General features: G+C 61.8%; 105 protein-coding genes and 1 tRNA gene (2 of these 106 running past the window's edge). 55 read left to right on the forward strand and 51 right to left on the reverse strand.

Translation table 11 applies throughout. From position 1 onward, the window contains the following. A protein-coding gene (locus FS777_RS09960; RefSeq protein WP_078478755.1) for a DUF1330 domain-containing protein crosses the window boundary here: on the reverse strand, window positions 1-110 show its 5' end (the start). 184 nt of this gene lie to the left of the window's left edge; only the first 110 of its 294 coding nucleotides appear in the window; its start codon is at window positions 108-110; the stop codon falls past the left edge of the window. 75 nt (window positions 111-185) lie between these two features. On the opposite strand from FS777_RS09960, the gene ribBA reads away from it, so the two are divergent. The 7 genes from ribBA to FS777_RS09995 all read left to right on the forward strand — a co-directional run bounded on the left by ribBA (window position 186) and on the right by FS777_RS09995 (window position 8,082). Continuing rightward, window positions 186-1,304, forward strand: coding sequence for a bifunctional 3,4-dihydroxy-2-butanone-4-phosphate synthase/GTP cyclohydrolase II (ribBA, locus tag FS777_RS09965; protein ID WP_078478756.1), 1,119 nt, complete (start codon window positions 186-188; stop codon window positions 1,302-1,304). A 185-nt stretch (window positions 1,305-1,489) separates the two neighbouring features. Beyond that, window positions 1,490-2,515, forward strand: coding sequence for an ABC transporter substrate-binding protein (locus FS777_RS09970; RefSeq protein ID WP_078478757.1), 1,026 nt, complete (start codon window positions 1,490-1,492; stop codon window positions 2,513-2,515). After that, window positions 2,512-3,429 carry an ABC transporter permease gene (locus FS777_RS09975; protein ID WP_058603884.1) on the forward strand — a complete coding sequence of 306 codons (918 nt, stop codon included), beginning with the start codon at window positions 2,512-2,514 and terminating at the stop codon, window positions 3,427-3,429. The genes FS777_RS09970 and FS777_RS09975 overlap by 4 nt, the downstream gene beginning before the upstream one ends. Window positions 3,430-3,434: 5 nt before the next feature. Then, the gene (locus FS777_RS09980) at window positions 3,435-4,244 is read left to right on the forward strand and encodes an ABC transporter permease (protein ID WP_023536057.1); all 810 of its coding nucleotides are present in this window, start codon (window positions 3,435-3,437) and stop codon (window positions 4,242-4,244) included. Window positions 4,245-4,262: 18 nt separating this feature from the next. Continuing rightward, window positions 4,263-5,411 carry an ABC transporter ATP-binding protein gene (locus FS777_RS09985; protein ID WP_078478758.1) on the forward strand — a complete coding sequence of 383 codons (1,149 nt, stop codon included), beginning with the start codon at window positions 4,263-4,265 and terminating at the stop codon, window positions 5,409-5,411. Window positions 5,412-5,541: 130 nt separating this feature from the next. After that, the gene (locus FS777_RS09990; RefSeq protein WP_058637329.1) at window positions 5,542-6,849 is read left to right on the forward strand and encodes a substrate-binding domain-containing protein; all 1,308 of its coding nucleotides are present in this window, start codon (window positions 5,542-5,544) and stop codon (window positions 6,847-6,849) included. Window positions 6,850-7,047: 198 nt separating this feature from the next. Further along, window positions 7,048-8,082: a TerC family protein gene (locus FS777_RS09995; protein ID WP_078478759.1), complete on the forward strand. Its 1,035-nt coding sequence runs from the start codon at window positions 7,048-7,050 to the stop codon at window positions 8,080-8,082. On the opposite strand, the gene FS777_RS10000 is transcribed toward FS777_RS09995, so the two are convergent. Both FS777_RS10000 and FS777_RS10005 read right to left on the reverse strand, forming a co-directional pair. Then, complete coding sequence (locus tag FS777_RS10000) at window positions 8,033-8,365, reverse strand: hypothetical protein (protein WP_078478760.1); 333 nt, start codon at window positions 8,363-8,365, stop codon at window positions 8,033-8,035. The genes FS777_RS09995 and FS777_RS10000 overlap by 50 nt on opposite strands. Further along, a complete protein-coding gene (locus FS777_RS10005; RefSeq protein WP_058603880.1) occupies window positions 8,365-8,733 on the reverse strand; it encodes a histone-like nucleoid-structuring protein, MvaT/MvaU family in 369 nt (122 codons plus the stop codon). Before FS777_RS10005 ends, FS777_RS10000 begins: the two co-directional genes overlap by 1 nt. 177 nt (window positions 8,734-8,910) lie before the next feature. On the opposite strand from FS777_RS10005, the gene FS777_RS10010 reads away from it, so the two are divergent. Next, a complete protein-coding gene (locus FS777_RS10010) occupies window positions 8,911-9,708 on the forward strand; it encodes an OBAP family protein (RefSeq protein WP_058637331.1) in 798 nt (265 codons plus the stop codon). A gap of 23 nt (window positions 9,709-9,731) precedes the next feature. Here the strand turns inward: FS777_RS10010 and FS777_RS10015 are convergent, their stop codons facing one another. Continuing rightward, window positions 9,732-10,961 (reverse strand): acyl-CoA dehydrogenase, encoded by a 1,230-nt coding sequence (locus tag FS777_RS10015; RefSeq protein ID WP_078478761.1) that lies wholly within the window; start codon window positions 10,959-10,961, stop codon window positions 9,732-9,734. 140 nt (window positions 10,962-11,101) lie between these two features. Between FS777_RS10015 and FS777_RS10020 the strand changes: the two genes are divergently transcribed. Both FS777_RS10020 and FS777_RS10025 read left to right on the forward strand, forming a co-directional pair. Further along, a complete protein-coding gene (locus FS777_RS10020) occupies window positions 11,102-12,028 on the forward strand; it encodes a LysR family transcriptional regulator (RefSeq protein ID WP_058637333.1) in 927 nt (308 codons plus the stop codon). 173 nt (window positions 12,029-12,201) lie between these two features. Continuing rightward, the gene (locus FS777_RS10025; protein ID WP_058637334.1) at window positions 12,202-13,356 is read left to right on the forward strand and encodes a cysteine desulfurase family protein; all 1,155 of its coding nucleotides are present in this window, start codon (window positions 12,202-12,204) and stop codon (window positions 13,354-13,356) included. 22 nt (window positions 13,357-13,378) lie between these two features. Here the strand turns inward: FS777_RS10025 and nfsB are convergent, their stop codons facing one another. Beyond that, window positions 13,379-14,032 (reverse strand): oxygen-insensitive NAD(P)H nitroreductase, encoded by a 654-nt coding sequence (gene nfsB / locus FS777_RS10030; RefSeq protein WP_145255286.1) that lies wholly within the window; start codon window positions 14,030-14,032, stop codon window positions 13,379-13,381. 102 nt (window positions 14,033-14,134) lie between these two features. On the opposite strand from nfsB, the gene FS777_RS10035 reads away from it, so the two are divergent. Genes FS777_RS10035 through FS777_RS10045 form a run of 3 tightly spaced genes read left to right on the forward strand, consistent with a single transcriptional unit; the run spans window position 14,135 to window position 16,587 of the window. Further along, window positions 14,135-15,076: a LysR family transcriptional regulator gene (locus FS777_RS10035; protein ID WP_145255289.1), complete on the forward strand. Its 942-nt coding sequence runs from the start codon at window positions 14,135-14,137 to the stop codon at window positions 15,074-15,076. A 45-nt stretch (window positions 15,077-15,121) separates the two neighbouring features. Then, complete coding sequence (locus FS777_RS10040; RefSeq protein ID WP_145255292.1) at window positions 15,122-15,952, forward strand: AraC family transcriptional regulator; 831 nt, start codon at window positions 15,122-15,124, stop codon at window positions 15,950-15,952. A gap of 50 nt (window positions 15,953-16,002) precedes the next feature. Beyond that, complete coding sequence (locus FS777_RS10045) at window positions 16,003-16,587, forward strand: LysE family translocator (RefSeq protein WP_058603872.1); 585 nt, start codon at window positions 16,003-16,005, stop codon at window positions 16,585-16,587. A 27-nt stretch (window positions 16,588-16,614) separates the two neighbouring features. Here the strand turns inward: FS777_RS10045 and FS777_RS10050 are convergent, their stop codons facing one another. Beyond that, a complete protein-coding gene (locus FS777_RS10050) occupies window positions 16,615-17,814 on the reverse strand; it encodes a sugar transporter (protein ID WP_145255295.1) in 1,200 nt (399 codons plus the stop codon). Window positions 17,815-18,012: 198 nt separating this feature from the next. On the opposite strand from FS777_RS10050, the gene FS777_RS10055 reads away from it, so the two are divergent. After that, window positions 18,013-19,329 carry a hypothetical protein gene (locus tag FS777_RS10055; protein ID WP_058637340.1) on the forward strand — a complete coding sequence of 439 codons (1,317 nt, stop codon included), beginning with the start codon at window positions 18,013-18,015 and terminating at the stop codon, window positions 19,327-19,329. 51 nt (window positions 19,330-19,380) lie between these two features. Here the strand turns inward: FS777_RS10055 and calA are convergent, their stop codons facing one another. Continuing rightward, the gene (gene calA / locus FS777_RS10060; RefSeq protein WP_027914670.1) at window positions 19,381-20,433 is read right to left on the reverse strand and encodes a vanillin reductase; all 1,053 of its coding nucleotides are present in this window, start codon (window positions 20,431-20,433) and stop codon (window positions 19,381-19,383) included. 178 nt (window positions 20,434-20,611) lie between these two features. On the opposite strand from calA, the gene FS777_RS10065 reads away from it, so the two are divergent. After that, a complete protein-coding gene (locus FS777_RS10065) occupies window positions 20,612-21,517 on the forward strand; it encodes an AraC family transcriptional regulator (protein WP_058637427.1) in 906 nt (301 codons plus the stop codon). On the opposite strand, the gene thpR is transcribed toward FS777_RS10065, so the two are convergent. Continuing rightward, window positions 21,506-22,087 (reverse strand): RNA 2',3'-cyclic phosphodiesterase, encoded by a 582-nt coding sequence (gene thpR, locus FS777_RS10070; RefSeq protein ID WP_058637341.1) that lies wholly within the window; start codon window positions 22,085-22,087, stop codon window positions 21,506-21,508. The genes FS777_RS10065 and thpR overlap by 12 nt on opposite strands. Window positions 22,088-22,245: 158 nt before the next feature. Here thpR and lpxO point away from each other — a divergent pair, with 158 nt between their 5' ends. From lpxO to FS777_RS10100, 6 genes are all read left to right on the forward strand, one after another. Further along, complete coding sequence (gene lpxO, locus FS777_RS10075; RefSeq protein WP_023536108.1) at window positions 22,246-23,145, forward strand: lipid A hydroxylase LpxO; 900 nt, start codon at window positions 22,246-22,248, stop codon at window positions 23,143-23,145. Between the two features lie 8 nt (window positions 23,146-23,153). Beyond that, window positions 23,154-23,723 (forward strand): GNAT family N-acetyltransferase, encoded by a 570-nt coding sequence (locus tag FS777_RS10080; protein ID WP_058637342.1) that lies wholly within the window; start codon window positions 23,154-23,156, stop codon window positions 23,721-23,723. 140 nt (window positions 23,724-23,863) lie between these two features. Continuing rightward, the gene (locus tag FS777_RS10085; protein WP_145255299.1) at window positions 23,864-25,030 is read left to right on the forward strand and encodes a DUF1624 domain-containing protein; all 1,167 of its coding nucleotides are present in this window, start codon (window positions 23,864-23,866) and stop codon (window positions 25,028-25,030) included. A gap of 147 nt (window positions 25,031-25,177) precedes the next feature. Next, complete coding sequence (locus FS777_RS10090; RefSeq protein ID WP_078478764.1) at window positions 25,178-26,188, forward strand: ABC transporter substrate-binding protein; 1,011 nt, start codon at window positions 25,178-25,180, stop codon at window positions 26,186-26,188. After that, window positions 26,185-27,201: an iron ABC transporter permease gene (locus FS777_RS10095; protein ID WP_078478765.1), complete on the forward strand. Its 1,017-nt coding sequence runs from the start codon at window positions 26,185-26,187 to the stop codon at window positions 27,199-27,201. Before FS777_RS10090 ends, FS777_RS10095 begins: the two co-directional genes overlap by 4 nt. A gap of 5 nt (window positions 27,202-27,206) precedes the next feature. After that, window positions 27,207-27,986: an ABC transporter ATP-binding protein gene (locus tag FS777_RS10100; protein WP_058637429.1), complete on the forward strand. Its 780-nt coding sequence runs from the start codon at window positions 27,207-27,209 to the stop codon at window positions 27,984-27,986. 105 nt (window positions 27,987-28,091) lie between these two features. On the opposite strand, the gene FS777_RS10105 is transcribed toward FS777_RS10100, so the two are convergent. Further along, window positions 28,092-28,412, reverse strand: a complete 321-nt coding sequence (locus FS777_RS10105) for a hypothetical protein (protein WP_058637345.1) — start codon at window positions 28,410-28,412, stop codon at window positions 28,092-28,094. A gap of 122 nt (window positions 28,413-28,534) precedes the next feature. Further along, the gene (locus tag FS777_RS10110; protein WP_145255302.1) at window positions 28,535-29,032 is read right to left on the reverse strand and encodes a GNAT family N-acetyltransferase; all 498 of its coding nucleotides are present in this window, start codon (window positions 29,030-29,032) and stop codon (window positions 28,535-28,537) included. A gap of 128 nt (window positions 29,033-29,160) precedes the next feature. On the opposite strand from FS777_RS10110, the gene FS777_RS10115 reads away from it, so the two are divergent. The 3 genes from FS777_RS10115 (at window position 29,161) to FS777_RS10125 (ending at window position 32,774) form a co-directional block, all read left to right on the forward strand. After that, window positions 29,161-29,640, forward strand: a complete 480-nt coding sequence (locus FS777_RS10115; protein WP_078478767.1) for a hypothetical protein — start codon at window positions 29,161-29,163, stop codon at window positions 29,638-29,640. A 72-nt stretch (window positions 29,641-29,712) separates the two neighbouring features. Further along, entirely contained in the window at window positions 29,713-31,278 is a 1,566-nt protein-coding gene (locus tag FS777_RS10120) for a sensor domain-containing diguanylate cyclase (RefSeq protein ID WP_078478768.1), read from the forward strand. Window positions 31,279-31,436: 158 nt separating this feature from the next. After that, window positions 31,437-32,774: an MFS transporter gene (locus FS777_RS10125; protein WP_078479434.1), complete on the forward strand. Its 1,338-nt coding sequence runs from the start codon at window positions 31,437-31,439 to the stop codon at window positions 32,772-32,774. An 80-nt stretch (window positions 32,775-32,854) separates the two neighbouring features. Here the strand turns inward: FS777_RS10125 and FS777_RS10130 are convergent, their stop codons facing one another. The 4 genes from FS777_RS10130 to FS777_RS10145 form a co-directional block, all read right to left on the reverse strand. Beyond that, entirely contained in the window at window positions 32,855-33,406 is a 552-nt protein-coding gene (locus FS777_RS10130) for a DUF4174 domain-containing protein (RefSeq protein WP_145255305.1), read from the reverse strand. A 210-nt stretch (window positions 33,407-33,616) separates the two neighbouring features. Continuing rightward, the gene (locus FS777_RS10135) at window positions 33,617-38,095 is read right to left on the reverse strand and encodes an NEL-type E3 ubiquitin ligase domain-containing protein (protein ID WP_145255308.1); all 4,479 of its coding nucleotides are present in this window, start codon (window positions 38,093-38,095) and stop codon (window positions 33,617-33,619) included. Between the two features lie 83 nt (window positions 38,096-38,178). Next, window positions 38,179-40,539 carry a DNA polymerase II gene (locus tag FS777_RS10140; RefSeq protein ID WP_145255311.1) on the reverse strand — a complete coding sequence of 787 codons (2,361 nt, stop codon included), beginning with the start codon at window positions 40,537-40,539 and terminating at the stop codon, window positions 38,179-38,181. Between the two features lie 157 nt (window positions 40,540-40,696). Next, window positions 40,697-41,617 carry a LysR substrate-binding domain-containing protein gene (locus tag FS777_RS10145; RefSeq protein WP_058637352.1) on the reverse strand — a complete coding sequence of 307 codons (921 nt, stop codon included), beginning with the start codon at window positions 41,615-41,617 and terminating at the stop codon, window positions 40,697-40,699. 159 nt (window positions 41,618-41,776) lie between these two features. On the opposite strand from FS777_RS10145, the gene FS777_RS10150 reads away from it, so the two are divergent. The 8 genes from FS777_RS10150 to FS777_RS10185 all read left to right on the forward strand — a co-directional run bounded on the left by FS777_RS10150 (window position 41,777) and on the right by FS777_RS10185 (window position 47,399). Next, the gene (locus FS777_RS10150) at window positions 41,777-42,565 is read left to right on the forward strand and encodes a YqcI/YcgG family protein (RefSeq protein WP_058637353.1); all 789 of its coding nucleotides are present in this window, start codon (window positions 41,777-41,779) and stop codon (window positions 42,563-42,565) included. A 1-nt stretch (window position 42,566) separates the two neighbouring features. Further along, window positions 42,567-43,196, forward strand: coding sequence for a LysE family translocator (locus FS777_RS10155; RefSeq protein ID WP_058637354.1), 630 nt, complete (start codon window positions 42,567-42,569; stop codon window positions 43,194-43,196). Window positions 43,197-43,232: 36 nt separating this feature from the next. Continuing rightward, on the forward strand, window positions 43,233-44,300 hold the full coding sequence (locus FS777_RS10160; RefSeq protein WP_058637355.1) for a hypothetical protein: 1,068 nt from the start codon (window positions 43,233-43,235) through the stop codon (window positions 44,298-44,300). Between the two features lie 170 nt (window positions 44,301-44,470). After that, window positions 44,471-45,145, forward strand: coding sequence for a sel1 repeat family protein (locus FS777_RS10165; RefSeq protein WP_230375053.1), 675 nt, complete (start codon window positions 44,471-44,473; stop codon window positions 45,143-45,145). A gap of 122 nt (window positions 45,146-45,267) precedes the next feature. Next, window positions 45,268-45,957 (forward strand): AzlC family ABC transporter permease, encoded by a 690-nt coding sequence (locus tag FS777_RS10170; RefSeq protein WP_058637357.1) that lies wholly within the window; start codon window positions 45,268-45,270, stop codon window positions 45,955-45,957. Beyond that, window positions 45,957-46,271 (forward strand): AzlD domain-containing protein, encoded by a 315-nt coding sequence (locus tag FS777_RS10175; RefSeq protein WP_058637358.1) that lies wholly within the window; start codon window positions 45,957-45,959, stop codon window positions 46,269-46,271. The genes FS777_RS10170 and FS777_RS10175 overlap by 1 nt, the downstream gene beginning before the upstream one ends. Then, window positions 46,268-47,101, forward strand: coding sequence for an AraC family transcriptional regulator (locus tag FS777_RS10180; RefSeq protein ID WP_058637359.1), 834 nt, complete (start codon window positions 46,268-46,270; stop codon window positions 47,099-47,101). Before FS777_RS10175 ends, FS777_RS10180 begins: the two co-directional genes overlap by 4 nt. Before the next feature lie 70 nt (window positions 47,102-47,171). Next, entirely contained in the window at window positions 47,172-47,399 is a 228-nt protein-coding gene (locus FS777_RS10185) for a hypothetical protein (RefSeq protein WP_058637360.1), read from the forward strand. Window positions 47,400-47,433: 34 nt separating this feature from the next. Here FS777_RS10185 and FS777_RS10190 read toward each other — a convergent pair whose 3' ends face one another. The 5 genes from FS777_RS10190 to FS777_RS10210 all read right to left on the reverse strand — a co-directional run bounded on the left by FS777_RS10190 (window position 47,434) and on the right by FS777_RS10210 (window position 52,865). After that, on the reverse strand, window positions 47,434-47,919 hold the full coding sequence (locus FS777_RS10190) for a copper chaperone PCu(A)C (RefSeq protein WP_058637361.1): 486 nt from the start codon (window positions 47,917-47,919) through the stop codon (window positions 47,434-47,436). Then, the gene (locus tag FS777_RS10195) at window positions 47,920-48,528 is read right to left on the reverse strand and encodes an SCO family protein (protein ID WP_058637362.1); all 609 of its coding nucleotides are present in this window, start codon (window positions 48,526-48,528) and stop codon (window positions 47,920-47,922) included. A gap of 250 nt (window positions 48,529-48,778) precedes the next feature. Continuing rightward, window positions 48,779-49,363: a Fe-S biogenesis protein NfuA gene (gene nfuA, locus FS777_RS10200; RefSeq protein ID WP_023536208.1), complete on the reverse strand. Its 585-nt coding sequence runs from the start codon at window positions 49,361-49,363 to the stop codon at window positions 48,779-48,781. Between the two features lie 58 nt (window positions 49,364-49,421). Next, window positions 49,422-50,456, reverse strand: a complete 1,035-nt coding sequence (locus FS777_RS10205; RefSeq protein ID WP_058637363.1) for an acyltransferase — start codon at window positions 50,454-50,456, stop codon at window positions 49,422-49,424. 108 nt (window positions 50,457-50,564) lie between these two features. Further along, window positions 50,565-52,865, reverse strand: coding sequence for a fatty acid cis/trans isomerase (locus tag FS777_RS10210; RefSeq protein WP_058637364.1), 2,301 nt, complete (start codon window positions 52,863-52,865; stop codon window positions 50,565-50,567). Between the two features lie 180 nt (window positions 52,866-53,045). Here FS777_RS10210 and metH point away from each other — a divergent pair, with 180 nt between their 5' ends. Then, window positions 53,046-56,753 carry a methionine synthase gene (gene metH, locus FS777_RS10215; protein ID WP_145255314.1) on the forward strand — a complete coding sequence of 1,236 codons (3,708 nt, stop codon included), beginning with the start codon at window positions 53,046-53,048 and terminating at the stop codon, window positions 56,751-56,753. A gap of 286 nt (window positions 56,754-57,039) precedes the next feature. Here metH and FS777_RS10220 read toward each other — a convergent pair whose 3' ends face one another. Then, on the reverse strand, window positions 57,040-58,122 hold the full coding sequence (locus FS777_RS10220) for an ABC transporter substrate-binding protein (RefSeq protein ID WP_058637366.1): 1,083 nt from the start codon (window positions 58,120-58,122) through the stop codon (window positions 57,040-57,042). Between the two features lie 211 nt (window positions 58,123-58,333). On the opposite strand from FS777_RS10220, the gene FS777_RS10225 reads away from it, so the two are divergent. From FS777_RS10225 to FS777_RS10240, 4 genes are all read left to right on the forward strand, one after another. Beyond that, window positions 58,334-59,986, forward strand: a complete 1,653-nt coding sequence (locus FS777_RS10225) for a nitrite/sulfite reductase (RefSeq protein ID WP_058637367.1) — start codon at window positions 58,334-58,336, stop codon at window positions 59,984-59,986. Continuing rightward, window positions 59,970-60,464, forward strand: coding sequence for a DUF934 domain-containing protein (locus FS777_RS10230; RefSeq protein ID WP_027914639.1), 495 nt, complete (start codon window positions 59,970-59,972; stop codon window positions 60,462-60,464). Before FS777_RS10225 ends, FS777_RS10230 begins: the two co-directional genes overlap by 17 nt. A 191-nt stretch (window positions 60,465-60,655) precedes the next feature. Continuing rightward, on the forward strand, window positions 60,656-61,120 hold the full coding sequence (locus FS777_RS10235; RefSeq protein WP_058637368.1) for a nuclear transport factor 2 family protein: 465 nt from the start codon (window positions 60,656-60,658) through the stop codon (window positions 61,118-61,120). An 84-nt stretch (window positions 61,121-61,204) separates the two neighbouring features. Further along, window positions 61,205-62,353 carry a M14-type cytosolic carboxypeptidase gene (locus FS777_RS10240; RefSeq protein WP_058637369.1) on the forward strand — a complete coding sequence of 383 codons (1,149 nt, stop codon included), beginning with the start codon at window positions 61,205-61,207 and terminating at the stop codon, window positions 62,351-62,353. 8 nt (window positions 62,354-62,361) lie between these two features. Here the strand turns inward: FS777_RS10240 and FS777_RS10245 are convergent, their stop codons facing one another. The 7 genes from FS777_RS10245 to FS777_RS10275 form a co-directional block, all read right to left on the reverse strand. Further along, entirely contained in the window at window positions 62,362-63,330 is a 969-nt protein-coding gene (locus FS777_RS10245) for a spore coat U domain-containing protein (RefSeq protein ID WP_145255317.1), read from the reverse strand. Then, window positions 63,327-65,624: a fimbria/pilus outer membrane usher protein gene (locus FS777_RS10250; RefSeq protein ID WP_145255386.1), complete on the reverse strand. Its 2,298-nt coding sequence runs from the start codon at window positions 65,622-65,624 to the stop codon at window positions 63,327-63,329. Before FS777_RS10250 ends, FS777_RS10245 begins: the two co-directional genes overlap by 4 nt. Window positions 65,625-65,723: 99 nt before the next feature. Next, complete coding sequence (locus FS777_RS10255; protein ID WP_058637372.1) at window positions 65,724-66,500, reverse strand: molecular chaperone; 777 nt, start codon at window positions 66,498-66,500, stop codon at window positions 65,724-65,726. Between the two features lie 38 nt (window positions 66,501-66,538). Continuing rightward, window positions 66,539-67,042 carry a spore coat U domain-containing protein gene (locus FS777_RS10260; RefSeq protein WP_058603836.1) on the reverse strand — a complete coding sequence of 168 codons (504 nt, stop codon included), beginning with the start codon at window positions 67,040-67,042 and terminating at the stop codon, window positions 66,539-66,541. A 3-nt stretch (window positions 67,043-67,045) separates the two neighbouring features. Further along, window positions 67,046-67,579, reverse strand: a complete 534-nt coding sequence (locus FS777_RS10265) for a spore coat U domain-containing protein (RefSeq protein WP_058603835.1) — start codon at window positions 67,577-67,579, stop codon at window positions 67,046-67,048. Between the two features lie 18 nt (window positions 67,580-67,597). Then, a complete protein-coding gene (locus tag FS777_RS10270; RefSeq protein ID WP_058637373.1) occupies window positions 67,598-68,134 on the reverse strand; it encodes a spore coat U domain-containing protein in 537 nt (178 codons plus the stop codon). Window positions 68,135-68,162: 28 nt separating this feature from the next. Beyond that, on the reverse strand, window positions 68,163-68,690 hold the full coding sequence (locus tag FS777_RS10275; RefSeq protein ID WP_145255320.1) for a spore coat U domain-containing protein: 528 nt from the start codon (window positions 68,688-68,690) through the stop codon (window positions 68,163-68,165). A 263-nt stretch (window positions 68,691-68,953) separates the two neighbouring features. Between FS777_RS10275 and FS777_RS10280 the strand changes: the two genes are divergently transcribed. From FS777_RS10280 to FS777_RS10290, 3 genes are read left to right on the forward strand one after another with little or no spacing between them, the layout of a single operon-like run. Then, complete coding sequence (locus tag FS777_RS10280; RefSeq protein WP_058637374.1) at window positions 68,954-71,200, forward strand: ATP-binding protein; 2,247 nt, start codon at window positions 68,954-68,956, stop codon at window positions 71,198-71,200. A gap of 15 nt (window positions 71,201-71,215) precedes the next feature. After that, window positions 71,216-71,674: a response regulator gene (locus tag FS777_RS10285; RefSeq protein WP_027914629.1), complete on the forward strand. Its 459-nt coding sequence runs from the start codon at window positions 71,216-71,218 to the stop codon at window positions 71,672-71,674. Window positions 71,675-71,687: 13 nt separating this feature from the next. Next, complete coding sequence (locus FS777_RS10290; protein WP_145255323.1) at window positions 71,688-74,075, forward strand: hybrid sensor histidine kinase/response regulator; 2,388 nt, start codon at window positions 71,688-71,690, stop codon at window positions 74,073-74,075. Window positions 74,076-74,231: 156 nt separating this feature from the next. Here FS777_RS10290 and FS777_RS10295 read toward each other — a convergent pair. Further along, window positions 74,232-74,306 (reverse strand) — tRNA-Gln (locus FS777_RS10295). A 256-nt stretch (window positions 74,307-74,562) separates the two neighbouring features. Here FS777_RS10295 and FS777_RS10300 point away from each other — a divergent pair. Next, the gene (locus FS777_RS10300; RefSeq protein ID WP_058637376.1) at window positions 74,563-74,805 is read left to right on the forward strand and encodes a DUF465 domain-containing protein; all 243 of its coding nucleotides are present in this window, start codon (window positions 74,563-74,565) and stop codon (window positions 74,803-74,805) included. A gap of 120 nt (window positions 74,806-74,925) precedes the next feature. Beyond that, the gene (zapE, locus tag FS777_RS10305; protein ID WP_145255326.1) at window positions 74,926-76,014 is read left to right on the forward strand and encodes a cell division protein ZapE; all 1,089 of its coding nucleotides are present in this window, start codon (window positions 74,926-74,928) and stop codon (window positions 76,012-76,014) included. Window positions 76,015-76,034: 20 nt separating this feature from the next. Here the strand turns inward: zapE and FS777_RS10310 are convergent, their stop codons facing one another. Next, a complete protein-coding gene (locus FS777_RS10310; RefSeq protein WP_145255329.1) occupies window positions 76,035-77,924 on the reverse strand; it encodes a propionyl-CoA synthetase in 1,890 nt (629 codons plus the stop codon). Between the two features lie 180 nt (window positions 77,925-78,104). On the opposite strand from FS777_RS10310, the gene FS777_RS10315 reads away from it, so the two are divergent. Further along, a complete protein-coding gene (locus tag FS777_RS10315; protein ID WP_145255332.1) occupies window positions 78,105-78,971 on the forward strand; it encodes a LysR family transcriptional regulator in 867 nt (288 codons plus the stop codon). Here FS777_RS10315 and FS777_RS10320 read toward each other — a convergent pair. The 5 genes from FS777_RS10320 to FS777_RS10340 all read right to left on the reverse strand — a co-directional run bounded on the left by FS777_RS10320 (window position 78,945) and on the right by FS777_RS10340 (window position 82,905). After that, window positions 78,945-80,099, reverse strand: coding sequence for an HPP family protein (locus tag FS777_RS10320; RefSeq protein ID WP_058637379.1), 1,155 nt, complete (start codon window positions 80,097-80,099; stop codon window positions 78,945-78,947). The genes FS777_RS10315 and FS777_RS10320 overlap by 27 nt on opposite strands. 198 nt (window positions 80,100-80,297) lie before the next feature. Further along, window positions 80,298-81,617 carry a sensor histidine kinase gene (locus tag FS777_RS10325; RefSeq protein ID WP_058637380.1) on the reverse strand — a complete coding sequence of 440 codons (1,320 nt, stop codon included), beginning with the start codon at window positions 81,615-81,617 and terminating at the stop codon, window positions 80,298-80,300. Further along, window positions 81,614-82,282, reverse strand: a complete 669-nt coding sequence (locus tag FS777_RS10330) for a response regulator transcription factor (RefSeq protein ID WP_058637381.1) — start codon at window positions 82,280-82,282, stop codon at window positions 81,614-81,616. The genes FS777_RS10325 and FS777_RS10330 overlap by 4 nt, the downstream gene beginning before the upstream one ends. Further along, complete coding sequence (locus tag FS777_RS10335) at window positions 82,283-82,597, reverse strand: PepSY domain-containing protein (RefSeq protein ID WP_058603824.1); 315 nt, start codon at window positions 82,595-82,597, stop codon at window positions 82,283-82,285. It abuts the gene before it with no gap. Then, window positions 82,597-82,905, reverse strand: coding sequence for a PepSY domain-containing protein (locus tag FS777_RS10340; RefSeq protein WP_058637382.1), 309 nt, complete (start codon window positions 82,903-82,905; stop codon window positions 82,597-82,599). The genes FS777_RS10335 and FS777_RS10340 overlap by 1 nt, the downstream gene beginning before the upstream one ends. Before the next feature lie 176 nt (window positions 82,906-83,081). Here FS777_RS10340 and FS777_RS10345 point away from each other — a divergent pair, with 176 nt between their 5' ends. Together FS777_RS10345 and queD are read left to right on the forward strand one after the other, a co-directional pair. Then, window positions 83,082-84,161 (forward strand): patatin-like phospholipase family protein, encoded by a 1,080-nt coding sequence (locus FS777_RS10345; protein WP_145255335.1) that lies wholly within the window; start codon window positions 83,082-83,084, stop codon window positions 84,159-84,161. A 52-nt stretch (window positions 84,162-84,213) separates the two neighbouring features. Continuing rightward, window positions 84,214-84,570, forward strand: coding sequence for a 6-carboxytetrahydropterin synthase QueD (gene queD / locus FS777_RS10350; protein ID WP_033695042.1), 357 nt, complete (start codon window positions 84,214-84,216; stop codon window positions 84,568-84,570). Between the two features lie 114 nt (window positions 84,571-84,684). Here queD and FS777_RS10355 read toward each other — a convergent pair whose 3' ends face one another. The 3 genes from FS777_RS10355 to FS777_RS10365 all read right to left on the reverse strand — a co-directional run bounded on the left by FS777_RS10355 (window position 84,685) and on the right by FS777_RS10365 (window position 87,213). Beyond that, entirely contained in the window at window positions 84,685-85,452 is a 768-nt protein-coding gene (locus tag FS777_RS10355; protein WP_145255338.1) for a hypothetical protein, read from the reverse strand. Window positions 85,453-86,054: 602 nt separating this feature from the next. Beyond that, entirely contained in the window at window positions 86,055-86,672 is a 618-nt protein-coding gene (locus tag FS777_RS10360) for a hypothetical protein (protein ID WP_058637386.1), read from the reverse strand. 73 nt (window positions 86,673-86,745) lie between these two features. Further along, window positions 86,746-87,213, reverse strand: a complete 468-nt coding sequence (locus FS777_RS10365; protein ID WP_100852605.1) for a DUF1289 domain-containing protein — start codon at window positions 87,211-87,213, stop codon at window positions 86,746-86,748. 404 nt (window positions 87,214-87,617) lie between these two features. On the opposite strand from FS777_RS10365, the gene acnB reads away from it, so the two are divergent. Continuing rightward, window positions 87,618-90,227 (forward strand): bifunctional aconitate hydratase 2/2-methylisocitrate dehydratase, encoded by a 2,610-nt coding sequence (gene acnB / locus FS777_RS10370; protein ID WP_145255389.1) that lies wholly within the window; start codon window positions 87,618-87,620, stop codon window positions 90,225-90,227. 145 nt (window positions 90,228-90,372) lie between these two features. Here the strand turns inward: acnB and prpF are convergent, their stop codons facing one another. From prpF to FS777_RS10395, 5 genes are all read right to left on the reverse strand, one after another. Beyond that, the gene (gene prpF / locus FS777_RS10375) at window positions 90,373-91,563 is read right to left on the reverse strand and encodes a 2-methylaconitate cis-trans isomerase PrpF (protein ID WP_058637388.1); all 1,191 of its coding nucleotides are present in this window, start codon (window positions 91,561-91,563) and stop codon (window positions 90,373-90,375) included. A gap of 76 nt (window positions 91,564-91,639) precedes the next feature. After that, window positions 91,640-94,231 (reverse strand): Fe/S-dependent 2-methylisocitrate dehydratase AcnD, encoded by a 2,592-nt coding sequence (gene acnD / locus FS777_RS10380; RefSeq protein WP_145255341.1) that lies wholly within the window; start codon window positions 94,229-94,231, stop codon window positions 91,640-91,642. A 105-nt stretch (window positions 94,232-94,336) separates the two neighbouring features. After that, window positions 94,337-95,464 (reverse strand): 2-methylcitrate synthase, encoded by a 1,128-nt coding sequence (gene prpC, locus FS777_RS10385; RefSeq protein ID WP_078478786.1) that lies wholly within the window; start codon window positions 95,462-95,464, stop codon window positions 94,337-94,339. Window positions 95,465-95,559: 95 nt separating this feature from the next. Beyond that, complete coding sequence (gene prpB / locus FS777_RS10390) at window positions 95,560-96,450, reverse strand: methylisocitrate lyase (RefSeq protein WP_058637390.1); 891 nt, start codon at window positions 96,448-96,450, stop codon at window positions 95,560-95,562. Next, window positions 96,447-97,163, reverse strand: coding sequence for a GntR family transcriptional regulator (locus tag FS777_RS10395; protein WP_058637391.1), 717 nt, complete (start codon window positions 97,161-97,163; stop codon window positions 96,447-96,449). The genes prpB and FS777_RS10395 overlap by 4 nt, the downstream gene beginning before the upstream one ends. 294 nt (window positions 97,164-97,457) lie before the next feature. Here FS777_RS10395 and FS777_RS10400 point away from each other — a divergent pair, with 294 nt between their 5' ends. From FS777_RS10400 to FS777_RS10420, 5 genes are all read left to right on the forward strand, one after another. Next, the gene (locus tag FS777_RS10400; protein WP_058603812.1) at window positions 97,458-97,994 is read left to right on the forward strand and encodes an ATP-dependent zinc protease; all 537 of its coding nucleotides are present in this window, start codon (window positions 97,458-97,460) and stop codon (window positions 97,992-97,994) included. Window positions 97,995-97,999: 5 nt separating this feature from the next. Next, window positions 98,000-99,535, forward strand: coding sequence for an inactive transglutaminase family protein (locus FS777_RS10405; RefSeq protein ID WP_027914607.1), 1,536 nt, complete (start codon window positions 98,000-98,002; stop codon window positions 99,533-99,535). Then, a complete protein-coding gene (locus tag FS777_RS10410) occupies window positions 99,535-100,515 on the forward strand; it encodes an alpha-L-glutamate ligase-like protein (protein ID WP_023536214.1) in 981 nt (326 codons plus the stop codon). The genes FS777_RS10405 and FS777_RS10410 overlap by 1 nt, the downstream gene beginning before the upstream one ends. Before the next feature lie 120 nt (window positions 100,516-100,635). Next, window positions 100,636-101,979 carry an aminodeoxychorismate synthase component I gene (pabB, locus tag FS777_RS10415; RefSeq protein ID WP_145255344.1) on the forward strand — a complete coding sequence of 448 codons (1,344 nt, stop codon included), beginning with the start codon at window positions 100,636-100,638 and terminating at the stop codon, window positions 101,977-101,979. 121 nt (window positions 101,980-102,100) lie between these two features. Beyond that, entirely contained in the window at window positions 102,101-102,835 is a 735-nt protein-coding gene (locus FS777_RS10420) for a phosphoadenylyl-sulfate reductase (protein WP_058637394.1), read from the forward strand. Window positions 102,836-102,888: 53 nt separating this feature from the next. Here FS777_RS10420 and cysB read toward each other — a convergent pair whose 3' ends face one another. From cysB to FS777_RS10435, 3 genes are all read right to left on the reverse strand, one after another. Then, window positions 102,889-103,863 carry an HTH-type transcriptional regulator CysB gene (gene cysB, locus FS777_RS10425; RefSeq protein ID WP_023536044.1) on the reverse strand — a complete coding sequence of 325 codons (975 nt, stop codon included), beginning with the start codon at window positions 103,861-103,863 and terminating at the stop codon, window positions 102,889-102,891. 154 nt (window positions 103,864-104,017) lie between these two features. After that, window positions 104,018-104,515 carry a universal stress protein gene (locus FS777_RS10430; protein ID WP_058603808.1) on the reverse strand — a complete coding sequence of 166 codons (498 nt, stop codon included), beginning with the start codon at window positions 104,513-104,515 and terminating at the stop codon, window positions 104,018-104,020. Window positions 104,516-104,605: 90 nt separating this feature from the next. Beyond that, the gene (locus tag FS777_RS10435) at window positions 104,606-105,559 is read right to left on the reverse strand and encodes a putative 2-dehydropantoate 2-reductase (RefSeq protein ID WP_058637395.1); all 954 of its coding nucleotides are present in this window, start codon (window positions 105,557-105,559) and stop codon (window positions 104,606-104,608) included. Between the two features lie 232 nt (window positions 105,560-105,791). Between FS777_RS10435 and FS777_RS10440 the strand changes: the two genes are divergently transcribed. Further along, window positions 105,792-106,868, forward strand: coding sequence for a 3-deoxy-7-phosphoheptulonate synthase (locus FS777_RS10440; protein ID WP_058603806.1), 1,077 nt, complete (start codon window positions 105,792-105,794; stop codon window positions 106,866-106,868). A 42-nt stretch (window positions 106,869-106,910) separates the two neighbouring features. On the opposite strand, the gene FS777_RS10445 is transcribed toward FS777_RS10440, so the two are convergent. Further along, entirely contained in the window at window positions 106,911-107,192 is a 282-nt protein-coding gene (locus FS777_RS10445) for a GNAT family N-acetyltransferase (protein WP_023536046.1), read from the reverse strand. 501 nt (window positions 107,193-107,693) lie between these two features. Between FS777_RS10445 and oprI the strand changes: the two genes are divergently transcribed. Beyond that, a complete protein-coding gene (gene oprI, locus FS777_RS10450; protein ID WP_003259780.1) occupies window positions 107,694-107,945 on the forward strand; it encodes an outer membrane lipoprotei OprI in 252 nt (83 codons plus the stop codon). 117 nt (window positions 107,946-108,062) lie between these two features. Here oprI and FS777_RS10455 read toward each other — a convergent pair whose 3' ends face one another. The 3 genes from FS777_RS10455 to FS777_RS10465 form a co-directional block, all read right to left on the reverse strand. Beyond that, complete coding sequence (locus FS777_RS10455) at window positions 108,063-109,040, reverse strand: L,D-transpeptidase family protein (RefSeq protein WP_078478787.1); 978 nt, start codon at window positions 109,038-109,040, stop codon at window positions 108,063-108,065. A gap of 111 nt (window positions 109,041-109,151) precedes the next feature. After that, on the reverse strand, window positions 109,152-109,442 hold the full coding sequence (locus tag FS777_RS10460; RefSeq protein ID WP_058603804.1) for a hypothetical protein: 291 nt from the start codon (window positions 109,440-109,442) through the stop codon (window positions 109,152-109,154). Between the two features lie 58 nt (window positions 109,443-109,500). Further along, entirely contained in the window at window positions 109,501-110,106 is a 606-nt protein-coding gene (locus FS777_RS10465) for an arylesterase (protein ID WP_145255347.1), read from the reverse strand. Between the two features lie 10 nt (window positions 110,107-110,116). Between FS777_RS10465 and FS777_RS10470 the strand changes: the two genes are divergently transcribed. Both FS777_RS10470 and FS777_RS10475 read left to right on the forward strand, forming a co-directional pair. Further along, window positions 110,117-110,803, forward strand: coding sequence for an ABC transporter ATP-binding protein (locus FS777_RS10470; RefSeq protein ID WP_145255350.1), 687 nt, complete (start codon window positions 110,117-110,119; stop codon window positions 110,801-110,803). Continuing rightward, window positions 110,800-113,307 carry an ABC transporter permease gene (locus tag FS777_RS10475; protein ID WP_145255353.1) on the forward strand — a complete coding sequence of 836 codons (2,508 nt, stop codon included), beginning with the start codon at window positions 110,800-110,802 and terminating at the stop codon, window positions 113,305-113,307. Before FS777_RS10470 ends, FS777_RS10475 begins: the two co-directional genes overlap by 4 nt. A gap of 50 nt (window positions 113,308-113,357) precedes the next feature. Here the strand turns inward: FS777_RS10475 and msrA are convergent, their stop codons facing one another. Both msrA and FS777_RS10485 read right to left on the reverse strand, forming a co-directional pair. Continuing rightward, window positions 113,358-113,825, reverse strand: a complete 468-nt coding sequence (gene msrA, locus FS777_RS10480) for a peptide-methionine (S)-S-oxide reductase MsrA (RefSeq protein ID WP_145255356.1) — start codon at window positions 113,823-113,825, stop codon at window positions 113,358-113,360. Then, window positions 113,822-114,558, reverse strand: the 3' portion of a protein-coding gene (locus FS777_RS10485) for a homocysteine S-methyltransferase family protein (protein ID WP_145255359.1). Its footprint extends 184 nt past the window's final position; the window shows 737 of its 921 coding nt (coding positions 185-921); its start codon lies beyond the right edge, outside the window; it ends in the stop codon at window positions 113,822-113,824. Before FS777_RS10485 ends, msrA begins: the two co-directional genes overlap by 4 nt.

The following is a 114,558-nucleotide window of genomic DNA, read 5'->3' on the forward strand; positions in this document are numbered from 1 at the left end:
GCCAGAAAGCGCCCGCCGTAGGCCTGGAAGGCCGCCGGAGCACGCTGTGTGTACTGCTGATAGTGGACCGGGTCGGTCACGTCCACATGGGCAATCCAGTAGGCTTTCATCCGCTTGTCTCCTGCGCTGGGCATTTGTGTATGATGGTATACCATAAGCAATTAATCTCAGCACGAGCACCTGACATGCCTTTCAATACCATCGATGAAATTCTCCAGGATTATCGGCAAGGCAAGATGGTCTTGCTGGTGGACGACGAAGATCGGGAGAACGAGGGCGACCTGCTGATCGCCGCCCAATACTGCGACGCGCAAGCCATTAATTTCATGGCCAAGCAAGCCCGTGGCCTGATCTGCCTGACGCTGACGGATGAGCATTGCCAGCGCCTAGGCCTGGAACAGATGGTTCCGGCCAACGGCAGCATGTTCAGCACCGCCTTCACCGTCTCGATCGAGGCTGCGACCGGTGTCACCACGGGCATTTCCGCCGCCGATCGCGCACGCACCGTGGCAGCTGCCATGGCCGCTGACGCTTGCCCGGAGGACCTGGTACAGCCTGGGCATATTTTCCCGTTGCGCGCTCGCGAAGGCGGTGTCCTTACCCGTGCAGGGCACACAGAGGCCGGTTGCGACCTGGCCCGCCTGGCAGGCTTGAGCCCGGCGTCGGTCATTGTCGAGGTGCTCAACGACGACGGCACCATGGCACGTCGGCCTGAACTTGAGGCCTTTGCGGCCCGCCACGGCATCAAGATCGGCACCATTGCCGACCTCATCCATTACCGGCTGAGCACTGAGCAGACCATCAAGCGTATCGGAGAGCGTGAGCTGCCCACGGTGCATGGCACCTTCCGCCTGGTCACCTATGAAGACCGTATCGACGGCGGCGTGCACATGGCCATGGTCATGGGCCAATTGCGCCGTGAAACGCCTACGCTGGTGAGGGTGCACGTGATCGATCCGCTACGCGACCTGGTCGGCGCCGAGTGGGCGGGCCCGGCCAACTGGACGTTGTGGGCGGCATTGCAGAAAGTGGCTGAGCAAGGAACAGGCGTGGTCGTGATCCTGGCCAACCACGAATCCTCCCAGGCGCTGCTCGAGCGTGTGCCCCACTTGACCCAACCCCAGCGCCCCTACCAGCGCGGGCAGTCGAAGGTGTACTCGGAGGTCGGCACCGGTGCGCAGATTCTTCAAGACCTGGGCGTGGGCAAGCTTCGCCACCTGGGTCCGCCCTTGAAATATGCAGGCTTGGCGGGCTACGAACTGGAAGTGGTGCAAAACATACCCTTCGAGCCAATGACCGGCTGATTGCAGCGCCTGCATGGCCATCAACCAGATGATGGCCGGTAGCCTGCTGCTACTTGCGAAAAGTTTGGAATACCATAATATGACATTCCGTAGACCTTGAATGTGTAACCGCTGCTCCCCGAATACTGTTGGCGGGCGCACCACAAGCCCTGCCTCGAATAACAAAAAGCAACGAGGGCGTAATCATGCTGTTGAGCAAACGTGTAACCGCAGTGCTGTCGGCCAGCCTCCTGACACTGGCCTGCCAGGCCACTCAGGCGGCTGAAAGCCTGAACTTTGTAAGCTGGGGCGGAACGACCCAGGATGCTCAGAAGCAAGCGTGGGCAGCCCCGTTCAGTAAGGCCACCGGCATCAAGGTGGTGCAGGACGGCCCGACCGACTACGGCAAGCTCAAGGCGATGGTCGAAAGCGGCAACGTGCAGTGGGACGTGGTCGACGTCGAGGCTGACTTCGCCCTGCGCGCCGCCAGCGAAGGCCTGCTCGAGCCCCTGGACTTTTCCCAGATCCAGCGCGACAAGATCGACCCGCGCTTCGTTTCCGATCATGGCGTGGGTTCGTTCTTCTTCTCCTTCGTGCTCGGCTACAACGAAGGCAAGCTCGGTGCCAGCAAGCCAACCGACTGGACCGCACTGTTCGACACCAAGACCTACCCCGGCAAGCGCGCCCTCTACAAATGGCCAAGCCCAGGCGTACTGGAACTGGCGCTGCTGGCCGATGGCGTGGCGCCCGACAAGCTCTACCCGCTGGACCTGGATCGCGCCTTCAAGAAGCTCGACACCATCAAGCAAGACATCGTCTGGTGGGGCGGCGGCGCGCAGTCGCAACAACTGCTGGCCTCGGGTGAAGCCTCCCTCGGCCAGTTCTGGAATGGCCGCGTCTACGCCCTGCAGCAAGACGGCGCCCCTATAGGGGTGAGCTGGAAGCAGAACCTGGTCATGGCCGATTTCCTGGTCGTTCCCAAAGGCGCCAAGAACAAGGATGCGGCGATGAAGTTCCTGGCCAACGCCAGCAGCGCCGAAGGTCAAGCCGAATTCGCCAACAAGACGGCCTACGCCCCGGTCAACACCGACAGCGTCGCCAAGCTGGACAAGGACCTGGCTCCGAACCTGCCGACCGCCTATGCGCAGGATCAGGTCACCCTGGACTTTGCCTACTGGGCCAAGAACGGCCAGGCCATCGCGGCCCGCTGGAATGAGTGGCTGGTCAAATGAAAGTCGCGATCAATGCCCTGCATAACGCCCAAGGTGCCCCTTCGGGCACCGGTGCTCCCGGAGCCAGGCCACGGCGCGCCTCCCTGAGCCAGCGCTGGAAGGGCAGCCGCAACCTGCTGCCAGCCTTGCTGTTCCTGGGCCTGTTTTTCTTCGCACCGTTGGTTGGCCTGTTACTGCGCGGCGTGCTCGAGCCTACGCCTGGTCTTGGCAACTATGAACAGCTGTTCGCCAACTCGGCCTATGCCCGGGTGTTGTTCAACACCTTTTCGGTGGCAGGGCTGGTCACGCTGATCAGCGTACTGCTGGGCTTTCCGCTGGCCTGGGTGATCACGCTGGTACCCAAGGGCTGGGGCCGGTGGCTGCTTAACATCGTCCTGCTGTCGATGTGGACCAGCCTGCTGGCGCGCACCTACTCCTGGCTGGTGCTGCTGCAAAGCTCGGGGGTCATCAACAAAATGCTGATGGCAATGGGCATCATCGACAGCCCACTTGAGATGGTGCACAACCTCACAGGCGTGGTGATCGGCATGAGCTACATCATGATCCCGTTCATCGTGCTACCGCTGCAGGCAACCATGCATGCCATCGACCCGATGGTGCTGCAGGCAGGCTCGGTGTGCGGTGCCAGCCCGTGGACCAACTTCTGGAAGGTGTTCTTGCCGCTGTGCCGGTCGGGGCTGTTCTCCGGGGCGTTGATGGTGTTCGTCATGTCGCTGGGGTACTACGTCACCCCGGCGTTGCTGGGCGGGGCGCAGAACATGATGCTGCCTGAATTCATCATCCAGCAGGTGCAGTCGTTCCTCAATTGGGGCCTGGCCAGCGCGGCGGCTGCCTTGTTGGTGGTCATCACCCTGGTGCTGTTCTACCTGTACCTGAAGCTGCAGCCGGAATCCCCGGTTGGCACTGCGAGGTAAACCACATGCTCTTGTCTCCCAATGCCATGGGCCGGCCGCTTCGCACCGGCCTGTACCTGACCACCGGTGTAATTGCCGCCTTCCTCTTGCTGCCGGTGGTCTTCATCGTGCTGCTGTCGTTCGGTTCGTCCCAATGGCTGGTGTTTCCACCGCCCGGCTGGACGTTCAAATGGTACGGGCAGTTCTTTTCCAACCCTGAGTGGATGGACGCAGCCCTGGCCAGCCTCAAAGTCGCCGTGCTCACCACCGTTGCGGCAGTGCTGCTGGGCCTGCCCACGGCCTTCGCCCTGGTGCGCGGGCGCTTCCCGGGGCGCGAGCTGCTGTACGGCCTGTTCACCATGCCGATGATCGTGCCCCTGGTGATCATCGCCGTAGCGGTGTACGCCCTGTTCCTCAAGCTGGGCTACACCGGGACCTTGTTCGCCTTCGTGGTGAGCCACGTGATCGTCGCCCTGCCCTTCACCATCATCTCCATCATCAATTCCCTGAAGCTGTTCGACCAGTCGATCGAGGACGCCGCCGTCATCTGCGGTGCCTCGCGCCTGCAGGCCATCTTCAAGGTGACCTTCCCGGCCATCCGGCCTGGGATGATCGCCGGCGGGTTGTTCGCGTTTCTGGTGTCCTGGGATGAAGTGGTGCTGAGCGTGATGATGGCCAGCCCCGACCTGCAGACACTGCCGGTAAAAATGTGGACCACCCTGCGCCAGGACCTCAGCCCGGTGATCGCCGTGGCATCGACCTTGCTGATCGGTCTGTCGCTGCTTGTGATGTTCCTTGCCGCCGCCCTGCGCCGGCGTGCCGAAACCAACGCCTGAGCGCGCGGAGATTAACCCATGAGTGCAGTGATCCAAGACAACGCGCGTGGCAAGGCTCTGGTCAGCCTGCGCGGCCTGAACAAGCATTACGGCGACTTCACCGCCGTGGACAACCTGGACCTGGATATTCAGGAAGGCGAATTTCTGACCTTCCTGGGTTCCAGCGGCTCCGGCAAGTCCACCACCTTGTCGATGCTGGCTGGCTTCGAGACTCCCAGCAGCGGCCAGATACTCGTTGAGGGCCAGTCGCTGGTCAACGTGCCGCCGCACAAGCGCGACATCGGCATGGTGTTTCAGCGCTATTCGCTGTTTCCGCACCTGAACGTGCGCGACAACATTGGCTTCCCCCTGGCCATTCGCAAGCTGGGTACGGTTGAAACACGCAAGCGTGTCGATGCCATGCTCAAGCTGGTGCAACTGGAGCCTTTCGCTCACCGCAAGCCCTCGCAGATGTCCGGCGGACAACAGCAACGCGTGGCCATTGCCAGGGCGCTGGTCTACGAGCCGCGTATCCTGCTGATGGACGAGCCGCTGGGTGCCCTGGACAAGAAGTTGCGTGAAGACCTACAGGATGAACTGCGCCAGTTGCACCGGCGTCTTGGCATTACCATCGTCTACGTCACCCATGATCAGGAAGAGGCCATGCGCCTGTCCCAGCGCATCGCGATCTTCAGCCATGGCAAAATCGTGGGCCTTGGCAGTGGCTACGACCTTTACCAGAACCCGCCCAACGCGTTTGTAGCCTCGTTCCTGGGCAACTCCAACTTCCTGCGCATCAAGGCCAACAGCAATGGCGCAGGCAGCTTCGAAGGCCAAAGCGTCGCCATTCGCCTGACCCCAGGCCTGGGCCAAGATCAGGATGCCCTGATCATGGTGCGGCCTGAGAAAGCCCTTGCCCTGACTGCACAGCAAGCTGCCGAGCAACCGTTGCCTGCCGGCTGGAACGAAGTCAGCGCCAAGGTCGGCGAGGTGTTGTTCCTCGGTGAAAGCCAAACCTGTCATGTGGTCACCGCAGGCGGTACCTCGTTGACGGTCAAGGCTTTGTCGGCGGCAGGCATGCCGATGCAGCCGGGCGACACCGTCAAGGTACGCTGGGCGGTGGCCGATGCGTGTATCTATACCCAGTGGGCAGAAAGTGACCTGAGCAAATCGGCCGGCGCTCACTGATCCAGGCGCCGCTGATCGTCCGTGCGCAAGTGCCTGCGCACGGCCGCCTGGCGACGTTGCCGCCTTGTCATCACACCATCACGCCACTGCCTTACGCTGCGGCCATTCCCACCGTGAAGGCCCAATCAGCATGGCCCGCCTGCTCGTCTTCCTGTTGACCGTGCTGCCGATGATGGCCTGGGCCGAGCCCGTGCACCTGCGCATCCAAGGCTCCAACACCCTGGGCAGTGCCCTGCTACCGGCGTTGGTACGGGCGCAGCTGCGTGCCGAGCACGCTACCCAGGTGCAAGTCCACAGCGGTAAGGCGGACAACGAGTCAGTGATCGCGGCGACCCGCGCTGACGGTGTAGACATTCAGGTCGATATCGCGGCGCATGGCTCAAGCACGGGCTTTGATGCCTTGGCTCGGGGCGAGGCTGACCTGATCGCCGCCTCTCGCCCGATCAGTGACAGCGAAGCACGGCAGCTGCAGGCATTTGGCGACTTGCGCTCCCCTGCAGCTGAACATGTCATCGGGCTGGACGGTGTCGCCATCCTCGTCAATCCCGCCAACCCCTTGTCTGAGTTGTCCCTGGATCAAATTGCGCAGGTTTTCAGCGGGCAGGTACGGCGCTGGGAGCAACTCGGGGTGGCCGGTGGCGACATCCACCTGTACGCCAGGGACGAGCGCTCCGGGACGTTCGAAACGTTCAGGTCACGGGTCCTGGCGCCTAAGCAGGTCAACCTGGCGCCGACAGCCAGGCGTTTTGAAGCCGGCGATCGTCTGGCCGCCCAAGTAGCAGTCGATCGCCAGGCCATCGGGTTTACCGGGCTTTCGACCCTCCACGGGACCAAGGTACTGGCAGTGGCCGATGGCACCGCTGCGGCGCTGCTGCCCGAACGCGCCTTGGTGGCCAGTGAGGTCTATCCGCTGTCACGCCGCCTGTTCCTGTATCTGCCCACTCCCCCAAGCCCTCAGGCCGCTGCATTGATCGACTTCATCCAGAGCCCCGCCGGTCAGGCCATCGTGGCCGAGCAAGGCTTTGTGTCACAGCAGATCGTGGCCCAGCGCGTGGCGCCTGTTGCGAACATGCCTGCCCAGTATCGGGCGCTGGCAGAGCACGCTCAGCGGTTGAGCGTGAACTTGCGCTTTCAACCGGGCAGTGCCGCCCTGGACAGCAAGGCTACCCAGGATGTGCAGCGGGTCATCGAGTACCTGAACCAGGCCGGCAAGCCGCATCGCAAGGCCGTACTGGTGGGCTTCGGCGACCCCAAGGACACACCGGGGCGCGCTGCCCTGCTCTCGCGCCTGCGCGGCGAGGCGGTACGCCAGGCACTGGCGCGCGGGGGTATCGAGGTGCTGGAAGTGGCGGGGTTAGGTGACCAGATGCCGGTGGCGGGTAACGAGATGGAGCAGGGCCGCTTGCGCAACCGTCGCGTCGAGGTCTGGGTCTATTGAGGCTTGCCGCACGGCATCAAGACTGGAGGGGTCAGCGCCTCCCAAGCCCTTCGCAAAAAAATGTAACAGCTGCTCATTCGGCGTGCCCCGCAAACGGATCTACGCTCAAGCCTAAGTGATACCGGGCCCCTCTGACGGTTGCCAGCCGCCATGTCGGATCACTGTTGCCACGCAACGTCGACCGATCAGGAGGGGCTCATGACAGCTCTGCACACCTTTCTCACAACACCTTTTCTCGGCACCAGCGCTTGGCTGTGGCTGGTTTTTGTCGCCATCGTCGTCGGCTTGCTGGTGCTCGACCTGGGCGTGCTGCATCGCCATGACCGCGAAATCGAAATGCGCGAAAGCCTGCTGCTGTATTCAGGCTACTTCGGCGTCGGCGTGCTGTTCGGCGTCGGTGTTTGGTACTACCTGGGCGCGCAACCGGCACTGGAGTTCTATACGGGGTTTCTCGTCGAGCAGTCGTTGTCGATGGATAACGTCTTCGTGATGGCGATGATCTTCAGCTATTTCGCCGTTCCCCGACGCTATCAGCACCGCGTGTTGTTCTGGGGGATTCTCGGCGTGGTGGTGTTGCGCGCGATCATGATTGGCGTCGGCGCGGCCTTGGTGCAGAACTTTGCCTGGGTACTTTATCTCTTCGGCGCCTTCCTGCTTTTTACCGGCGTGAAAATGGCGCTATCCAGGGAAGACAGTCAGCCGGACCTGGCCAACAATCCGATTCTGAAGTTTGTAAGGCGTCACATGCGGGTAACCGATCAAATCCACGGCTCGAAGTTTTTCGTGCACGTTACGCCCAGTGGGGAAAGCAATGCCGTGCGCCACGCTACGCCGCTGTTTCTTGCGCTTGTTTTGATTGAACTGGCTGACCTCGTATTTGCCGTGGACAGCGTCCCGGCGATATTCGCCATCACCCAGGACCCTTTCATCGTCTACACATCCAATATCTTTGCCATCTTGGGCCTGCGTTCACTGTACTTTGCCTTGTCGGCACTGATGCACCGTTTCGTGTACTTGAAGTATGCGCTGGCGCTCGTGCTGATCTTCATCGGCTGCAAGATCTTCTACCACGGCATGGTGGGCAAGGTGCCCGCCCTATTGTCGCTGGGCGTCACGTTCGGGCTGTTGCTGGGCGGTGTGCTGGTGTCGCTGATAAAAACCCGCGGTCAAGCCAAGGCCCCGGTTACTGAGCTGGATCAAGCGATTGAAACCACTCGGCATAAGGAGTATTGACCGCCATGCGCCGGTTGAAGTCCGGGCTCCCGTCGCCCCACCAGACGGGGCCACGCTCCCCCAGCGCGACCTTTGCCGCCTGAACCTGGGCACGGGCGCGAGCAAGCTGATCGGGTTCGTCGTTGGCCTTTGCGTCCTTTACCGCTCTGCGCGCGTCCATCAAGGCATGCACCCAGTGCTGACGCAGAGCGTCGGACAGGGAGGGATCGGTGCAGCGCCACAAGCGCCCCCGGACAACGAAATAGCGGCCGTCCGGGGTAGTGGGATAACGTTGGGTGGGCATTACTTGGCCAGCCAGTTTTCCACTTCATCAGCGCCGTGTTCGGCCTTCCATGCCTTGAGCTTGGTGTGATTGCCACCTTTGGTCTCAATGACTTCACCGGTGTGTGGGTTCTTGTACTGCTTGACCTGCCGAGCACGACGTGGCGCTTTCTGGGCCGCAGCAGGCGCAGCGGGCCGTTGACCGTTTTTCGGGTCGAGCAGGTTGACGATATCGCGCAAACTGTATTCGTACTTGGCCAGCAGATTTCGCAGTTTGGTTTCAAACTCGATTTCTTTTTGCAGCTCAGGGCTACCTTTCATGGCTTCCAGCTCTGCAAGTTGGGCAGCCAATTTCTGTTCCAGTTGACGAAACTCTGCAAGACGAGACATGGGGACGTTTCCTTTTCAGTACGACGGGCAATGAAACTTCAGTAACTTGTTAGTGCAGTCGAACATAGGCTTGGTTCAACCGGCTTGACTAACTAGACAGCATTACCGTCTGTCCGTCAAAGAAAATGTTAGTGCCCGGCAAGCGGTCTGTTGCGCACACCCTGCGGAGACTCAATCATGCCCAACCCTTCCCTCGGCCTTCTTGGCTTATGTTTGGCCAGCGCCCTGCTCGCAGGTTGCTCAGGGGCCAAAACCGCATCGCCCGTGCAAACACCCGGCGCCCCAATAAAACCCGGCACGCAATGGCTTGAAAAAGGCGCGGCGCTGTTACAGGCCAAACCGCCTATTGACGCACTGAATGCCTACCTGGATGGTTTTCACTTCTATAACGGCCATCCTGATATTCAAATGGAAGCGCATCATTACTGTGCGATCCTCAACGAAGACGTCATTCAGTGCGTGATCTACGATGGCAGCACGGCCACGGCCAAAATCATGGGCGTGGAGTACATCATCGATCAGAAGTTGTTCGCCCGGTTACCCGCCAAGGAAAAAGCGCTGTGGCACAGCCACGGGTTTGAAGTGTCCTCTGGCCAGTTGGTGGCGCCCGGTATCCCTGCGCCTGCCGAACATGCCTTGATGAAACGCCTGGCCACCACCTACGGCAAGACGTGGCATACCTGGCATACCGACCAGGACAAGTCACTGCCGATGGGCGTGCCGCAACTGATGATGGGCTTCACTGCGGACGGTCAGGCAGACCCGGCGATGGTCGAGCAGCGCAACCGTCGCCTAGGCATCGATACCGCCCAGACGCGCAAGCAGCGCGCTGATATTGACATTCCTACGCCCGACGCTGACGCCGACAGTTGGCAGAAAGGCGTCATCATTCAGTTGGATGACCCGACTGGCGCGCATTTGCACAAACCTGCCACCACTACGCCTGCCGATACCAACAGCCGCTCGGCCCGTTGAGCCTGGCGGCATGAACCCAGCAATCAGCGTTGGGCCGCTGAGCCTGACGCAGGCAGATACCTGCCGATTTCGTACTTGCCGATCGCTGCCCGGTGCACTTCATCGGGCCCGTCGGCCAGGCGCAGGGTGCGCTGCATGGCGTACATGTAGGCTAACGGAAAATCAGCGCTCACCCCCGCACCACCGTGCAACTGGATCGCCCGATCGATTACGCGCAGCGCAACATTCGGTGCTACCACCTTGATCTGGGCGATCTCGCTGCGGGCCACCTTGTTGCCCACGGTGTCCATCATATAGGCCGCTTTGAGCGTGAGCAGGCGTGCCATGTCGATGTCCATGCGCGAATCGGCAATCTTGTCGACGTTCCCGCCCAGCCGCGCCAGTGGCTGACCGAACGCAGTCCGGGCAACCGCGCGCTTGCACATCAGCTCCAGAGCCCGTTCGGCCATGCCGATGGACCGCATGCAATGGTGGATGCGTCCAGGCCCCAATCGGCCTTGGGCGATCTCGAACCCCCTGCCCTCTCCTAGCAGCACGTTCTCCAACGGCACCCGCACGTTTTCGAACACCACCTCGGCATGGCCATGGGGGGCGTCGTCGTAGCCAAATACCGGCAGAGGTCTGAGCACCCTCACACCGGGTGTATCCATCGGCACCAGAACCATCGAGTGTTGTTGGTGCCGCGGGCCTTTCGGGTTGGACAGGCCCATGAAGATCAGAACCTTGCACCGCGGGTCACATGCGCCGGAGGTCCACCACTTGCGGCCGTTGATGACCCATTGGTCCCCTTCGCGCACTGCTGTAGCCGCCATGTTGGTGGCATCCGAAGACGCCACATCGGGCTCGGTCATGGCGAATGCCGAGCGGATTTCACCCCGCAACAAAGGCTCCAGCCACTGCTGCTTCTGCGCGGCCGTACCGTAGCGCACCAGCACTTCCATGTTTCCTGTGTCCGGTGCCGAGCAGTTGAACGGCTCCGGGCCCAACAATGAACGGCCCATGATCTCGGCCAGTGGGGCGTACTCCAGGTTGGTCAGCCCTGCGCCGTATTCGGATTCAGGCAGAAAGAGGTTCCACAAGCCCTCCTCGCGTGCCTTGATTTTCAGCGATTCCATGATGGCGGTAGGCTGCCAACGATCGCCTTCGGCAACTTGGCGTTCGAATACGGACTCGGCTGGATAGACGTAGGCATCCATGAAGGCAGTCACGCGCTCGCGCAGCGCTTGCACCTTGGGCGAATAGGCGAAATCCATTGGCGGGTTCCTTCAGGGTCGAATGACATTAGGGCAAGCCTAGGGCAGGCGCTGGTCATCCACCTAGTCTATTTTCGGCGTGTATTAACATTCATAACCGATATATGATCGGCCGATAATTCCAAGAACGAGCGGCGCTCATGAATCTCAGCAAGGTCGATCTCAACCTGTTCATCGTCTTCGATGCGATCTACACCGAAGCCAACCTCACCCGTGCCGGGCAGATCGTCGGCATCACCCAGCCTGCCGTGTCCAATGCATTGTCCAGGCTGCGTGAAACCTTCAACGACCCGCTGTTCGTACGGACCGCCCAGGGCATGGTGCCAACACCCATGGCGCAGAACATCATCGGCTCGGTCCGCAGCGCGCTGGCATTGCTACGCACCTCGGTGCAGGAAAGCCGGACGTTCAACCCCCTGCAAGCGAGCAAGACGTTTCGCATCAGCATGACCGACCTGACCGAGGCTGTGATCCTGCCGCCGCTGTTCCAACGCCTGCGTCGCCTGGCGCCTGGGGTGCTGATCGAGAGTTTCCTGTGCAAGCGCCGGGAAACCACCAAGGAGCTTGCCGCAGGGCGACTGGACTTCGCCATCGACGCCCCCCTCAACACCGACCCTCAAGTGCGGCACATCAAGTTGATGCAGGACCGCTACGTCTGCGCCCTGCGCCAAGGTCACCCGCTGGCCGACAGGGCATTGAGCCTGGATGGGTACCTTGGCATGACCCATATCCACATTTCCAGCCGCCGCAACGGGCTGGGTTACGTGGACCTTGCGCTGGGCAAGATGGGCGTGCAGCGCAAGGTGGCCCTGCGCTCACAGCATTACCTGATGGCCTCGCAAGTACTGCAGCAAACCGACATGGTGATGACCGTGCCAGAGCGTTTCGCCCGCCGTCACCAGTTGTGCTACAAGCCCCTGCCTGTGGAGGTGCCGGCGTTGGAGACGCACCTGTACTGGCATGAAAGCACTGACCAGGACCCAGCGAACCGCTGGATGCGCGAGCAGATTACCGAGTTGTGCGAGCGGGTAGTCAGCGAAGAGGAACGGACTCTCAACGGTCAATGAGAAGAGACCGTCTGAGTGTCGAGACAAGGGTGGGAATATTTTTTTCGTTATGCCCGATCCGGAGAATGCTTTTGCAAAATGGTCTTAAAACGCCCTGATTTAGAGCAAAAGTCTCTTCGTGACGCAGTTAATCTTGTTCAGGCACCCTCGCTCTCTTGCCAATGGACCTGCTTATGTCTGACGCCCCTCTCTACTTCGATTACGCTGCCACTACCCCGGTCGACGATCGAGTGATCCAGACCATGCTTGGATGCCTCGGTCGGCATGCCCATTTTGGTAACCCGGCCTCGAGCGGGCATATCTATGGCAGGGCAGCGCGCGATGCAGTCGAACTGGCCCGTGAGCAGGTGGCCGAACGCGTGGGGGCGCCGCCGGCGTCACTGGTATGGACATCCGGGGCTACCGAGTCCAACAACCTGGCGCTCAAAGGCGTCGCGCAGGGACTGGGCCAGCCTGGGCATTTGCTTACCAGTCAGCTAGAGCACAAAGCCGTTCTGGACACCGCAGCCGAACTGGAGCGCCAAGGCTGGGCGGTGACCCGACTGCAACCTGATCCATCAGGCCTGATCCATCCGGCCATGGTTCAGGACGCGCTGCGTGCCGATACGCGCCTGGTGTCGCTGATGGCGGTGAACAATGAATTGGGCACAGTCACCGACATCGCTGCCATCGGCGAGCGGGTGCGGGCGCACGGCGCCGTGTTCCACGTGGACGCAGCTCAGGCGGTAGGCAAGCTGGCCATCGACCTGGCTAGCCTGCCCGTTGACCTGATGTCCTTTTCCGCCCACAAGGTGTATGGCCCCAAAGGCATCGGTGCGCTGTTCGTTGGCCCGCGCGCGCGCGCCGGCATGCGTGCCCAACTGCATGGGGGGGGTCATGAGCAAGGCTTGCGCTCCGGTACCCTGGCCACGCATCAGATCGCGGGCATGGGCAGCGCGTTTGCCCTGGCCGGCCAACCAGGCGATGGCGAGTACCAGCGCTTGGCGCAGCTGGCCAAGCGCCTGCGCGAGGGCCTATTGGCCCTGCCCGGCATCACGCTCAACGGCTGCGCTACCCAGCGCGTGCCGCACACCCTGAACCTGTGTATCGATCAGGCAAGGTTCAACAGCGCGGCGCTCGCCACACAACTGGCGCTGTCGACCACCTCGGCCTGCAATTCAGCGAACAATGCGGCATCCCACGTCCTGCTGGCGCTGGGGTTGGACGAGCGCCGTGCCCGTAACAGCATTCGCCTGAGCGTTGGCAGGTTCACCACCGAGGCGCAAGTCGACAAGGCCATTGCGGTATTGGCCTCGGCACTGACCACGGCCAGCGCTGCACTCTGGTGAACCACGCCAGCCGGGCATGCCTTTACAGGAAGGTGAATACCTTGGATGCCGGGAGCCGCGATTTGCTTAACCCGGCATTGAAGTCGGTTTCACTGCGATAGCCCAGGCTCAGCAGCACTACGCTGGTGAAGCCTTGTTCGCGCAAGCCAAGCTCGGCATCCAGGCGCTGGCTATCGAAGCCTTCGATGGGGGTAGCGTCCAGGCCCAGGGCAGCGGCGCCCAGCAAGGCTGTACCCAAGGCAAGATAGGTTTGCTTTTCCATCCAATGCTGCAGGTCCTTGCGCTCGTAACGATGCAGGTCGGCGTAGTGGCGTCGGCTGTTGTCCTGCGCCGCCTTGGCCTGCTCATCGCGAAAACGCCCGTCGAGTGACTCCTGGGCGAGCACGGCCTCCAGGTGCGCCTGGGTCATGTCGGTGCGCGTGCAAAAAACGATGACATGGGAAGCATCGCGCAATTTGGGCGAATTGTAGGCGTAGTCGGTGTCGGTACTCATGGTCAGGCGGGCTTTGGCAGCTTCGCTCTGGGCAACGACGAAATGCCAGGGCTGGGAATTCACCGAAGATGGGCTGTGACGCAATTGCTCGAGCAAGGCATCGACCGTGGCTTGGGGAATTTGACGCGATGCATCGTAGGCTTTGGTGGTGTAGCGGCGCTTGGCCAGCGAGACGGTATCCATGGGCAATTCCGGACGTCGAGAGAAAAGGAATGCCCATGGTATCTTTCCTGCCACAAATAAAAACCGGCACAATCGAGCAACACTTTCACCTCTGGAGTGACAATGTTGCGTCTTGCCGACCTCGAACTGTTCGTGCGCAGCAGCGCGCTGGGCAGCTTCACCGCAGCTGCCATCGAAGCGAACCTGTTGCCCGGCCAGGTGGCGGCCGCCATCAAGCGGCTGGAGCGTGATCTGGACGTACGTCTGTTCGTTCGCACTACCCGCAGCCTGCGCCTGACTGCCGAGGGCGAGCGCTACCTGCCGACTGCCGTGAACGTGCTGGAAAGCCTGCGTCGCGGGCATGACGATTTGCATGGCAATACCACCGCCCTGCGCGGCACCTTACAGGTTTCAGCACCCTCGGACCTGGGCCGCAACATGCTGCTGCCCTGGCTCAGCGCGTTTCGCCGGGCGCACCCGGCCTTGCACCTGCGGTTCATGCTGTCCGACCAGATTGCCGACCTGAACCGTGATCCGGTGGACGTTGCCGTGCGTTACGGCCTGAACCAGGACGCCAACTACATCGCCCTCCCCCTGGCCGACTGGAACCAGCGCGTCCTGGTCGCCTCCCCCGATTACCTGGCCCGCCACGGCCGACCGCAGACGCCCGAGGCACTGCATGCCCATGACTGCTTGTTGTACATGCAGCACGGTCGGGTGTACGACAAGTGGCAACTTGGCCAACGCACGGTGCACGTGAAAGGGCCACTGATCAGTGATGACGCCGATGTGATTCGCCGCCTAGCGGTACTTGGCGAGGGAATCGTCTACAAGTCGTGGCTGGATGTCAGTGATGACCTCGCCTGCGGCAGGCTGGAAATCGTCCTGCCTCAATGGCCGGGCGAGCCGACACCTGTCACGCTGGTATGCCCGCACCGCAAGCAGCTCACCCCCGCCGTCACGCAACTGCACCAGTGGCTGCGCCAGCGGTTCGATGCACTGCAGCCGGCAGCCAGGCTCGGCAGTTGCACAAATCTTCCAGACACCTGTAGCCGAGGGCGCTAGGCTTCTTGTACAGCCTAAGCATCAGCATGCACACAGCGAGCCCCCATGAGTAACTGGATCGACCTCAAGCAGGACGCCGAGACCGGCATCGAGTCGATCCGCGCCCATTTCGTCGGTCATGCCTACGACCCCCATTGGCACGAGAGCTTTCTGGTAGGCGTCACCGAGCAAGGGGTCCAGCAATTCAATTGCCGGCGGGTCAGGCACCATAGTGTGCCGGGGCAAGTCTTCATGCTTGAACCTGGGGACCTGCACGACGGGCTCGCGCCCACTGAAGAAGGTTTTACCTACTCCACGCTCTACCTGGAGCCGGACTGGCTGGAGCAGCAGTTGCGCCTGCTATTCGAACAGGCGCCGCGTGATGCCTTGCCCCGTTTCGCCGACACGCTGACCCAGGACCTGCAGCTTGGCCAAGCCACCGCGTTTGCCTTCAATGCCCTGCATGCACACGAACTGCTCATCGTAAGGCAGTCAGCCATCGACGCCTTGCTCGCCTGCCTCACACGCCACCTGCACTGGCGCAAGCGAGTCGATCCAGACCCGCGCTTGCCGCTCACGGCGCAACGGGCCCGCGATTATCTGCATGACAACCTCGCACGGGATGTTGGCCTCCAAGAGCTGGCGACTGCCTGTGGCATCGACCGTTACCGCTTGACCAGAGCCTTCAAGGCAGCATTCGGGCTCGCCCCGCATGCGTACCTCATCCAGCTGCGCCTGGCCAGGGCCCGGCGTTTGCTTGCCAGCGGGGCCAGCCCTTCAGACGTAGCTGTCACCTTGGGCTTTGCCGATCAGAGCCACCTGGGCCGCTGGTTTCGGCGGGCCTATCAGCTCACCCCGGCATACTACCGCAAGCGCTGCTCAATCCTTCCAGACTGAGGCGATGCAAATGGCGAGCATTGGGGCTGACACCAAAGGAGCCCTAGCACATGACGCATTCTTTTCTGCCATTCGTTGCATTTGCCCTGGTTGCCAGCATCAGCCCAGGACCGACCAATCTGCTTATCCTTGCCCAAGGCGCCCGACATGGCCTGCGCAGCACGCTGGTGCCCATCCTGGCGGCATGCCTGGCCGCTGCGGCCACTGTGTTGCTGGTTGGCATGGGGCTGGGTCAATGGTTGACGCGCCACCCACAAGCCCAGCATCTGATGATGTGGGCCGGAGTGTTGTGGTTGAGCTGGCTGGCCTGGCAACTGCTGCGCAGCACTGGCGTTACCGGCGCGCCAGCCCAGGCGCGGGTGTTCACGGCAGTGGACGCGGCAACGCTGCAGGTGATCAACCCCAAGGTGTGGCTGATGGCCGTGTCCGTAATCGGCGTATTTGCCGCGCCAGGCCTGGCGGTGTGGCAACTGGCACTGGTGTTCCTGGTGATCGCACTGCCGTGCATGACGCTGTGGGCGGTGCTGGGCGCAGGCAGTGCGGCCTGGCTGCAAACGCCACGCCGCCTGCGCGTGTTCAACCAGGCCCTGGGCGGCCTGCTCTTGCTCTCAGCGTGGGCTGCGGTATTGAGCTGAGCAGCCTTGTTGCCCGCAAAGCCAGACTCAATGGGTCAGCGCGTCGCGAAAGCGGCGGGTACTGCCCACTGCCAGCAACAAGCCGACCACTGCCACGCTGCCCCCGACCAGGCCGATATTGGCCACGCCCAGGTAGCTGCTGACGATACTGCCCAGCAATGCACCACCGCCGATGCCGATGTTGTAGATGCCGGAAAACAACGCCATGGCCACATCCGTGGCGTCGGAGGCCAGCTTCAAGGTGCGTGACTGCAATGACAGGCTGAAGCTCAAGATCGCCACACCCCAGCACATGCTCAGCACGGCGAACGCATGGAAGCTGCCGGACAATGGCAAGAGCAGCAGCAAGCAGACTGCCAGCATGCCGATCGAGCCCACCAGAAAACCTTGGGGAAAACGGTCGCTGTAGCGGCTGAACAGGAACGAGCCGAACACACCTGCGCCGCCAAACAACAGCAAGACCAATGTAGTGCGCTCACCGCTGATCTGCGCGACATGCAGGGCGAACGGCTCGATATAGCTGTAGGCGGTAAACTGCGCCGTGATCACCAGCGTCACCAGCAGGTAGGTGATAACCAGCGCAGGCCGCTTGAACAGTATCGGCAGGCTGCGCAACGATCCCGAATTCTGGCTCGGCAACAACGGCAGCGACTTCATCAGGCACAGCATGGTCGCCAGCGCCACCCCTGCGATGCTCAGGAAGGTGACGCGCCACCCCAGCGCCTCGCCCACCACGCGCCCCAGGGGGATGCCAAGCACCATCGCCAGCGTCGTGCCGGTGGCCAACAGGCCCAGCGCCTTGGCCTGCTGCCCAGGGTGCGCGACGCGCACCGCAAGCGAGGCAGTAATGGCCCAGAACACGGCGTGCGCCAAGGCTATGCCGATGCGGCTGAGCAGCAGCATCGCAAAACTCTGCGACAGCCACGACAGCAGATGGCTGACGATGAACACCAGAAACACGAACAACAGCAGGCGCCGCCGCTCGATGTTGCGTGTCATCAACATCATCGGCAGTGACGCCAATGCCACGACCCAGGCATAGATGGTCAGCATCAGCCCCACTTGCGCGGTGGTCATGTCGAAGCTGCGGCCAATGTCGCTGAGCAGCGCCACCGGCACGAACTCGGTGGTGTTGAAGATAAAGGCAGCCAACGCCAGAGCGATGACGCTCAGCCAGCTGCCGCCGCCTACTGTGGGCGGCAAGTGGTCAGGTAAGGGTCCGTTCATGGCGTGAAACCGGTTCTCCACAGGCAAGGCAAGACCACGCACGTCCGGCCCCGGCAAGGAGCGGTATGAGCGTGTGTCTTATTAAAATTGGGGACGCAGGCATGGTACGCGTCATGCTCGGGCCTCACAACCGCCGTACCGAAGGCGTACCATGCGCAATCTCGGATACTGGCGCACATCAAGGAGTTCCACCCACTCATGGACAAGCAGCATCCCCAGCAGCAATGGCAGCAGGCCGTTATCACCTACGCCCAGGCGGTCAACGACTATGTCGCACAAGGCAGTGCGCACGGCTGGGAGCAGCTCGAAGAACCCCGGCACCCTGCCACCGAACACTTGCTGGACGCCTGGCGCGCCGCCTTGCGCAAGGTCAACCAGCCGACCGTCGAGGAGCACCAGCGCCAGGCATTTCGCCAGGCTTGGCCGCCAGCCCATGCGCCCTTGTTGCCCCTGCTCGACACCCATGGTCAGGGTATCGCCACGTTGCTGCTGCTCGATGACGGGAGCCTGCTCGCACGGATCGGCATGCCCCACGAGAAAGGCCAGGTGGTGCGTATCGATGGTTATACCGTGACACCCATCATCGGCGTCGAGCATTTCGGCCGTTGCCCGGCTCGACGCTTCTTCGCCCTGGCCAACGCCGAGGGTGTGCGCGTGACCGATGGATGGGGCGGCCCACAGGTGCGGCGGCTGGCGTGGCCTACCGGTTTGGAGGGGTTGCCCAAAGGCTATCCGTTCGAGCCTTTCGACCTGCCCCCCATTGCGACTGCATTGATACCCTTCCCCGATGGGCAACAGGTGCTGCTGATCAGCGACGAGGGCATTTTCGTGCTCTCTGAGCAGGGCGCGAGCCGGCTGCTGCCGCGCCAGGAGCAGGTCGAGCAAGCGCTGGCAGAGGGCACGGACCCCGATGACATCATCCTGGGCCTGAGCATGGCCCATGGCGCTGTATCGCCCGACGGGCAATGGGTCGTGGTAGGCGAGCAAGCCAACCGACACCAGGTGCTGGACCGTCAGTTAACGCCTGTTGCCAGTATCGGACCGGCCAGCGAATACCCGCACTACGCCTTGTTCAACCGTACCGGGGACCAGTTGCTGCTCAATGCCTGTCACTTCTACAGCGGTGCGTCGCTGGCCGTCAGGGTGAGCGACCTGGAGGGCCTGGATACGGATTACTACAGCCAGGACCCCCGCACGCCGGTGGTGCAGGAAGGCGCACGGATCTACGCAGGCGTGGCGCGCCAGGACGAGTACATCGTCGGCGATGCCTATGGTTATTTACGGGCTTTTGGGGAAGACGGTGGCGAACGCTGGCAGCACTATCTAGGTTCTACCATCAGCGCAATGGACATCAGCGAGGATGGTCGAACCCTCGTTGCCGCAAGCCATGCGGGGTTCATCTCGGTGATCGCGCTCGACAGTGGCCGACCTGATTGGCAGATCGGTACAGGCCCGCATGGCGAGGTCCGCCGCTGGCTGTTCTGGAAAGGTGGGGACAAGCCGCTGGCCTGGTAAGGCCAGCAACAGGACCTGCACCGTTTGATCCCGGTGCAGGTCGACGGCCGATCAGGCCTTGAGGGTCGCCATGTCGATCACGAAGCGGTACTTCACATCGCCTGCGATCATGCGCTCATAGGCCTCGTTGATGTGCCGGATATCCAGCATCTCGATGTCGCAACGGATGTCGTGCTTGGCACAGAAGTCCAGCACTTCCTGGGTTTCGGCGATACCGCCGATCAACGAGCCGGCCAGCACGCGGCGCTTCATGACCAGGTTGGCAGCATGCAGCGCAGGCTCGATCGGTTCGATCAACCCGACGAGGATGTGCACGCCGTCGAACGTCAGGGTTTCCAGGTAGGGATTGAGGTCATGTTGAACCGGGATGGTGTCGAGCAGGAAATCGAAACGACCGGCTGCCGCTTTCATCTGCTCGGCGTCGGTGGACACAATCACATGGTCTGCCCCTTGGCGGCGCGCCTCAGCGGCCTTGGCCTCGGAACGGGTGAACAGCGTGACTTCGGCACCCAGCGCCTTGGCCAGCTTGATGCCCATGTGGCCCAGGCCACCCATGCCAAGGATGCCCACCTTGTGGCCTGGGCCTACACCGTGGTGCTTGAGCGGCGAATAGGTGGTGATACCGGCGCACAGGATAGGGGCGGCGCTGGGCAGGTCCATGCCCTCGGGGATGCGTACCACGAAATGCTCGCTCACCACGATGCTGCTGGAGTAGCCACCCATGGTGTTGCTGCCATCGACCCGATCGGGCGTGGCGTAGGTCATGGTCGGGCCTTCGAGGCAGTATTGCTCAAGGTCCTTGGCACAGGCCGCGCACTGACGGCAGGAATCCACCATGCAGCCGACACCGACCAGGTCACCGACCTTGTGGCCGGTGACCTGGGCGCCTACCGCGGTCACGCGGCCGACGATCTCGTGGCCTGGCATCAAGGGGTAGACCGCAATGCCCCATTCGTTGCGGGCCTGGTGAATGTCCGAGTGGCACACCCCGCAATACAGGATGTCGATGGCCACGTCATCCGGGCGCGGGCTGCGGCGCTCGAAGGTCATGGGTGCCAACGGGCTGGTGGGGGTTTGGGCGGCGTAACCGATAGCGGTATACATAGAGACCTCGCGGTTAAGTGAAACGGTTCATGTGAAGCATTTTGTTCTCAGATAGGAACATTGCCCACCGCAGATTCTCCGGAAGCCTTGCCTGATTCTCCGAAGCTTCTGGTGCAGCCAACGCGCGGCGGGCATAATCCGTCCACCCATGCTGTCCGATTCTCTGCCCCGGTGCTCCATGCAACTGACCCGTCACGTCGACGCCAATGCCCCGCTTTGCGCACTCATACGCCGTCTGGCGGTTCGCCCAGGGTTCGTGCCCACCCACCTGCCCCAGGTACAAGTGCTGAGCTGGGACCACTACGTGGCCAGCAGCCCGCAGATCTATGAGCCGAGCCTGATGATCCTGGCCCAGGGCAGCAAGCTGGCCCGCCTGGGGCCCCGCACGCTCGAGTATGGCGCGGGGCATTACCTGGTGCAGGCGCTGTCGGTACCGTTCATGTGCGAAACCTTCGCCACGCCCGATGTGCCCTTGCTGGGCGTGGCAGTGGCCATCGACCGCGCCACGCTGAGCGAATTGGTGCAGAGCAGCGGCCTTGCCACCGATGGCCCGGTGCAGGCTCAGACGCCCCAGTCGATGACCTCGGCCGCCCTGGACGCGCCCATGCGTGAGCGGGTCGAGCGGTTGCTGGAGTGCCTGCAAGATCCTGTGGACGCCAAGGTGTTGGGGCCGGCCCGGGTGCGTGAAGTGCTGTACGCCGCCCTGCGTGGCCCGCAGGCCGGGGTACTCAGAGCGCTGGTCGAGCAACAGGGCCATTTCGCCCGCATCGGCGCCGCCTTGGCCCACCTGCGCGAACACTACTGCGAGCCACTGAGCGTCGAGGCTCTGGCTGGGCGAGCGAACATGAGCGTCTCCACCTTCCACGAGCATTTCAAGCGCTGCACGGACATGGCGCCCATGCAGTACCTCAAGCGCCTGAGGCTGCTCAAGGCACAGCAGATGCTGATCGGCGAAGGTATGGGCGTGGCTCAGGTCGCCCATCGGGTGGGCTACCAGAGCACGTCGCAGTTCAGCCGCGAGTATAAACGCCAATTCGAACGCAGCCCCGGCGAAGAACTGCCGTATCAGAGCCTACCGGTGTGAGCCCAGTGGGCTAATGAATGCGCCTCCATCCCCCAATGCCCAGCGTGCCAATGGCTGATAGGCGCCCTTTCGAGACTCGTAAAGTACACATTCCCGGGCGCTGACAAAGAACTCAGGCGGCGTGCTGGCCTCAGGGGGCTGCCCGTGAAAGTCGCGGGACAACGTCAAGTGGGGTCGAAAGGTGCGGTCTGCAACGGCGATACCCAAGGGCAGCAGCGCCTGTTGCAGCCCATAGACCAGTTGAAGAAGGGGCGCAGGCGTATGCTGCGCCTCAAGCACCAGGGCACCGGCCCTGTGCCACACCTGCAAGCGATCAAGCACCAGCCTCGGCGCCTTGTCGGGCAGCAGCAATTGGTCGACGGCAGCGCACACCGATGGGACCTGCGCCGCATCGACATTGCCCAGGAATGCCAGGGTGATATGGAAATTGGCGGCTGGCACCGGCCTGCCGCTGCGCAGCGCCAGGCTGCGTCGCCACTGGGAGACATCGCGGCGCTGGGCATCACTGACTGGCAGGGCGAAAAACAGCCGCTTGAACGGGCTGGCCGTAGAGCGAGTGTCCTGAGCCATAAGATCTCCTGAAGGTGAAACCAGGGTCGCGGACGATGCAACGCGACACCGAACCGGCCGGACAGTTTCGTAACAATAGGTACAAACTGCCGCGACGATTGTTTATGCTGGCGGGCTTATGCCATCGCGCATGGCCATTTTTCGACAAGTAAACGTCCATGAAAATTGCACTCGTTCTGCTATTCGTCCTCTCGATCGCCTACGTTCACCTGCGCGGCCGGGTGCGTCACAAGCTGACCCGCCAGCTGGGTGACCATTCCAGTTTCCTGGCCCCGGTCAACAGTTTCCTTTACTTGTTCTCGAAACATCCGGCCAAACCTTACCTGCCGGTCGAAGCCTTCCCTGAGCTACAACCGCTGCAGGAACACTGGCAGGAAATCCGTGAAGAAGCCCAGCGCTTACTCCAGGTTGGCGAAATCAAGAAGTCCGATAATTACGACGACGTGGGCTTCAACTCGTTCTTCAAGACAGGCTGGAAGCGGTTTTATCTGAAGTGGTACGGCGAAAGTCATCCGTCGGCCATGACCCTGTGCCCGCGCACCACGCAGCTGCTGCAAGGCATTGGCACCGTCAAGGCCGCCATGTTCGCCACCCTGCCCCCTGGGGCCAAGCTGGTTCGGCACCGCGACCCCTATGCTGGCTCCTACCGCTATCACTTGGGCCTGGATACTCCAAACGACGACGGCTGCTACATCGACGTCGATGGCGAGAAATATTCGTGGCGCGATGGCCAGGGCGTTGTGTTCGACGAAACCTACATCCACTACGCGGCCAACACCACCGAGCACAATCGCATCATTCTGTTCTGCGATGTGGAGCGCCCGCTCAAGTACCGCTGGGCCACGGCGTTCAATCGCTGGTTCAGCCGCAACGTCATGGCCGCCGCCGCGGCGCCCAACGATGCAGGGGACAAGACCGGCGCCATCAACCGCCTGTTCACCCGCATCTATCGCATCCGCGAACGCGGCAAGGCGCTGAAGAAGCGCAACCGCACGCGTTACTACCTCGAAAAATGGGCAGTGGTGGCGGCGCTGGTGTTGGTGTTCATCTACATCTGAGGCTGCACATGATCAATCTCCGCCCCATGACGCCAGAAGATTTCGAGCGCTTCTGGCCCACGCTGCAGGGCGTGATCCAGGCGCGCGAAACCTACGCCCTTGACCCCGACATGACCTTTGAGCAGGCCCGCCACATGTGGCTCGAGCTGCCCCGGCATACACTGGTAGCCGAAGCGCAGGGCGAGCTCCTGGGCTCCTACTACCTCAAGGCCAACGCCGGCGGGCCAGGCAGCCACGTGGGCAATTGTGGCTACATGGTGACCGAGCAGGCACGTGGCCGCGGGGTGGCGCGCTTGATGTGCGAGCACTCGCAGAAGCTGGCTCGTCAGGAAGGCTTTCTGGCGCTGCAGTTCAACTCGGTGGTTGCCAGCAATGAAGTGGCGGTGGCCTTGTGGCACAAGCTGGGCTTCGAAACCGTCGGCCGCTTGCCCAAGGCTTACCGCCATGCACACCTGGGGTTGGTGGATTGCCTTGTCATGTATAAATGGCTGGCCGATGAGCCAGTCACAGAAAAGCCTGCGCTGCTTATTGGCCGCAAGAACATCGAAGCGCGGGTATCGCGTCGCAAGGGTCGGTAGTCAGCATTGGCGCTCCAGGGTCTGATGCCCGTGCCCTGGAGCCAGTACACGCCAGATTCTGACGGTTTAAAACAGGCAGTCTTGCTCAGCGCTCGGGTTATAAGATAACGTTTCGTCCGTCGTCTTTAACCGTGATGCCCATGCCCCCTACATCCTTGCTACCTCCCCTCTCACACCAACGCTTGCAGAGCATCGACGCCCTTCGCGGTTTTGTCATGCTGATCATGCTGCTGGACCACGTGCGCGAAACGTTTTTCATGCAGCATCAGGTCAGTGACCCGATGGCCGTGGAAACCACCGAGCCTGCGTTATTCTTCAGTCGCACCCTCGCACACCTGTGCGCGCCGGTCTTTGTGCTGCTCACCGGCCTGTCTGCCTGGCTTTACGGCGAAAAACGGCAGCGTCGCGGCGAAGTCTCGATGTTTTTGTTCAAGCGCGGGCTTTTTCTGGTGGTGCTGGAATTCACCCTGGTGAACTTCGCCTGGACATTCCAGGTGCCGCCGACTGTGATCTACCTGCAAGTGATCTGGGCCATCGGTATCAGCATGATGGCGCTGTCAGCCTTGATATGGCTGCCCCGGGCTGGCCTGCTCGCCGTTGGGCTGACCCTCATCGCCGGGCACAACCTGCTTGACGGTGTGCACTTCGACGCCGCATCCCCCTGGCATGTGCCCTGGGCCATCGCTCACGACCGTACCTGGCTCGATGTCAGTTCCACACTGCGCTTGCGCACCTCCTACCCGGTACTGCCCTGGGTCGGAGTCATCGCCGTTGGCTACTGGCTCGGCCCCTGGTTGCACAGTGCATGCACACCGGCACTGCGTCAACGACGGCTGCTACACGCTGGGTGCGGCGCCCTGTTGGGCTTTGTCGCGCTGCGCGCGATCAACGCCTATGGCGAAGCGCACTGGAGTGTTCACCCAGCGCTGGCGCAGACGCTGATGAGTTTCTTCAATATCACCAAATACCCGCCGTCACTGGTGTTCCTGACGTTAACCCTGGGCGTTGGGTTGCTGCTGCTGCGTGCATTCGAGCGCGCAGGGCACCCGCGCTGGATCGGAGTGCTGGCGATGTTTGGCGCAGCCCCGATGTTTTTCTATCTGCTGCACCTTTACGTGCTCAAGCTCCTGTATCTGAGCGCATTAGGTGTGTGGGGAGCCAACCAGGGGGCCTACTTTGGTTTCCAGACCATTGCCGCGGTTTGGCTCACGTCGGCCCTGCTACCGCTGATGCTCTACCCGCCTGTACGCTGGTTCGCCCGGCTGAAGGCACGGCGGCGTGATCTGGCGTGGCTGAAGTACTTCTAGGCGGCTCAACCAGGCCCTAAAAGCGTTTCACCCGGCGGCGCGATGGTCTACCATGCGTGCCGCCGGTTTCCACCCTCAAACCAATAGGGAATCCCGCGTTCGTCTTGCGCGAGCCATCGGGAACTGCCCCACAGGAGATCGTCCTGCATGCTGCCCCGTTTCGCCACCCTGCTTGCTGGCCTTGGCATCGCCGGCCTGGCCCAGGGTGCACCCACCGCGTATCCGCTGACGATCGACAACTGCGGTAAACCCCAGGTGTTCACCCAGGCGCCCCAGCGCGTGGTGACCATCGGTCAGGCGGGCACCGAAATGCTGTACGCGTTGGGCTTGGGTGCCCAGCTCGCCGGTTCATCGCTGTGGTTCAATGACGTATTGCCCGATTACCAGGCGCAAGACGCCAAGGTCCCTCGGCTTGCCGACAACGAGCCCAGCTTCGAGGCGGTGGTGGGCAAGCGCCCGCAACTGGTGACGGCCCAGTTCGAATGGATGGTCGGGGACCAGGGCGCGGTGGGTACGCGCGAGCAATTCGATGAATTGGGCATCGCCACCTATGTGCTGCCGTCGGATTGCGAAGGCAAGGACAACCTGGTAGGCGCCGACGGCACGCGGCTGCAAGCCTTCCAGGTCGAAAGCATTTACAAGAGTGTCAGTGAATTGGCCAGCGTCTTCGATGTGCAGGCCCGTGGCGCCGCCCTCAATGACGAACTCAAGGGCCGTTTGGCCAATGCCCAGGCGCAGCTGGCAGGCGTGGACCTGTCAAACACCTCGGCGCTGTTCTGGTTCTCCAGCGCTGACTTGGCCACCGACCCGTACGTGGCAGGCCGCCAGGGCGTTGCGGATTTCATGCTGCGTACCCTTGGCGTGCGCAACGTGGTGAGCTCCACCGAGGAGTGGCCAACCGTGAGTTGGGAGACATTGGCCAAGGCCAACCCAACCTGGCTGATCATTGCACGCATGGACCGCCGTCGTTTTCCGGCCGACGACTACCAGAAGAAACTCGACTTCTTGCGCAATGACCCTGTGACCCAGCACATGGACGCCGTCAAGCATGGGCGCATCATCGTGCTCGATGCCGAGGCGATGCAGGCGGGCATTCGTTTGTTCCGCGGCTTGCAGACGCTGGCGGCAGCCTTTTCCACTGGCGTTGCAGCCCCGTGATCAAGCGTCTGACGGTGACCTGCGCCGCATTGGTAGCCCTAGGGGGTGCGCTGCTGGCGGGTACTGCGATCGGTGAAAACCCTCTGTCATTGCGCCTGGTCGGCCAGGTGCTGGCCAACCACGCCTGGCAAGCGGGCTACCCGCTCGACCCCATCGATGCTGGTGTTGTGTGGAACTACCGGCTGACCCGTAGCCTCGTCGCGGCGGCTTGCGGCGCCGGGCTGGCCACCTGCGGCGTGATCCTCCAGGCGCTGCTGCGCAATCCGCTGGCCGAGCCCTATCTGCTGGGCCTGTCGGCGGGCGCATCTACAGGAGCGGTGCTGGTGGGTCTGTTGGGCGTGGGCAGCATGACCCTGAGCATGTCTGCTGGGGCCTTCATCGGCGCCTTGGCAGCCTTTGCACTGGTGCTGCTGCTGGCGCGCGCCGCGAGCCCAGGCAGCACGGGGGCTCACGTCATCCTTGCCGGGGTGGCTGGCTCGCAGTTGTTCAATGCTGTGACGGCGCTTCTGATCACCAAGTCGGCGACGGCCGAACAGGCCCGCGGCATCCTGTTCTGGCTGCTGGGCAATCTCAGTGGCGTGCGCTGGCCTTCGGTCTGGCTGACCGTGCCGGTTGCCCTATTGGGCCTTCTGATTTGCCTGTGGCAACGCCGTGCGCTGGATGCGTTCACCTTTGGCGCCGATTCGGCAGCATCCCTGGGCGTGCCGGTACGGCGCACTCAACTGTTACTGATCAGCTGTGCAGCCCTGGTCACCGCCGTCATGGTCTCCATCGTCGGCGCGATCGGTTTCGTGGGCCTGGTCATTCCCCATGCGCTGCGCCTGCTGCTCGGGCCCGGTCATAACCGGCTCCTACCGGCCAGCGCCCTGGGCGGGGCGCTGTTCTTGATCACCGCGGATATCCTGTCGCGGACGTTGATCGCCGGACAGGTCATCCCCGTAGGGGTGGTCACGGCCCTGATCGGCGCACCGGTGTTCGCCGTTATCCTGGTAGCCCGAAGGGGACGCGCGTGACCGCCATGGCGCCCATGCAGCTCGCCCCACTGGATTGCCAGGGCATCAGCCTGCACCTGGGTGGCCGCCCGGTGCTCGACGGGATCGACCTGACGGTGCACGCCGGTGAGACCCTGGCCATCGTCGGGCCAAACGGCTCGGGGAAGTCGTCGCTGCTCAAGGTGCTGGCAGGCCTTCGCAAGCCCGCCACGGGGACCGTGCAACTTCTGGGCAAGTCGCTCTCGCGTCTGCCTCGCAGAACGGTGGCAAGGGCATTGGCACTTGTCGAGCAGCATGCTGACACGCTCGATGCCATTCGAGTCTTCGACGCCGTGGCGTTGGGCCGCATCCCATGGTTATCGGCCTTGGCGCCGCTCGGTGACGACGACAAGGCCATCGTCGAGCACGCCCTGGCTGATGTGGATGCGCTGCATTTGCGCAGCCGCCTGTGGGGGTCGTTGTCCGGTGGCGAGCGCCAGCGCGTTCACATCGCCCGGGCGCTGGCGCAACGCCCCGCGGTGCTATTGCTGGACGAGCCCACCAACCACCTCGATATCCAGCATCAACTCGCCTTGTTGCAGCAGGTGCAGGGGTTGCCGGTCACGACGCTGGTGGCCCTGCATGATCTCAATCAGGCATTGACGTGCGACCGTGTGGCGGTGTTGAACAATGGGCGACTGGTCGCCTTGGGCAAACCGCTGGATGTGCTCACGCCCGCTTGCTTGCTGAGCACCTTCGGCGTTCACGCGCACGTGCTCACCGACCCGATGGACGGCGCTCAGGTACTGCGTTTTCGCTGCGCGTGAGTGCCTCCGTGCCACGCGGCGCATTGTGGACGGCGGGTAGGCTGACGGCCGTGCGTGTTGAATACGGGCGGCGGCAGCGAAGCCACCGCGCGCCCATGTCAGCGGTCAGTGAACCGTGTCGGTCGCCGTGCGGCACCATTGCGCCCGCTCCTGACCGGTGAGTGAGTCCGACAGTTCGATGAAGGTGGCTTCCAGTTCCGGTTCGACGTGACCGGCCACCTCGATGCGACTGAGCAGGTACTGCCTGACCGTCCTGGGCCATCGGCCCTCTCGGTGCGCGGCATTGATGATGCTGGCGGCATCCTGGCGGGTGGCGCCACGCCATATGTCCATCAGGCGGTTTTGGAAATCGTCGAACGACCAACCGTCTGTGCGAACTTCGAATTCATCCAGCAGTTTCAGTTTGTACAGGGCCATGTGCGGCATTGTCGCTCTCCCTCTGCGGCTGTAAAAAGTCCGTGCACGAGGAAGCAAATCATCACCTGCCTTGTAAGAAAATGAACGCGTGGTCCATCACGCCCACGTCAATGTAGGACATGTCCGAGCGCTTAACGCAGCCGCAGGTCCATGTGGGTTGTCTGCCAGACCGGGTCGTCCTCGACCTGCAGCAGGGTGAAGCCCTGTCGCTCCCAGAAGCTGACGGCCCCCGGCAGAAACGGATGGGTATGCAGGTAAAAACGGTCGATTTCTTCGCTTGCCGCTTGCGCCGTCAAGGCCCCGAACAAGCGCGCCGCAACGCCGTGCCGGCGATAGGCAGGCAACACGAACAGACGCACGACCTCGACCACACGCTGGTCACCGTAATCGAACTGGGCAAAACGATTGTCATAGGGCAGGTAGCCGATTACGCCCACCAGGTCTGCGCCTGCCCGTGCTTCGATGAACGCGCCGGCGCCTTGCAGATAGACATCATCAAAATGTTCAAGGTCCGCAGGTTTGGGCGCGCTGGCAAGCATCGGAAACAAGTCCCGCCGCGCGGCCTCGACAAAGGCCACGACCTCCTCACGGGTTTCTGGGGTCACGGGGCTCAGGATCAGTTCAGGCATGGGGCAACCGTTGCAGTGAAAGGGCCTGGTTCTACCGCAGCGAGCCCGGCAAGGCAAATGCAACGCTCGTCCAGGACGCGTGCGCACCCCTATAATTGCCCTACTCCACAGCCCACTCAGGCCAAGCCATGCCTCGCCCTTCGAAGTTGCTGCTCATGTTTGCGCTCATCGCCGCGGTCACGGCGTGCGACCAGAAGCCCACGCGTGAAGAACAGATCGTTGCCCAGCTGCCACTGCAGGAGGCTTATGACCACAACATTCAACGCATGGCCGTGCTCCTTGCAGGCAAGTACCCGGACGTGAGCCAAGCCAGCATCGAACAGGTGCTGCGCCGACACCTGACCGTTGACGACCAGCGCCAGGACCTGTTCCGCCTGTACAGCGAACAGAATTTTACCGATGCCGAATTCGCCAGTATCGTCGGCGCCTTGCAGGACCCCGCCAAGGCCCGCGCTTTGGAAAAAACCCCTGAAGGCAAGCGGTTGAGCGAAAAACTCACGGCACTGATGCAGCAAACCGCCGCAGATGCCAAGGTACAGGCGGTGGCTGAACAGCGCATGCAGGACGTGGAGGCAGAACTCCAGGCTCTGGAAAACCCCGCCCCCTGAGCGTCACGCGCTACGCGACGGCTATCGAGGATTGCTTGCCATTCTCCGTATCTGATGATTTCGAGGTCAGGATTGCCAAACACCAAGCATGGATTGCGACTGGACCTGCGCAGGCTCATTCTGGTGCTCTGTGCACTCACTGCACTGGTAATGCTGTGCGCCAGCTATTTTGCCAGCTACCGCGTCCAGCGCCAGTTGCTGATCGATCACGCGCTGGAAGCGAACCGGGTGTACGCCACCAAGCTGGCCAGCATCACCGAAACCTTCATCGGGAACGCCTTGCAGCAATTGCAGTTCAGCGCAGGTGTGCAAGGCCGGCAACTGAGTGACGCCGTGGCCTTGCAGGCTGAAACACACCGCGTGCTGGCGCAGAGCATGGCGTTCAATTCCACCTTCGTGATCGATGCCGACGGCACGTTGCTGTCCGTCTCCCCTGCGCCGCTGCGGCACCTGGTGGGCGGGCGCATGCACTCCCCGGGGGTCGACGAAGCGCTGCACCTGCGGCGTGCGCTGGTCTCTACCCCTTACGTCTCCGCTGCCAACAACTTGGTGGTCACCCTCTCGCAGCCGATCATCGACGAGCAAGGCCGTTACCTGGGCTACGTAGGGGGCACGCTCTACCTGCGCGAACACAACATCCTCAACAGTTTGCTGGGCGAGCATTTCTACAAGGACGGCTCATATCTCTATGTAGTCGACCACCAACGACGCCTGCTCTACCACCCTGATAACCAGCGTGTCGGTACCGTCGTGCAGGGCAATGCCTTGATCGACCAGTTGCCAACGCTGCCCAGCGGCACCCTGGCACTCACCAACAGCCAGAACGTCGAGATGCTAGCAGGCTTCGCCACCGTGCCCAGTGCCCGTTGGGGCGTGGTCGCCCAGCAGCCACTGTCACGCACCGTGGCACCGCTCAATACCCTGGTCCTCAACGTGATAGGTGCATCGGTGCCACTGGCCCTGGTCGGCAGCCTGTTGCTCTGGTGGCTGGCATTGGTCATCGCTCGGCCGCTCTGGCAGCTCGCCGCCAGTGCAAGGAGGATGGACAGCGCCAACACGGCCGAAGATTTGCACCGGGTGCGTGCGTGGTATTTCGAGGCAGCTGAGCTCAAGCGAGCGTTGTTGTTCGGCCTGAATTTGCTACACGAACGCATTGGCCGGCTGAACCGCGAAGCCCAGACCGACCCCCTGACAGGGCTGGTCAATCGCCGCGGGCTGGAATTCAGCCTGTCGTTGTTAGAGGCTGAAGGCCGGCGTTTTTCAGCCATCGTCATGGACGTGGATCATTTCAAACGGATCAACGACAGCCACGGGCACGACACAGGCGATGCCGTGCTACGACAACTGGCCCATTCGATGCGCCGCTGTTGTCGGGAAGGCGACTTGCTTTGCCGTACTGGCGGCGAGGAGTTTCTGATGCTATTGCCTGGCGCAGACCTGGCTGTGGCAGCCAGTGTGGCCGAGCGCCTGCGCGCGATCATCGAGGACACCCCGATAGCTCCGGTGGGCGACCTGACTGTGTCGCTTGGAGTGGCGCATTGGGAAGGCACAGACGATGCGGCCGGCACGTTGGCCGCGGCTGACAGAGCGCTTTATCTGGCCAAGCAGAGTGGGCGCAACCGCGTTGTCGTGGCCTAGAGCTCCAACCGCCCCGGTCGTTTCTGGCATCCAAAGGTCGTCCTCGACAAAGCAACCCATAAGCGGGGCCGATCTACTGACAACCACAACAAATGATGGCGCGGCTCGACCGCACCACGCTCGTCATGGCTGCCAATGGAAAATCGGAGAGCACCCGCATGTCCGCACCTCACGAGGTATCCCCTGCCACCCTGCGCAGGGTGATCGCCGCTTCGGCCATCGGCAATTTCGTCGAATGGTTCGACTTCGCCGTCTACGGCTTTCTTGCAACCCTCATCGCCAGCCAGTTCTTCGCCAGTGGCGACCCGAGCGTCGCCTTGCTCAAGACCTTCGCCGTGTTTGCCGTGGCGTTCGCCCTGCGCCCACTGGGTGGCATCGTGTTCGGCGCGCTGGGAGACCGCCTGGGACGCAAGCGCATCCTGTCGCTGACTATCTTGCTGATGGCAGGCTCCACCACCCTCATCGGCCTGCTCCCAACGTATGCCAGCATCGGATTGGCAGCCCCCGTACTGTTGACGCTTGCACGCTGCCTGCAAGGCTTCTCGGCCGGAGGTGAATATGCGGGGGCATGTGCCTACCTGATGGAGCATGCACCAAACGACAAGCGCGCGTTCTACGGCAGCTTCGTGCCGGTCTCGACGTTCTCGGCCTTTGCCTGCGCTGCCGTGATCGCCTACGGCCTGGAAGCAAGCCTGAGCACGGAAGCCATGGCCGCCTGGGGCTGGCGTGTACCGTTTCTGATCGCCGCACCCTTGGGCCTGGTGGGTTTGTACCTGCGCTGGCGCATGGAAGAAACGCCAGCCTTCCGTGAAGCACTGGCGCAAGGCAAGGAACATGAGCATTCGCCCCTCAAGCAGACGCTGCGCCACCATGGACGCGCGATACGCAACCTGGGCGCGTTCATCTCCCTCACCGCACTGTCGTTCTATATGTTCACCACCTACTTTGCCACCTACCTGCAACTGGTGGGCAACCTGACTCGCGCCCAGTCATTGCTGGTGACCACTGTTGCGCTGCTGTTCGCCGCCGCGGGTTGCCCGGTTGCCGGCGCTGTGTCGGATCGCATCGGGCGGCGCAAAACCATTGGCTTTACCTGCTTGTGGGTGATGCTGTGCGTGTTCCCGGCCTACTGGCTGGCCAGCTCGGGGTCGATGTTCGGCGCCCTGCTAGGTGTGGTGCTGCTGGCGGTGGGTGCATTGTCCAGCGGCGTTGTAACGGCGGCCCTGCTATCGGAAAGCTTCCCTACACGTACCCGCTATACAGCCTCGGCCATTACCTATAACGTGGCCTACACCCTGTTCGGCGGCACCGCCCCGCTGGTCGCGACCTGGCTGATCGGGCAGACAGGCAGCAGTCTGGCGCCAGCTTTCTACCTGGTCGTCATTGCCTTGATAGCGCTAGTGGGCGGGCTGGCATTGCCGGAAACTTCGCGGATATCGCTGCACGATGACCCTACTCTCGTTGCGACTGGCAGCGCCGGGCAACCCACCGCCTGACCCGTAAGGGCTGCACCGGCGGCTGCACCGGCAACCCCGCATGGCGCCCGCCCTTCGCAGGCGCTTGCTTGACAAAACGCTCAATCTTCCAGGGGCTTGGGCGGTGCACTGGGCTTGGAGGGCTTGGCCGGTTTTGCATCCTTGGTCTTTTCCTGCGCCGCGGCCGCGGCCGGCTCGGATGCCTTGATCGCTTTCTCACTCGCAGGTAGGTCGTCCACCGCCTTGATGATGGCCTGGGGGTCGAGAACCTCCCCGGTGTCATCGTCCTTGAGCATGTGCCGCTCACCGTCCTTGCCAACGAGGATGACCTTGGTGCCTTTACTGGCACCGAGCTTGAGCTCGCGGATCAGTGCCATGGTGGTCTGCTGCTCAAGGTTCTTGTCGCCCTGTTTCCCCATCATCTGGGCGACGCTGTACAGCACGACGTTACGCTCCTTGAAGGCGGCCTGCGTAGCCGGATCCTCCATGGCCTTGGTAATGGCCCTGAGGGTGGGGTCGGCACTGCTAGGTGCGATGATGACCAATGGCCTTGCCTTGCCCAGCTCCTGGGCCAGTGGCCCATTATTGTCAGCCGCAAAAGCCGGGCTCACAGCGGCGAGCAAGGCGGCGAGGGTCAGTGACCGGACGAGCATGCGCATCTCCTTTTTCTCTCGATCAAACAAAGACTACAGACCTTGGAGAAAGGTCCGACGCAGGAGCCTAAACCAACCCACCCGGCAAGGCGCAACTCAAAAGTAACTGGAGGTGTCCACCCTGCCAGGTGGCGCCCTAGATAGCCCATGCATGCCTATGAGCATAGCTCAACACGCTTATCCTGCGCTGGTACGACGGCCTGCTTCACCTCAGGGTGAGATGGGCTCGGCCGCGCTGTCCAGCGCCTGACGCGTGATGGCCAGCAGAAGAGCGCGCTCGCCTGTCTGGCGTTGCTGTGAAATTTCTTCTGTCTGCTGCAACACCTGCTGTTCGCTCAGATCAGGAGCCTCTTGCACAGCCTCCAGCCGTGCATGAAAAGGGGCGTTCATCTCCTCAAAACGCTGCGCATGCACGTTGCGTACGTGCCTGCACCAGAACTCCCGATCCAACAGAGAGTTGGCCAGTTGCTCGCTGGTTTCTGCCTGCAGCACGCGCCTGGCTGCCCGCTCCATATGCGCTTCGGTAACCCCGGCTACCTCCCTGAATGACATGCCGCTGGTGAAGATGGGCAGGTCAAGGCGCTCGCGTAGCGCCAGGCGGTAAGCCAGCACCACCTCGATCTCGTCAGGATCGGCACCATCGGCCTGGCGCCAGCGCACGTCATCCATGGCCACACGCTCGACCTCATCCAAGCGCCACAGCTGCCGCCCCAGGTGCAAAAGAGCCTGTTCCTGATCACCTTGCTGCGCTTGGGCGTCGGCCTGCCAGACCCGCAGGCGCACTTCAAGGTCGCTGAAACGCAGAGCCACGCTGTCCTGACAGGTCAGTTGCTCGGCATCGCTGAACATCGCCACCCTCAGGTCGCTCGAATCTCGCATGGCCCTCAACAGTGTCAGTACTCGGCCGGCGAGATACCGCGCACCAGTGCGGTGCTGAAAATCCGCTGTGTCCATGAGGCGTTCGAGTAAACCGAAGAACTCGCCGGCGTCCTCCATGGCCTGCAGGTGTTCCCAGCAGGCGCCCAGTTCGGTGCGATGGTTCAGGCCGATCGCATCCATCCAGCGCAGTCGCACCAGTCCCATCGCTCGGTTACGGGCGCGGGTAGCGGCCGTGAGCAACGCTTGCGCCAGCCGCTCACGCTCAGCAGCCGACAGCGGATTGCCGCCCAGGTGGACTTCACCCTCCACCCACAGGCGCGATTCATAGAAGTTCTCAGGCAACGCCGTGAGCAGGTTGTCGCGCAAATCGACCACCCGCAGGGATGTACTCTCGAGTAGTTGGTAAGGCAAGCTGCGCAGGCCGGCGCCTGCTATACGCAACTCGTGCAGGTATGTCAGCCCGCCCACCGAAAACGGCCTGCCCAACGGGTTACGTGAGAGGTCCAGATAACGCAAGTTGCTGCAGCAAGCCAGAATAGTGGCCTGCCCCGCATCAAGCACGATCTGGTTGTGTGCCATGTTCAGCGTCCACAGATGTTCCAGCTGCAAGAGCGCCTGGGGAATCCGCAAGAGCTGGTTATCGGGAAGCTCGAGCGAACGAACACTGGTGAATGCACCCAGGAAGCTTTCAGGCAAATGGCGGATGCTGGCGTCGCGCAGTGCCAGTGAATACACATGGCCGAACCCTACCTGGGACGGCAGCTCCGGTAGGCTTTCGGTATGAATGCCAATCATGTCCCAACGATAGGCTTGGATAAGACTGTCGCCGTGCATGCCCTCATCCAGGACGTGCTGCCAGCAATTGCGCAAGGCTCGTCCAAGCGATCGGCGGCGTTGTCGTTCGGCATGGCTAGATCCTTGCCTGGCCCATGTGCGCAACTGCGCGCTGAGGAGCCGGTACTGATCCTCCAGGCGTCGCAACCGTGCTTCGATCCCCCCTGCGGCCGATCGCGCATCATCCAGCCACGCGTCAAGCTGGGTATCGGTATAAGTGGGGTACAGAAACCTCAGCCTTCGCAGGTAGGGGTTCGGCCTGCGCCCTCCACGTCCACTGAGCAGGTACCCCACGCGACCGTCGGCCAAGCGGGTGGGCAATTGCCAGCGGCGGCGAGTCGTGATGCCCAGGAGCTCAGGCAATGCTGCCCGGTGAACCTGGGCGAGCGCAGCGACTTCTTGGCGCAAACATTGGGCGAAAGGCTGATGCAGCCCCATGGAGGTCAGTTGTGCCTGATCATAGGCACTCACGATGGCGTCGAACAGGTCGCCGGGAGGACAGATCTCCTGCGCGAAGGCGTTTCTCACGCTGTAGCCTTGGGTTTCATGGAACAGCTGCAGCTCGGCATCCCCTTCTCCAACACTGGCCAGTTGTACGCCGTTGGACTGCGCACTTAACAGCCGCCAACGTACATTACCGATGCCGCCAGCTCGATAAGCGAGCAACCCCAGGACCAACTTGGCCAAATCCGTATCCTGGGACGTCCGCAAATACAGGCTTTCGAGGGCGCGTTGCACCCGAATGTACGAGCTGCGCTGACGGGCAGCTTCGGCCAGTTGCAAGGGTACGCGGCCAGTCTGACGCAGACGTTGCAGGTCGACGCTGCTCGCATTGGCCAGCAGCGTCTGTGCCGCAGCAGGGTACAAGCGTGGAAATACGCACTGTAAGGCTTGGATTTCCTGGCTCGAAGGGGGCGTTTGCTGATCCAACAGGTGCTGCATGACTTCGTACCGTTGTCCATCGAGCTGCGCCGCTAGATCCACATTGGACAGCCCTTCGCCACCGGTCAGCTGGACAACCTGCGCCAGCAGGCTCTGATCCTCGGCTACAACGCCAGTGCGCAACTGCACCAGCAGGTTGTCGACACGCTGAGCAAGATGCGCACGGCTGCTGGTGTCGATCAGCGCTGGCAAGGGGTCGGCGCCGCGAATATGCAAACCGCGTAGCTGGTCGTCGTCGAGCGCGTGAATGGCCATGACCTGCTCGATGCGCGTGTCATCGAGTTCTGCCATCGGCCCGCCCAATCGCCTGAACAGGTAATGGGTTGTCGACCAATCGAGGGGGGATTCACTCCACAACCGCCACGCACCTGCACCGTTGTGCTGTAAAAGAGGACCCATACCGTCGCGCGGCAACAGTTGCCACTGATCGTCGGTCGCCCGTTGCTGCACCGGGTAAGTGTGGCCGTCCATGCGGATCCATGCATCAGTGCCTTGGCGGCTGATTCCCTCGTGATCTGTCAACGCTTGAGCAGGTGGAGGGGCGCTTCGGAACGGCGACAAGTCCTCAGACCACAGGCGCGCGCCGTCATCTTGCACATCGGACTGGACCAGGCCATCAACCCAGGTCGAGCGTTTCCACGCCTTGGCCAAGCCATAACCCGCCCCTGCGGTAGCGCCAATCAGCGTGACTTCAGCGGCCACATGGGTCATATGATTCATGGCCTGCTCCGTCTCGCCCTCATGCCAAGCGTCCACCCCATGGAACACCTCCTTCAGCAACTCCCAAGCAGTCACGGCAAGCAGTACCAAGCCCAACCCAGGTAGCCAGAAGCTGGCCAATCCCAGCAGCGTCCAGCCTTCGGCTGCCAGGCGTTGCTCATGGGCACGCTCGAGCGCTCGATCCAAAGCGTTGACCGGAGGCGCCAGCGTCGCGGCATCGTCCATCACGTGTTGAGCGCGAGCGCTGGCGAGCGTTTCGAACACAGGCTCCGACAAGATGCTCGCCACCGGGTACAGGTCAGCCGTGGCCCAGACCGGCATGTCCTCATAGAACGCCGTTGCGATCTGGCTGAAGAACCGTTGGCTATCACGACGTCGGATGAAACGCGCAAAAAACTGCTGATAGGCAGGCTGGCGCAAGCGTTTGTTCAGCACGGTGCGTTCAAAGCGCTCCAGATTATCGGCAACGCTCCAGGCTCCAAACGGGTCACCCGGGATATACACCAGCACACGCTTGCTCGAGGTGTAGAAAGGTGCCAACGATTCGTTCCGCACATCCAGCACCAGAATCTGCTGCAATGGACAGTCCAGGATCTGCAGACGTTTGGGAATCACCCGATCGCCGTGCAGGTGTCCAAGCCTGCCGCTTTGCCACAAGTCGACCAGCAGTTTGAGTTCCCCAGGGGCAGATACGCCCTGGGCGTCAGCCTTGAATGCATCAAGCAACATTTCGTGCCGGTTCAGCTCGCCCAGTAGCGCTTGCATGGAGGCCGACGTCAGATGGGCGGCCAAGTGCTGCTGATAGAGCGCCCCTAGATCCAATTCCCGGACCCATTGGGCAAACCGAGCGGCACTAAGTCCCGGCACCGCGTTACCTGCCGCGTCATATACGCCGGCCATGGGCGGCAAGATCTGTGACTGCATCTCTTGAGCGGTAAAATTTCGCAATACGGCTTCGAGCAGGGGTATCAGGTAGTACTCGCGCTTGGTCAAGGGCACCCGCACAGGGAAGTACGTGGCCAGCGGCACCTCGTAAGCATTGCGAAACCACAACTGGTCCACGCCCTGGGTGATACCGAAGCGCGCGCTCAAGGTCTTCTCCAGCAGGGGCTTGGCGAATGCGTCGATGCCTTTGATCGATCCCCACCGCGCCGCCAGACGGTGGCGGCAGGTCAGGCTGCTGTTGAGGGCTTGGCCTGCCTGGGTGACGAATGCCTTGTCGAGCTCTTTGAGCCAGCCCGGCAAGCGAGCAGCGATCAGGCCGTCCTGGCCGGCCTGCTCTGCCAGTTGAAGATCAGTGAGTGCGGTATCCATCAGTTAATCCCGTGAAATGATTGTGCACGGGAGGTTAGCGAGACCTAAGAACAAACCCGTGGCGACGGGGTACTACCTCAGGGTTAAAACAGCAGCATCTGGTCATCGATCAACGCAGAAAAGCTGTCACCCACAAAGGGAAGAATCGCATAGGCGACCGGCTGCAGCTGGCGCGAAAGATAATGGTCATAGTCGATGGGGGCACGACGGTTCTCCAGCGGCTGGGGCCCGGCGGTGGTCATGAGGTAGCTGATCCAGCCCCCCCGCTGGTACTGGAGCGAGCGACCCAGTTGCCGGTTGTAGTCATCGGCAAGCCGTGCGGCCCGTACGTGCGGTGGCACGTTGCGCTGATACTCAGCCAACGGGCGGCGCAGGCGTTTGCGGTACACAAGCGAAGCGTCGTGCTTCCCGCCAAGCATCTGACTGACGTACTCGCGTACGTATTCGCGGTAAGGCTCACCGCGAAAAATTCGCCGGTAGAGCTGCTGCTGGAAGGTTCTGGCCAACGGCGACCAATCGGTGCGTACCGATTCCAGCCCTTTGTAGACCATGTCTTCGGTGCCATCGGCACGCTGGACGAGGCCGGCATAGCGCTTTTTGCTGCCCTCCTCGGTGCCGCGTATGGTGGGCATGAGAAAACGTCGGTAATGGGTTTCGAACTGCAGCTCAAGCGCGCTCTCCAGGCCAAGCGTCTGGCGCAGGTGCTCGCGCCACCACCGATTTACCTCGCTCACCAGTGCATTGCCAATCTGCGCAGCCGCCGCTTCATCGTGGCCGGTCTTGAGCCAGACGAACGTCGAGTCCGTATCGCCGTAGATCACGTCATACCCGCGGGCTTCGACCAGGGCGCGGGTCTGGCGCATGATCTGGTGCCCGCGCAACGTGATCGAGGAGGCCAGACGCGCGTCGAAAAATCGGCAGCCGCTTGAGCCTAATACACCGTAGAAGGCATTCATGATGATTTTCAGCGCCTGTGACAATGGCGCATTGCAATCCTGCTTGGCTTGTTCCCTGGCGCGCCACACACGTTCGACGATCGCCGGTAGACAGTGACGTGTGCGGGAGAAACGCGCCCCTCTGAAACCCTCGACCGAACGCGCGTCATCTGGCTGTTGCAGCCCTTCGGCGAGGCCGACAGGGTCAATCAGAAATGTGCGGATGATCGAGGGGTACAGGCTCTTGTAGTCCAGCACCAGCACCGAATCGTATAGCCCAGGTCGGGAATCCATGACGAACCCGCCGGGGCTGGCTTCCTCGGGGCGGCTGCCCAGGTTGGGCGCGACGTAGCCCTGGCGGTGCATGTGCGGCATATACAAGTGGCAGAAGGCAGCCACCGAGCCACCGCTGCGGTCTGCCGCCAGGCCCGTGACCGAAGCACGCTCAAGCAGAAACTCCAGCAACCGGGTGTGGGCAAAGATGCGTGTGACCAGTTCACAGTCCTTGAGGTTGTAGCGGGCCAGCGCAGGCTTGTCCTCGGCGAACATGCGATTGATTTCATCCATGCGCTGGTAAGGAGTGCTGATGGCCTTGCCGTCACCCAAGAGGGTTTGCGCAACATTCTCAAGGCTGAACGATGGAAAACTCCACGTTGCCGAGCGCAGCGCTTCGACGCCGTCGATCACTAACCTGCCGGGCACATCGATGAAGACATGGCCACCGCTACCTGACGCGCGCAGAGTCATGGGCGCCCCGCCCCTGCCCAGGTCCATGGCCACTTGTAGCTTTTTGCCGTGTTCATGCAGCAGGCGCAGATCGAACTGCACCACGTTCCAGCCGATGATCGCGTCCGGGTCGTGGCGCGCTATCCAGTGGTTCAGGCAGTGCAGCAACGCACTGCGATCGGCGCAGTAGTGCAGGTCGAAGTCAACCTCACTGGCGTCGCCGTTGGCTGGGCCAAGCATGTACACCTGGCGCTGTCCGCAGCCTTCCAGGGCAATGCTGTACAACTCTCCCCGCTCGGTAGTTTCGATGTCCAGCGACACCAGGCGCAGCGAGGGACGGTAGCTGCCGTGCGGCTTGAGCTGGGCATCGCAGAGCACGCCCCGCTCGTCCAGGCGTCCAGCGAACTGCACAGGGGCTGTAATGAAGCGCTCCATCAGGTAGCGCTCCGGTGGCCTGACATCGGCCTCGTAGACGTCGATACCTGCGGTACGCAGCCGTTGTTCCAGCTGCAACAGCTGCCGGTAGTGCCGGCAGTACAGCCCTACCACTGGGCGTTGATCGAACGTCTTCAACCCAAGCGGGCGCAGCTCTGCATCTGGCTCGTCGGCCAGCAGCAGCTGCGCGTGCGCTTGTTGCGCCTGCGGGACGAACGCCACGTTGACCTGGGGCGCCAGTCTCACTTGCCGAGGGCCCTGATCGGTGGCCAACCACAGCTCCACGCACGTGCCTGCCTGCGTGTCGTACCAGTGCCGGGTCAGGACGAAGCCCTGCTGCAAATCCACTGCCGCGCCCTCTGCATTCGTTGATGATGACAAGTGTAACGGGTGGCCCCCGGCGCACCGGGCCTGGCCTGTGAGACGACAAGATGCTCCGGCATCCAAACCCACGGCGCCCACCGTCGGTGAAGTGGCTGCGCTTGCCGTGTGCGGTACAGCGGGCTCAGCTGTACAGGTAGTTGATGTCCTTGAGCACCAAGGGAGGCACCTGACCGAGGAGAAAATCTCGCAATTTTTGCATCTGACGGGCCTTGGGGCTGTTTTTCAGCCAGGTCATGTAGTAGCCATCCCCAGTTGCCACGGCCTGTTTGAACGGCGTGACCAGGCGCCCGGCTGCCAGGTCGGCACTGGCCAACACCAGATCGACCACGGAGATGCCCAGGCCCTGCTGAGCGGCAGAGATACCTTGATCGAGCGTGTCGAACACCTGGCCCTGGTCGATGCTGACATCGAGGGCATCCATGCGCGCCAACCAGCGCCGCCAGTCGCGCCGATCAGGCGAGGGATGCAGCAATTCACAACGGTTCAGGTCCGACAGCGCAGGTTGCGCCTGTCCCATGTAGTCGGGGTGGCAGACGGGAATGAGCCACTCGTCGAACAGCCTGAAGCTCTCCACATCGGCCGCGAAACGGCCGTTGGCCAGCAAGATGGCGCAATCGTAGGGCTCAGAATAGAAGTCGACGCTGTCGATATCCATCCACACGCTCGAGAGCTGCACAGTGCAGGTGTCTTCGTGTTTCTTGAAACCGTCCAGTGCCCTTAGCAACCAGCGCACGGTGAGCGTTGAAGGCGCCTTCAAACGCAGGCCGTAGCGATCCTGGCGCAGCAGCGCGCAAGCGTTTTCGATGATCTTGAAACCGACCTTGAGCTCTTGAGAGAGCAGGCGTCCGTGCTCGGTCAGGCTCAACTTGGGCCCTCGCCGTTCGAACAAATCGCAGCCGAACATGCCCTCGAGGGTCTTGATATGGTGGCTGACTGCGCCTTGGGTCAGTGCAAGCTCTTCCGCCGCCCTGGTGAACGAACCATAGCGGGATGCGACCTCGAACGCACGCAGTGCATGCAAGGCCTGAATCCTTTCCGACATAGACGCCTCCTGACTATTAGCAAGACTAATAGTAGGTCATAGTTTCACGCGTTTTACAACCTGCTGATAGTTCTAGAAAATGCATTAAAAAAACATACATAACCTAGATCCTGCCTGAAACTGCGTAGATCGTTCATCAATTAAAAGTTTGGGGAAACCATGTTTACGGGATATGGACAATGCTATCGCCTGGATGCGTTTGAGCAGACCCTCGAACATGCGTGCATCGAACCACACTGGACAACCGCTGCACTGCAACACTTTCGCCATACCGTTGCCAATCCGGATTTCCCCTGCCTGTTCGGGCGCAAGGCGGTCAATGCGCAAACTTGCTACGTTCTTTTCGCCAGCGCTGAACAACTGGCTGATGACATCGCTCAAGGGCTGGCCAGCTATGTCGGGTTGATGGATCCGATTGCGCCCAAGCTTCGCATCGGCCACCCGTTGGTGGCGTTTCTAGAAACAGTGACCGACATGCCGCTCGCGCATCAGCAGGCACTAGCCTGGAAGGTGCTGCAAGGCGTTCACGCACGGGATCCGAATCCCTGGCCCCAGACAGTGCCGGCCGACCCCGCACACAGCGGCTGGTCGTTCTGCTTTGCCGGCATGCCGCTGTTCATCAACATGAACTTCCCGGGCCACCAGCAGATGAAAAGCCGCAACCTGGGCAAACACATCACATTCGTCATCAACCCGCGCGAGAACTTCGACGAAGTGGCCAATGTCGCCACCACGAGCGGCCAGCGCATCCGCGAGCGCATTCGCCAGCGGGTCGGCCACTACAACGACGGGGTAATGCCTGACAGCCTCGGCTTCTTCGGTGAAGCGGATAACTTTGAGTGGACGCAATATCAATTACAGGAAACCGGTTCGTTGAACCCGGCACGCTGCCCTTTCCATGCCCGGACCGCAGTGCCTGCCACCCCCGACAACATGATCGAGAACTGACGTGAATACCGCCCTGACTGCCTCCTACGCCCTTACCGTCCTGCTGCTGATCGCCACTCCAGGTCCGGTCGTGGCATTGATCGTCAATACCGCAGCCGCTTCTGGCTCACGCAAGGCCATTTTCACGGCCTTGGGCACCAACTGGGCCTCGCTGGTACTGATCGGCGCAGCGGCGTGGATCATCCTCACCAGCGCGGCCATCGACAGGGCATGGCTTAGTGCCATGAGCCTGTTGGGTTGCCTGTTCATCGGCTATATCGCCGTCGGCACGCTCAGGGAGGCGCTCGCAAGCCCGCAGCCAGACCAACGGCCCGAAAGCGCCAAACCCGTGAGCCGCGGGGGGCTGTGGCAAGGCTTCATGGTGGGGATCTCCAACCCCAAGGACATCATTTTCTTCATCGCCTTTTTCCCGCAGTTCATCCAGATCACCGAGTCGTTCGGCAAAAGCATGGTCGTGCTTTCACTGCTCTGGATCGTGATCGACTTCGCCGTGCTGAGTCTTTATATCTTTGCCATCGGCAAGATCGCGTCAGCGCGCAGCCAACGATTCATCAGCCTTGCGTCCGGCGTGGCATTGCTGTTGATCGCCATCGGCGGGCTTTTGTACAACCTCAAGGAGCTTACCGCCTAGCCCCTTGCCTGACGCGCTGTCTTGCCAGGAGTCCCGATGTCCACTCCCAGTCGCCAAGGGCTTGCGCCTTTGCAGCTTGAGTACCAACAGCTGCTTGCCCAGGCCACCCAGTGCGCCACCCAACGCGTTCGGGTACACGAAACCGGGTTCAGCTCGGCCGTCGTCAATACCGACGCCTTGGGCCTTCGCTACAGCCATTTCAACGGCCGGCGGTTTTCGGTGGCTGAACGCGACAGCACTGCGCGGATCAATCTGCTGGTCGGAGGCTCGGTGGCGATGGGCATCGGGGCCAGTTCCGATGAATACACCGTGGCCTCGCAGCTGTCGGCGCTGACCGGAGAACTCTGGCTGAGCCTGGCCGGGTGCGGGCTGGATGCGAGCCAGGAACTATTGATGTTCCTCACTCATGAGCACCGCCTGGCACCGCTGGGACATGTGGTCATACTCAGCGGACTCAACAGCCTGGCACACGAAGCGCTTTGGGACATCAGCGCCTGCTCACATGAGCCTCAGCAGATCAATGACTGGCAAACGTCGCTGGCCGGTTCAGAGCAAGCCCAGGCAGCACCACAGCCTGGCCTGAGCCTCTGGCAGCGGCTGAGCCAGGTGCTGGCACCTCCGGCCGCCGCGCCTCGGCCACGTCGGCCCTTCGAGGCACTTTCCCCAGCAGAAAAACGCACCGCCCAGGCAGCCGACCATATTGCTCGCTCAGTGCAGCAATGGGATCGACTGCTAGGCAGCGCTCACACTACCCTCACCTTCATCCTTCAACCCCTGGTGCACTGGTGTCGCGATACCCTGCCAGCGGGTGAGCAGTTCATGCTCAGCGCACTTCAGCAAACGCCAGGGAACATCGACCGCTTGCTCGAAGGCGTTTTCGATCGCAAGGTGCATGCGGCATTCTTTCGCCGCATTCGCGAACAAGCCGCACCGGTGCCCTGCTTCGACATGAACTGCATGCTCGACAGCTCGCCAGCCTTCGGTTCGGACCTGTTCATCGACCGCTTGCACCTCAACGACATGGGGCAGACCGCGCTGGCCAACGTGATCACGGCCAAGCTCGGCCTTGCCCGGGAAAAACCACTGTCCGCGAGCACTCTATAGTGCTCTACTGATTGACAATCGTCGGGTGGTCTTTCGGACGGCCCTGTTGCATGGATAGAATAGTCCGTCGTTCCGATTGCCTGAGGCGTACGCTTGACTGTCATGAATAGAGAAGCCGTCCATCCTTGCCTGGCAACTGGCGAGGCGAGCCTGTGAGTCGCTTGCCGCAGATGGCGCTGATGCTGGCCGCGCTGCTGCCTACGGCGGGGCACGCACTGGAAGTGTCCATCGACCCCCATGCCGATCTGCTCTACCGCCAGGCACTGCCTCTTCTGGAACAGGCAGATACTCAAGAGGACGAAAGCGTCTTGCGCACAGCCCTGGATAGCGACCCAGAGCTGCGGCGCCAGGGGCAGGCCATGGCCCACACGTTGCCGACTGCGGTGGCACTGCTCAAGAAATCGGTCGCACTCGGCCACCCAGTCGCGCAGTACCGTCTGGCGCTTTACTACATGACTTACTTGCCTGCCGCGCAGATACCCGACGCCGCCTGCCCTCTGCTCCAGGCAAGCCTCGACCAAGGGTTTGCGCCGTCGGCACCAGCCATTGCCACCTGGTGCCCACCTTACAACGCCAGCGCCCAGTACCGCGCCGCACTGGAGGCCGTACCGAGCATGGCAACCCTCTATGCGCCCTACTATCCCCAGCCTGCCACCCGCATGGCCTGCAGCCGCAGCCAGCCCCAGGGCCTTGAGATGCTATGGGGGCGACAGCGCGATTATCAGGCCGAGGTCTACCGCCTGCTGGGTGATCTGGATCCGCAACATCGCCACTCATTGCTGCAAAAAGCGGTAGAGACCAATGGCTGTGTAACGGCGCAGCAGCATTTGACCAGCCGGCCTTGACCCCCGGCCGCCGGGGGCCTCAGCGCGGCGCACCAAATGGGTGACAACAGAGCAAGAACGTTCAAGCCATCACCTGTGGTGGCTTGGCATGCTGGCCTGCCTTGTCCACATGCCCGCTTCCTATGCCGTCCATCGCACGTCACGCCTTTTTGCAGGGCGCCATCGCCATCATGCCGCTGTCGCTTGCCGTCGCGCCCTGGGGCCTGCTGGCCGGCTCCATGGCCATCGAAGCCAACCTCAGCGCCTGGGAAAGCCAGGGGCTCTCGGCGATCGTCTTTGCCGGCGCTGCGCAGCTGGTGGCCATCGGCATGCTCAAAAGCGGTGCCAGCCTGGCCTCCATACTGCTGACAACCTTGTTACTCACCTCACAGCACCTGCTTTACGGGCTGTCGATGCGCCCAGCGCTCTCCCCCTTGCCACTGCACTGGCGCCTGGGGCTTGGATTTCTGCTGACCGATGAGTTCTTTGCCCTGACCAGTCGGCACGACCACCAGCATTTCAATCGCTGGTATGCCTTAGGTCTAGGCTTCACATTCTACGTTGCATGGAATCTGTTCACGTGGGTCGGAATCGTGCTGGGGCAAAGCATTCCACACCTTGATCAGCTAGGCCTGGACTTCTCCATCGTCGCCACTTTCGTCGCCTTGATCACGCCCCTGGTACGTAATCTGCCTACGCTCGCGTGCGTCGCCGTTTCACTGGCCGCTTCAGTACTGCTCAGCCATTGGCAGTGGGAAACGGCCTTGGTCAGCGCCGGCCTGCTTGGGATGAGCACCGGCTTCGCATGCCAGAAACTTCGGAGGACCGTTTGATGACCTGGCTGCTCATCATCGGCATGGGCATAGTGGTGTTCCTCAATCGCTATGCTTTTCTCGAACCGCGCCTACCGTTGCGCCTGAGCGCCCATGCGCGTCAATTCCTGGGCTTTGCGGTGCCAGGTATGCTCACGGCCATCTGCGGCCCTATCATCTTCTTGCCAGGGCATACGCTTAACCTGCAACCGCTCAACCCGTACCTGCTGGGGGCGGTGGTGGCTGCCGCACTGGTGTGGTTGACCCGTAGCGTGATGCTGAGCATGCTGTTGAGCATGTTGATTTTCTTCGTCCTGCGAAGCGTCCTTTCATGAACACCACTACCCGTGAGCAAACGCATCTATGGCAGGCACCGGCGCTGGGCGATGTGGAAATGCTGCACGCCCAGTATGTGCAACAACGGTTTGCACCACACGTGCATGAAGGCTATGTGTTCACCGTGATCGAATCCGGTGCCCAGCGTTTCTGGCACCGGGGCAGCGAGCATCTTGCACCGGTTGGCAGCATGGTCCTGATCAATCCGGACGAACTGCATACCGGTGCCAAGGCCCACGAGGCCGGGTGGCGTTATCGCGGGTTCTACCCTGAACATGAGCGCGTTACCGGTGTGCTGGATGAATTGGAACTGGGCCATGGGGGGATGCCGCGCTTTCGCGATAGCGTGATCCATGATGCTGGCCTTGCCAGCGCCTTCAGCCAACTGCATCAGCTGTCCGAAAGCAGCGCCAGCGCACTGCAACAGCAAACCGTATGGCGCCAGGCGGTGTTGGCGCTGGTTCAACGCCACGGACGCCTGGCCGATCTGTCTGCCCCTGGTCGCGAGCCTCGCGCTGTTGCACGCGCAAGAGAGTTGCTGGAAACCCACTTGGCTGACCCGCCGTCGCTGGAGTTACTGGCGGCTGCCGTCAACCTGTCGCCGTTTCACTTCGCACGGGTGTTTCGCCAGGCAACGGGCATGCCCCCTCACGCCTGGCTCAAGCAGCGACGCCTTGTAAGGGCCAGGGAGCTGCTCAAGGAGGGGCAGCCGCCTGCGACAGTGGCGTTCAGCCTGGGCTTTGCCGACCAGAGCCATCTGAACAGACAGTTCAAGCAAGCCTATGGCATCACCCCGGGGGCCTACCGGCTGGCCTGCTTCGCCGCGTGAGCGCGTCAATGCGGCACAGGCGTTTGGCCATGGCGCTGCTACACTCAAAAGGCTGAAAGGAGGAGCCGTCATGTCCGAACGAGAGATCACCACCCTTCTGTCACTGATGAACCAGCGGCAAGCGTGCCTTAGCACTGCTTGCAAGGCGATTGCCGACTGGATCGATCGCCAGGGCGACCTGCCGGCGGCCGGCAAGATACGGGCAAGCCTGAAGGCCTTGGAAGCTGACGAAGCACGTGTGCGGCGTGCGCTGACGTCATTGACGCTGGACAGGCCACTGCCGAAGTTTCGCAGTTGAACCAGCTGGGGCCGCAAGGCAGCCCCGCCAGGTTTTACGGGTGGCTCATGTGCATATGTTCATGCTCACCTTGCGCCTGCGCAGTGAGCGCGCGTACCTGAGCTTGCACGGCCACAGTCTCGGCGGTGCCATCGGCGGTTTCTACCGTCAGCGTCAGCGGAACCTGCTGGCCTTCCTTCACCTGATCGTTCAAGCCCATCAGCATCACGTGCAGGCCATTGGGGTCCAGGGTGACAGGCTTACCGGCCGGCAGCGCGACAGCCTTGACCTCACGCATGCCCATGACGTCCCCGTTCATGGTCATTTCATGCACTTGTACAGTCTTGGCCACAGGCGAGGCGACACTGACCAGCTTGCTGTCGCTACTGGCGGTAATGGTCATGAAGGCACCGGTCGACTGCTGGTGAGGCACGCTGGCGCGCACCCACGCCTCGCTGACTATGGTCTGGGCCATTACCGGCCCAGTGAGGCCCAGCAGGACCAACGCAGCCAGGCCGCGCTTAACGGATTGCAATGACATTCAGCAGATCTCCATCAGGGTAACCAGGTCTTCGGCACATTCCTTGGCTGTGAGGGAATGCCCGAGGCTCAGCCGCAGGGTGCCACGGGTGTCGTAAACGTAGCTGGTGGACGAATGTGAAATGGTATAGGTGTCACCGGCCGGGACTTTTTCGTAGAACACCTTGAACTCCCTGGCCACGGCGTCGATTTCTGCAGGCGTACCGGTGAGCGCGACGAAGGTCGGGTCGAACGCCTTGACGTAGGCATCGAGCACTTGCGGCGTATCGCGTTCTGGATCGAGGGTAATGAATACCACCTGGAACAGATCACGGTCTCGACCGCGCAGCAGTTTGCGGATCTGGGCGGCTCGTGCCAGTGTGGTCGGGCAGATGGCCGGGCACTGGGTGAAGCCGAAGAAGACCATCGGCATGCTGCCGTAGAAGCTTGAGAGGGTACGGACGTTGCCTTGGGGATCGCGCAGCGAGAACTTGCGCCCAAGGATTTCGTTGCTCATGTTCTTGCCATACTTGAACTCGAGCCCACGCGCCGGACTGCAACCTGCCAGCAGGCCAAGCCCAAGAACGCCCATGCCGGCGACGACTGCACGCCGGGTCAGAAGATCATTCATGAAACCATCCTTTACAGGGAAGGTGCCGACCCTCGGGGCGGGCCGGGCAGAAAACCGGCGCATTCTGGCATGCCCCCCAAGTACCTTCTACCCACTGGCGGCGATTAACCCCTGCAGGCCGCTGATTACGGGCAGCGGCCGATTGTCGCAGGGCTTGCAAACGTAACAGTTTGTTGCTAGTGCAGTGCGGCACGTCGCCTTCCAGGGCCAGCGCCAAGCCAGATTCCAGCTCGGTGCAACCCCTGATGCCTTAGTAGTAGGCGTTTTCTTTCTGGCTATGGTCCGTCACATCACGCACACCCTTGAGCTCAGGAATGCGCTCGAGGAGTGTCCGCTCGATGCCTTCCTTGAGGGTGACGTCCGCCTGACCGCAACCTTGGCAGCCGCCGCCAAATTGCAGGACAGCGATGCCCTCGTCGACGACATCCACCAGGCTCACCTGACCGCCATGACTGGCCAGGCCAGGGTTGATTTCGGTCTGCAGATAGTAGTTGATGCGTTCGTTGATGGGGCTGTCTTCATTGACCATCGGCACCTTGGCGTTAGGCGCCTTGATGGTCAACTGGCCACCCATGCGGTCGGTGGCATAGTCCACCAGCGCATCTTCCAGGAACGGCACGCTGACAGCGTCGAGGTAGGCAGTGAAGCTTTTGAGGCCCACAGCAGTGTCATCAGGCTTCTCTTCACCCGGCTTGCAATAGGCGATGCACGTCTCGGCGTACTGGGTACCCGGCTGGGTGATGAAGATACGAATGCCGATACCCGGCGTGTTCTGCTTGGACAGCAGATCAGCCAGGTAGTCATGGGCGGCGTCGGTAATGGTTATAGCGCTCATGTAGGTTCCTCACAGACTTGTGCGCCAGTGTACGCCAACGCAGCCCTCTAACAAAGTCCTAGTATTTGACTCGGGAAAGCACATACGGCTGCACCTGTACGCTCGGTGCTTGCATCCAGGCCTGCATGTGACGGTACAGGCCGCGCTCGATCCACTGGTAACTGAGCCACGACAGCAGTGCGATGCAAGGCACGCAGACGGCGAATGTCAGGTACGGGTCCAGCCCCAGTTGCTGGCTGGCAAACCAGCCCAGGTGCAGGACCAGTACATGGATCAGGTACACCGAATACGAGCAGTCGCCCAGCGCCTTGAGTACGCGATTGCCAGTGAACAGCGGCTCCATGGCGATGAAGGCCAGGACGACCATTGCGCTGGGCAGGCCCCAATGCAGCAGCCGTTGAGAGGCGTCTAGCTGATAAATGGCCAGCGCGGCCACTGCCAGAAGCCCCAGCGGGACCCAGACACCCTGACGGATCAGGCCACGGCGATGCAGCACACCGATACCGATGCCGAGCAGGAATTCATAGACGATGTCATTGTTGTAGAAATGACTGACCACGCCCAGGCGCCCCAGGACCTCGCTCACCACTACCAACAGCCCGGCCACCACCAGCAAGTGCAGGCGCCGGCCAACGAGAAACGCCATCCCGAACAGCAGGTAGAACATCATCTCGAAGTTCAAGGTCCAGCCGACGTTCAGGGTGGGGTACATGCCGTAGCCACCTGGGTTCTCTGCCGGTATGAAAAAGAGTGAACGCAATAGGTGCTGCCAGGTGAACACCTGATGCGGCATCCATTGACTGAAGGCCAGCAGCATCAAGGCCATCAAGGCCGAGTAGAACCAGTAGGCCGGCACGATACGCAGCACTCGGTTTAGCAGAAACTGATGCGGGACAACCTGCTTGTCGCAGGTCGAAAGGTAGATGACCAACCCGCTGATGACGAAGAAGATATCCACGCCGACCGCACCCCGATCAGTGAACAATTGGCCGACGGGCCCGGACGCATGAAAGTCGAAAAAAACCTGCATGAAGTGGTGGCAGACGACCACCCAGGCGGCGAAAGCACGAAGTGCTTGAAGCGAATACAGCATGAAGTACCCTGCGTTTGCCGGTGCATTCAGGCACCGGCTGCAGCGCAGCTGCCGGTGCCACTCATGGTTTGGGACCGCAGGAGGGCGCGAAAGGTCAGCGCGCCCCGATCAGAGGTTTTCGTAGCGGTTCATGTCCAGCACGCCGGCCTCCACCGGGTCGGTTTCCAGAATGAACGCGCTCAGGTCATGGAAATAACGCCAGAATTGCGGGTGAGTTCGGCGTATACCCCATCGCTCGACGATGCGCTCGAAGCGAGCGGTATCATCCTTGGCCTGACTCATCAGGTCGACGAACACCGGTACTTCGGCGGCTGGCACGTTGAACATGAAGTTGGGGTAGCTGGTCATGACCCCGGGCTGCAAGGTCAGGGTATCGAGGCCCGGCTGGTAACGATAAGCCTCGCCCAACAGGAATGCCACGTTGCTGTGCGCCCGGTTGCGCATCAAAGTATAGACCTGCCGCTGCCCACCCTGCCCTTCGATGCGCAGCAGCGTCGCCTCGGGCAATTGATTGATCACTTTCAACCCTGCGGCCGGACGCGAGACCAGCCGGCTGAGGGACTGCTCTGCATTGCGGAACTCTTCAGTCATCTGCGGCCGCGAACAGTACGCCCCCTGGCAGCGGTTGATCGGGTCGGGTGAAGCATTGATGCTGGCGGTCCGCGCGATCAGCTGCAACCCGAAGTCGTGTTTGGGATCGTGTGGACTCAGGGCAAGGCCGCTCGGGGTATCGGCGTCGATGTTTTCGTAGTCGAGCCACATCTTTATCTTGCCGCTGTCTTGATACCAGTCGCTCAGGATGCCCTGGCGCGACTCGGCCGGCATCAGGCGCAGGAAGTTGACCTCGGCGCCGTTGCGGATCAGGTCGAAGTACAGGCGCGTCTGCAGCTGGTGCGACAGGTTGCCGAAGACGTCGAAGTTGACCGCCAGCTGGTAGTAGGTGCGCTCGAGCAAGGGGTAGTCGAACAACCACATCGTCAGGGGCACATCCCCCACCAGGCCCTTGGTCACTGTAGCGCTGTCGAAGTGACGGAAGATGCTCAGCAACGCGTTGTCGTTGCCTGTCCACAAGGTCGACCAGCCCGGGGCCGGCATGTCGGCATAGGCTTCACGGCGCAGTTTCTCGTACTCGTTGCGCTTGTCGCGATAGGCGCGCCACAGCGCAAGCACACTGCCCACATCGTCATTCTGACCCGGCATGGCGAGCAAGGGCGTGGCCTTGCCACGGTAACGGGCATCGGTGACGTAGCGGTCGAAGGCAGGCTCCTGGAACAGCGCCCAGAAGTTGTCGCGGATCACGTCCGTGGCAATCTGCCCACGGCACACCGGCCCGCGTATGAATGTGCGTACGAAGTACTCGGCGTTGTCGAGCATGAACTGGTAGCGAGCCACCGCCGGGATCGCCTCGAAGGTTTCGAAAGGGTTGGCGCGGTGACGAGGGCCGTAGCCTGGCAGCGTGGTCACCTGCCAATCGCCGGCGTAGAAGAGCTGCTTGACCCGCTTGAGTTTTTGCGGACCCAGGGGGTAGGTGATGTGTGTCTTGTGCACGATCACGCCCTGGACGGGAATCAGGCGATAAAAGAACTCAGTTCCGGGCGGATCATTGGGCCTGCGCGTGGCGATGATATCGGCAGGCTGCCCGCTGGGCGTGCGCGAGCGCACCCATTGGAAAAAGTGCCCCTGCTCACCCCCGGTAAAATGGATGTGGGCGAGGAACAGATGCTCGTACAGCCAACGCCCCACCAGGGCTTCTGAAGCCCCAGGACGATTGAGCAGCGCTTCCCATTCGGCGATCTGACGGGCTTCGCTGGCACTGGGCTTGATCGCCTGGTACTCGACTGGCGCACCCGCCGCCAGCCAGCCACGCAGTGTCGCGTATTCCTGGTCGGTCAGGCCGGTGACGGCCAGCGGCATGCCTTCCATGGGATGCGCACCGGCGTAGGCGTCGAACTCATGGGGCAACGGACACATATTGTTGCGGTTCAGGCCTAGTGCAATCTCATCCGGTACCTTGGCATTTGGCGTGAGCGGCGTCTTGTGCCCCAGCTCGAGCATGCGCGCCATCAATGCGGCTTGGCTGCCCTGGTTGTCGAGCACCGAATAGAAGCCCTTCTTGCGCCACTCGGCCTCGCCATGAGCGTCATAGAACAACCGGGTGGGCGCCACGGCCTTGCTGCGCTCGCCCTGATAAACGGGCACCTTGCTGGCGCCGCGCACGGCGCCTTCGGCTGCCTCCAGCTTTAGCTGGCAGGCAGCGTCGTTGCAGGCGTGGCAGGCAACGCATTTTTCGGTGAAGATCGGCTGGACATCACGGGTGTAGGAGATGGCTGGACTTGCTTGAAGACCTTGCCCGAACGCCGCGCTACTGAGTAAGAGAGCGACAAAGCCGGCAAGCATACGATGCACCATGTGCGAGATGTCCTGATTATGTGCAGCCAACGCAATAAGCATGGGCAGTGTTTGTATTAATAGCTGAGTAAGACCCAGGCAACATGAACATATTTCATGGAAACCGAGCGCACCCCTAAAAACCGTGCAGCTTTGTTATGATTCAGCACTTTCTGATTTCCGCCCGTCCAGGTAGTTCATATGTCCGACCGCAGCGCTCGTCTTCACGCCCTTCAACAAGCACTTAAAGAGCGCATCCTGATTCTCGATGGCGGCATGGGCACCATGATTCAAAGCTACCGGTTGGAGGAAGCCGACTATCGTGGCACGCGCTTTGCCGATTGGCCAAGCGACGTCAAAGGCAACAATGACCTGCTGCTGCTGAGTCGTCCAGATATCATCGCGGCCATCGAGAAGGCTTACCTGGACGCGGGCGCCGATATTCTCGAGACCAACACCTTCAACGCCACCCAGATCTCCCAGGCCGACTATGGCATGGAATCGCTGGTGTATGAATTGAACGTGCAAGGGGCGCGCATCGCCCGCCAAGTGGCCGATGCCAAGACGCTGGAAACACCCGACAAGCCGCGCTTCGTGGCGGGCGTGCTCGGCCCGACCAGCCGCACCTGCTCGATATCTCCCGATGTGAACGACCCGGGCTACCGCAACGTCACGTTCGACGCGCTGGTGGAAAACTACATCGAGGCCACCCGCGGGCTGATCGAGGGCGGTGCCGACCTGATCCTGATCGAAACCATCTTCGACACCCTCAATGCCAAGGCGGCGATCTTCGCCGTGCAGCAGGTGTTCGAGGACGACGGCATCGAGCTGCCGATCATGATTTCCGGCACCATCACCGATGCCTCCGGCCGCACATTGTCCGGGCAGACCACCGAAGCCTTCTGGAACTCGGTCCGGCACGCCAAGCCTATATCCGTCGGCCTGAACTGCGCATTAGGCGCCAAGGACTTGCGCCCTTACCTGGAAGAGTTGTCGAGCAAGGCCGATACTCACGTTTCGGCCCACCCCAATGCGGGCTTGCCCAATGCCTTCGGTGAGTACGACGAAACCCCGGCGGAAATGGCCGCCGTGGTCGAGGAGTTCGCCGCCAGTGGCTTCTTGAACATCATTGGCGGTTGCTGTGGCACCACCCCTGGGCATATCCAGGCAATCGCCGAGGCCGTGGCCAAGTACCCGCCACGGCCAATCCCGGAGATCGCCAAGGCGTGCCGCCTCTCGGGCCTGGAGCCCTTCACCATTGATCGCCAGTCGTTGTTCGTCAACGTCGGTGAGCGCACCAACATCACCGGCTCGGCCAGGTTCGCGCGGCTGATTCGCGAGGAAAACTACACCGAGGCCCTGGAAGTGGCGCTGCAGCAGGTAGAGGCCGGCGCCCAGGTCATCGACATCAACATGGACGAAGGGATGCTCGACTCCCAGGCGGCCATGGTCCGTTTCCTCAACCTGATCGCCGGCGAGCCGGACATCTCGCGCGTGCCGATCATGATCGACTCTTCGAAGTGGGAGGTGATCGAGGCTGGCCTCAAGTGCATCCAGGGCAAAGGCATCGTCAACTCCATTTCCATGAAAGAAGGCGTTGAGCAGTTCAAGCACCATGCCCGCTTGTGCAAGCGCTATGGCGCAGCCGTGGTGGTCATGGCCTTCGACGAGGTTGGCCAGGCCGACACTGCCGCGCGCAAACAGGAAATCTGCAAGCGCAGCTACGACATTCTGGTCAACGAGGTGGGCTTCCCCGCAGAAGACATCATCTTCGACCCGAATATCTTCGCTGTCGCCACCGGCATCGAGGAACACAACAACTATGCCGTGGATTTCATCGAGGCCTGCGCCTATATCCGCGACCACCTGCCGCACGCCTTGACCTCGGGTGGGGTGTCCAACGTGTCGTTCTCGTTCCGGGGCAATAACCCGGTGCGCGAGGCGATTCACTCGGTGTTCCTGTACCACGCCATCGCCAACGGCCTGACCATGGGCATCGTCAATGCCGGGCAGTTGGAAATCTACGACCAGATCCCAGCGCCGTTGCGGGAAAAGGTCGAGGATGTGGTGCTCAACCGCACGCCCCAGGGCACCGATGCGCTGCTGGCCATTGCCGACGACTACAAAGGCGGCGGTGCCACGCGGGAAGTCGAGAACGAACAGTGGCGCTCGCTGCCGGTGGAAAAGCGCCTGGAGCATGCGCTGGTAAAGGGCATCACGGCGTTCATCGTCGAGGACACCGAGGCGTGCCGCCAGCAATGTGCGCGGCCGATCGAGGTCATCGAAGGCCCCTTGATGAGCGGCATGAACGTGGTCGGCGACCTGTTCGGCGCCGGCAAGATGTTCCTGCCCCAAGTGGTCAAGTCGGCCCGGGTGATGAAGCAAGCCGTTGCGCACTTGATTCCGTTCATCGAAGCCGAGAAAGGCGACAAGCCCGAGGCCAAGGGCAAGATCCTGATGGCGACGGTCAAGGGCGATGTGCACGACATCGGCAAGAACATCGTCGGCGTGGTGCTCGGCTGCAACGGCTACGACATCGTCGACCTGGGGGTGATGGTGCCCGCCGAGAAGATCCTGCAGACGGCTCGGGACGAGAAATGCGACATCATTGGCCTGTCGGGCCTGATCACACCGTCGCTGGACGAGATGGTGCATGTGGCGCGCGAGATGCAGCGCCAGGGTTTCGAGCTGCCGTTGATGATTGGCGGCGCCACCACCTCCAAGGCCCATACGGCCGTGAAGATCGAGCCCAAGTACAGCAATGACGCCGTGATCTACGTCACCGATGCGTCTCGCGCCGTCGGCGTGGCGACGCAATTGCTGTCCAAGGAGCTCAAGGCGGGTTTCGTCGAAAGCACACGCCAGGACTACGAAGAGGTACGCGCACGCACGGCCAATCGCAGCGCCCGGACCGAGCGCCTCACCTACGCCCAGGCAGTGGCGGCCAAACCCCAGTACGACTGGGCCGGCTACCAGCCAGCCGTACCCTCCTTCACTGGCACCAAGGTCCTGCATGACATCGACCTGCGCACCCTGGCCCAATACATCGACTGGACGCCGTTCTTCATCTCCTGGGACCTGGCGGGCAAGTTCCCGCGAATTCTCACGGACGAAGTCGTTGGCGAGGCGGCGACTGCCCTGTATGCGGACGCCCGCGAAATGCTCGACAAACTGATCGACGAAAAACTCATCAGTGCTCGCGCAGTGTTTGGCTTCTGGCCCGCCAACCAGGTGGCCGATGACGACATCGAGGTGTACGGCGAAGACGGCGCTGCGCTGGCGACCTTGCACCACCTGCGCCAGCAGACCATCAAGCCCGACGGCAAGCCCAACTGGTCGCTGGCCGACTTCGTGGCCCCCAAGGCCAGCGGTGTGACCGACTACGTGGGCGGGTTCATCACCACGGCCGGTATCGGGGCCGAAGAAGTCGCCAAGGCGTACCAGGACAAAGGCGACGACTACAGCTCGATCATGGTCAAGGCCCTGGCCGATCGCCTGGCCGAGGCCTGCGCCGAATGGTTGCATGAGCAGGTGCGCAAGGATTACTGGGGGTATGCCCGGGAGGAGCAGCTGGACAACGAAGCGCTGATCAAGGAGCAGTACCGTGGCATCCGTCCAGCGCCGGGCTACCCGGCATGCCCCGACCACACCGAGAAAGAAACCCTGTTCCGCCTGCTCGACGGCAGCGCCATCGGCGAAACCGGCCCAAGCGGCGTCTTCCTGACCGAGCATTACGCCATGTTCCCGGCCGCGGCTGTCAGCGGCTGGTATTTCGCCCACCCGCAGGCGCAGTACTTTGCAGTGGGCAAGGTGGACAAGGATCAGATCGAGTGCTACAGCACCCGCAAAGGTCAACCAATAAGTGTCAGCGAGCGCTGGCTGGCGCCAAACCTTGGGTATGACAGCTAAGGCACACCCGCATCCAGCTGTTCCCGTGGGGCGCAGCTGGAAACAAGGCGCGTCAGTGTTGATGCGCCATGTGATCGGTGAGCAGGATTAGGGGTGAGTGCCCCAATACACCGCCGTGATGACGACCAGCGCGACCAGGCACAGGATTGCCCAGGTATCGACGCCATGGCTGGGCTTGCGCAACTTCGTTGGATTGGTCATGGCATTGCCTCTTGTAGTGATTATGGGAATGCACCGCACAATCGGCAGTTAAGACCAGCAAAGACCTTTGCTCAAGCAGGGCTTTTCAGTATTCGACCGGTGACGTCAGGAACGGGTACTGATAGCCAGCCGTGCGCCCTATCGCGCTGTACGCCTTGAAGTCCACGCCGTGGTCGGCCAACTCCAGTCGTTTAAGCCATTGCCCGGCCTTGGCCTGGTCGATGCTCTGCAGCACAGGCAGGCTGTAATTGCGCAGGCCGTCGCGCCCGAACGGCAGGCCGTGGGCATCGTCATACAGCATGACCATGGCCCAGCCCCCAAGGCTGAAATGCCCGCCCATCAGTACACTCAAGCGCCCATCCAGACGCGCACGCAACGCCTCCCCCGAGCTGTTCACCGCACTGAACATGACATCCTTGCCTGGCTTGAGCCCCGCTTCCTCGAACGCCTGCATGGCCCCAAAGGCCATCTCGTCGTTGGCCGACCATACAAGCCGTGTCTGTGGGTAGCGTTCGAGCAGAAACCGCGCCTGCTCGTAGGCGCGCTGCCGGCTCCACCCGCCGTACACCACCTGCCGCAAGCGCACCTGGGGGAAGTCGGCCAAGGCACGGCGCATGCCTTCTTCCCGGCGCTGCGAGGCAGGCGTAGTTTTCACGCCTGAGAACGCGACCAAATCCACTGGGCCACTGGTGGCAGGCAATTGCGCGATCATTTCACGCAACATCTGGAAACCGGCTTGTTCGTCATTGGTGGTCAAAGAACCCAACGGCTGCGCGAATTTGTCAGGCCGAGCGCTGACAGCCCGCGCCTGGCTAGGCGTCAAGCCGTTGTTGACCAGCAACAGCTTGACCCCCGCCCCTTGCGACAGGCGCATGATCTCAGGGGCGATGTACTGCTCGTTTACCAGTACCAGGTAATCAGGTCGCCTGGGCCCATCGAGGGCCGCCCGGGCCTGGCTCAGGGCAAGATCGGTCCGGCGCTCGCCATACTCCACACGCAAGTCCATGCCCAGTTCGTCAGCGGCGGACTGCATGAACCGGCTGTAGCTGGTCCAGAATGTCTCGTCTGGCGAACCCGGGTTGAGGAAAACCACTGACACCGGCTGCGCACTTGCGCTCAATGGCAGGGCGAAGCACAGGCAAAGGCAGCGGTACAGGGCCTTGAGCATAGGCTGACGTCTCTGAAGCAAACCCAGGATTATACCCATCGGGTCAGAACTGGCGCATAAATGGCAGTCAGTCTCACATAGTCCGTTTGGTTCTTTTCATATGCAAAAACATCACTTTTGCGCATAAATACAACCTGCTATGGTGCCCCGGCTCCGAACCGGAGTGCGCGGCCGTGCGCGCGAATAGCTGCATGCCTGAGACAGGACTTTTATGTACGTATATGACGAATACGATCAGCGGATCATCGAGGACCGCGTCAAGCAGTTCCGTGATCAGACCCGCCGCTACCTGGCCGGTGAGCTGAGCGAGGAAGAATTCCGCCCGCTGCGCCTGCAGAACGGCCTATACATTCAACGATTCGCGCCGATGCTGCGTGTCGCCGTTCCTTATGGCCAACTCAATGCCCGGCAGGTGCGTACCCTGGCCAAGATCGCCCGCGATTACGACAAGGGCTACGCGCACATTTCCACCCGCCAGAACGTGCAGTTCAACTGGCCGTCCCTGGAAGATATCCCCGACATCCTGGCCGAATTGGCGACCGTGCAGATGCACGCCATCCAGACCAGCGGCAACTGCCTGCGCAACACCACCACCGATCAGTTCGCTGGCGTTGCCGCCGATGAAGTCATCGACCCGCGCCCCTGGTGCGAGATCGTCCGTCAGTGGACCACGTTCCACCCGGAATTCGCCTTCCTGCCGCGCAAGTTCAAGATCGCCATCAACGGTTCGAAACAGGACCGCGCGGCCATCGAAGTGCACGACATCGGCCTTGAGCCGGTGCGCAACGACGCTGGCGAGCTGGGTTTCCGCGTCCTGGTCGGGGGCGGATTGGGCCGCACGCCGGTGGTCGGTTCGTTCATCAATGAGTTCCTGCCCTGGCAGGACCTGATCAGCTACCTGGACGCTATCCTGCGCGTCTACAACCGCTACGGCCGCAGGGACAACAAGTACAAGGCGCGGATCAAGATTCTGGTCAAGGCCCTGACACCCGAAGTCTTCGCCGAAAAGGTCGAGGCCGAAATGGTCCACCTGCGTGGCGGCAGCAGCACGCTGACCGAGGCGGAAGTGCAGCGCGTGTCGCGTCACTTCGTCGATCCGCAGTACCTGGCGCTGGACGATGTCGACTACAGCGCCTTGGACAGCGAACATCCAGGGTTCGCGCGCTGGCGCTCACGCAACACCCGCGCCCATAAACGCCCTGGTTACGTGGCCGTGACCCTGTCGCTCAAGCCCACCGGCGTTGCCCCAGGTGACCTCACCGACAAGCAGCTCGACGCCGTAGCCGACTTGGCAGAACGTTACAGCTTCGGCTTCCTGCGCACCTCGCACGAGCAGAACATCATCCTGGCCGACGTCGAGCAACGCCAGCTGTATGCCCTGTGGCTGGAGCTGCGCGAGAGCGGATTCGCCACCCCGAACATTGGCCTGCTGACCGATATCATCTGCTGCCCAGGCGGTGACTACTGCTCCCTGGCCAACGCCAAGTCGATCCCCATTGCCGAATCCATCCAGCGTCGTTTCGACGACCTGGACTACCTGTTCGACATTGGCGAGATCGACCTGAACATTTCCGGTTGCATGAATGCGTGCGGTCACCACCACGTCGGTCATATCGGCATCCTGGGCGTGGACAAGAAGGGCGAAGAGTTCTACCAGGTATCGCTGGGCGGCAACGCCGCGCGCGACGCCAGCCTTGGCAAGATCCTGGGCCCCTCGTTCGCCCAGGACGACATGGCCGATGTGATCGAGAAGCTGATCGCCGTCTACGTCGAACAACGCACTGAAGAAGAGCGTTTCATCGACACGTACCAACGCATCGGCATCGACCCCTTCAAGGAACGCGTGTATGCAGCGAATCATTAAGCACAACCAGATCGTCGACGAAACCTGGCACCTGCTGCCTAAGGAAACTTCGTTCGACGAACTGACCAACTGCGACGACTACATCGTGCCCCTGCAGATGTGGCGCGACCATGCCCATGCCCTGAAAGCCCGCGACGGTGGCCTGGGCATCTGGCTGGACAGCGACCAGGAGGCTGAGGAGATTGGCGAGGACGTCCAACACTTCCAGGTCATCGCCCTGAATTTCCCTGCCTTCACCGACGGGCGCAGCTATTCCAATGCGCGCCTGCTGCGCGACCGCTACGGCTACAAGGGTGAGTTGCGCGCCATCGGCGATGTGCTGCGCGACCAGCTGTTCTTCATGGCCCGTTGCGGTTTCGATGCATTCGCCATCCGCGCCGACAAGGACCCCGAAGACGCTCTGCAGGGCCTGAAGGACTTCTCGGTCACCTACCAGGGTGCCACGGACCAGCCGCTGCCTTTGTTCCGCCGGCGCTGAGCCCGTTGTTCGTCACGGCCGTGCACCTGCCACGGTCGTGACGGGCAGCCCCCACACTCGACCACACCGGTACTCCGCACACATCAGCATTGTTGTCGCCGACGCAATTATGAAGTCTGCCTGGTGATGATTCTCGCTTTGTCCCAGGCACGCTACGCTTTTCGGACACCTTCATGCCGAGGAGTCGAGCAATGTCCCGTCCACCGCTGCCACCTTTCACCCGCGACAGCGCCATTGAGAAAGTCCGTCTGGCCGAAGACGGCTGGAACAGTCGCGATGCTGCCAAGGTGTCGCTGGCCTATACCCCCGATACCGTATGGCGCAATCGCGCCGAGTTTCCCCGTGGGCGAGCCGAGGTTGAGGCTTTTCTGACCCGCAAATGGAACCGCGAGCTTGATTATCGGCTGATCAAGGAGCTTTGGGCCTTCACCGAAAACCGTATTGCCGTGCGCTATGCCTACGAGTACCGCGATGACAGCGGCCAATGGCACCGGGCGTATGGTAACGAGAACTGGGAGTTTGCCCCGGACGGGCTGATGCACTACCGGCACGCGAGCATCAACGAGCACCCAATCGCAGAAAGCGAGCGCAAGTTCCATTGGCCGCTCGGCCGACGCCCTGATGATCATCCGGGCCTAAGCCAGTTGGGGCTCTGAACCACGGCTAAGCGCACAGGGGCGCTTTGAGGCCTGCAAGCGGTGTACAGTAGCTGCACAACAACATCGCCAAGGAGCCCGCCCATGACCGTGACGCTGTCACCGCTGCATATCGATTGCGACTTCGATTCTGGCAACATCGAAGTCATCGACGCCAGCAATCCTGCCCAGGTCCGCCTCGCCATCCGGCCGGACACCCACAGTGGCCACTACCAGTGGTTTCACTTTCGCGTCAGCGGCCTGACGCCTGGGCAGAAACATCGGTTCAGCCTCGACAACGCTGCTGGCTCGTCTTACAAGAATGCCTGGACTGGCTACAACGCCGTGGCCTCTTACGACCAGCAGACCTGGTTTCGGGTGCCCAGCCAATTCGATGGTACCGCCCTGAGCTTCGAGATCACGGCGCAGCAACCGCAGATCTGGTTCGCCTACTTCGAGCCCTACCCCCGTGCACGCCACAATCAACTGATCGAACGTGCGCTCGCCCTCCCCGGCATCACATTGCTGGCCAGCGGCCGCAGCATCCAGGGTCGCGACATCCCGCTGCTGCGCGCAGGCGACGGTGCAGCGGGCAAGCGCAAGGTGTGGTTCATCGCCCAGCAACATCCCGGTGAGCACATGGCCGAGTGGTTCATGGAGGGGCTGATCGACCGTTTGCAGGCTGGCGACGCCACTGTCCAGCAACTGCTGAGCCGCGCTGATCTGTACCTGATTCCTAACATGAACCCTGACGGTGCCTTCCTGGGCCATCTACGCACCAATTACGCCGGCAAGGACCTTAACCGCGCCTGGCAGGACGCCAATGTCGAGCTCACTCCGGAAGTGTTCTTCGCCCAGGCGCAGATGAAACAATATGGTGTGGACGCCTTCATCGACGTGCACGGGGATGAAGAAATCCCCCATGTATTCACTGCCGCCTGCGAGGGCAACCCAGGCTACACAGCCCGCCTCGCCCACCTGGAAGAAACCTTCCGCAACACGCTGATGAGCCTGACGGCAGACTTCCAGACCACCCATGGGTACACCCGTGACGCGCCAGGCCAGGCCAACACGACGTTGGCATGCAACGCCGTGGGGATGGCGCACGACTGCTTGTCACTGACCCTGGAGATGCCCTTCAAGGACCACGACGATGCCCCCGACCCGCGCACGGGCTGGTCAGGGCTGCGCTCCAAGGCATTGGCGAGCGCCGTATTGGATACGCTCGCCGCGATGGTAGACGACCTGCGCTGAGCCTTCTCTCAGAACTGGACGTCCAGTACCACGCTGTCCGAGTAGCTCGCCGCCGGCGGCGTAGCCTGGTCGGTATAGACGCGGGCGTTGTAGTTGAAAACCTGACTGCCAGTGCCAGTACCCATGCCCGGGTTGACGTCGGCATCGGCACTGGCCCGCCTGGCGCTACCGCTCGCGCCCCAGCGAACGGTGCCTGCGCCCTTGTAGATGTCGTACGCCAGGTAATTGTTGGCAGCCGACTTCATGCGCCGCCGCCCGCTCAGCACGTTCTGCCCATCGCGGAGCCCGACGCTGTAGGCACTGCCTTTGGTACAGGAAACGCTCAGGCTCTGGTTGACCGTTGCGAAGGCGCTGACCACAGGCGCAGAACCGAAGTTGATATTCGGTGTAACGATCTGGCAATCATTGGTCACCGTCAGGCTGACGGTCAGGTACTGGGTGCCTGATCCGGTATCCCGCCCGATGCACAACCCGCCCAGCGAAAGCCCTTCACAATAGTTCCAGGTCCAATCCAGCTTGAGGGTCTCCTGATAGAGACCTGCCGCCACGTTACTCCCGATCTGGGTGCGAAGGTACAACGGTACAGTCTTGGGCGTACCGTTGAGCAAGCCCAGCAGGTCGAGGATACCCGTGCGTCCGTACTCGAATGCAACACCGCGGCTGATGGGAAAGTTGGTGGTGGCATCGGCGTAGAGCGTATACGGGATGACATCCCCTGTAGGGCCAAGCACCCCCCCCGTGGACGGCTGTACCGTCAGCTTGAACGAGTCGGTGTTGCTGAGCACGCTCAATACCGTGCCATTGCACTGTAAACCGGCGTTCGCCGTGGATGCTGTCTGCACGGCGGTGCGAACCTGGGTTGAATTGAGGGCGCCGAACAGAGCGGGCGCGGTGGCCACCGACGCGCACTTGGCCAGGGCAGGCTCTGCGCAGAGCGCTAGAAACCCTGCGCAGAGCCAGGCTTGATGGCGGCTCACTTGCACACCAACGGCCCGACCAAAGGGATCGAGCCGGTGCTTTCTGGCAGGGTGAAGTCGACCTCGCACTGCCCTCCCCCCGCCAGTTCGACCTGCAAGCGGTTAGTGGCCTGCAAATTTTCCAGGTAAACCAGCCCATCCCACCCCACCACGGCCTGGGCGCCGCTTTGCACGTGTCTGACGCGGCTCCCCAGGCTCAGCGGTCGCTGATTGCCATCCACCAGTTCCAGGCTGGCTGCCTGCACCTGCTTGAGTTCGAAGTCGAGCAGATAACCGCTGCCACGGCGTACGGCAACGCGTTGCTCGACGTGCGGTGCCAGAATGTCAGGCGGCAAATCCATCGGGTCTATTTCATATTTGCCTCGGTAGTAGGCACTGCTATAGGGCACAAGCAGGTGACCGCGTTTGTCGGTGCGGCCTACCGGCTGGTTTTCGTATCGCACGGGCACATCGGCGTAGCCAGAGGTGCTGACCACGACGAACGCTTCATCGATGCGGTTGGCCGCGAACAGGCCGGCGTCCATCCACACGATCGAGCCGCTGGCATCGGCCCACCGGGTCATTTCTCCACTGCTGCCGTAGACACCCGCCTGCAGCTGGACCGACTGCAGGCGCCAGGTGGCGTCGGCCTGGCGGTAAGCCTGGCGATCGCTACCGGTGGCATACCCGAGGTTGTAGCCCACCCCGGTACCCACCGGAACCGCCCGGCTGTAGTTGGCCCGCTGCTGGTGCTGGCCGTCTTTGTTGCGTTCGATGCCCAAGGCCAGGGTGCCGGTCATGTCGAACGGAATCACCAGTTGCGCCTGCGCCGCCCATTGGCGATCACCCACCTCTCGGTTAGCAGAGAAGTAAATACTGCTGTTGCCCCACAGGGGCCTGCTGTAACTGAGGTTGATCAAACGTGTGCGGGTGCCGTCCCCGGCGCGCACATCGAAATAACCGGCGCCCAGGTTCCCGTACTGGTTGAGGTTCAAACTCAGCGTCACCTGCTCGCTGCTCCTGCTCAGCTGCATGTCGCGCCGGTCGATGCGGGTTAGGTCGGCGTAATCGCCATGGCGTTGCAGGCGCTGGTAGCTGAACCCCAGGCGTTGACTGTTGTATTGATAACCCAGGGCGGTTTGCTGACCTTGGTTGCCTTCCAAACGGCTTTGGGCAAGTGCAGCATTGAGCACCCCGAACTGCCCTAGGCGCATGTTCGTCCCCAGGCCCCCGAGCATCAGGGACTCGGCCGTTTGCGCATGGGCCTCCAGCGTGAACGTATCGCTCAGGCCGTGGCGCAGGCTGGCCGAGGCCACGCCTGGGCCGTATCCGAAGTCGCGCACCCCATAGTCACGCCTGAGACTGCCGGCTGCCACCGCATAGTCGGTCAACCCTTTTTGCAACAGGCTGCTGGTCACATAGAACGGCAGGGTCGTGGACACTTGCCTGCCCAGGGTGTCGGTGGTCACCACCACTGCCTCGCCGGCACCGTTGATGAAAGGGACGTTGGTCAGGGTATAGGGGCCAGGCTGCAACTCGGTGGTGCTGGCCCGGTAACCATTGATGAAAAGCTCAAGGGACGTTGGCACGGCCGCTTCGCCTGCGAAGGCGGGCAACGGGTAGGTCACAAGGTCTGGCCGGGCAGCAAAATCCCTGGATAGCTGCAGCCCGCCCAGGCGCACTGAGCTACTCCAGGGCAAGGCGGCGGTGATCAGGTCACCGGCCTCGACGGTCAGCATCCGTTGCTCGTCGGTGAAGCGCCAGGTGGTGTCGTAACGCAGGAATCCATCACCCGTGCCACTGCGCGTCACGCCGTTGAACGAGCGCCGCCACTGGCCAGTGCTGGACACGGTCCCCCAGCTGTCGAACACGCGTAGTTCATTCCAGGCGGCGAGGTAGGTGCCGCTGTCATCGGTATCGTTCAGGTACAGGTCATAGTTGAACAAGGCACCGAAGCTGCTGCGCGCATCGGTAGGCGGGTAAAGCGTGCGCTCACCGACTTGCTGGTCCGGCAACCAGCCTGGGGGCACATCCAGCCGCAGTTGCTGGTTCTGGCTGTCATATTCGGCATGCATCCCAGCAACGGCGTCCAGGGCCACGTCGCCTGAGGGGTCGCCGGGCAACGCAAGGCCTGCTGCGCGCAGCACGTCACTGCCTATGTAAAGGCGCCCGGCCTTTTGCTGCACCGGCACCAATTCAGCCTTTGGCATCTGGTTCACCGTGAGGTCCAGGTACAAGGTGGCATCGGCAACCGCCGACAGCTCCGTTGGCGGCGGCGGCAGGTCGTCTGCCAGCACCAGGGTAGAACCGGCCAGTGCCAGCCCCAAATACCCCAGGCGCTTCGTCGCGAACCTCTTCACGCATCGGTCCTGACCATTGCCGGGCCCTCCCTGGCCCTGTGACTTGCCTGTAACTTATCGACCCTGGTTGATGACGGCCGCCTCGCCCTGGCCGTTGACCCGGCCCTTGAGTGTTCCACCGGCCCCCACGGCCAGCGGCGCTGGCCAGCGCATGCTGGCCCCGGGCAGTACATAGCCCAGCAGCCCTGCTGCAACTGGTTTGGCCTGGTTGCCTTGCTGCACCACCACATCGGTCAGGCGTGCATGCACCGGGCCGGTGTTTCGCAACTCGATGTACGGCTTGCCCTGTATCATCACCGGCTGCCAGGTCAGCTGGGGCTTGCCTACACCCTGCTCGTTGCGCTCGCCGTTCGGGTCCGGGCGGCCCCACAAGCCTTCCCCGTAGACGAACAGCGGCACCGAGTAGCGCATCTGCAGGCGAATTGCGGCCGTGGTCCCGGCCTCGGCCTTGTCCACGGGCACTGCGGGGGGAATTTCGTCGATGATGATGCGGTAGGCCTGTTCCTGACCGGCAGGTGCCGCACCTGTGCGCGTCAGGCGAATGAGCTGCTTCTGACCGGGTGCGATAGTGGCCACCGGCGGGCTGCCGATGATTTCACGTTGTGCGCTGAACTGCTCCTCGAAGCGCCCCTGACGCCAGGCAAATACACGCACTTGAAGGCTTGCCGCCGCGGTCCCGCGATTTTCCAGCCACAGCGCCCCTGCCTTCTGTCCCGCTTCCAGCACAGGGTCAATGGGCCAGATCAGTACCGACGTGGCGGCTAACACCGGCTGGCCAGCCACGCTGCACATCAGCAACAAGGCTCGGATCCATTTGCTGCGTTCTCTCATGAAGCCCTCCTTGGACGGTATGGTGGCGAATCGACCGGTCACCAAGTCAATGTCACCTGGACCACGTCGGTATAAGTACCGGCAGGCACCGTTCCGGGTAGTTGGAGCCTTCCGTAGACTGGCAGCCTTACCGCTGCAGGGTCGGCATAACTCACGTTCACGTTTTGCCCAATGCCGATGCCCTGCGCCAACGCAGCATCCTGGTACAACTGGTAGGGCACTACCTGCGTGCCTCCCGTACGCTTGAGGTTGCGCACGCCTGCGTTCGCGTTCTGGCCAGCATCCAGGCTCATGCTCAGCACTACCCCTGGCGTGCACTGCAGCGTCACGCTCGAACCGCCCAATGCCGTACTCAGCACGGCCGTGGACAAGGCTGACTGCGTACCGTAGTTCAGAGTGCCGTACTGCGTGGCGCCCCCTATGACCAGACAACCGGCGACAACTTGCGCATTTACCGCGAAGGTACTGGTGGTGGCCGCACCCAGGGGGCCAGCCAGCATCAGCATGCACCCGGCAACGGTCCCTGCACGCCAAACGCGCATGCCTCAGAACGACAGCTCGACGGCGACGGTGTCGGTATAGACCCCCGCGGGCAGACCTGCCTTGCCACGCGCCTGCCCATAGAGGTTGACGGTTTGCGCGACCCCGGTGCTGGTCGGCAACGTGATCGTGCCGTCGATGGCCAGCAACTGCGTGCGCCCCGCATCGGTATAGAAGTCATAGGGAACGAAATTGCCGGCGCCGTCTGCCAGAGCACGGGTGCCCCCGGTGGACTGACCATCGTGGGCGCCTGCGCGTACTCGAATGGCCGGCACCGTGCCCGCTGAACACAGCACACTCAGTGCCCCGCCGCTGCCGCCGAGCACCTGCGCGTTGGCCGTACCGAACAAGGCATCCTGAGTGCCGAAGTTCAGGCTGCCGAAATTCAGGCCCGAGGTGCCTGAGCTGCCGTTGACCTGGCAAGCCGCAATCAGGGTCAGTGTCGAGTTTATGGTACCGGTGACGGTGGCTGCCGGCGCCTGGGACGCCAGCGCCATGCCCAGCCCGGCGAGGATGCAGCGTGAGAGGTGGGTTCGCATCGATATCTCCTTGATGGGTTACCAGTCCAGGGTCACTCTGAGGGTGTCGCGATACAGGCCAGCGGGTAGCGCACGAGGCTGTGCGACCAGCACGCCATAGATGGGAATGGGCATCTGCCGGGTGCTGCTGATGACGAAGGGCCGAGCCTGGCCGACCGGATAGTGGCTGCGGCCAGCAGGATCGACGGCCAGTTGGTAAGGGATCAACTCGCGCCCATTGCTCAGGCGGCGTATCCCGTCGTCGCCGTTCATGCCCGCATTGATGCTCACCCTGAACGCACGCACTTCAGGCGTGCAGCTGATCTGCAAGCTGCCCTGGGTGCCGACGTCATCCACTCGACTGCGCACGGGCTCTTCCCAATTGGGGCCTCGGGCACCGAAATCCATCAATCCAGGGTTGGCCAGTGTCGCCGGTTGCGTTTCATCGCTGCTGATCTGGCAAGCAGCGCTGATGATCAGTTGCGCCTGGATGAAACCGGTGCTGGTGCCGTGCGCCGCCCCGCCCGGTACGATCAAGGGACCAAGGGTCAGCAGCAGCATCGAGGAACGGTTCATGGCCTCACGTCCTTGTGCATGGGTTGACCTACCAGGTGACCGTCACTTTGAGCATGTCGGCATACCGCCCTGCTTCAGGGGCCCAGGCCAGCTTGTCCAGCCTCGCGTACAACGGCAGGTCGACCCAGCCGCTGCCAGGCACCCGTGATGATTGCGGCTCATCGACCAACATCGGCTGCCGCCCGGCCGCATCACGAAATAACCGGTAGGGAATGGGCCTGGCGCTGGAGCCTGACATGGCTAGGAACCGCACCGCTCCGCTCCCACCATGTTGGCCAGCGTCCACGCGTACCTGATAGGGCGTGTCCGGGTTGCACTCCAGCCGCGGCACTGAAGGCCCCAACAGCGTTCCACTTCGAGATGCTTGCGGGCCATCCAATCGTGACACTGCACCAAAGTCGATGCGCCCGAGTGCCTGTGCTCCCGCCTCCCGGGCAGGGTTGACGAGCATGCAGCCGCGCTCCACCAACACCCTCACTTCGACCAGAAAATCTGCCGCCACGGCACTGCCGACTGGCAGCAGGCCCACAAGCGCGGCAAACAAGCGATTGTTCACGTTAGCGTCCCTGCTTCAACACTCGTTTCAAGCCTAGCAGCGGGCTCACCTTCGAACCGGCCGACACGCCTGTTTTTTGGTATTAGCAAAAAAGCAGTAACGGCCATGGCAAGATCTGGACAGCGCGAAGCAGCCTTCATGCAAAGTGGGTTCAACGGCCAAGCACGGCAGGCGAGGCGATATTCTGATAGGGTATATCACCATTATCCTGCCCCAGACTCTTGCGGCATGCAGGGTCCCAAATGACAGGAGCGTTTTCTTCGATGACCACCGACCGAACCCTTGCACAGGCGATCGAACGCTGCGCTCAAGAGCCCATTCAAGTGCCGGGTAGCGTTCAGCCTCACGGTTTTGTTCTGGTGCTCGACCCCGAGCATCTGCAGGTCCTACAGGCGAGTGAAAACATCGTGCAGTGGCTGGGAACGCCCGCCGAATCGGTGCTCGGTTGCAACTTCGGCGAAATCGTCCAGGCCGGCTTTGACTTGCGCCAGCAGTTGGCGAGGCTGCCGGAGGACGAGGTCTTTCCTTTCCATATCGGTGATGTGCGCTTGCACGACACGGCACCTTGCCGGAAGGAGCTCCATCTGCTGGTACACCGGCACGATCAAGTGCTAATCGTCGAGTTCGAGCCGCACAGAGTGCCCGAGGACCTGACGGCCCAAGGTGATTACTACCCATTGGTGCGCACCTTCGTCAGCAGCCTGCACCTGGCGGGCAGCCTGGAAGAGTTGTTGCAGCAGACCGTGATTCAGCTCAAGCGCGTGACCGGCTTCGGACGGGTCAAGGCCTATCGCTTCGATGCCGAGGGCAATGGCCAGGTACTGGCCGAGGTTGCCGACGCAGGTTATCCAAGTTTCCTGGGCCTGTGCTTCCCTGCCTCGGACATACCGCGTCAGGCGCGTGAGCTCTATCGGGTCAACCGCATCCGCGTCATCGAAGATGCCAACTATCAGCCGTCTCCCTTGATACCGCCACTCAACCCAACCACCGGCAAACCGCTGGACATGAGCTTCACGAGCTTGCGTAGCGTATCGCCCGTGCACCTGCAATACATGCGCAACATGGATACGCTGGCATCGATGTCATTGTCCATCGTGGTGGATGGCAAACTGTGGGGACTCATTTCGTGCCATCACGCACAACCGCGATCGGTGGCCCTGCGCACACGTACCGCTTGTGAACTGCTGGCCAGCGTCCTGTCCCTGCAGATCGAATCCCGTGAAGCCCATGCCCGCACTCACCAGTTACTGGAGTTGCGGCGGTACATCGTGCGGATGATTTCTTCCATGGCCGACCACGATAGTGTCAGCGAAGGCCTGCGTACGTTGCCCGATGTGCTCCTGGCGTTTGCAGGTGCTCAAGGCGCTGCGATCATTTCTGCCGAGCATTGCGAGCTGATCGGAGCTGTCCCGCCAGAGGCACAGGTCAATGCGCTGGTCCATTGGCTAGCCCGCCAAGGTGAAGATGTTTTCCAGACGGATAATGTACGCCGTGACGTCAGCGAGCTGCCCGAATTGGCCGAGCATGTCGGCGGCGTACTGGCAGTGGCCATCTCTAAAATCCACTCGCACTACCTGCTGTGGTTCCGCCCCGAACAGGTGCGTAGCGTCCAATGGGCTGGGCAGCCTACCAAGGAAGTCGCACCACTGGGCAACCTCGCGCCTCGCCATAGTTTCGAACGCTGGCAGGAGCAACTGCACGGTTACTGTGCACCCTGGGACCCGTTGGTCATCGAGGGCGTAATGGAGTTGCGCAATGCGGTCCTGGGTATCGTGCTGCGCAAGGCTGAAGAACTGGCGCAGATGGCCAACGAATTGCGCCGCTCCAACAAGGAGCTCGAGGCATTCTCGTATAGTGTTTCCCACGACCTGCGGGCGCCCTTGCGCCATATCGCGGGGTATACGGAATTGCTGGGCGAAATGGAAGGCGACGGTTTGAGTGAACGGGGCAAAAGGTTCTTGCAACACATCGGCGAAGCGGCGCATTTTGCCGGCAACCTGGTCGACAATTTGCTACATTTCTCGCACATGGGCCGCTCTGCCCTGCGCATGTCGGAAGTGGACCTCAACGCTCTGGTCGAAGCCATTCGCGCTGAACTGGCACCCGACTACGCCGGGCGTGAGATCATCTGGGACATCGCGCCGCTGCCCCGGGCCTATGGCGACCCGGCATTCATCAACCTGGCATTGAACAACCTGGTGGCAAATGCCATCAAATACACCCGTGGACGGACACCTGCCCGCATCGAGATCACAGCAGTGCAGCACCCAACCGAGACCGAGGTCTGTATCCGGGACAATGGCGTGGGCTTCGACATGGCCTATGCCAGCAAGCTGTTCGGCGTCTTCCAGCGCTTGCATCGCATGGAGGATTTCGAAGGCACGGGCATTGGCCTTGCCAGTGTTCGCCGCATTATTGAAAGGCACGATGGCCGTGTCTGGGCCGAAGGCCAGATCGACAAAGGCGCCAGTTTTCATTTCACTTTACCGCGCCCATCCGCGACACACTGAGGTACCGCACCTATCATGCTCAAACCCATCTTGCTGGTCGAGGACAACCCTCGGGACCTGGAGCTGACACTCCTGGCACTGGAGCGCAGCCAGTTGGCCAACGAAGTCATCGTGCTGCGCGACGGCGCAGATGCCTTGGATTACCTGTTGCGCCGCGAGGCCTACGCCGACCGCGACGACGGCAACCCTGCCGTGATTTTGCTCGACCTCAAGCTGCCGAAAGTCGATGGGCTGGAGGTACTGAAGGCGCTGCGTGCCTCCCCGGAGCTGCGCAGTATTCCGACCGTGATGCTGACCTCGTCCCGCGAAGAACCCGACCTGCTGCGCGCCTACGAACTGGGCGTCAACGCTTATGTGGTCAAACCCGTCGAGTTCAAGGAATTCGTTGCCGCCATTTCCGACCTGGGCATCTTCTGGGCGGTACTCAACGAGCCTCCACCCGGCTCGTTGCGCCTGAACCGTCGCGGCAACTGAGGCCTGCACCACGATGCAGTCTACCCCGCTGAATCTACTGATGGTCGAAGACAGCTCGATGGACGCCGAGCTCACCCTGATGCGCCTTGAGCGCAGCGGTCTGCGCATCCAGTCTCACCTGGTCTTCGATCACAACGGCGTCGAGCATGCCCTTCGCGAAGGGCGCTATGACCTGATCCTGTGTGATTGCGTATTGCCTGGGTCATCCGGCACCGAAGTGCTCTCGATCGCCCAACGCCTGGCCCCTGATGTGCCCTTCATTTTCCTCTCCGGTATCTACGGCGAGGAACATGCGGTAGAGATGATCCGCCTGGGCGCCACCGATTACGTGCTCAAGAAAAACCTGCCGTTGTTGCCCAAGGCAGTGCGCCGTGCACTCACCGAGGTGCAGGAGCGCCAGCGCAGACGCCGCGCCGAAGAGGCCTTGGCGGAGGTGGAAGCACGCGCGCGCATTGCTATCAACGCTGCGGGCATGGGGACCTGGGACTTGAGGCCCCAAGAGGGAGTGCTGGCGTGGGATGAACGCTGCAAGGCAATGTTCGGCCTGCCGCTGGACACCGAGATGAGCCTGGAGGTGTTCTACGCTGGCATTTATCCAGACGACGTGGAGATGGTTCGCAAAGCTGTCGACCTGGCCATGCTCCCGGAAAGTGGCGGCAACTATCGCATGGAGTTTCGCATCGTGCCGCCCGATGGCCAGGAGCCCCGGTGGGTCCTGAGCAGTGGCCAGAGCCAGTTCGTCGACGGCAAGTGCGTACGTTTTTCAGGTGTTCTTCAGGATGTTCACACCCAGCGCGTGGCCACCCAGGCATTGCGCCAACTCAACGAAATGCTCGGCGAGCGTGTCGAGCGACGTACCCGCGAGCGCGACCGTGCCTGGGAGCTCTCCCAGGACCTGCTGGCCGTGCTCAACCACGACCTGACACCGGTGGCGCTAAACCCAGCCTGGGAAGCCAGTCTGGGCCTTTCGCGTGAACGTTTGAGCCAGTCGTCGCTGTTGCACCTGCTACCAGAGGCGGATCAGGAACTGCTGCTAACCGAACTGGCGTCCCTGGCCCATGGGCGCACCAGCGCGCGTTTCGTTGGCCGGATTCTGCACGCAGGCGGCCAGCAGCGTTGGCTGTCGTGGGTCGTGGTACCCGAAGACACCCTGCTCTATGTGGTCGCGCGGGACATTACCAGTGAGCGTGAAACGGCAATGGGTTTGGCCGAGGCCAATGCCCGCCTGCGCGAACAGATCAGCGAGCGTGAGCGTATCGAGGCCGCCCTGCAACAGATGCAGCGTCTGGAGGCTGTGGGCCAGCTTACCGCGGGCGTGGCCCACGACTTCAACAACTTGCTGACTGTGATCCTGACTGGGGCGAGCTTTCTGGAGCGCGACCTGGTGAAAGCCGATGTCGAGAAGGCACGAACCAGGCTTACTCACATCAGGGAAGCGGGTGAACGCGGCGCCAAGCTGACCTCGCAATTGCTGGCATTTTCCAGGCGCCAACGGCTCGAACCCGTGCCGCTGAACCTGAACCGCACGCTTGATGGACTCGAAGAACTGCTACGCCGCACCCTGGGCGGCAATGTCTCTGTACGCCTGGATCTGGACAAATCACTCTGGCAGGCGCTTACGGACCCGACCCAGACCGAGATGATCATCCTGAACCTGGCGATCAACGCCCGCGACGCCATGCCCGAGGGCGGCCAGCTGACCTTGTCCACACGCAACACGCGCATCGATGACTTGCCACGCCGCCCGGAAGATCCAGACCCTGGCGAGTACGTCATGATGAGCATCCGCGACACGGGGTGCGGCATGAGCGAGGAGGTACTGGCCAAGGTCTTCGAACCGTTCTTCACCACCAAGGACATCGGCAAGGGCTCCGGCCTGGGCCTGGCGCAGGTCTTCGGGTTTGCCAAGCAGTCGGGCGGCGGGGTGCGCATTGATACCGCACCGGGTAGAGGCACCGAAGTGGCCGTCTATTTGCCTGCGGTGAAGGATCAGATCGTGAGCGAACCGGAACCGCTGCCATTGACCCATACCATCACCGAGAGCGGCTACAACCGTAATGTGCTGCTGGTGGATGACGACCATCTGGTGCGCGACATGCTAGGCGATGTCCTGCGTCAGTATGGGTATCAGGTTCGCCAGGCACACAGCGGGGAGCAGGCACTGGCCCTGCTGGACGATGATATCGACTTGCTTCTCACCGACTTCGCCATGCCTGAGTTCAATGGCGCTCAGCTGGCCATGGCGGCCAGAGAGCGCTACCCCAACCTGCGCGTGGTGTTCCTGACGGGTTATGCGGAGCTCCAAGGGCTGGACTTGCCCGATAGCCTGGTCATTCAAAAGCCGGTACAAGCTGACGAACTTGCCAGGGCACTGAACGAGATGCTGGGTACAGCGAGCTGACGCATAGGTTGAGGATCCGCCAGGGACGGCTTTTGAAAAGAGGCGCTTTGCAGGATGCGCCTCTCGATCAAAGGAAATCTGCCGGAAAATTGCGAATCTCAGAAACGACGAATTCAGCGCCGGTAGCCCATGCACTGAAAATAGAAATGTAGAAAATGGCAGGGGCGGCTGGATTCGAACCAACGCATGGCAGGATCAAAACCTGCTGCCTTACCGCTTGGCGACGCCCCTGTATCGGATGCAGCTGAAGCTGCTCTGACAACTCCAAGTAACTGACAACGCGTTGTTGTCTTGGAATGCGCGGCACTTTATCAACAATGTTGAAGCTTGGGAAGCCCTCTGTTAAAAAAATTACCGAAAAACAGCGAGTTAGTCGTCAGCAACAATGCGGCAATACCGTTCGTCGCATTCCTGCCCCTTCTCGTCAACGCAATCGCAAACCTTCATTCCAATGGTTATCGCCACCGTCATGCTTCTGGAGGATGCCATGCCTGTTTCACACGATCTGTATCAAGACCTGCACTACCCTCGTGAAATCGTTCAACAACGCCGTCAGACCGATAAAGCCCTGGACCGCTTGCTCGACGAATATGTCGACATTGACAACCAGGTGCTGGCGGCCGAATCCATCTCGGCAGGCAATTTCGAGGACGAAGACCTTCGCCGTCTCAAGGAGCGCCGGTTGACCGTGAAGTACATGATCGAGCGTCAACTGCAACCCAAGGCATAAGGTGCCCGGGTGCGGTGACCTATCGCAGCAGGTGATCACTGACGGTCACTTTCTCGATTGGTCATACAGCCAAGGCTAGTGCAAGATTCTCGCTACCGCCTGTTACAAGGAAACGAGCCTTTGCCCGCCTGGATACCTGCCCCGCTGCGCCACCTTGGCAAGCGCTTTAGTCACTGTGCAGCAGCGCCCAGTAATGACTTGGCTGGCGCTTTCGATGACAAGGCCCGCCGATGCGGCTTTACGCTTAGCGAGAGTCAACGTCAGGCCATCACCTGCATGTCGCAGCAGGTTGAACAGCACAGAGCGGGGCACGCTACGGGCGTGTACCTGCACGGCCCGGTCGGTCGTGGTAAAAGCTGGTTACTCGATGGCTTCTTCCAGTGGGTGCCCAGCCCAGCCAAGCTGCGCTGGCACTTCCATGATTTCTTCGCCCGCTTGCATCAGGGCGTGCATCGCCACCAGGCAAGTGGTGACGCCATCGGCATCACGCTCGACGAATTGATCGGACAGAACGACATCCTGTGTTTCGATGAATTTCATGTGCATGACATTGGGGATGCCATGCTGTTGACGCGGTTATTCGAGGCCCTGTTCGCACGGGGCACATTGCTGATGCTCACCAGCAACTACGCACCTGAAGGGTTGCTGCCCAATCCGCTTTACCACCAGCGATTCCAGCCTGTGATCGACCTGATCAACCACTGCATGGTCATCAAGGAAGTCGGCGGTGAAACGGACTTTCGCAGCCTGCCAGCCAATCGTGCGCTGCAACGCTTCACGCAGGGCCGTTACATCTGGCCCGGTACCGATATGCAGCGCCAGGCCCTGCATATGCCGAAAGCCCAAGGCGATACCCTCATGGTCAACAATCGTCCGCTACGCCTGCAGGGCGCTGAGGGCGACCAGATCAGGTTCACCTTCGAAGACCTGTGCGAGCAGCCCACCGCCGTGATCGATTACCTGCCACTTGCCCAGCAATACTCCCACTGGATCATCGAAGGCCTGGGCGACCTGGGGACATGCTCGCTTGCTGCCCAGCAGCGTTTCGTCAACGTGGTCGACGTGCTCTACGACCAGGACCGGCAACTGACTCTCATTGGCTCGCGCCCGCTGGCAGAAAGCCTTGAGGGATCGCTTGCAGACCTGATGCGCACGCGTAGTCGCCTGGGCCAGCTACAGCAAGTGGGCCCCGCCGGCGCCGAAAGCTGAGCGGGGCCGGGCTAGCCGTCTTAGCTCGCCCTTGCAAGCCCTGAGAGCACCGCTTCGATTTCTTGCAGGACTGCCGGATCGTCCACCGTAGAGGGAGGCGTGTACGCTTGTCCATCGGCGATCTTGCGCAGTACCGCCCGCAGAATCTTGCCTGACCGGGTCTTGGGCAGACGCTTGACCAGCCGGACCTGATTGAAGCAGGCCAATGCGCCAATCTCCTCACGTACGCTGGCCACAAGATCGACGAGCAACTGCGACTCCACAATGCCGGCGCCGTCCTTGAGCACCACCAACGCGAGTGGCACCTGCCCTTTGATGTCATCGTGAACGCCGATCACTGCGCACTCGGCGACAGCAGAATGACGCGCGACCAGATCCTCCATCTCGCCGGTGGAAAGACGATGCCCGGAAACATTGATCACATCATCTGTGCGACCCATGATGTAGACGAACCCGTCCTCATCCAGATAGCCGCCGTCACCTGTGTGGTAGTAGCCGGGGTACGTACTTAAGTAAGCCTGGACATAGCGCGGGTGATCGCCCCACAACGTCTGGCTGCAGCCTGGCGGCAACGGCAGTGCGATGACGATCGCGCCCTGGTGATTGGGCCCGGCCAGATGGCCGTCGTCATCGAGCACCTGCACATGGTACCCGGGCACCGCGCGATTGCTCGACCCTGCTCTTGCCGCGCTACCCTCGAGCCCCACGCAGGGCGCAGTCACCGGCCAGCCGGTCTCGGTCTGCCACCAATGATCATGCACCGGCTTGCCGCTTACCCGCTCCAGCCATTGATGGGTACTGGAATCGAGTTTTTCGCCTGCCAGGAACAACTGGCGCAACGAACTCAGGTCATGCTTGCGTATCAGTTCGGCGTCAGGGTCCTCCTTGCGGACGGCACGCATGGCCGTGGGCGCACAGAACAGCGCATTGACCTTGTACTGCTCAACCACCCGCCAGTAGGCAGAAGCATCCGGTGTGCGGATGGGCTTGCCTTCGTAAAATACACTCGTGCAGCCGCACATCAGCGGCCCGTACACGATCAAGGAGTGCCCCACCACCCAGCCCACGTCGGAGATGCCCCACCAGACATCGCCTGGCTGCATGCCGTAGACGGTGCGCATGGCATAGTGCAGCGCTACGGCATTGCCGCCATTCTCGCGAACGATGCCTTTAGGTTTGCCGGTGGTACCTGAGGTGTACATGATGTACAGCGGGTCTGCCGCACCCAGTTCAACAGGCGCCACTGGCTGCGCATCGGTTACGGACTGAGCCCAATCCAGGTCTCGCCCTGCCTGCAATGGCGCTTGCGCCTGGGGCCGCTGCCAGACCAATACGTTGCGCGGGCGGTGGCGGGCCAGCGCCAGGGCGCGATCAACCAATGGCTTGTACTCGATGACCCGCTCGAACTCCAGCCCACAGGAAGCGGTCAGCAGCAACACCGGGCGCGCGTCATCGATGCGCAACGCCAGTTCATTGGCCGCAAACCCGCCGAATACCACCGAGTGAACAGCACCAATGCGCGCGCAGGCCAACATGGCCATGGCGGCCTGGGGCACCATCGGCATGTAGATGATGACGCCATCGCCTTTTTGCACCCCCAGCTGGCGCAGCAAGCCGGCCAGCCGCGCGACCTCTTCGCGAAGCTGAAGGTAAGAGAATGACTGCTGTGTGCCGGTCACCGGGGAATCGTAAATCAGCGCCAACTGATCCCCCCGACCCTGCTCGATCTGATGATCCAGAGCCAGGTAGCAACTGTTCAAGCTTGCGTCAGGGAACCACTGGTGAGTGCCATCGGCATTGTTCTCGAGGACTACGGTGGGTTCGCGGTACCAAGTTACCGAGCGCGCCTGCTCTGCCCAGAAGGCGGCGGGGTCGGCAATGGATTGGGCGTAACTGTGCTGATAGCTCATGGTGAGTTGACCCGATGTTGTTGTTCTTGAAGGGCGAACGCTGAGTATGGATGCCCTGTACCCAGACGCCAGACGCGATATGGCCTAACCGACCTGCATTTTTGCAACGTGGGCAAAAGTCGTTCAATGCGGCGACGAACTCACTAGAATAGCGACCAGTTTTTTACGGTGAGCACCTCAATGGACATCGATCAGGCCTGCACTTTTCTGGAAGTCGTGCGCAGCGGCAGCCTAGTGGCGGCTGCGGAGCGCCTGTACGTATCGCAGACAGCGGTCACCGCCAGGTTGCAGCGCCTCGAGCAGCAACTGGGCTGCACCCTGTTCATAAGAAGCCGAAGTGGCGCCCGCCTGACCAGCCACGGTGAAGCCTTCGTCGGGTATGCCAACCAGCTGGTGCAGACCTGGGAGGCGGCACGACGCGACTTGCCCTTGCCGCCTGGCTACCAGCAGGTACTGCACCTTGGGGGCGAGGTGAGCCTTGGTAACCCGATGATGCTTGACTGGGTCACGGCGCTGTATCAGGAGCTGCCTGGCCAGAGCATCCACAGCGAAGTGAGCGACGGCGAGTCGTTGCTGCGCAAGGTGGAGATGGGCGTGCTGGACGCTGCTCTGGTGTACCAGCCGATCTACGGGCCAGGCTTGCAGGTCGAGCAGCTGATGGAAGAAAAGCTGGTGCGAATCCGGCGGGTCGAACGGCCGGAGCCGTACATCTATATCGACTGGGGTGAGGCCTTCCGCCGGCAACATGACGCCGCCCTGCCCGACTGCGCCCGTGCCGCGCTGCGTTTCAACCTGGGGCCGCTTGCCTTGCAGTTCATCCTCGACAAGGGCGGTAGCGGCTATTTTCGCACGCGGGTGGTGCAGGCTTATCTGGACAGTGGCGTCTTCGAGCGCGTACCGCAGGCGCCGGAATTCACCTATCCCACCTTTCTGGTCTACGCCCGCGAGCGTGACAGCGAAGCGTTGCAACAGGCCCTGGGCATCCTGCGCCGGCTTATCGCAGCCGAGGCCAGCGACTGGTCACAACGCTGGGACCCGACGCTCTGAGGCATTGGCGCTGCTGAGCAACTGGCGCTTGAGCCCGGCGATCAGGTCAGTCTGGGTGACCACCCCTACCAACACATCACCGTCGAGCACCGGCAGGCAGTGCAGCCCCTGCTCGCACAGCAGCGGCAACAGGCGCTCCAGCGGGTGCTGGCTGCTGACACTCACGACCCGGCGGCTCATCACCTGCGCCATGCGCACGGGCTTGCGCCCGAACAGGCCCCGCCAGCTCAAACGCGCCTGCTGCATGGCCGGGCCTACCAGGTCGCTCAGGCTGACGATCCCCACCAAGGCGCCGTCCTGCAGCACCGGCAGGGTCTTGACATGGTGGCTGTCGAGCAGCTTCCAGGCCTGCTGCAAGGTGGTCTCGGGGCTGACGAACTGCACGTCCTTCGACATCACCGACGCCGCCGTTATGCCACCGAGACTGCGCTGCAGCGCGTGCTGCTCGGTGGCGAGAATGATGCGCTCCAGCTCGTCGCGTGTGACGTCGACAAACTCGCCCAACTCTTCCAGCGCCTGATCCAGGTCCTCACCGCGGATGCCGACGCGCTCACTGGGCAGCGGATCGTGGGTGTGGTGCAAATCCTTACGCGGTGCAGGGCCTTTCGGGTAGCGCACCCCGGTCAAGCGGTTATAGAGGGTAGCCACCGCAACAAGAATCAGCGCGTTGAGCAGCACTGGCTCAAGCAGATGGTCACCCAAGGCGGTCAGCCCTGGGTCGGCCAGAACCGCACTGACCGCCACTCCCCCACCGGGTGGATGCAGGCAGCGCAGCAAGCACATCACCAGGATGGACAGACACAGGGCAGCGGCGGCGACCCCAAGCCCTGGACCAAAACCGTCTCGCATTGCCAAGCCAACGATCGCGGCCAGGGTATAGCTGCCAAGCACTGGCCAAGGCTGTGCAAGGGGACCTGAATGAACGGCGAACACCAGCACCGCGGAGGCCGCTAACGGCCCGAGCAGGTGCAAGGCGATATCCGGGCCATACGCCAGGCTCGTCAGCCAGCCTGCGAGAAACAGGCCGACCAATGCGCCGATACCGGCGCGCAGCCATTGGGTGGGGGGGATGTTCAGGGACGGCGGTAATAACCACTGCAAAAGACGGTCGGTACGCGAGGCAGGCATGTCGTTTCGGGTTCTGTAGGTCTGGACGGAAGAAGAAACGTAGGCCTTGGCCCATCGGCCAGTGAAGGCTACATGCAGCGATTCTGCCGAGCGACGTCCATTTGGGCTAATTCAAAAAAATGTGGCAGTGATGCATTTTTTTTGCAGTACAGCCGTTTGCCAGCGGCAACGGGGCCGACCTGTGTGACGCCGCGCTGGTCACAGGCTCCGGCGCGGCAACTGGATATCCACACGCAATCCACCCATCGGACTCTCAAGCAGTTGCAGTTTCCCGCCCCAAGCCTGGACGATGTCACGCACGATGCCCAACCCCAGACCGTGTCCATCGACTTCTTCGTCAAGCCGAGAACCCCGTTCAAGCACTTGCACACGCTGCTGGTGAGGGATACCAGGGCCGTCGTCGTCAACCCACAGCTGATAGTGTTCCTCGGTGGCTGCGATGCCCAAGTGCACCTCGCTGTCCGCCCATTTGCAGGCGTTGTCCAGCAGGTTACCCAGCAGTTCCAGCATGTCTTCGCGATCCCAGGGCAGCAGCAGGCCAGGTGGCACGGCGTGGCTCAGCAGCAGGCCCTCGCCATGGATCATGCCCAAGGTGCTCAGCAACCCCGGCAACTCGTCATCACAGGCAAATTGCGCACCCGGCAACGCATCGCCTGCCAGGCGTGCGCGGTTGAGCTCACGGGCCAGGCGCTGCTCGATCTGCTGCAACTGCTCGCGCATCTGTGCACGGACCTCAGGCAAGCCCTGCAGGCGCTCGCTGGATGCCAGGCTAAGCAGCACCGCCAGGGGCGTTTTCAGGGCGTGGCCCAGGTTACCCAGTGCATTGCGCGAGCGTCGCAGACTGTCTTCGGTATGGCTGAGCAAATGGTTGATCTGCCCAACCAGCGGCACCAGCTCACTGGGCACTTGGGCATCGAGCTGGGAGCGTTGCCCCTGCTGCAACTGGGCGATTTGCTGGCGCGCCCGCTCCAGCGGGCGCAGCGAGCGGGTGACGGTCATGCGCTGAAGGACCAGCACCAGGGCCAGCGCGACCAGGCCCATGCCCAGCCCAATTTGCTGAAGGCGCCGGAAGCCTTGTCGCACAGGTGAGTAATCTTGGGCGACACTGATGGATATGTCCTGCCCCAGGCGCCGGTAATCGGCACGCAGCGTCAGTAACTCCTGCCCTTCTGGCCCAAGCTCGTGCCGGTCCGACAGACCAGGGGCCGACGGTTTGGGCAGGTTCATGTCCCACAGGGAGCGTGAACGCCACGTGCCCTGGGCAAAGTCGATGCGAAAGTAATAGCCGGAAAACGGTCGCTGATAGGCAGCCGAGATGCGTTGCTCGTCGAGCTGCATGCCCGCAGGCCCGCGCACCAGCGCCACCAACAGGTTCTCGCTTTCATTGCGCAGGCCGTTTTCCAGGTAACGTTGCAACCCGGCTTCGAACAGCCACAGCGTCAGTTGCGCCAGTACCACCCCTACTACCACCAACACAGCCACCAGGCCCAGGCTGAGCCGCGCCTGGATCGACTTCACGCAGCGCTCCCGGCATACAGGTAGCCCTGGCCGCGTCGTGTCTCGATCACCGTACGGCCAAGTTTGCGGCGCAAGTGGTTGACGTGAACCTCGAGCACGTTGGAGTCGCGCTCGGTCTCGCCGTCGTAGAGGTGCTCAGCCAGGTGGCTTTTGGACAGGATCTGCTGGGGGTGCAGCATGAAGTAGCGCAACAGGCGAAATTCCGCGGCCGTAAGCTGGATATCGACGCCCTCGCGGCTTACGCATTGACGACGTTCGTCCAGATGCAAGCCGGCAGCCTCGAGCTTTGGCTGGTTGGCAAGTCCACGCGCGCGGCGCAGCAGCGCCTGGATGCGTAACTGCAATTCTTCGGGGTGAAAGGGTTTGCTGAGGTAATCGTCGGCGCCGGCCTTCAGCCCTTCGATGCGCTCGGCCCAGGAGCCACGCGCCGTCAGAATCAGCACAGGCGTCAGCAGCCCGCCTGCACGCCACTGAGCCAGGACTTCGAGGCCAGGCAACCCTGGCAGACCAAGGTCCAGGATGATCAGGTCATAAGGCTCGCACTGGCCCTGATAGACCGCATCTCGGCCATCGGCCAGCCAATCGACGGCGTACCCCTGACGCTGCAGCGCAGTGGTAAGTTCGTCGGCCAGCGGGACATTATCCTCGACAAGCAACAGGCGCATTCAGTCATCTTCCTCGTCTTTGAGCAGGGCACCGGTGGCAGCATCGAGCTTGACCTCCCGTACTACGCCGTCCACCGTCAGCAACTCGACCTCGTACTCATAGCGGTCGTCGTCTTCTTCAAGCTCTGCCTCCAGCAAACGCGCCCCTGGGTGACGGGCCATGGCCGTTTCCAGCAAGTGTTCGAGCGGTAGAATCACGCCCTTCTGGCGCAAAGCCAGTGCCTCATCCTGGTCCAGGTCCCGGGCAGCGGCCAGCGAGCACGCTGCCAGCAGAGCGAGGGCCAGGTAGCGCGCTGCCCGTGGAGGTGGGTTCATCAGTTGTCTCGCTCATCCTTCAGCAGTTCACCGGTCTTGGCATCGAAAGCCACGTCCCACTCCACATTCTGGGTATCGCGCAGTTCGACCTTGTACACGTAGCGGCCGTATTCGTCTTCAAGTTCCGAGTCCGTGACGGTGGAACCCGGGTGCTTGGCAATGGCGGCCGCCTTGAGTTCGTCCAGGGACTTGATGGTCTTGGTGTTGACCAGTTTGACCACTTCGTCAGGCTGCACATCCTTGGCGAATGCAGCATTGGCACCCAGCGACAGGGCAGCGGCGGTGAACAGTGCAGTCAAGGTTTTCATCGTTCGTTTCTCCATAATGCTGTACACGTTGTCTACGCAATCAACATTAACCAGCAGTCCTTAACTCAACCTGAAAACAGCTGGCCGCATGATAGCGTAGCCGGCAGGTCAACAGGGCACGTCTCGAACGGCTGCATCACTCTATAATGCGGCGCCCGTCGCCGCAGAGGTCCGCCATGAGCGCTATACACGTCAAGTACCCCGCCCTTACCCTGAAGGCTGGCCAACGCGCCTTGAGCCAAATTAGAGAGCGCGGGCTGCAGGCTGCCGACGTCGGCGTGCTCCCGGGCGCAGCAGGTGGGCCAAAACCGCTGGGCATTCAGGGCCTGGACTTGGCGCTGTTCGGTCAGTTCCTGCCATCGGCCCCTCGCCCGCGCGCACTGATTGGCGCATCGATTGGCGCCTGGCGCTTCGCAAGCGCCTGCCTTGACGACCCGGTTGCCGGGCTGCGGCGGCTGGGAATGCTCTACACCGAGCAGGATTTTGCAAAAGGCGTTACCCCAGCCCAGATAACACGCAGTTGCCAGTGCATGCTCGACGAGCTGTTGCAGGGGCGCGACGGCCAGGTGCTGGCGAGCCCGGCGTACCGGTTGAATATCCTGGTCGTCAAAAGCCATGGCCAGCTCGCTCACGATCATCGCGGCCGACTGGGTATGGGCCTTGGCTCGGTGATCGCCAGTAACCTGTTGGGCAGATCCCGCCTGGCCCGACATTTCGAGCGGGTCATTCTGCACGACAGCCGCAGCCTGCCACCGCTTGATGCCCTGACGGATTTCCCGACGCGCTGCTTGCCGCTGGACCTGGCAAACCTGCGCCATGCCCTGCTTGCCTCGGGATCTATCCCCATGGTCATGGAGGGGGTACGGGACATCCCAGGGGCCGGGACCGGCATGTACCGCGATGGCGGGCTGCTGGACTATCACCTCGATCTGCCCTACGGCGGCGATGACCTGGTGGTTTACCCGCACTTCACTGACAAAGTCGTCCCTGGCTGGTTCGACAAGGCCCTGCCGTGGCGCAAGGGCGATGCCAGGCGCCTGCAGAACGTACTGCTGCTGGCGCCCTCGCCGGCCTACCTGGCAACCCTGCCCCATGGGAAGCTGCCCGACCGAAACGACTTCAAGCGCTTCATGGGCGACGCACCGGCGCGCCAGCGCTACTGGTACAAGGCCATCGATGAAAGCCAACGCCTGGGCGACGAGTTTCTGGAATTGGTCGCCACCGGGCGGCTGCATGAACGACTGCAAGCCTTGTGAGAGGCATGCTGGTAAACTGCGCGCATTACTGATTCAGACAGAGTTTGACTGCGTGGAAATCTTTAAAGAATTTACGTTCGAATCCGCCCACCGCCTTCCCCATGTGCCCGAAGGCCATAAATGCGGGCGTTTGCATGGGCACTCGTTCAAGGTCGGCCTTCATCTGACGGGTCCGCTCGACCCGCATACCGGCTGGATTCGCGACTTCGCCGAGATCAAGGCCGTGTTCAAGCCCATTTACGAGCAGCTCGATCATAACTATCTGAACGACATTCCCGGCCTGGAAAACCCCACCAGCGAAGTCATCGCCAAATGGATCTGGGATCAGGTCAAACCGTTGCTGCCAGAGCTGTCCAAGGTGCGTATTCACGAGACGTGCACCAGTGGCTGCGAATACAGCGGCGACTAAGCCCAAAGGCAGGCTCTTAACGCGCTGACGCCTCCGTCCACGGCGCCTTGCCCAGCCTGGTCCGGCGGCGCAGTTGCACCGCTGCAGACCTGCGCGTGGCAACGTGCCACCGGATCAGCACCGGGCCGCGGTCTCAAGCACTTGAAGCATTAGCGAGCCCTGCTGCCCCTGGACGCCTGCGATCAACCGACGGCGTTGATGGGGCAAGTGCAAAGTCACAGGTCCGCTATTCACTTGCTGCAACTGCGCATTGTGGACAGATGCCCCTTCTTCCAGGGTGGTGGGATCAAGCCCCTGGAGCTTCCAGAGAAAGTCTGGGAGGGCTCGCCTGCTGGTCCAGCGCTTGGCCAGGCTTGTCGTCCAACCGCGCTGTTCTTTAAGGGTAGAATCAAGCCGTCTGCCGTGACTGTCGAGCGGCCACAGCTCATAGACATGGCTTTCTCCATTGCCGTAGGCGGCAAAACAGAGGCGGTCGCATGCCATGCGGAATTCGCCGATGCGCCAGCGATCCTCGAAATAATCGCTCGTCTCAACGGCCAACCCGGCCCTCGGAGACCATTCGCTGCCTTCGTCGAACCTTGCCGTGACCAAGCCTTGTTCCGTTGATTCACCTTCAGGCCGCCACCAAGCACGTCCAATAAAACTGTATTGAGGCTTGAATGCGTACCGGACACCAGCACTTGCCAGTCCTGCTCCCCACGCCCACTCGCGGGCCTGATGCGCATAGTCGAGGATCTCTAGCGCTATCCGGCCAGGTTGGCCGCTGACCGTATCGATCAACGATACACCGTCTTTTTCACAGCGCCTTACGCTACGCCCTTGAGCATTTTTCAAAATCAGGTTGCACAGTCGTGCACCGCGCTTGATGCCGGCATAGTCCATTGCTTCGACGGACCATAGATGGGTGGGATTGGCAAGACGCGACTGCCCGGCGCTCGGCTCATTCGCGCTTGACCGCCGCATAGCCCGACAATGAGGAGGGATTGTTGTAAAGGACTCGGTTCAGCGGTCGCCAGTCTCTGTCATAAGGCCGGATCTCGTAGGAGCCTTGCCCCATCCTCCCCTGAAGCGGCAATGTAGGCACCGAACCAGAACAGCTCGCCATACTGATGACCATCCTTGGTATAGTCCTCTGGCGCCAGTCGCAGTGGCCCTTGCCCCTCAGGCTCGGCCCGCCAGTAGTTGTACCAATGATCGTTGTGGATACTTGCTACGTCGACGTGAAGCCACATTGGGGCGAGCTTGTCCTGGCAGTCCCACCATCGATCCGGGTGAATCAGCTCTTCGGTCAACTGCCATCAGCAGCGGGCAAGAAACGAGAGTTCAGGGTGATGAATGTAGTCGGTCATGCTGGCTCACTCTTGAGTCGGAATGTGAGCCTAACGCTAAGCAACGCCGGCCGCGCATTGCAGAAGGAAGCGCTCTACATCAAGCCGGTCGAATCGATCAACACGTGTTGACCTAACTCGCCCTGACCGTAGTGGTTATTCCAACGGCCTGGGATGAGGAGGCACAGGGCGACCGACCACCTCCAGACTGAGTGCACCTCGTCGCCCCTGGTGGGTGGCGAGGTAAGAGCGACCAAACTGCTTGTAACGCCTGACTGCTGCCCCGGCAGGGTCAAACAACAGTAGATTGCTTTTACGCTGCCCAACCTTCAGATGCCGGGGATCAAGGCCATCAATGCCCCAGAGCGGCGCGTTCTCCGTTCCTGCCGCCTGGGGACTACCGGACATACCTATAAAGCCGAAGTCTTTAGCCATGACATACTCAAGCCTGGGCCACAGATCAACGGTGGACTCGAAATAGGCCGGCCTGATCTCGTAACTGTACAGATCGCGAACATGGTACACCCCAAACCACAGGACAGGGCACAAGATGCCAACGCCCCTGAAAGGCGGGCTGGGAGACGGTTCCAATGCGCCTTCAGGCTCTGTCCGCATCCAGCCATCATCACCGTCACCACTTTCGAAACCCACCCACAGCGGGGCCAGATGCTGCACGGCCGCGTGCCAAGCACCCTCTGCAATGCGGGCCCCGTCTATCTGCCACCAGCAACGTGCGTGAAAGCACAGATCGGGTTTGAAGGTATAGCTGTCCATCGAGATGCTCCATTAGATCGTCGGAAGCACCACGCTAGAGGCCAGCCAAGCAGCGAAATAGAGGGAAAGGTGACTACTCCAACGCGCTGTTGAGAAACGATGGCGCGATGTAGCGCTGGTAATGCGCCTCTGACAACAGAAAGAACTCACGATCAATTGCATCGCGCAGTTGTGGCAGTTCCCAGTCGCGGAACTCGGGCAGCAATGCCATGCCGTAGGCCTCCAGGTCCCGAATCATGCGCGCGCCCCTGGCGATGAGCTGGTAGGCCCAGCAGTACTCGGACTGCTGCTCGACATACCGTATGGCACGTTGTTCAAGTTGCTGGCGCAACAAGCCTTTGTCGAACACCTCGAGCTTGGCCATCATCACCTGAACCAGCAGTTGCTCCAGGCGTAACCAGACCGCGCGTTTTTGCGCATCGTCATAGCCATTCCAGTGGATGACCTCATGGTGGAAGCGCTTGCACCCTCGGCATACCGTGTCTCCGTAAACCGTGGAACACAGGCCGACGCAGGGCGTTTTGATGGACTTGTTGGACATGAAATACAACGGCTTGAAGGTGGAGTACGCGGCCATGTTAGCCCTTTGTCTAACCAGGGTCACCCGTTAAAGTCATCATCGCCGCCTTACCTTCCAGCGTTTTTTACCGTAGAATCATCCGGCCTTTTCGAAGGCAACAATGTCCGTTGGAAGCTGTTTTCAAAGCGTCACGAGCACAGTTGATCCGGCAGAACGACGTTGGTCCGGGCCTGCATCCCCGCAGGCCCTAGCCAGCCCTCATCAGATGCTCGTTCTGCAGGCGTAAAACTTTGAAAGCAGCTTCCGCAAGGATTCCTTGCGACCCTGGCCAGGCGGCCCAAGAAGCTATGACGGCGCATGGGTGCAAGGAATGCTGGATGAGCGTCCCGGACCCCTTAAAGGGGCCACTGATGAGGGAAATAACTGTGCTTGAAGCCTACCGCAAACACATCGAAGAGCGCGCCGCTCTGGGTATCGTGCCCCAGCCGCTGAACGCCGAACAAACTGCAGGCCTGGTCGAGTTGCTGAAAAACCCGCCGGCCGGCGAAGAAGCCTTCCTCGTAGACCTGCTCACCAACCGCGTACCGCCTGGAGTCGATGAGGCCGCCTATGTCAAGGCAGCCTTCCTTTCGGCCGTCGCCAAGGGCGAAGCCACCTCGCCGCTGATCGATCGCAAGCACGCCACCGAACTGCTGGGCACCATGCAGGGCGGCTACAACATCGAGACGCTGGTCGCGCTGCTGGATGACGCCGAGCTGGGCGCCGTCGCGGCCGAGCAGCTCAAGCACACCCTGCTGATGTTCGATGCCTTCCACGACGTGGCTGAAAAAGCCAAGGCCGGCAATGCTCATGCCAAGGCCGTGCTGGAATCCTGGGCTGCCGGCGAGTGGTTCACCTCGCGCCCGGCCATCGCCGACAAATACACCCTGACCGTGTTCAAGGTGCCTGGCGAAACCAACACCGATGACCTGTCCCCTGCCCCGGATGCCTGGTCGCGCCCTGACATCCCGCTGCACGCCCTGGCCATGCTGAAAATGGCCCGCGACGGTATCGAGCCGCAGCAGCCGGGCTCAGTAGGCCCGCTGGCTCAGATCGAAGCGGTCAGGGCCAAGGGCTTCCCGGTCGCCTACGTGGGTGACGTGGTGGGTACCGGTTCTTCGCGCAAATCCGCCACCAACTCGGTGCTGTGGTTCTTCGGCGACGATATCCCGTACGTGCCCAACAAGCGTGCCGGCGGTTTTTGCTTCGGCACCAAGATCGCCCCGATCTTCTACAACACCATGGAAGACGCCGGCGCCCTGCCGATCGAGTTCGATTGCACCGACCTGGCCATGGGCGACGTGATCGACGTCTACCCGTTCAAAGGTGAAGTACGCCGTCACGAAAGCAATGAGCTGGTCACCACATTCGCGCTCAAGACCGAAGTGCTGCTCGACGAAGTGCGTGCTGGTGGCCGTATCCCACTGATCGTCGGCCGTGGCCTGACCGAAAAAGCCCGTGCCGAGCTTGGCCAGGGCCCATCGGACCTGTTCAAGAAGCCAGAGCAGCCTGCCGACACCGGCAAAGGGTTCACCCTGGCGCAGAAGATGGTCGGCCGCGCGTGTGGCCTGCCGGAAGGCCAAGGCGTACGTCCAGGCGCCTATTGCGAGCCGAAGATGACCACCGTGGGTTCCCAGGACACCACTGGCCCCATGACCCGTGACGAGCTCAAGGACCTGGCCTGCCTGGGCTTCTCCGCTGACCTCGTGATGCAGTCGTTCTGCCACACTGCGGCCTATCCGAAGCCCATCGACGTTACCACCCACCACACCCTGCCAGACTTCATCCGCACCCGTGGCGGCGTGTCGTTGCGCCCAGGGGACGGCATCATCCACAGCTGGCTGAACCGCATGCTGATGCCCGATACCGTGGGTACCGGTGGCGACTCGCACACCCGCTTCCCGATCGGCATTTCCTTCCCTGCAGGCTCCGGCCTGGTAGCCTTCGCGGCCGCCACCGGCGTGATGCCACTGGACATGCCAGAGTCGATCCTGGTGCGCTTCAAAGGCAAGCTGCAACCTGGTATCACCCTGCGTGACCTGGTGCATGCCATCCCTTACTACGCCATCCAGCAGGGCCTGCTGACCGTCGAGAAGAAGGGCAAGAAAAACGCCTTCTCCGGTCGCATCCTTGAAATCGAAGGCCTGGACGAGCTGACCGTCGAGCAGGCCTTCGAGCTCTCGGACGCTTCGGCTGAACGCTCCGCCGCCGGTTGCACCATCAAGCTGCCGGAAAAAGCCATTGCCGAGTACCTCAAGTCCAACATCACCCTGCTGCGCTGGATGATCGGCGAAGGCTACGGCGATGCACGCACCCTGGAGCGTCGCGCCCAGGCCATGGAAGCCTGGCTGGCCAACCCAGAACTGCTGTCGGCCGACGCCGATGCCGAATACGCCGAAATCATCGAAATCGACCTGGCCGACGTCAAGGAGCCTGTGCTCTGCGCCCCGAACGACCCGGACGATGCTCGCCTGCTGTCCTCGGTACAGGGTGAGAAGATCGACGAAGTGTTCATCGGTTCGTGCATGACCAACATTGGTCACTTCCGCGCCGCTGGCAAGCTGCTGGAAAAGGTCAAGGGTGGTATTCCGACCCGTCTGTGGCTGGCTCCGCCGACCAAGATGGATGCTCATCAGCTGACCGAAGAAGGCTACTACGGCATCTACGGCAAAGCCGGTGCGAGGATGGAAATGCCAGGCTGCTCCCTGTGCATGGGTAACCAGGCGCGGGTGCAGACCGGTTCGACCGTGGTGTCGACCTCGACCCGTAACTTCCCGAACCGCCTGGGCGACGCCACCAACGTGTACCTGGCATCGGCCGAGCTGGCTGCGGTGGCTTCGATCATCGGCAAGTTGCCGACCGTCGAAGAGTACATGCAGTACGCCAAGGACATCGACAGCATGTCTGCCGACGTCTACCGCTACCTGAGCTTCGACCAGATCGCCGAGTTCCGCGAAGCGGCCGCTAACGCCAAGATCCGAGTGGTCCAGGCGTAAGCCAGACAGCCATCCACTGGCTCCATGAAAAAAGCCCCGGCAGTGATGCCGGGGCTTTTTTTTCATTCAGAACAGTCAGGCACCGACTAAATCACGCCCAGACGCCTTGTTGAACGTGACGGGCCGGCGATGGCGAGCACGCCTGTCAGAAACTATCGCCAGGAACGCGTACCCAGCCCTCCATCAACACACGCGCGCTGCGACTCATGATCGCCTTGGTCACCGACCACTGCCCATCGATCAGGCACGCCTGCGCACCTACCCGCAAGGTGCCCGATGGATGCCCGAAGCGTACAGCGCTGCGCTCACCGCCGCCTGCAGCAAGGTTCACCAGTGTCCCCGGGATGGCCGCAGCCGTACCGATCGCGACGGCGGCAGTGCCCATCATCGCGTGATGAAGCTTGCCCATGGACAAGGCGCGCACCAGCAAGTCGATATCTTCTGCCCCCACCTGCTTGCCACTTGAGGCGAGATAAGCCTGTGCCGGCGCCACGAATGCCACCTTGGGGGTATGCTGGCGTGCGGCAGCCTGCCCTAGATGTTCGATCAGCCCCATGCGCAGCGCACCATGGGCCCGTATCGCCTCGAACCGCTCAAGGGCAGCCGGATCCCCATTGATGGCATCCTGCAACTCCATGCCGCTGTAACCAAGATCGGCTGCATTGAGAAACACCGTTGGGATACCGGCATTGATCAACGTCGCCTTGAAGGTGCCAACCCCCGGTACTGCAAGCTCGTCGATCAGGTTGCCGGTAGGGAACATCGCCCCACCTTCCCCATCATCGTCGGCTGCCGGATCAAGAAACTCCAGCTGCACTTCGGCGGCAGGGAACGTGACGCCATCAAGCTCAAAGTCGCCGGTCTCCTGCACCTGACCGTCGCTCATCGGCACATGCGCTACGATGGTCTTGCCGATGTTGGCCTGCCAGATACGCACCGTGGCGACACCGGTTTCGGGTACCTGCGTGGGTTCTATCAGGCCACTGCCGATGGCGAACGCACCCACTGCTGCGGAAAGGTTGCCGCAGTTGCCGCTCCAGTCTACGAAAGGCTTGTCGATACTGACCTGGCCGAACAGGTAGTCCACATCATGATCAGGGCGCTTGCTGGCGGATAGGATCACGACCTTGCTGGTGCTGGACGTCGCCCCGCCCATGCCGTCGATCTGCTTGCCATAGGGGTCGGGGCTGCCGATTACCCGCAGCAGCAAGGCATCGCGTGCCGGGCCGGGCGTTTGCGCCTGCGCCGGGAGGTCCTGCAAGCGGAAGAACACGCCTTTGCTGGTGCCGCCACGCATGTAAGTAGCCGGAATCTTGATTTGAGGTGCATGTGCCATGGATTGAAGCCTCTTGGATGGCCCGGTGGTCCGAGCCAGTGCGGGCGACTGGGGGCCGCAAGGCGGCCACGTTGTGTTAAACGGTCGCTTCGAGGAAGTCCTGGGCAAAGCGTTGCAACACCCCGCCCGCTTCGTAGATCGACACCTCTTCGGCTGTATCCAGACGACAGGTCACCGGCACGTCAAAACGCTCTCCTGTGCGACGGGTCACCGCCAGGGTCAAGGTAGCGCGGGGAGTACGGATGCCTATCACGTCATAGGTTTCGCTGCCGTCCAGGCCCAGCACCTTACGGTCGGTACCCGGCATGAATTCGAGGGGCAAGACGCCCATGCCCACCAGGTTCGTGCGGTGGATGCGCTCGAACCCCTCGGCGACGATGGCCTCCACGCCCGCCAGACGCACCCCTTTGGCAGCCCAGTCGCGTGAAGAGCCCTGACCGTAATCGGCACCGGCCACGATGATCAGCGGCTGCTTGCGCTGCATGTAGGTTTCGATCGCTTCCCACATGCGCATGACCCGGCCTTCGGGTTCAAGGCGTGCTAGCGAACCCTGCCTTACGCTGCCATCTTCATTGCGCACCATCTCGTTGAACAGCTTGGGGTTGGCGAAGGTGGCGCGCTGAGCCGTGAGGTGGTCCCCACGGTGGGTGGCATAGGAGTTGAAGTCCTCTTCAGGCAAGCCCATTTTGGCCAGGTACTCCCCCGCCGCGCTGTCGAGCATGATGGCATTGGAGGGCGACAGGTGATCGGTGGTGATGTTGTCCGGCAGCAACGCCAGCGGGCGCATGCCACGCAAGGTGCGTTCTCCCGCCAGGGCGCCTTCCCAGTAGGGCGGGCGACGGATGTAGGTGCTCATGGGGCGCCAGTCGTACAGCGGCGCTACCTTGGGCCCACGGTCTTGCTCGACGGCGAACATGGGGATGTAGACCTTTCGGAACTGTTCGGGCTTGACCGCAGCGCGGACCATCGCATCGATTTCTTCATCGCTGGGCCAGATGTCCTTGAGGCGAATTTCACGGCCATCCGATGCCACGCCCAGCACATCTTTCTCGATATCGAAACGGATCGTACCCGCGATGGCATAGGCCACAACCAAAGGCGGGGACGCCAGAAATGCCTGTTTGGCATACGGGTGAATACGGCCATCGAAGTTTCGGTTACCCGACAACACCGCGGTGGTATACAGGTCCCGATCGATGATTTCCTGCTGGATGGCCGGATCGAGGGCGCCGGACATGCCGTTGCAGGTGGTGCAGGCGAAGGCGACGATGCCGAAGCCCAACGCTTGGAGCTCCGCCTCCAGGCCCGCCTCTTCCAGGTACAGCTGCACTGCCCTGGATCCAGGGGCGAGGGATGACTTGACCCAAGGCTTGCGCGTCAGCCCCAGCCTATTGGCATTGCGCGCCAGCAACCCGGCAGCGATCACGTTGCGCGGGTTGCTGGTGTTGGTGCAACTGGTGATGGCTGCAATGATCACCGCCCCGTCCGGCATCTGACCGGGTACCTGCTCCCAGGCACCTGCGATCCCCTTGGCGGCCAGCTCGCTGGTGGCCACCCGGGCATGGGGGTTTGAGGGGCCCGCCATGGTGCGCACCACGCTGGCCAGATCGAAGTCCAGCGTGCGCTCGTAGACCACCTCGGTAAAGCTGTCAGCCCACAGACCCGCGGTCTTGGCGTAGGTCTCTACCAGTGCGACCTGCTGTTCCTCGCGGCCTGTCAGGCGCAGGTAGTCGATGGTTTGCTGATCGATGGCGAACATGGCCGCGGTGGCGCCATATTCAGGGGCCATGTTGGAGATGGTGGCGCGGTCGCCGAGCGTCAGGGCACGGGCGCCTTCCCCATGGAATTCCAGGTAGGCGCCGACCACCTTCTGCTTGCGCAAAAATTCGGTCAGGGCCAATACCAGGTCGGTTGCCGTCAAGTTGGGCGCCAGTTTACCAGTGAGCTGGACGCCGACGATTTCCGGCAGGCGCATCCAGGAGGCGCGCCCGAGCATGACGTTCTCGGCCTCAAGCCCGCCCACGCCGATGGCGATGACGCCCAAGGCGTCCACATGCGGGGTGTGGCTGTCGGTGCCGACACAGGTGTCCGGGTAGGCCACGCCGTCATCGCTGTGTACCACGGGCGACATCTTCTCCAGGTTGATCTGGTGCATGATGCCGTTGCCAGGCGGGATGACATCGACGTTCTTGAACGCTTTCTTGGTCCAATTGATGAAATGGAAACGGTCTTCGTTGCGGCGATCCTCGATGGCCCTGTTGCGTTCGAACGCCTGGGGGTCATAGCCGCCACACTCGACGGCCAGTGAGTGATCGACGATTAGCTGCACTGGCACCACCGGGTTGACCTGGGCAGGGTCACCGCCCTTGTCGGCGATGGCATCGCGCAAGCCGGCCAGGTCGACCAGCGCGGTCTGACCCAGGATGTCATGGCAGACGACCCGGGCCGGATACCAGGGGAAATCGAGGTCGCGCTTGCGCTCTATCAGCTGGGCCAACGACGCCTGGAGCGTGCCAGGGCTGCAGCGGCGCACCAGGTTCTCGGCCAGCACACGCGAGGTGTAGGGCAAGCCCTGATAGGCGCCGGGCTTGATGGCCTCGACGGCAGCGCGGGCGTCGAAGTAATCCAGGTCAGTGCCTGGCAAGGCTTTGCGGTAGGCAGTATTCATATCGTTATCAGGCTCGGTCACGGATGGCGTTCAAGGGTGCGCGTGCGGGCAGACATGCTGGGCCACCCCGCGAGGCCAACAAAGTCTGCGCGGGGTGGGCGACCATCAGCGCTGCTCGATCGGCACGAACTGACGCTGTTCGACGCCGATGTATTCGGCACTCGGACGGATGATGCGGTTGTTCTCACGCTGCTCGAACACGTGCGCTGCCCAGCCGGTAAGCCGCGAGCAGACGAAGATCGGGGTGAACAGCTTGGTCGGTATGCCCATGAAGTGATACGCCGAGGCATGGTAGAAATCGGCGTTGGGGAATAAGCGCTTTTGCTCCCACATGGTCTTGTCGATGGCTTCGGACACCGGGTACAGCACCGTGTCGCCCACCTCATCGGCAAGGCGCTTGGACCACCCTTTGATCACCTCGTTACGCGGGTCGGACTCTTTGTAGATGGCATGGCCAAAGCCCATGATCTTGTCTTTGCGCTCGAGCATGTGCAGCAACTCGGTCGTCGCTTGTTGCGGGCTCTGGAAGCGCTCGATCAGCTCCATGGCCGCCTCGTTGGCGCCGCCGTGCAGCGGGCCGCGCAGCGAACCGATGGCGGCGGTGACGCAGGAGTACAGGTCGGACAAGGTCGAGGCGCACACGCGGGCGGTGAAGGTGGAGGCGTTGAACTCGTGCTCGGCATAGAGAATGAGCGATACGTTCATCACCTTCACATGCAGCTCACTGGGCTGCTTGCCATGGAGTAACTGCAGGTAGTGGCCGCCCAAGGTGTCCTGGTCACTGACACAGTCGATGCGCACGCCGTGATGGCTGAAGCGGTACCAGTAACACATGATCGCTGGGAAGACGGCCAGGAGCCGGTCGGTCTTGTCGCGCTGGGCATCGAAGGTGAGCTCGGGCTCCAGGGTTCCGAGCACGGAGCAGCCCGTGCGCATCACGTCCATCGGGTGAGCGTCGCGCGGGATGCGCTCCAGTACTTCTTTCAACGCCTGGGGCAGGTCGCGCAGGCCCTTGAGCTTGTGCTTGTAGTCGGCAAGCTCGGCCTGGCAGGGCAGCTCGCCATACAACAACAGGTAAGCCACCTCCTCGAATTCGGCGTGGGCAGCCAGGTCGCGGACGTCATACCCGCGATAGGTCAGCCCTGCGCCGGCCTGACCTACCGTCGACAGGGCCGTCTGACCGGCAACCTGACCGCGTAGGCCTGCGCCGCTGAGTACTTTTGCTTCGGCCATGGTGCTTCTCCTTTCTTGAACTTGTTATGGAATGCAGGCTGGCTAATCCTTATCTACCCCTGAACCAGGGCGCTGCAGCGCGCGCAGTGGGCAGGTCAGCCTTTTTTCTGGGCAAACAATGCATCGAGACTTTGCTCGAAAGCGTGATAGCCAATGGCGTCGTAAAGCTCCATGCGTGTCTGCATGGTATCGATCACGTTCTTCTGCGTGCCATCACGGCGCAGGGCGGCGTAGACGTTCTCGGCAGCCTTGTTCATGGCGCGGAACGCCGACAGTGGATACAGCACCAGCGACACATCGACCGAGCCCAGCTCTTCGGTGGTGTACAAAGGCGTGGCACCGAACTCGGTGATGTTAGCCAGGATGGGGGCCTTGACCCGGTCGGCGAACGTCTTGTACATCGCAAGTTCGGTGATGGCTTCGGGGAAGATCATGTCCGCGCCGGCCTCGACACAGGCGGCCGCCCGATCCAGCGCCGCATTGAGCCCCTCGACCGCCAGCGCATCGGTACGGGCCATGATCACGAAGCTGTCATCAAGGCGGGCATCGACCGCCGCCTTGATGCGATCGACCATCTCCTGCTGGGTGACGATTTCCTTGTTCGGACGGTGGCCACAACGCTTGGCGCCCACCTGATCCTCGATATGAATGGCCGCGGCGCCGAACTTGCTCATGGCGCGCACGGTGCGGGCAACGTTGAAGGCCGAGGCACCGAACCCGGTGTCCACGTCCACCAGCAGTGGCAGGTCGCACACATCAGTGATGCGCCTGACATCGGTCAGCACGTCGTCCAGGCCACTGATGCCCAGGTCAGGTAAACCCAGGGAGCCTGCTGCCACACCGCCGCCGGACAGGTAGATGGCCTTGAAACCGGCACGCTTGGCCAGCAAGGCGTGGTTGGCATTGATGGTGCCGACCACTTGCAGCGGGCGCTCGGCGGCCACTGCGTCGCGAAAACGTTGGCCTGGGGTACTCTGGACGGTCATTGTTCACCTCGTGTGCTGTGGGTGTGGTCGCCTTGGTAATGGCGCTCGATGTTGCGTTTGGACGCAGCGATGTGACGACGCATCAACAGCTCGGCCAACTCGCCGTCACCCTCGGCGATGGCGTCCAGGATGCGGTGGTGCTCGGCGAAGGCCTGACGCGGCCGATTGGGTGTGGCCGAGAACTGGATACGGTACATGCGCACCAGTTGGTACAGCTCTCCACAGAGCATCTTGACCAAGGTCTGGTTGCCGCTGCCCTGGATGATGCGATAGTGAAAATCGTAGTCACCTTCCTGCTGGTAGTAGCCCACGCCCGCCTGGAAGGCAGCATCGCGCTCATGGGTTTCCAGCACCTGGCGCAGCTCGTCGATGTCGGCTCGGCCCATGCGCTGGGCCGCCAGGCGGCAGGCCATGCCTTCGAGCGACTCGCGGATTTCATAGAGCTCGATGAGTTCGGCGTGACTCAGTGAAACCACCCGTGCGCCCACATGGGGCACACGAACCAGCAGGCGCTGGCCCTCGAGGCGGTGAATGGCTTCACGCAGCGGGCCTCGGCTGATGCCATAGGTGCGGGCAAGCTCCGGCTCGGAAATCTTGCTCCCCGGGGCTATGTCCCCCCGTACAATGGCCGCCTGAATCCGCCTGAAGACATGCTCGGACAGGGTTTCCGATTCCTCGTTGCCAGTCGGGTTACCCGTTGAGAGCGCCTGCATATTGTTGACACCTTTTACAAAACTTGGCGTTAAATCTAACGCCAGGTCTCGTAATAGTCAAAGCCCTAGACAACATTGTCAACAATGCACTCAACAAGAAACTACCCTCTGATCCAACTGTCAGATCGCGCACCGCTGGCGTCAATACGTCGGCGTGATAGAATGCCGCGCCTTCGATGGAGTATGGATAGCCCGTCTGCCCCGCCCGCATGGTGCCGGCAGATCAACGAGGAAGCTTGTGCAGCCGTTGCCAGTCGCCTTACCCCGAACTTTGCACAATACCGCGCCAGGACTATGAAACTGACACCCTTTGCTTTGCTGATTAGCCTCCTCCTGTTGCCGGCCCTGAGCCAGGCAGCCGGCAAGACCGTGTACGGTCTGAACGAATATGCTCGCCTGGGCGACCTCGACCTCGAAGTGGCGGCCAAGCTCGACACCGGGGCCAAGACAGCCTCGCTCAGCGCCCGCGACATCAAGCGTTTCAAGCGCAATGGCGAAAGCTGGGTGCGCTTCTACCTGGCCATCGATGCTGCCCATTCCCACCCCATCGAACGCCCGCTGGCGCGCGTGAGCAAGATCAAGCGCAGGGCGGGCGACTACGACGCCGAATCGGGCAAGGCCTACACCGCACGCCCCGTCATCGAGCTGGACATCTGCATGGGCCAGGCCAGGCGCACCATCGAAGTCAACCTCACCGATCGCAGCGCTTTCCAGTTCCCACTGTTGATCGGCTCGGAGGCTTTGAAGCATTTCGACGCCCTGGTCGACCCAAGCCTTAAATATGCGGCCGGCAAACCTGCCTGTGCCACCGACGCTCCCAAAGCAGAGTAATTCCGATGCGCTCTCTTACCCTCCATCTGAAAGTCCTGATCACCGTCCTGGTGTTGCTGGGCGTAGCGGTCACGGCTTATCAGATCTTCGTACTCGGCATCCCGGTGACCGAGGATGAAACGGACGATCTGTGGAACATCGATGCCAAGATCGAATTTGTGGCCAGCACCAAGGACCCGGTAAAGGTCCAGATGTTCGTGCCGCCCCTGAATCGGGATTACGTGAGCCTCAACGAAAGCTTCATTTCCAACAACTATGGTGTGAGCGTCAACCGCGCCGACGGCAACCGCAAGGTCACCTGGTCCGCGCGGCGCGCCAGCGGCAACCAGACCCTTTACTACCGGCTGGTGCTGACCAAGCGCTATAGCACCGAGAAAGCCAAGGTCAAGGGCCCGACCTTCCGCGACAGCCTCGCAGTAGAAGGCCCCGAGAAGATCGCCGCCGAAGCCTTGATGGCACCGATTCGTCAGCATTCGGCCGATGTCGAGACGTTCGTCAGCGAAACCATCAAGCGCGTCAACAACCTCAACGACGACAACGTCAAGCTGCTGCTGGCAGGCGATACCTCACCGATGAAGAAGGCGCAGGTCATTGACCTGCTGCTGTCCATTGCCCACGTGCCGATGGAGAAGGTGCACACGATCCGCCTGGTGGCCGACACCCCGCAAACCCCGGAACTGTGGCTGCGCAGCTTCAACGGCAACGACTGGCTGTATTTCAACCCCGAGACCGGTGAGCAAGGCCTGCCCAACGATCGGCTATTGTGGTGGACCGGGGATGACAACCTGATCACGGTCGATGGCGGCAAGCGGGCCAACGTCACCTTCAGCATGAACAACAGCGAGATGAACGCCATCCGCCTGGCCAAGCTGACAGACGAGAACACCGACGCCGACTTCCTCGAATACTCCCTGTATGGGCTGCCGCTGCAGACCCAGCAGACCTTCATGATCATGGTCATGATTCCCATCGGCGTGCTGGTGATTCTGGTGCTGCGCAACCTGATCGGCATCCAGACCCTGGGTACCTTCACACCGGTCCTGATCGCCCTGGCCTTCCGCGAAACACAGCTGGGCTTCGGGATCGTGCTGTTCACCGTCATCACCGCGCTGGGGCTATCGCTGCGCTCCTACCTCGAGCACCTGAAGCTGCAGATGCTGCCCCGCCTTTCGGTGGTGCTGACATTCGTCGTGGTATTGATTGCCGCCATCAGCCTGTTCAGCCACAAACTGGGCCTTGAGCGCGGCTTGTCGGTCGCGCTGTTCCCGATGGTGATCCTGACCATGACCATCGAACGCCTGTCGATCACCTGGGAAGAACGCGGCGGCGGTCATGCCATGAAAGTGGCCATCGGCACCTTGTTCGCCGCCTCTCTCGCGCACCTGCTGATGATGGTACCGGAGCTGGTCTACTTCGTGTTCACCTTCCCGGCCGTGCTGTTGATTCTGGTGGGCTTCATGCTGGCAATGGGTCGCTATCGCGGCTACCGCCTGACCGAGCTGGTCCGCTTCAAGGCATTCCTGAAGAAGGCGGACGCCTGATGTTCGGCCTGATCAAGACGTGGAAAGCCCTGGAGGCCCGGGGCATCATGGGTATCAATCGGCGCAATGCAGACTATGTACTCAAGTACAACAAGCGCCACCTGTACCCGATCGTCGACGACAAGATCATCACCAAGGAGCGCGCCCTGGCAGCCGGCATCCATGTGCCGGAAATGTACGGCGTCATCGAGACGGAAAAGCAGATCGAGAAGCTTGACGAGATCATCGGCGGGCGCAGCGACTTCGTGATCAAGCCGGCTCAGGGCGCCGGGGGTGATGGCATCATGGTCATCGCCGACCGTTTCGAAGACCGTTACCGGACGGTGTCCGGCAAGATCATCAGCCATGAGGAAATCGAGCACCAGATTTCCAGCATCCTCACCGGGCTGTACTCGCTCGGCGGCCATCGCGACCGCGCCCTGATCGAGTACCGCGTCACCCCGGACCAGATCTTCAAGAGCATCAGTTATGAAGGCGTACCGGACATCCGCATCATCGTCCTGATGGGCTACCCGGTCATGGCCATGCTGCGCCTGCCCACCCGCCAGTCCGGCGGCAAGGCCAACCTACACCAAGGCGCCATCGGTGTGGGCGTGGATTTGGCCACAGGCGTGACGCTGCGTGGCACTTGGCTGAACAACATCATCAGCAAGCATCCCGATACCACCAACGCAGTGGACGGCGTGCAGCTGCCGACCTGGGACGGGTTCATGAAGCTGGCCGCCGGCTGCTATGAGCTGTGCGGCCTGGGCTACATTGGCGTGGACATGGTGCTGGACCAGGAAAAAGGCCCACTGATCCTCGAGCTCAACGCTCGCCCAGGGCTGAATATCCAGATCGCCAACGATTGCGGCCTGACGCAACGCACCCATGCGATCGAGGCGCATCTTGAGGCACTGGCCAAAGAGGGTGTCACCGAAGATGCCGAGCAACGCGTGCGCGTTGCCCAAGGCCTGTTCGGCCACAGGCCCGGTCACTAAGGAGCGGGGTTGGCCACCAGCCCCGGCCAGATGAAGATGGCGAATGTCGCCCTGACGCTAGGCGCAATGCCTGCACCGGACTACAATCGCCGTCCTCGCTTTTAATCGCCGTCCCTACTGATGCCGACCTGCACGTTGTACGCCCTGCCCTACCAGCCTGACCCGGCTACCTACTTTTCCTGCTTGCGTGATGCTCCAGGCGCCATTTTGCTCGACAGCGCTCGCCCCGGCGCTGAACGCGGCCGCTTCGACCTGCTGAGCGCGTGGCCAGTACAGCAGTTGCAGGTGCTGGCGGACGAAACAGGGCGCGTCTTCCTGCAGCGGTTGCGCGCTGCGCTGGCTCGCTTGGGCGCTGCACATCTACCGCCAGAGAGCGAGCTGCCGTTTGCCGGTGGGTTGATCGGTTACCTGAGCTACGATTTTGGTCGTCGGCTGGAACACTTGCCGACCCAGGCGGTGGACGACCTCGGCCTGCCGGATGCCCAACTGGGCGTGTACGCATGGGCGTTGGTTACCGACCACGCCACCCGTACCAGCCAACTGGTGTTTCACCCAAGCCTGGGCCGTGAAGAGCGTGAGCGACTGGTGCGCCTGTTCGAGGGGTGTGAACCTCGGGCCAGCGGGGCTTTCAAGCTGCTCGCCCCAATGGCTGGTGACCTTGCGCCCAAGCAGTACCATGCAGCCTTCGAGCAGGTTCAACGCTACATCCAGGCAGGTGACTGCTACCAGATCAACCTGACCCAACGGTTTCGCGCTGCTTGCCAGGGCGATCCCTGGCGAGCTTATCAAGCCCTTCGCCAGGCATGCCCAACGCCCTTCTCCGGGTTCCAGCAATTGGCAGACGGCAGCGCCTTGTTGAGCTTCTCGCCCGAGCGGTTCATTCGGGTCAGCAAGGGTCATGTGGAAACCCGTCCGATCAAGGGCACCCGTGCGCGGGGTCACGATGCGGCCGAGGATGCGCGCAATGCCGAGCAACTGCAGCAAAGCCCCAAGGACCGGTCGGAAAACCTGATGATCGTGGACTTGTTGCGCAATGACTTGGGCCGCACGTGCGAGATTGGCTCCGTCAAAGTGCCTGAGCTGTTCAGCCTGGAAACCTACCCCAACGTGCACCATCTGGTCAGCAGCGTGACAGGCACGCTGGCGGCTGGCAGGGACGCACTGGATCTGATCGGCGACAGCTTTCCTGGCGGCTCGATCACCGGCGCGCCCAAGATCCGCGCGATGCAGATCATCGATGAGCTTGAACCCACTCGCCGAGCGCTTTACTGCGGATCGCTGCTGTATGTCGATGTACGCGGCGAGATGGACAGTTCCATCGCCATCCGCAGCCTGTTGATCAAGGACGGCCAGGTCAGTTGCTGGGGCGGTGGCGCCGTGGTGGCCGACTCCGAATGGCAGGCCGAGTACGAGGAGTCAATTGCCAAAGTGCGGGTGCTGATGCAGACCTTGCAGGGGCTTTGAAAGCTGGCTTACCCGTGAACCGCTGAACGCAGCTTGGCGTGCCCCGCAACCAGGATGGGTTTTTTGTTACCATTGCCTCACTACGAGCGCCCAGCGCCACAGCCAAGATGGAAACCGCCTGATGAGCCAACCTTTCGACGTCGCTGCCCTGGCAGCGGCTTACGCGGACAAATCCCCACAGGACATTCTCAAGCTTGCCTTCGAGCACTTCGGCGACGATCTGTGGATCTCCTTCAGCGGTGCCGAAGATGTGGTACTGGTGGACATGGCCTGGAAGCTTAACAAACAGGTCAAAGTATTCAGCCTCGACACCGGGCGCTTGCATCCGGAGACCTATCGCTTCATCGATCAGGTGCGCGAGCAGTACAACCTGCCCATCGAAATCCTCAGCCCCGATCGCAGCAAGCTCGACCCGTTCGTCAAAGACAAAGGCCTGTTCAGCTTCTACCGTGACGGCCACGGCGAGTGCTGCGGCATCCGCAAGATCGAGCCCCTGCGCCGCAAGCTTGCGACCGTCAGTGCCTGGGCCACGGGGCAGCGCCGCGACCAGAGCCCCGGCACGCGTAGCCAGGTCGCAGCCCTGGAGATCGACACCGGCTTCTCCACCCCGGAGCGCACGCTCTACAAGTTCAACCCTCTGGCTCAGATGAGCAGCGAAGAAGTCTGGGGCTACATCCGCATGCTCGAGCTGCCCTACAACAGCCTGCATGAGCGCGGTTTCATCAGCATCGGTTGCGAGCCCTGCACGCGCCCTGTGCTACCTAATCAGCACGAGCGCGAAGGCCGCTGGTGGTGGGAAGAGTCGACCCAGAAGGAATGCGGCCTGCACGCCGGCAACCTGATCACCAAGGCCTGAAACGCGGGCGATACCTTTGAAAAGGGCCGCGTGGCGGCCCTTGCGTCCGAGGATCAGTGCACCGGTAACTCGACACCTTCGAACAATGCCTCCAGCTCCTGCTTGTTGTGACACTGGATGGCCTTGGCCATCACTTCACGGGTCAGGTGCGGCGCAAACTTCTCGATGAAGTCGCACATGAACCCGCGCAGGAAAGTGCCACGCCGGAAGCCGATCTTGGTGATGCTGGCTTCGAACAGTTCGCTGGCGTCCAGGGCTACCAGGTCACCGTCCAGCTTGGCGTCAACTGCCATGCCTGCAACGATGCCCACGCCCAAACCGAGGCGGACGTACGTCTTGATCACGTCCGCGTCCGCCGCCGTGAACACCACCTTGGGCGTCAGGCCGCGGTTGCTGAAAGCTTCGTCCAGCTTGGAGCGCCCAGTAAAGCCGAACACATAGGTAACGATGGGATATTCGGCCACCGCTTCGAGGGTCAGCTTGGGAAGCTTGGCCAATGGATGGCCCTGCGGAACCACCACGCAACGGTTCCACTTGTAGCACGGCATCATGATCAGGTCGCCGAACAGCTCGAGCGCTTCTGTGGCGATGGCGAAATCCACCGTACCGTCTGCGGCCATCTCGGCGATCTGCATCGGGGAGCCCTGATGCATGTGCAAGGACACTTCCGGGTACTGCTTGATGAAGCCACTGATCACCGGAGGCAAAGCGTAGCGAGCCTGGGTGTGGGTGGTGGCGATGGAGAGCGTGCCCTTTTTCTCGTTGGAAAACTCCTGGGCGATCTGCTTGATGCTCTCGACCTTGCGCAGGATTTCGCCAGCGGTGTTGATGATGCGCTCCCCTGCTGGGGTCACACGCGTCAGGTGCTTGCCGCTACGCGCAAATACCTCGACGCCCAACTCGTCTTCGAGCAGTCGGATCTGCTTGCTGATCCCCGGCTGCGAGGTATACAGGCTTTGTGCTGTCGCAGAGACGTTGAGGTCATGGTGCGCTACTTCCCAGATGTAGCGCAGTTGTTGAAGCTTCATAAGGTTCCCTCAGTTCAGCGTGGGTCAGCGGCAGCGGGCAGCGGGCAGCGGGCAGCGGGCAGCGGGCAGCGACGATATATAACTATATTAGTGGTAATCGTAATAAATCTAGAACTATTTTGTTACACCGCCCGGAATATTCCCACAGCGTGATTCAGCCTTTCCTACGACCTAGATGCTGTGCCAAGGGGACCATATAGACCGGTACAGGCGAGAGCTGGAGCAATCTGACCGCCGTCCTACCCAAGGGCACGTCCACGCCCGCCCCGGCGCTGTGACTGCCGAAGACAAGCAGGTCGACGCTCAGGCGCTGGGCCTGATCCAGGATGACTTGCGCAGGGTCGCCCTGGCGCACGCGCACCGCCTTGAGCACCGCCAGATCGGCTTGCTCCCCCAGCTCCTCACGAAAATTTTCCAGTACACGCTGCTCGATGTTGGCCATTACCGTACCCACACCCTGGCTGTGCAGCTGGTCCAGGGTGTGTTCGTCCAGGTAACTTTGCAGGAGGGATTCGGCAAACTGGCCCATCGGTTCGACCGCATGAATGACGTACAACTCGGCACCGAATGTGCGCGCCAACGCAAGCGCATGCTGCATCACGAATGGCGCATAGACGCCGAGGTCTGTGGCGTACAGCAGAGAGCGGATCATTCGACCTCCTCGACTGCCATGGCGGCAGGGCAAACTTGAGCTTAGCAGCGCATCGGCGCCTCGCTTGCCCAGCCCGGCGCATGACTGCGCCTAGAGCATGGCCCCTTCACTGTTTTTACCGAGGAACCTCAGCGACTGGTACAACATCTCCATGCGGGGCAAATGGCAACCCGCGGACTGGGCGCGGGCCAGAGGCGCTGCATAGATGGCCTCTGTCTCTAGAGGTCGATGATGAACGTGGTCGTGGTACATGCTGGGCCAGTAATCAGGCATGCGCTCGGTCATGCTCAGCAGTTGCTGAGCATAGCCTGCGGGCATGGCATGACCACAAGCGACAGCGCCCACCATCACCTCCTCCATCAAGGCTTGCACCAGCGTGCGGGCATGGCTGTCGCCCAGCAGCTGGGCAGTGCTGGCGCCGAGCAACACTGACAGGCCGTTAAAAGGCACGTTCCACACCAACTTTTGCCACCGGGCGCCAGCCAGATCAGGCATGCCCACAGAACTCACCCCCGCAGCCTGGAACAATGAAACCCCCTGCTCCACCAGGCGGCGCCCGCCATCGTCACCAGGACCACTGTGATAACCCACGTTCACGGTACCCAACGCCTGATGGCGAATCACTCCGGGTGTCTGGCGGTCGGCGCAGACGAAGCACAACCCGCCAAGCAGGTGCATATCAGCCCGCAGTAACGGGCGCAGTTGCGCTTCGACATCCAGTCCGTTCTGCAGTAGCACCACTTTCGCATCCGGTGCACCGGCCTGCACGATCAATGGCGCCAGTTGCGGGTTGCCGGTGGCTTTGGCGCCTATCAATAGCCAATCGCAGGGTGGCATTTGCGCGGCGTCGGCGTAGCAATTTACTTTGGCGTGCAGCCGACCATGGACAGCGCTCTGGACGGTCAGCCCGTGATGACTGACCGCTTCATACTCGCTTCTGAGCAAAAAGTGCACATCGAAGCCGGCCTTTGCCAGCAGCAGCCCGTAAAAGCCGCCTATGGCACCGCTGCCGATGATGCCAATCCGGGGGTTGCGCGCGTGCATGCGGTTCTCCTTCTCATGTCAGCCTGCTTATTACACCGGTTGGGCACCTTCGCGCAGATCGATGCTCGCCGTCGACCCCTGCTACCGGGAAAAACCCCGCCTGCACGGGGCAATGCCCATTGTGGCGCAAACGCTAACGCGCTAAGGTTCGGCTCCCCGCTGCGATTATTCTTGCTGCTGGGCCGCACGGGGATAGCTGGCGGCCGGCACCCGTGACCTGACGAGTAACACGATGGCTGATTTACCGATCGATGACTTGAACGTTGCATCCAACGAGACGCTGATCACCCCCGACCAGCTCAAGAAGGAAATCCCCCTTAGCGCCCAGGCCCTGCAGACCGTGACTGCTGGCCGAGACGTGGTGCGCAATATTCTCGATGGCAAGGATCACCGCCTGTTCGTCGTGGTCGGCCCCTGCTCCATCCACGACATCAAGGCCGCGCATGAATACGCAGCGCGCCTGAAGGCCCTGGCCGAAGAAGTGTCCGACACGCTGTACCTGGTCATGCGGGTATATTTTGAAAAACCGCGTACCACCGTGGGCTGGAAGGGCCTGATCAACGACCCATATCTGGACGACTCCTTCAAGATCCAGGATGGTTTGCATATCGGTCGCAAGCTGCTGCTGGACCTCGCCGAAATGGGCTTGCCCACGGCCACTGAGGCACTGGATCCGATTTCCCCGCAATACCTGCAGGATCTGATCAGCTGGTCAGCCATCGGTGCCCGTACCACCGAGTCGCAGACCCACCGCGAAATGGCCTCTGGCCTGTCGTCGGCCGTCGGCTTCAAGAACGGTACCGACGGCGGCTTGACCGTCGCTATCAACGCCCTGCAGTCGGTGTCCAAGCCGCACCGGTTCCTGGGGATCAACCAGGAAGGTGGCGTCTCCATCGTGACCACCAAGGGTAACCCCTACGGGCATGTCGTGCTTCGCGGCGGTAATGGCAAACCCAACTACGACTCGGTCAGCGTCGCCCTGTGCGAACAAGACCTGGCCAAGGCCAAGATCAAGGCCAACATCATGGTCGATTGCAGCCATGCCAACTCCAACAAGGACCCGGCCTTGCAACCGCTGGTGATGGAAAACGTGGCGAACCAGATTCTGGAGGGCAACCAATCGATTATCGGGTTGATGGTCGAGAGCCACCTGAACTGGGGCTGCCAATCCATTCCCAAGGACTTGTCCCAGCTGCAGTATGGCGTTTCGGTGACGGACGCCTGCATCGACTGGTCGGCGACCGAGAAGACGCTGCGCAGCATGCGCGCGAAGTTGAAGGACGTCCTCCCTCAGCGCAATCGCGCCTGAGACCTTTGGGGGCCGTTCAGGCCCTAATGTTCAAAGCAGCGATCACACCTTGCTGGCGTGACGCTGCTGACGCTCCATGTAACGCTCCACGTACGAGCAGGACGGTATCACCGTGTAGCCCATCTGCTCGGCATATTGCAGCGCGCGCTCGGTAAGGGCAGCTGCGATCCCACGCCCGCGCAAGGCGTTGGGTACGAAGGTGCGGTAGATGTCCAGCGTCTGCTTACCCAAGTCCATGTAGGTCAGATAGGCACGATGACCGTCCACATTGGTCTCGAACTGATGACCCGCCTGGTCATGGTGGATGGTCAGCGCTTCGCTCATCACTACTCCTCGCGGGCCTTTTTGGCAGACCCATAGCCTAACCGATGGTCAATACCCGGCACACTTGGCACATGCATCGTCTATTGCGCGTTGGACCGCTGGACGTCTGCGTTCGTTCGGGTTTTCTGTAGACCCACATACTAGGCGCTTACCGAAGGATTACTCAAGTAAAGCGCTCGGATGAAAGCCAGCCATTAACGGCTTACGCTGTTAAGTGTGACATTGACAGTGCCGGCAAATCATGTAGGACTAAGACGCGCAAAGACAGTAGAAGTCACCCTTAGTTCAACATGAAAGTTGCCGTTAGTGCAGAGTTACCCTGCTGGCTCGGGGCGATGAGCCGCGCCCCTCGGCTGGCGCAGAAACTGCGCACTGTTTTTTTTTTGCAGTTCTTGCGTTCAGTCAGTTTACTTACTACAAGTAATGGGTACTATGTACGCCGGCCAGTTTCTCTTTTCTGAGAGATGGCTCATTAATAGAAAGTCCTTGAAGGGGAACACGATGAACAACGTTCTGAAATTCTCTGCTCTGGCTCTGGCCGCAGTTCTGGCTACCGGTTGCAGCAGCGTCTCCAAAGAAACCGAAGCTCGCCTGACTGCAACTGAAGACGCAGCAGCCCGCGCACAAGCTCGTGCCGATGAAGCCTACCGCAAGGCTGACGACGCACTGGCAGCCGCTCAGAAAGCTCAGCAGACCGCTGACGAAGCCAATGAGCGCGCACTGCGCATGCTGGACAAAGCCAGCCGCAAATAATAGTCCCTTGGGGCTGTTATGAAGCCGACCCCTTTGGGGTCGGCTTTTTTTTGCGATTTTTTGACACCGAGGCGCGATTGCGCACTACGTTGCCGTCAACGCAGTTCGCAGAGAGGGTTACTGTATCTCCTCGGGAAGCGTCGAGACCATGGGCGTAGCGCTCTGATTGTCGACGGGCACGGCAATCTCCACCGGCATGCCATCTTCGGCAGCCACGACGTCGCGGACCATGTCCCAGTTCATGCGCAGGTTATTGGCCAGGTCTTCACGCTTGAGCAACGCGTTGATGACCGCCGTATGCTTGTCGACCACCGACGGATTGCCCTGATCATCCAGCGGCGTGTGGGCTTCGAGGTATACCTTGCCCCCGCTCAACCCGAACTTGTACGGTTCGTTGATGATGCGAACAGGAGTGCCCACCGGCACCATGCCCGACAGTTCCAGTACGTTGTTGTTGAGCATGCGGAAGCAGCCATGGCTGGTACGCATGCCGATCCCGAATTTCTTGTTTGAGCCATGGATCAAGTAACCCGGTACACCCAGGGTGAACTTGAAGGGCCCAAGCGGGTTGTCCGGGCCTGCTGGAACCACGGCAGGCAAGATGTCGCCATCGGCTGCATGCTCGGCCCGGATCGACGCCGGCGGCGTCCAGGTAGGGTTTGGCGTCTTGGCGATGATCTTGGTATTGGCAATCGGCGAGCCCCAGCCTTCGCGACCGATCCCCAACGGGAAGGTGTGCACCACATTCTCGCCTTTGGGGTAGTAATACAAGCGGTACTCGGCAAGGTTGATGACGATACCTTCACGAGGACCCGGTGGCAGGATGTAGCGCGTGGGCAAGATGATTTCGGTGCCTGCGCCAGGCAGCCAGGGATCGACACCCGGGTTGGCGGCGATCATCTCCAGATAGCCCAGGTCATTGGCCGTACCGATATCGGCGAATGTATCTTCGTACTTGGCCTTGATCACATGCACCTGACCGACGATGTCGTCCCCAGGTGGCGGCAGTGGCAACTCCAGTGCGACAGCGGGCCCCGCTACCAGCAAGGCGGCCAGGGACAGGCTACGAGTGACGGCGGGAAAGCGCGGCGACATCCGGTAAATCCTTTGGGAGGTGGGACGAAAGGCATGATTGTACACCCCCACCCCAGACAGCGGGAGGCATCCTGAGCCGGACGCGGTTACAGATGATGAAAGGTGCGCGCCTCAGACCGCCTGCAATTGTGGCCAGACCGGTCGCATGCCTCGCCGCTGCGCATCGAGAATGGCGCGGCACAGCTCGCACAGCCGGGTATCGCGATAGATGGTGCGTGGCACGCCGGACCAGCGAGGGTGCGCAGGCAACAGCCCCCCGCACAATGTTCTGTCCACCGGCACGCCGAGTTCGAGCTGCCGCGCGACCAGGTGAACGCGACTTTCCTGGCAGGCGAACAGGTCAAGCTGTTCGTCGGGCTCGATCAATTGGTAGGCGAAAAGGGACCAGGCAGGGCGCGGCATCGGGGGTACTCGGAACGGGGGGCGCAACATTAGCCCAAACCCGCCCCCGTTTAAAGCGTCAGAGCAAGGGTTTGAGCGCCGGCCAGGCGTTTTCCAGCAGCCGCTGCTGGGCGCCCTGGGCAGGATGGATGCCGTCTGCCTGCATCAACTCAGGAACGCCGCCAACCCCTTCCAGGAAAAACGGCACCAGTGCTACCTGCTTGTCCTTGGCCAACTCCTTGTACACCTCGGCGAAAGCAGTGGTATAGCGGACGCCATAGTTGGGAGGCAACTGCATGCCCAGCAGCAAGACCTTGGCACCTGCCTGGCGCGACTGATCGATCATCGCGGCAAGGTTCTGTCGCAGTTGCGCTGGCGGCTGGCCGCGCAACCCATCGTTGCCCCCCAACTCCAGCACCACCACCTCGGGCGTGTGCGCCGCCAGCAACGCTGGCAGCCGCGCTTGCCCGCCGGCACTGGTGTCGCCACTGATCGAGGCGTTGACCACCTTGTCGTCGAAACCTTCCTGACGCAGGCGGGTCTGCAACAAGGATGCCCAACCTTCGCGGGTATCCAGGCCAAAACCTGCGCTGATACTATCACCGACAATCAGCACCGTTCCCGCAGTCGCGCTCTGGGCCAGGCAATACAGGGCCAGACCGGCACTCATCAACCACATTCGCATCGGATTCTCCATGGGCCCCAGCATGCTCGTTGCGCAGCACCTTAGCAAAGTGGTCACCAGCGCGGAAGGTGAACTCACCATCCTGCACCCCATGTCGCTGGCGCTGGCCGCAGGGGACAGCCTTGCCATCGTCGGCGCCTCAGGTTCAGGCAAATCGACCCTGCTTGGGCTGCTGGCCGGGCTCGATCAGCCCAGCCAAGGTTCGGTGACGCTCGCCGGGCACGACCTAGGCGTGCTCGATGAGGACCAGCGGGCCCGCATCCGGGCCGAGCACGTGGGCTTTGTGTTCCAGTCGTTCCAGCTGCTCGACAGCCTCAATGCGCTGGAAAACGTGATGTTGCCGTTGGAACTGCATGGTCGCGCAGACGCGCGCGATCACGCGCGCACCTTGCTCGAACGCGTAGGGTTAGGGCAACGGCTTACCCATACGCCGCGGCAACTGTCGGGCGGTGAGCAACAGCGGGTGGCTCTTGCCCGTGCTTTTGCTGCTCAGCCCGCCGTACTGTTTGCCGACGAACCGACGGGCAACCTCGACAGCCATACCGGCGAGCGCATCAGCGACCTGCTGTTCGAACTGAATCAGGAGCGCGGCACCACCTTGATCCTGGTGACCCATGACGAGCGGCTGGCTCGCCGTTGCCACCGCCATATCCGCCTGGATGCGGGCCAGTTGGTCAGCCCCTTGGAGGCCGGATGAAGGGCATGCCGGCGGCGCGCCTGCTGGGGCTGGCCTGGCGACAGCTGCTGCGCGATCTTCGGGCCAGCGAAGTGCGGGTATTGTTCTTTTCGCTCCTGGTCGCCGTGGCGGCCAGTACCGCCATCGGGTATTTCGGCGCCCGGCTCAATGCCGCCATGCAATTGCGCGCCACTGAGTTCCTGGGCGCTGACCTGGTACTGCAGGGCAGCGCCCCAGCCGCGGCGCCACAGATTGCAATCGGCGAGGCTTTGGGGCTGCATCACGCGCAGGTGGTCGAGTTCACCAGCGTGGTGGGCGCAGATAACGGTATCCAGCTCGCGGGGGTCAAGGCCGCCGATACCGCCTACCCATTGCGCGGCCAGGTGCGCAGCGCCGCCGAGCCTTATGCCGAGGAAAAGCCAGGCGGTGGGCCGGCAGCCGGCGAGGTGTGGGTAGAGCCACGGCTGCTGGCGGCATTGGGCATGAACATCGGCGACAGCATCGATGTGGGCATGAAGACCCTGCGCATGAGCCGCGTGCTGACCTATGAACCGGACCGGGCAAACAACTTCTATAGCTTGACCCCACGGGTGATGATGAACCTGGCGGACCTGCCAGCGACCGGCGTGGTGCAACCCGGCAGCCGCGTGACATACCGTGACCTGTGGAGCGGCCCTGCCGAGGCATTGGCGCAATACCGCGCCAGCGTCGAGAACACGCTTTCGGCCAGCCAGCGGTTGCGCGACACCCGCGATGGCAACCAGCAGATCGGCGGCGCATTGGGCAAAGCCGAGCGTTACCTGAACCTGGCCAGCCTCGTTGCAGTATTGCTGGCCGGTGTCGCCGTGGCGCTGTCTGCCAGTCGCTATGCCGCCAGGCGCCTGGACGCCAGCGCCCTGCTGCGTTGCCTGGGCCTGTCGCGGCGCCAGGCGCTGCTTCTGTACAGCCTGCAGCTGGCCATGCTCGGGCTTGCAGCTGCGATCGTTGGCGCCGCAGTGGGCTGGCTTGCGCAGCTGGGTTTGTTCAAGCTGCTGCACGGATTACTGCCCAGCGACGTACCGCCAGGGAGCCTGTGGCCGGCCTTGGCTGGCGTCGCCACGGGGCTGGTCGCGCTGGCAGGCTTTGCTCTGCCGCCGATTGCAGCCTTGGGTAAAGTGCCCCCGTTGCGGGTGCTGCGTCGTGACCTGCTCCCTGTACCTCCCAGTAGCTGGCTGGTCTACGGTGCAGCCCTGTTCGCCCTGGGGCTTATCATGTGGCGATTGAGCCTTGACCTGCTGCTCACCTTCGCACTCCTGGCAGGCGGCCTGGCGGCAGCCCTGGTGCTGGGCGGGTTGCTGTGGCTGGGTTTGCGCAGCCTGCGTCGACTCCTGTCAGGGGCGCCGCTGGCCTGGCGCCTGGGGCTGGGGCAGTTGCTTCGCCACCCCACGGCCGCCGCCGGGCAGGCCTTGGCTTTCGGGCTGATCCTGCTCGCCATGGGCCTGGTCGCGCTGCTGCGTGCGGAGCTGCTCGACACTTGGCAGGCACAGCTGCCTGAAGATGCCCCGAATCATTTCGCACTCAATATTCTGCCTGACGACCAGGACCGCTTCGCCCAACAGCTCAAACAGATCAACGCCGCTGCGGCTCCCCTGTACCCAGTCACACCTGGGCGGCTGATCAAGATCAACCAGCAGCCGGTCCAACAGATCGTCACGAAGGACTCTGCAGGCGAACGCGCCGTACAACGGGACCTGAGCCTGACATGGGCGGCGCAGTTGCCTGACGGCAATCAATTGACCGGTGGTCATTGGTGGCAAGGATCACCAAGCGATGACGATGTACCTGGCGTATCGGTGGAGGCCCAGCTCGCCGAAAGCCTTCAGCTGAAACTGGGGGACAGGCTCACGTTCGATATTGGGGGCCAGCAGCGCCAGGCCAAGGTGACCAGTCTGCGCAGCGTTCACTGGGACAGCTTTCAGCCCAATTTCTACATGATCTTCCAACCCGGTACGTTGCAAGGGCTGCCTACCACCTATCTGACGAGTTTTTACCTCGCACCCGGGCATGATCAGGAAATCGTCGCCCTGTCACGCGCATTTCCTGCGGTGACCATCCTTCAGGTCGATGCATTGCTCGCCCAGCTACGCAGCATACTTGCTCAGGTCACGCTGGCTGTAGAGTACGTGCTGCTGTTCGTACTGGCCGCAGGAATGGCCGTTTTGTTCGCAGGCCTTCAAGCCACCTTGGATGAGCGCATTCGTCAAGGTGCACTGTTGCGTGCCCTGGGGGCCCAACGCCAATTGCTGACCAGGACACGGCGCATCGAATTCGGCTTGCTGGGTGCACTGAGCGGTTTGCTGGCGGCGCTGGGGTGCGAACTGATCACCTTCGTCTTGTATCACTACGCTTTCGCACTGCCGTGGAGCCTGCACCCGTGGTTGCTGCTGATGCCCGTTGCAGGCGCGCTACTGGTCGGCTGCGCGGGTGTGCTCGGCACTCGCCGCGCACTTAACGCCTCACCGCTGGCGGTCCTGCGTGAAGGGTGAAGCGAGGACGGTTCTGCGTGACGCAGGACCGTCTTGGCGACATGCCAGGCTTACAGCGAGCAGCTGCCCAGGCCGTGCTTCTCCAAATACCGCTGCTGGTCCTGGTCAGCCAACTGAAAGTCACCCAATGGCAAGATGACGGTCGCCACTGGCTTGCTCAGTTTCCCTGAGGCCTCCAAGTAGTGCTTGGCGGCTTGTGCCAATTCAGCCTGAGCAAGGTTACTCACGAAAAGCGCAGAGCGATATTTGACGCCAATATCCGTGCCCTGACGGTCGACCGACGTAGGATCATGCAGCGCCCAGAAATGCCCCACCAGTTGGCTGTACGACGTCAGGCCTGGATCGAAGTCGACCTGGACCACCTCGATCATGTCAGCCTCCCCTTGGGCCGATCGCGCAAAGCCCACTCGGCTGTCTACTACACCCGGCAAAGCCCGGAAGGCCGATTCGGCGCCCCAGAAGCAGCCCGCACCAAAAGTCGCCTGCTCCACACGTTGCTGTGGTTGTCTGTCCGTCATGAGGTGATGCCCTCTGGCTCAATCGCGAAGTGTCTATGAAGTTGTTCGATATGTTCAGGGCCGATACCACAGCACCCGCCTATGATCGTGGCGCCTGCGGCGACCCAGATTCTGGCCCAGTCCAGGTAGGGCTCAGGCCCGAGGTCTGCACGGATGTCCAGTAACGTAGTGTTGGCCTCGGCCTCTTGCGACACAGGCGGGAAAGCGTTGGCATAAACCCCCAGCTCCACACGCTGCTCAATACCGCCAAGGACGGCCTGAGCCTGCTCCAACGCAGCCCCCATGACCTCAGGCTGACTGCAATTGAACAGCACTGACTTGGCTCCGACCGAGAGGGCGCAGCGCACGCCATCAGCCACCGACTCCCCTGAACGCAAACGTGGCGCGTGATCGGCATCATCGATCAGCGTATAGGACACCCACAGCGGCTTGGAACGCTCACCCAGCGCCTGGGCAGCGGCCTGCACTTCGGCCGTTGAGCTTTGCGTTTCAGCCAGCCATACGTCTACATGCTCTTGCAGCCCTGCAATCAGCTCCTGATGGATGGCCACAGAAGCCTGATGGTCGAACAGGTCGGGTCGATAAGACCCGAGCGCCGGCGGCAGCGAGCCGGCGACGCGTACAGGGACAGCGCTTTGCGAAGCCGCTTGGCGAGCAAGCCGCCCTGCGCGATCGGCAAGCGCTCGCCCCTGCTCGGCGAAGCGCGTCTGGCCTAGGTGAAAAGGCACCACAG

Origin of the sequence: Pseudomonas sp. DE0157, assembly GCF_007678615.1 — a bacterium.
GTDB lineage: Bacteria > Pseudomonadota > Gammaproteobacteria > Pseudomonadales > Pseudomonadaceae > Aquipseudomonas > Aquipseudomonas parafulva_B.

Bases quoted from the DNA above. Each gene is read 5' to 3' on its own strand.
- FS777_RS10430 (WP_058603808.1), bottom strand. From the start codon at position 104,515: ATGATCCGCTCTCTGCTGTACGCCACAGACCTCGGCGTCTATGCGCCA.
- FS777_RS10405 (WP_027914607.1), top strand. From the start codon at position 98,000: ATGCGCTCTCTTACCCTCCATCTGAAAGTCCTGATCACCGTCCTGGTG.
- FS777_RS10255 (WP_058637372.1), bottom strand. From the start codon at position 66,500: ATGAGAGAACGCAGCAAATGGATCCGAGCCTTGTTGCTGATGTGCAGC.
- FS777_RS10205 (WP_058637363.1), bottom strand. From the start codon at position 50,456: ATGCTGTATTCGCTTCAAGCACTTCGTGCTTTCGCCGCCTGGGTGGTC.
- FS777_RS10475 (WP_145255353.1), top strand. From the start codon at position 110,800: ATGAAGGGCATGCCGGCGGCGCGCCTGCTGGGGCTGGCCTGGCGACAG.
- FS777_RS10180 (WP_058637359.1), top strand. From the start codon at position 46,268: ATGAACACCACTACCCGTGAGCAAACGCATCTATGGCAGGCACCGGCG.
- FS777_RS10225 (WP_058637367.1), top strand. From the start codon at position 58,334: ATGTACGTATATGACGAATACGATCAGCGGATCATCGAGGACCGCGTC.
- FS777_RS10210 (WP_058637364.1), bottom strand. From the start codon at position 52,865: ATGGTGCATCGTATGCTTGCCGGCTTTGTCGCTCTCTTACTCAGTAGC.
- FS777_RS10300 (WP_058637376.1), top strand. From the start codon at position 74,563: ATGCCTGTTTCACACGATCTGTATCAAGACCTGCACTACCCTCGTGAA.
- FS777_RS10470 (WP_145255350.1), top strand. From the start codon at position 110,117: ATGGGCCCCAGCATGCTCGTTGCGCAGCACCTTAGCAAAGTGGTCACC.
- nfuA (WP_023536208.1), bottom strand. From the start codon at position 49,363: ATGAGCGCTATAACCATTACCGACGCCGCCCATGACTACCTGGCTGAT.
- FS777_RS10355 (WP_145255338.1), bottom strand. From the start codon at position 85,452: ATGGACTATGCCGGCATCAAGCGCGGTGCACGACTGTGCAACCTGATT.
- FS777_RS10270 (WP_058637373.1), bottom strand. From the start codon at position 68,134: ATGAACCGTTCCTCGATGCTGCTGCTGACCCTTGGTCCCTTGATCGTA.
- FS777_RS09995 (WP_078478759.1), top strand. From the start codon at position 7,048: ATGACAGCTCTGCACACCTTTCTCACAACACCTTTTCTCGGCACCAGC.
- FS777_RS09985 (WP_078478758.1), top strand. From the start codon at position 4,263: ATGAGTGCAGTGATCCAAGACAACGCGCGTGGCAAGGCTCTGGTCAGC.
- FS777_RS10115 (WP_078478767.1), top strand. From the start codon at position 29,161: ATGCCTCGCCCTTCGAAGTTGCTGCTCATGTTTGCGCTCATCGCCGCG.
- FS777_RS10020 (WP_058637333.1), top strand. From the start codon at position 11,102: ATGAATCTCAGCAAGGTCGATCTCAACCTGTTCATCGTCTTCGATGCG.
- FS777_RS10015 (WP_078478761.1), bottom strand. From the start codon at position 10,961: ATGGATTTCGCCTATTCGCCCAAGGTGCAAGCGCTGCGCGAGCGCGTG.
- FS777_RS10365 (WP_100852605.1), bottom strand. From the start codon at position 87,213: ATGTCCAACAAGTCCATCAAAACGCCCTGCGTCGGCCTGTGTTCCACG.
- FS777_RS10195 (WP_058637362.1), bottom strand. From the start codon at position 48,528: ATGAATGATCTTCTGACCCGGCGTGCAGTCGTCGCCGGCATGGGCGTT.
- FS777_RS10395 (WP_058637391.1), bottom strand. From the start codon at position 97,163: ATGCAGGCGCTCTCAACGGGTAACCCGACTGGCAACGAGGAATCGGAA.
- FS777_RS10345 (WP_145255335.1), top strand. From the start codon at position 83,082: ATGAGCGCTATACACGTCAAGTACCCCGCCCTTACCCTGAAGGCTGGC.
- FS777_RS10455 (WP_078478787.1), bottom strand. From the start codon at position 109,040: ATGTCGCCGCGCTTTCCCGCCGTCACTCGTAGCCTGTCCCTGGCCGCC.
- FS777_RS10045 (WP_058603872.1), top strand. From the start codon at position 16,003: ATGACGCATTCTTTTCTGCCATTCGTTGCATTTGCCCTGGTTGCCAGC.
- FS777_RS10005 (WP_058603880.1), bottom strand. From the start codon at position 8,733: ATGTCTCGTCTTGCAGAGTTTCGTCAACTGGAACAGAAATTGGCTGCC.
- FS777_RS10145 (WP_058637352.1), bottom strand. From the start codon at position 41,617: ATGTCGGAAAGGATTCAGGCCTTGCATGCACTGCGTGCGTTCGAGGTC.
- FS777_RS10320 (WP_058637379.1), bottom strand. From the start codon at position 80,099: ATGCCTGCCTCGCGTACCGACCGTCTTTTGCAGTGGTTATTACCGCCG.
- FS777_RS10055 (WP_058637340.1), top strand. From the start codon at position 18,013: ATGGACAAGCAGCATCCCCAGCAGCAATGGCAGCAGGCCGTTATCACC.
- FS777_RS10190 (WP_058637361.1), bottom strand. From the start codon at position 47,919: ATGTCATTGCAATCCGTTAAGCGCGGCCTGGCTGCGTTGGTCCTGCTG.
- FS777_RS10160 (WP_058637355.1), top strand. From the start codon at position 43,233: ATGTCCACTCCCAGTCGCCAAGGGCTTGCGCCTTTGCAGCTTGAGTAC.
- FS777_RS10000 (WP_078478760.1), bottom strand. From the start codon at position 8,365: ATGCCCACCCAACGTTATCCCACTACCCCGGACGGCCGCTATTTCGTT.
- FS777_RS10080 (WP_058637342.1), top strand. From the start codon at position 23,154: ATGATCAATCTCCGCCCCATGACGCCAGAAGATTTCGAGCGCTTCTGG.
- FS777_RS09970 (WP_078478757.1), top strand. From the start codon at position 1,490: ATGCTGTTGAGCAAACGTGTAACCGCAGTGCTGTCGGCCAGCCTCCTG.
- FS777_RS10130 (WP_145255305.1), bottom strand. From the start codon at position 33,406: ATGCTCGTCCGGTCACTGACCCTCGCCGCCTTGCTCGCCGCTGTGAGC.
- FS777_RS10220 (WP_058637366.1), bottom strand. From the start codon at position 58,122: ATGCTCAAGGCCCTGTACCGCTGCCTTTGCCTGTGCTTCGCCCTGCCA.
- thpR (WP_058637341.1), bottom strand. From the start codon at position 22,087: ATGGCTCAGGACACTCGCTCTACGGCCAGCCCGTTCAAGCGGCTGTTT.
- FS777_RS10420 (WP_058637394.1), top strand. From the start codon at position 102,101: ATGAGCCAACCTTTCGACGTCGCTGCCCTGGCAGCGGCTTACGCGGAC.
- FS777_RS10240 (WP_058637369.1), top strand. From the start codon at position 61,205: ATGACCGTGACGCTGTCACCGCTGCATATCGATTGCGACTTCGATTCT.
- FS777_RS10100 (WP_058637429.1), top strand. From the start codon at position 27,207: ATGGCGCCCATGCAGCTCGCCCCACTGGATTGCCAGGGCATCAGCCTG.
- prpF (WP_058637388.1), bottom strand. From the start codon at position 91,563: ATGGCACATGCACCTCAAATCAAGATTCCGGCTACTTACATGCGTGGC.
- oprI (WP_003259780.1), top strand. From the start codon at position 107,694: ATGAACAACGTTCTGAAATTCTCTGCTCTGGCTCTGGCCGCAGTTCTG.
- FS777_RS10105 (WP_058637345.1), bottom strand. From the start codon at position 28,412: ATGCCGCACATGGCCCTGTACAAACTGAAACTGCTGGATGAATTCGAA.
- lpxO (WP_023536108.1), top strand. From the start codon at position 22,246: ATGAAAATTGCACTCGTTCTGCTATTCGTCCTCTCGATCGCCTACGTT.
- FS777_RS10040 (WP_145255292.1), top strand. From the start codon at position 15,122: ATGAGTAACTGGATCGACCTCAAGCAGGACGCCGAGACCGGCATCGAG.
- FS777_RS10090 (WP_078478764.1), top strand. From the start codon at position 25,178: ATGCTGCCCCGTTTCGCCACCCTGCTTGCTGGCCTTGGCATCGCCGGC.
- FS777_RS10465 (WP_145255347.1), bottom strand. From the start codon at position 110,106: ATGCGAATGTGGTTGATGAGTGCCGGTCTGGCCCTGTATTGCCTGGCC.
- FS777_RS10050 (WP_145255295.1), bottom strand. From the start codon at position 17,814: ATGAACGGACCCTTACCTGACCACTTGCCGCCCACAGTAGGCGGCGGC.
- acnD (WP_145255341.1), bottom strand. From the start codon at position 94,231: ATGAATACTGCCTACCGCAAAGCCTTGCCAGGCACTGACCTGGATTAC.
- FS777_RS10150 (WP_058637353.1), top strand. From the start codon at position 41,777: ATGTTTACGGGATATGGACAATGCTATCGCCTGGATGCGTTTGAGCAG.
- FS777_RS10065 (WP_058637427.1), top strand. From the start codon at position 20,612: ATGCAACTGACCCGTCACGTCGACGCCAATGCCCCGCTTTGCGCACTC.
- FS777_RS10135 (WP_145255308.1), bottom strand. From the start codon at position 38,095: ATGGATACCGCACTCACTGATCTTCAACTGGCAGAGCAGGCCGGCCAG.
- FS777_RS09990 (WP_058637329.1), top strand. From the start codon at position 5,542: ATGGCCCGCCTGCTCGTCTTCCTGTTGACCGTGCTGCCGATGATGGCC.
- FS777_RS10330 (WP_058637381.1), bottom strand. From the start codon at position 82,282: ATGCGCCTGTTGCTTGTCGAGGATAATGTCCCGCTGGCCGACGAACTT.
- FS777_RS10435 (WP_058637395.1), bottom strand. From the start codon at position 105,559: ATGCACGCGCGCAACCCCCGGATTGGCATCATCGGCAGCGGTGCCATA.
- FS777_RS09980 (WP_023536057.1), top strand. From the start codon at position 3,435: ATGCTCTTGTCTCCCAATGCCATGGGCCGGCCGCTTCGCACCGGCCTG.
- prpB (WP_058637390.1), bottom strand. From the start codon at position 96,450: ATGACCGTCCAGAGTACCCCAGGCCAACGTTTTCGCGACGCAGTGGCC.
- FS777_RS10010 (WP_058637331.1), top strand. From the start codon at position 8,911: ATGCCCAACCCTTCCCTCGGCCTTCTTGGCTTATGTTTGGCCAGCGCC.
- FS777_RS10410 (WP_023536214.1), top strand. From the start codon at position 99,535: ATGTTCGGCCTGATCAAGACGTGGAAAGCCCTGGAGGCCCGGGGCATC.
- ribBA (WP_078478756.1), top strand. From the start codon at position 186: ATGCCTTTCAATACCATCGATGAAATTCTCCAGGATTATCGGCAAGGC.
- FS777_RS10360 (WP_058637386.1), bottom strand. From the start codon at position 86,672: ATGGACAGCTATACCTTCAAACCCGATCTGTGCTTTCACGCACGTTGC.
- FS777_RS10125 (WP_078479434.1), top strand. From the start codon at position 31,437: ATGTCCGCACCTCACGAGGTATCCCCTGCCACCCTGCGCAGGGTGATC.
- FS777_RS10285 (WP_027914629.1), top strand. From the start codon at position 71,216: ATGCTCAAACCCATCTTGCTGGTCGAGGACAACCCTCGGGACCTGGAG.
- FS777_RS10260 (WP_058603836.1), bottom strand. From the start codon at position 67,042: ATGCGCGTTTGGCGTGCAGGGACCGTTGCCGGGTGCATGCTGATGCTG.
- FS777_RS10400 (WP_058603812.1), top strand. From the start codon at position 97,458: ATGAAACTGACACCCTTTGCTTTGCTGATTAGCCTCCTCCTGTTGCCG.
- FS777_RS10175 (WP_058637358.1), top strand. From the start codon at position 45,957: ATGACCTGGCTGCTCATCATCGGCATGGGCATAGTGGTGTTCCTCAAT.
- pabB (WP_145255344.1), top strand. From the start codon at position 100,636: ATGCCGACCTGCACGTTGTACGCCCTGCCCTACCAGCCTGACCCGGCT.
- cysB (WP_023536044.1), bottom strand. From the start codon at position 103,863: ATGAAGCTTCAACAACTGCGCTACATCTGGGAAGTAGCGCACCATGAC.
- FS777_RS10440 (WP_058603806.1), top strand. From the start codon at position 105,792: ATGGCTGATTTACCGATCGATGACTTGAACGTTGCATCCAACGAGACG.
- calA (WP_027914670.1), bottom strand. From the start codon at position 20,433: ATGTATACCGCTATCGGTTACGCCGCCCAAACCCCCACCAGCCCGTTG.
- FS777_RS10335 (WP_058603824.1), bottom strand. From the start codon at position 82,597: ATGAACCCACCTCCACGGGCAGCGCGCTACCTGGCCCTCGCTCTGCTG.
- nfsB (WP_145255286.1), bottom strand. From the start codon at position 14,032: ATGGATACCGTCTCGCTGGCCAAGCGCCGCTACACCACCAAAGCCTAC.
- FS777_RS10310 (WP_145255329.1), bottom strand. From the start codon at position 77,924: ATGAGCTATCAGCACAGTTACGCCCAATCCATTGCCGACCCCGCCGCC.
- FS777_RS10445 (WP_023536046.1), bottom strand. From the start codon at position 107,192: ATGAGCGAAGCGCTGACCATCCACCATGACCAGGCGGGTCATCAGTTC.
- FS777_RS10230 (WP_027914639.1), top strand. From the start codon at position 59,970: ATGCAGCGAATCATTAAGCACAACCAGATCGTCGACGAAACCTGGCAC.
- FS777_RS10170 (WP_058637357.1), top strand. From the start codon at position 45,268: ATGCCGTCCATCGCACGTCACGCCTTTTTGCAGGGCGCCATCGCCATC.
- msrA (WP_145255356.1), bottom strand. From the start codon at position 113,825: ATGACGGACAGACAACCACAGCAACGTGTGGAGCAGGCGACTTTTGGT.
- FS777_RS10165 (WP_230375053.1), top strand. From the start codon at position 44,471: ATGGCGCTGATGCTGGCCGCGCTGCTGCCTACGGCGGGGCACGCACTG.
- FS777_RS10025 (WP_058637334.1), top strand. From the start codon at position 12,202: ATGTCTGACGCCCCTCTCTACTTCGATTACGCTGCCACTACCCCGGTC.
- FS777_RS10290 (WP_145255323.1), top strand. From the start codon at position 71,688: ATGCAGTCTACCCCGCTGAATCTACTGATGGTCGAAGACAGCTCGATG.
- FS777_RS10460 (WP_058603804.1), bottom strand. From the start codon at position 109,442: ATGCCGCGCCCTGCCTGGTCCCTTTTCGCCTACCAATTGATCGAGCCC.
- FS777_RS10265 (WP_058603835.1), bottom strand. From the start codon at position 67,579: ATGCGAACCCACCTCTCACGCTGCATCCTCGCCGGGCTGGGCATGGCG.
- FS777_RS10315 (WP_145255332.1), top strand. From the start codon at position 78,105: ATGGACATCGATCAGGCCTGCACTTTTCTGGAAGTCGTGCGCAGCGGC.
- FS777_RS10280 (WP_058637374.1), top strand. From the start codon at position 68,954: ATGACCACCGACCGAACCCTTGCACAGGCGATCGAACGCTGCGCTCAA.
- FS777_RS10340 (WP_058637382.1), bottom strand. From the start codon at position 82,905: ATGAAAACCTTGACTGCACTGTTCACCGCCGCTGCCCTGTCGCTGGGT.
- FS777_RS10085 (WP_145255299.1), top strand. From the start codon at position 23,864: ATGCCCCCTACATCCTTGCTACCTCCCCTCTCACACCAACGCTTGCAG.
- FS777_RS10035 (WP_145255289.1), top strand. From the start codon at position 14,135: ATGTTGCGTCTTGCCGACCTCGAACTGTTCGTGCGCAGCAGCGCGCTG.
- FS777_RS09975 (WP_058603884.1), top strand. From the start codon at position 2,512: ATGAAAGTCGCGATCAATGCCCTGCATAACGCCCAAGGTGCCCCTTCG.
- FS777_RS10185 (WP_058637360.1), top strand. From the start codon at position 47,172: ATGTCCGAACGAGAGATCACCACCCTTCTGTCACTGATGAACCAGCGG.
- metH (WP_145255314.1), top strand. From the start codon at position 53,046: ATGTCCGACCGCAGCGCTCGTCTTCACGCCCTTCAACAAGCACTTAAA.
- FS777_RS10235 (WP_058637368.1), top strand. From the start codon at position 60,656: ATGTCCCGTCCACCGCTGCCACCTTTCACCCGCGACAGCGCCATTGAG.
- FS777_RS10110 (WP_145255302.1), bottom strand. From the start codon at position 29,032: ATGCCTGAACTGATCCTGAGCCCCGTGACCCCAGAAACCCGTGAGGAG.
- prpC (WP_078478786.1), bottom strand. From the start codon at position 95,464: ATGGCCGAAGCAAAAGTACTCAGCGGCGCAGGCCTACGCGGTCAGGTT.